104 protein-coding genes (1 of these 104 cut by a window edge) are annotated in these 113269 nt (G+C 61.4%); 29 read left to right on the top strand and 75 right to left on the bottom strand.

Features of this window, described 5'->3' with window-relative positions; translation table 11 throughout:
- On the bottom strand, positions 1-605 hold the 5' portion of the coding sequence (gene pstS, locus NW862_RS03945) for a phosphate ABC transporter substrate-binding protein PstS (protein WP_414335689.1). The gene continues 487 nt to the left of window position 1, outside the view; only the first 605 of its 1092 coding nucleotides appear in the window; the start codon lies at positions 603-605; its stop codon lies off the left edge, out of view.
- 458 nt (positions 606-1063) lie between these two features.
- Between pstS and speA the strand changes: the two genes are divergently transcribed.
- A complete protein-coding gene (gene speA / locus NW862_RS03940; protein WP_414426938.1) occupies positions 1064-2989 on the top strand; it encodes a biosynthetic arginine decarboxylase in 1926 nt (641 codons plus the stop codon).
- A 116-nt stretch (positions 2990-3105) separates the two neighbouring features.
- On the opposite strand, the gene NW862_RS03935 is transcribed toward speA, so the two are convergent.
- A complete protein-coding gene (locus tag NW862_RS03935) occupies positions 3106-3708 on the bottom strand; it encodes a hypothetical protein (RefSeq protein ID WP_414348589.1) in 603 nt (200 codons plus the stop codon).
- 80 nt (positions 3709-3788) lie between these two features.
- Positions 3789-4034 (bottom strand): GlsB/YeaQ/YmgE family stress response membrane protein, encoded by a 246-nt coding sequence (locus NW862_RS03930; RefSeq protein WP_414335685.1) that lies wholly within the window; start codon positions 4032-4034, stop codon positions 3789-3791.
- Between the two features lie 757 nt (positions 4035-4791).
- Between NW862_RS03930 and NW862_RS03925 the strand changes: the two genes are divergently transcribed.
- The 5 genes from NW862_RS03925 (at position 4792) to NW862_RS03905 (ending at position 11750) form a co-directional block, all read left to right on the top strand.
- Complete coding sequence (locus tag NW862_RS03925; RefSeq protein WP_414336131.1) at positions 4792-5349, top strand: CHRD domain-containing protein; 558 nt, start codon at positions 4792-4794, stop codon at positions 5347-5349.
- Positions 5350-5509: 160 nt separating this feature from the next.
- Positions 5510-6952 (top strand): gamma-aminobutyraldehyde dehydrogenase, encoded by a 1443-nt coding sequence (locus tag NW862_RS03920; RefSeq protein WP_414336129.1) that lies wholly within the window; start codon positions 5510-5512, stop codon positions 6950-6952.
- A gap of 301 nt (positions 6953-7253) precedes the next feature.
- The gene (bchD, locus tag NW862_RS03915; protein WP_414334335.1) at positions 7254-9272 is read left to right on the top strand and encodes a magnesium chelatase ATPase subunit D; all 2019 of its coding nucleotides are present in this window, start codon (positions 7254-7256) and stop codon (positions 9270-9272) included.
- A gap of 119 nt (positions 9273-9391) precedes the next feature.
- The gene (locus NW862_RS03910) at positions 9392-10120 is read left to right on the top strand and encodes a DUF2993 domain-containing protein (RefSeq protein ID WP_414334337.1); all 729 of its coding nucleotides are present in this window, start codon (positions 9392-9394) and stop codon (positions 10118-10120) included.
- Between the two features lie 577 nt (positions 10121-10697).
- Complete coding sequence (locus NW862_RS03905) at positions 10698-11750, top strand: sensor histidine kinase (RefSeq protein ID WP_414334339.1); 1053 nt, start codon at positions 10698-10700, stop codon at positions 11748-11750.
- Here NW862_RS03905 and NW862_RS03900 read toward each other — a convergent pair.
- The 4 genes from NW862_RS03900 to NW862_RS03885 all read right to left on the bottom strand — a co-directional run bounded on the left by NW862_RS03900 (position 11730) and on the right by NW862_RS03885 (position 13647).
- Positions 11730-12350, bottom strand: coding sequence for a response regulator (locus NW862_RS03900; RefSeq protein ID WP_414334341.1), 621 nt, complete (start codon positions 12348-12350; stop codon positions 11730-11732). The genes NW862_RS03905 and NW862_RS03900 overlap by 21 nt on opposite strands.
- Positions 12351-12558: 208 nt before the next feature.
- Entirely contained in the window at positions 12559-12894 is a 336-nt protein-coding gene (locus NW862_RS03895) for a DUF3007 family protein (RefSeq protein WP_414348778.1), read from the bottom strand.
- 27 nt (positions 12895-12921) lie between these two features.
- Positions 12922-13143, bottom strand: a complete 222-nt coding sequence (ndhL, locus tag NW862_RS03890; RefSeq protein ID WP_414334345.1) for an NAD(P)H-quinone oxidoreductase subunit L — start codon at positions 13141-13143, stop codon at positions 12922-12924.
- 99 nt (positions 13144-13242) lie between these two features.
- Positions 13243-13647 carry an NIL domain-containing protein gene (locus NW862_RS03885; protein ID WP_414334372.1) on the bottom strand — a complete coding sequence of 135 codons (405 nt, stop codon included), beginning with the start codon at positions 13645-13647 and terminating at the stop codon, positions 13243-13245.
- A gap of 156 nt (positions 13648-13803) precedes the next feature.
- Between NW862_RS03885 and NW862_RS03880 the strand changes: the two genes are divergently transcribed.
- On the top strand, positions 13804-13980 hold the full coding sequence (locus NW862_RS03880; RefSeq protein ID WP_414341549.1) for a hypothetical protein: 177 nt from the start codon (positions 13804-13806) through the stop codon (positions 13978-13980).
- 25 nt (positions 13981-14005) lie between these two features.
- Complete coding sequence (locus NW862_RS03875) at positions 14006-16405, top strand: endonuclease MutS2 (RefSeq protein WP_414426937.1); 2400 nt, start codon at positions 14006-14008, stop codon at positions 16403-16405.
- Positions 16406-16546: 141 nt separating this feature from the next.
- Here the strand turns inward: NW862_RS03875 and NW862_RS03870 are convergent, their stop codons facing one another.
- The 3 genes from NW862_RS03870 to NW862_RS03860 all read right to left on the bottom strand — a co-directional run bounded on the left by NW862_RS03870 (position 16547) and on the right by NW862_RS03860 (position 17688).
- A complete protein-coding gene (locus NW862_RS03870) occupies positions 16547-16798 on the bottom strand; it encodes a hypothetical protein (RefSeq protein WP_414334351.1) in 252 nt (83 codons plus the stop codon).
- A 128-nt stretch (positions 16799-16926) separates the two neighbouring features.
- Positions 16927-17286 carry an urease subunit beta gene (locus tag NW862_RS03865; RefSeq protein WP_414334374.1) on the bottom strand — a complete coding sequence of 120 codons (360 nt, stop codon included), beginning with the start codon at positions 17284-17286 and terminating at the stop codon, positions 16927-16929.
- A 99-nt stretch (positions 17287-17385) separates the two neighbouring features.
- A complete protein-coding gene (locus NW862_RS03860; RefSeq protein WP_414334353.1) occupies positions 17386-17688 on the bottom strand; it encodes an urease subunit gamma in 303 nt (100 codons plus the stop codon).
- Positions 17689-18031: 343 nt separating this feature from the next.
- On the opposite strand from NW862_RS03860, the gene hrcA reads away from it, so the two are divergent.
- Positions 18032-19159 carry a heat-inducible transcriptional repressor HrcA gene (gene hrcA, locus NW862_RS03855; RefSeq protein WP_414348776.1) on the top strand — a complete coding sequence of 376 codons (1128 nt, stop codon included), beginning with the start codon at positions 18032-18034 and terminating at the stop codon, positions 19157-19159.
- Between the two features lie 39 nt (positions 19160-19198).
- Positions 19199-20224: a tRNA lysidine(34) synthetase TilS gene (tilS, locus tag NW862_RS03850; protein ID WP_414334357.1), complete on the top strand. Its 1026-nt coding sequence runs from the start codon at positions 19199-19201 to the stop codon at positions 20222-20224.
- Positions 20225-20475: 251 nt separating this feature from the next.
- Here the strand turns inward: tilS and NW862_RS03845 are convergent, their stop codons facing one another.
- The 6 genes from NW862_RS03845 to NW862_RS03820 all read right to left on the bottom strand — a co-directional run bounded on the left by NW862_RS03845 (position 20476) and on the right by NW862_RS03820 (position 26485).
- Positions 20476-21114, bottom strand: a complete 639-nt coding sequence (locus NW862_RS03845; RefSeq protein ID WP_414348775.1) for a VanW family protein — start codon at positions 21112-21114, stop codon at positions 20476-20478.
- An 8-nt stretch (positions 21115-21122) separates the two neighbouring features.
- Positions 21123-22505, bottom strand: a complete 1383-nt coding sequence (locus NW862_RS03840) for a sigma-70 family RNA polymerase sigma factor (protein WP_414334361.1) — start codon at positions 22503-22505, stop codon at positions 21123-21125.
- 57 nt (positions 22506-22562) lie between these two features.
- Positions 22563-23180: an ABC transporter permease gene (locus NW862_RS03835; protein WP_414334363.1), complete on the bottom strand. Its 618-nt coding sequence runs from the start codon at positions 23178-23180 to the stop codon at positions 22563-22565.
- The gene (locus tag NW862_RS03830) at positions 23177-24145 is read right to left on the bottom strand and encodes an ABC transporter ATP-binding protein (RefSeq protein ID WP_414348773.1); all 969 of its coding nucleotides are present in this window, start codon (positions 24143-24145) and stop codon (positions 23177-23179) included. The genes NW862_RS03835 and NW862_RS03830 overlap by 4 nt, the downstream gene beginning before the upstream one ends.
- 20 nt (positions 24146-24165) lie before the next feature.
- Positions 24166-25065, bottom strand: a complete 900-nt coding sequence (locus tag NW862_RS03825; protein ID WP_414334367.1) for a glycine betaine ABC transporter substrate-binding protein — start codon at positions 25063-25065, stop codon at positions 24166-24168.
- 175 nt (positions 25066-25240) lie between these two features.
- A complete protein-coding gene (locus NW862_RS03820; protein WP_414334376.1) occupies positions 25241-26485 on the bottom strand; it encodes an HhoA/HhoB/HtrA family serine endopeptidase in 1245 nt (414 codons plus the stop codon).
- Between the two features lie 301 nt (positions 26486-26786).
- Between NW862_RS03820 and NW862_RS03815 the strand changes: the two genes are divergently transcribed.
- Entirely contained in the window at positions 26787-27476 is a 690-nt protein-coding gene (locus tag NW862_RS03815) for a hypothetical protein (RefSeq protein ID WP_414334368.1), read from the top strand.
- 29 nt (positions 27477-27505) lie between these two features.
- Here the strand turns inward: NW862_RS03815 and NW862_RS03810 are convergent, their stop codons facing one another.
- The 6 genes from NW862_RS03810 to NW862_RS03785 all read right to left on the bottom strand — a co-directional run bounded on the left by NW862_RS03810 (position 27506) and on the right by NW862_RS03785 (position 31262).
- Entirely contained in the window at positions 27506-28237 is a 732-nt protein-coding gene (locus tag NW862_RS03810) for a V4R domain-containing protein (RefSeq protein ID WP_414426936.1), read from the bottom strand.
- A gap of 323 nt (positions 28238-28560) precedes the next feature.
- On the bottom strand, positions 28561-29031 hold the full coding sequence (locus NW862_RS03805) for a phycobilisome protein (RefSeq protein WP_414348786.1): 471 nt from the start codon (positions 29029-29031) through the stop codon (positions 28561-28563).
- Positions 29032-29047: 16 nt separating this feature from the next.
- Positions 29048-29587, bottom strand: a complete 540-nt coding sequence (locus NW862_RS03800) for a hypothetical protein (protein ID WP_414426935.1) — start codon at positions 29585-29587, stop codon at positions 29048-29050.
- 102 nt (positions 29588-29689) lie between these two features.
- Positions 29690-29971, bottom strand: a complete 282-nt coding sequence (locus NW862_RS03795) for a hypothetical protein (RefSeq protein ID WP_414332444.1) — start codon at positions 29969-29971, stop codon at positions 29690-29692.
- A gap of 52 nt (positions 29972-30023) precedes the next feature.
- On the bottom strand, positions 30024-30707 hold the full coding sequence (locus tag NW862_RS03790; RefSeq protein ID WP_414332442.1) for a V4R domain-containing protein: 684 nt from the start codon (positions 30705-30707) through the stop codon (positions 30024-30026).
- A 69-nt stretch (positions 30708-30776) separates the two neighbouring features.
- The gene (locus NW862_RS03785; RefSeq protein ID WP_414332440.1) at positions 30777-31262 is read right to left on the bottom strand and encodes a 2Fe-2S iron-sulfur cluster-binding protein; all 486 of its coding nucleotides are present in this window, start codon (positions 31260-31262) and stop codon (positions 30777-30779) included.
- Between the two features lie 457 nt (positions 31263-31719).
- Here NW862_RS03785 and NW862_RS03780 point away from each other — a divergent pair, with 457 nt between their 5' ends.
- A complete protein-coding gene (locus NW862_RS03780) occupies positions 31720-32232 on the top strand; it encodes a phycobilisome rod-core linker polypeptide (RefSeq protein WP_414332438.1) in 513 nt (170 codons plus the stop codon).
- A gap of 1 nt (position 32233) precedes the next feature.
- Here the strand turns inward: NW862_RS03780 and NW862_RS03775 are convergent, their stop codons facing one another.
- Complete coding sequence (locus tag NW862_RS03775) at positions 32234-33238, bottom strand: ABC transporter substrate-binding protein (protein ID WP_414426934.1); 1005 nt, start codon at positions 33236-33238, stop codon at positions 32234-32236.
- Between the two features lie 336 nt (positions 33239-33574).
- Between NW862_RS03775 and cobA the strand changes: the two genes are divergently transcribed.
- Positions 33575-35074 carry a uroporphyrinogen-III C-methyltransferase gene (gene cobA / locus NW862_RS03770; protein ID WP_414426933.1) on the top strand — a complete coding sequence of 500 codons (1500 nt, stop codon included), beginning with the start codon at positions 33575-33577 and terminating at the stop codon, positions 35072-35074.
- A 49-nt stretch (positions 35075-35123) separates the two neighbouring features.
- A complete protein-coding gene (gene menB / locus NW862_RS03765) occupies positions 35124-35948 on the top strand; it encodes a 1,4-dihydroxy-2-naphthoyl-CoA synthase (protein WP_414332432.1) in 825 nt (274 codons plus the stop codon).
- Between the two features lie 275 nt (positions 35949-36223).
- On the opposite strand, the gene NW862_RS03760 is transcribed toward menB, so the two are convergent.
- The 3 genes from NW862_RS03760 to NW862_RS03750 form a co-directional block, all read right to left on the bottom strand.
- Positions 36224-36442 (bottom strand): hypothetical protein, encoded by a 219-nt coding sequence (locus NW862_RS03760; protein WP_414337870.1) that lies wholly within the window; start codon positions 36440-36442, stop codon positions 36224-36226.
- 199 nt (positions 36443-36641) lie between these two features.
- On the bottom strand, positions 36642-37247 hold the full coding sequence (cbiT, locus tag NW862_RS03755; RefSeq protein ID WP_414332428.1) for a precorrin-6Y C5,15-methyltransferase subunit CbiT: 606 nt from the start codon (positions 37245-37247) through the stop codon (positions 36642-36644).
- 220 nt (positions 37248-37467) lie between these two features.
- Positions 37468-38586 carry a hypothetical protein gene (locus NW862_RS03750; RefSeq protein WP_414332426.1) on the bottom strand — a complete coding sequence of 373 codons (1119 nt, stop codon included), beginning with the start codon at positions 38584-38586 and terminating at the stop codon, positions 37468-37470.
- 150 nt (positions 38587-38736) lie between these two features.
- Between NW862_RS03750 and NW862_RS03745 the strand changes: the two genes are divergently transcribed.
- A complete protein-coding gene (locus NW862_RS03745; protein WP_414332424.1) occupies positions 38737-40563 on the top strand; it encodes an N-acetylmuramoyl-L-alanine amidase in 1827 nt (608 codons plus the stop codon).
- 104 nt (positions 40564-40667) lie between these two features.
- On the top strand, positions 40668-41534 hold the full coding sequence (gene murI, locus NW862_RS03740; RefSeq protein WP_414332422.1) for a glutamate racemase: 867 nt from the start codon (positions 40668-40670) through the stop codon (positions 41532-41534).
- A 47-nt stretch (positions 41535-41581) separates the two neighbouring features.
- Here the strand turns inward: murI and NW862_RS03735 are convergent, their stop codons facing one another.
- Positions 41582-42163: a hypothetical protein gene (locus NW862_RS03735; RefSeq protein WP_414332420.1), complete on the bottom strand. Its 582-nt coding sequence runs from the start codon at positions 42161-42163 to the stop codon at positions 41582-41584.
- A gap of 409 nt (positions 42164-42572) precedes the next feature.
- Here NW862_RS03735 and fba point away from each other — a divergent pair, with 409 nt between their 5' ends.
- A complete protein-coding gene (gene fba / locus NW862_RS03730) occupies positions 42573-43652 on the top strand; it encodes a class II fructose-bisphosphate aldolase (protein WP_414332418.1) in 1080 nt (359 codons plus the stop codon).
- Between the two features lie 129 nt (positions 43653-43781).
- Here fba and NW862_RS03725 read toward each other — a convergent pair whose 3' ends face one another.
- The 11 genes from NW862_RS03725 to NW862_RS03675 all read right to left on the bottom strand — a co-directional run bounded on the left by NW862_RS03725 (position 43782) and on the right by NW862_RS03675 (position 53755).
- Positions 43782-44009, bottom strand: coding sequence for a hypothetical protein (locus NW862_RS03725; RefSeq protein ID WP_414332416.1), 228 nt, complete (start codon positions 44007-44009; stop codon positions 43782-43784).
- Between the two features lie 54 nt (positions 44010-44063).
- Positions 44064-44270 (bottom strand): hypothetical protein, encoded by a 207-nt coding sequence (locus NW862_RS03720; RefSeq protein ID WP_414332414.1) that lies wholly within the window; start codon positions 44268-44270, stop codon positions 44064-44066.
- A gap of 106 nt (positions 44271-44376) precedes the next feature.
- The gene (locus NW862_RS03715) at positions 44377-44541 is read right to left on the bottom strand and encodes a hypothetical protein (protein ID WP_414348202.1); all 165 of its coding nucleotides are present in this window, start codon (positions 44539-44541) and stop codon (positions 44377-44379) included.
- Between the two features lie 62 nt (positions 44542-44603).
- Complete coding sequence (sufU, locus tag NW862_RS03710) at positions 44604-45092, bottom strand: Fe-S cluster assembly sulfur transfer protein SufU (protein WP_414332412.1); 489 nt, start codon at positions 45090-45092, stop codon at positions 44604-44606.
- A gap of 149 nt (positions 45093-45241) precedes the next feature.
- A complete protein-coding gene (locus NW862_RS03705) occupies positions 45242-46471 on the bottom strand; it encodes an NAD(P)/FAD-dependent oxidoreductase (RefSeq protein WP_414426932.1) in 1230 nt (409 codons plus the stop codon).
- 33 nt (positions 46472-46504) lie between these two features.
- The gene (locus NW862_RS03700) at positions 46505-48376 is read right to left on the bottom strand and encodes a tetratricopeptide repeat protein (protein WP_414426931.1); all 1872 of its coding nucleotides are present in this window, start codon (positions 48374-48376) and stop codon (positions 46505-46507) included.
- Positions 48377-48554: 178 nt separating this feature from the next.
- The gene (gene cobM, locus NW862_RS03695) at positions 48555-49361 is read right to left on the bottom strand and encodes a precorrin-4 C(11)-methyltransferase (RefSeq protein ID WP_414332406.1); all 807 of its coding nucleotides are present in this window, start codon (positions 49359-49361) and stop codon (positions 48555-48557) included.
- A gap of 115 nt (positions 49362-49476) precedes the next feature.
- Entirely contained in the window at positions 49477-50184 is a 708-nt protein-coding gene (ispD, locus tag NW862_RS03690) for a 2-C-methyl-D-erythritol 4-phosphate cytidylyltransferase (RefSeq protein ID WP_414332454.1), read from the bottom strand.
- A gap of 123 nt (positions 50185-50307) precedes the next feature.
- On the bottom strand, positions 50308-51714 hold the full coding sequence (locus NW862_RS03685; protein WP_414332404.1) for an ammonium transporter: 1407 nt from the start codon (positions 51712-51714) through the stop codon (positions 50308-50310).
- Between the two features lie 134 nt (positions 51715-51848).
- Complete coding sequence (locus NW862_RS03680; protein WP_011430352.1) at positions 51849-52187, bottom strand: P-II family nitrogen regulator; 339 nt, start codon at positions 52185-52187, stop codon at positions 51849-51851.
- Positions 52188-52360: 173 nt separating this feature from the next.
- Positions 52361-53755 carry an IctB family putative bicarbonate transporter gene (locus tag NW862_RS03675; RefSeq protein WP_414332401.1) on the bottom strand — a complete coding sequence of 465 codons (1395 nt, stop codon included), beginning with the start codon at positions 53753-53755 and terminating at the stop codon, positions 52361-52363.
- An 858-nt stretch (positions 53756-54613) separates the two neighbouring features.
- Here NW862_RS03675 and holA point away from each other — a divergent pair.
- Positions 54614-55594 carry a DNA polymerase III subunit delta gene (holA, locus tag NW862_RS03670; protein WP_414332399.1) on the top strand — a complete coding sequence of 327 codons (981 nt, stop codon included), beginning with the start codon at positions 54614-54616 and terminating at the stop codon, positions 55592-55594.
- A 281-nt stretch (positions 55595-55875) separates the two neighbouring features.
- On the opposite strand, the gene NW862_RS03665 is transcribed toward holA, so the two are convergent.
- The gene (locus tag NW862_RS03665; RefSeq protein ID WP_414337885.1) at positions 55876-58215 is read right to left on the bottom strand and encodes a transglycosylase domain-containing protein; all 2340 of its coding nucleotides are present in this window, start codon (positions 58213-58215) and stop codon (positions 55876-55878) included.
- 3 nt (positions 58216-58218) lie between these two features.
- Positions 58219-60018: a protein kinase domain-containing protein gene (locus NW862_RS03660; RefSeq protein ID WP_414426930.1), complete on the bottom strand. Its 1800-nt coding sequence runs from the start codon at positions 60016-60018 to the stop codon at positions 58219-58221.
- A 133-nt stretch (positions 60019-60151) separates the two neighbouring features.
- On the opposite strand from NW862_RS03660, the gene NW862_RS03655 reads away from it, so the two are divergent.
- A complete protein-coding gene (locus NW862_RS03655) occupies positions 60152-61069 on the top strand; it encodes a histone deacetylase (protein WP_414332393.1) in 918 nt (305 codons plus the stop codon).
- 11 nt (positions 61070-61080) lie between these two features.
- Here the strand turns inward: NW862_RS03655 and NW862_RS03650 are convergent, their stop codons facing one another.
- The 11 genes from NW862_RS03650 to NW862_RS03600 form a co-directional block, all read right to left on the bottom strand.
- Complete coding sequence (locus tag NW862_RS03650; protein WP_414332391.1) at positions 61081-61800, bottom strand: Stp1/IreP family PP2C-type Ser/Thr phosphatase; 720 nt, start codon at positions 61798-61800, stop codon at positions 61081-61083.
- On the bottom strand, positions 61800-63536 hold the full coding sequence (locus tag NW862_RS03645; RefSeq protein ID WP_414348506.1) for an ABC1 kinase family protein: 1737 nt from the start codon (positions 63534-63536) through the stop codon (positions 61800-61802). The genes NW862_RS03650 and NW862_RS03645 overlap by 1 nt, the downstream gene beginning before the upstream one ends.
- Positions 63533-63844 carry a DUF6825 family protein gene (locus NW862_RS03640; RefSeq protein WP_414332387.1) on the bottom strand — a complete coding sequence of 104 codons (312 nt, stop codon included), beginning with the start codon at positions 63842-63844 and terminating at the stop codon, positions 63533-63535. The genes NW862_RS03645 and NW862_RS03640 overlap by 4 nt, the downstream gene beginning before the upstream one ends.
- Positions 63845-63986: 142 nt before the next feature.
- Positions 63987-64712: a phycobilisome rod-core linker polypeptide gene (locus NW862_RS03635; protein ID WP_414332386.1), complete on the bottom strand. Its 726-nt coding sequence runs from the start codon at positions 64710-64712 to the stop codon at positions 63987-63989.
- Positions 64713-64758: 46 nt separating this feature from the next.
- Positions 64759-65400 (bottom strand): HEAT repeat domain-containing protein, encoded by a 642-nt coding sequence (locus NW862_RS03630; RefSeq protein WP_414332384.1) that lies wholly within the window; start codon positions 65398-65400, stop codon positions 64759-64761.
- A gap of 46 nt (positions 65401-65446) precedes the next feature.
- The gene (locus NW862_RS03625) at positions 65447-66217 is read right to left on the bottom strand and encodes a HEAT repeat domain-containing protein (RefSeq protein ID WP_414332382.1); all 771 of its coding nucleotides are present in this window, start codon (positions 66215-66217) and stop codon (positions 65447-65449) included.
- A 52-nt stretch (positions 66218-66269) separates the two neighbouring features.
- On the bottom strand, positions 66270-66539 hold the full coding sequence (locus NW862_RS03620; protein WP_414332380.1) for a phycobilisome linker polypeptide: 270 nt from the start codon (positions 66537-66539) through the stop codon (positions 66270-66272).
- Between the two features lie 298 nt (positions 66540-66837).
- A complete protein-coding gene (locus NW862_RS03615; protein WP_414332378.1) occupies positions 66838-67326 on the bottom strand; it encodes a phycocyanin subunit alpha in 489 nt (162 codons plus the stop codon).
- 141 nt (positions 67327-67467) lie between these two features.
- The gene (locus NW862_RS03610; protein WP_304411987.1) at positions 67468-67989 is read right to left on the bottom strand and encodes a phycocyanin subunit beta; all 522 of its coding nucleotides are present in this window, start codon (positions 67987-67989) and stop codon (positions 67468-67470) included.
- A 408-nt stretch (positions 67990-68397) separates the two neighbouring features.
- Positions 68398-69213 carry a tryptophan synthase subunit alpha gene (trpA, locus tag NW862_RS03605; RefSeq protein ID WP_414332452.1) on the bottom strand — a complete coding sequence of 272 codons (816 nt, stop codon included), beginning with the start codon at positions 69211-69213 and terminating at the stop codon, positions 68398-68400.
- Positions 69214-69282: 69 nt separating this feature from the next.
- On the bottom strand, positions 69283-70737 hold the full coding sequence (locus NW862_RS03600; protein WP_414426929.1) for an ABC transporter substrate-binding protein: 1455 nt from the start codon (positions 70735-70737) through the stop codon (positions 69283-69285).
- 201 nt (positions 70738-70938) lie between these two features.
- Between NW862_RS03600 and NW862_RS03595 the strand changes: the two genes are divergently transcribed.
- Positions 70939-71844 carry a class I SAM-dependent methyltransferase gene (locus NW862_RS03595; protein ID WP_414426928.1) on the top strand — a complete coding sequence of 302 codons (906 nt, stop codon included), beginning with the start codon at positions 70939-70941 and terminating at the stop codon, positions 71842-71844.
- 10 nt (positions 71845-71854) lie between these two features.
- Here the strand turns inward: NW862_RS03595 and NW862_RS03590 are convergent, their stop codons facing one another.
- Complete coding sequence (locus tag NW862_RS03590) at positions 71855-72643, bottom strand: amino acid ABC transporter ATP-binding protein (protein WP_414332372.1); 789 nt, start codon at positions 72641-72643, stop codon at positions 71855-71857.
- Positions 72644-72917: 274 nt separating this feature from the next.
- Here NW862_RS03590 and NW862_RS03585 point away from each other — a divergent pair, with 274 nt between their 5' ends.
- The 3 genes from NW862_RS03585 (at position 72918) to NW862_RS03575 (ending at position 76402) form a co-directional block, all read left to right on the top strand.
- Positions 72918-73946, top strand: coding sequence for an amino acid ABC transporter substrate-binding protein (locus NW862_RS03585; protein ID WP_414332370.1), 1029 nt, complete (start codon positions 72918-72920; stop codon positions 73944-73946).
- Between the two features lie 71 nt (positions 73947-74017).
- The gene (locus NW862_RS03580) at positions 74018-75211 is read left to right on the top strand and encodes an amino acid ABC transporter permease (RefSeq protein WP_414332368.1); all 1194 of its coding nucleotides are present in this window, start codon (positions 74018-74020) and stop codon (positions 75209-75211) included.
- A gap of 3 nt (positions 75212-75214) precedes the next feature.
- Positions 75215-76402, top strand: coding sequence for an amino acid ABC transporter permease (locus tag NW862_RS03575; protein ID WP_414348523.1), 1188 nt, complete (start codon positions 75215-75217; stop codon positions 76400-76402).
- A gap of 171 nt (positions 76403-76573) precedes the next feature.
- Here the strand turns inward: NW862_RS03575 and NW862_RS03570 are convergent, their stop codons facing one another.
- Positions 76574-78364, bottom strand: coding sequence for a peptidase M3 (locus NW862_RS03570; RefSeq protein ID WP_414332364.1), 1791 nt, complete (start codon positions 78362-78364; stop codon positions 76574-76576).
- 33 nt (positions 78365-78397) lie between these two features.
- The gene (locus tag NW862_RS03565) at positions 78398-78772 is read right to left on the bottom strand and encodes a sensor histidine kinase (RefSeq protein WP_414332362.1); all 375 of its coding nucleotides are present in this window, start codon (positions 78770-78772) and stop codon (positions 78398-78400) included.
- A gap of 615 nt (positions 78773-79387) precedes the next feature.
- On the opposite strand from NW862_RS03565, the gene NW862_RS03560 reads away from it, so the two are divergent.
- Positions 79388-80938, top strand: coding sequence for a YifB family Mg chelatase-like AAA ATPase (locus NW862_RS03560; RefSeq protein ID WP_414426940.1), 1551 nt, complete (start codon positions 79388-79390; stop codon positions 80936-80938).
- Between the two features lie 150 nt (positions 80939-81088).
- On the opposite strand, the gene recF is transcribed toward NW862_RS03560, so the two are convergent.
- The 4 genes from recF to rppA all read right to left on the bottom strand — a co-directional run bounded on the left by recF (position 81089) and on the right by rppA (position 85302).
- Complete coding sequence (gene recF, locus NW862_RS03555; protein WP_414332360.1) at positions 81089-82255, bottom strand: DNA replication/repair protein RecF; 1167 nt, start codon at positions 82253-82255, stop codon at positions 81089-81091.
- A gap of 128 nt (positions 82256-82383) precedes the next feature.
- Entirely contained in the window at positions 82384-83076 is a 693-nt protein-coding gene (locus NW862_RS03550) for a DNA-binding protein (protein ID WP_414332358.1), read from the bottom strand.
- A 66-nt stretch (positions 83077-83142) separates the two neighbouring features.
- A complete protein-coding gene (locus NW862_RS03545) occupies positions 83143-84591 on the bottom strand; it encodes a sensor histidine kinase (protein WP_414337283.1) in 1449 nt (482 codons plus the stop codon).
- A 21-nt stretch (positions 84592-84612) separates the two neighbouring features.
- Entirely contained in the window at positions 84613-85302 is a 690-nt protein-coding gene (gene rppA / locus NW862_RS03540; protein WP_414332354.1) for a two-component system response regulator RppA, read from the bottom strand.
- A 78-nt stretch (positions 85303-85380) separates the two neighbouring features.
- Between rppA and NW862_RS03535 the strand changes: the two genes are divergently transcribed.
- Positions 85381-85791 (top strand): hypothetical protein, encoded by a 411-nt coding sequence (locus NW862_RS03535; protein ID WP_414332352.1) that lies wholly within the window; start codon positions 85381-85383, stop codon positions 85789-85791.
- A 66-nt stretch (positions 85792-85857) separates the two neighbouring features.
- On the opposite strand, the gene NW862_RS03530 is transcribed toward NW862_RS03535, so the two are convergent.
- Genes NW862_RS03530 through NW862_RS03510 form a run of 5 tightly spaced genes read right to left on the bottom strand, consistent with a single transcriptional unit; the run spans position 85858 to position 92414 of the window.
- Positions 85858-86724: an ABC transporter substrate-binding protein gene (locus NW862_RS03530; RefSeq protein WP_414332350.1), complete on the bottom strand. Its 867-nt coding sequence runs from the start codon at positions 86722-86724 to the stop codon at positions 85858-85860.
- 18 nt (positions 86725-86742) lie between these two features.
- Positions 86743-88032 carry an energy transducer TonB gene (locus NW862_RS03525; protein WP_414426927.1) on the bottom strand — a complete coding sequence of 430 codons (1290 nt, stop codon included), beginning with the start codon at positions 88030-88032 and terminating at the stop codon, positions 86743-86745.
- 40 nt (positions 88033-88072) lie between these two features.
- Entirely contained in the window at positions 88073-90493 is a 2421-nt protein-coding gene (locus NW862_RS03520) for a TonB-dependent hemoglobin/transferrin/lactoferrin family receptor (RefSeq protein ID WP_414426926.1), read from the bottom strand.
- 35 nt (positions 90494-90528) lie between these two features.
- Positions 90529-91374 carry an ABC transporter ATP-binding protein gene (locus NW862_RS03515; RefSeq protein WP_414348831.1) on the bottom strand — a complete coding sequence of 282 codons (846 nt, stop codon included), beginning with the start codon at positions 91372-91374 and terminating at the stop codon, positions 90529-90531.
- Positions 91371-92414, bottom strand: coding sequence for a FecCD family ABC transporter permease (locus NW862_RS03510; protein WP_414332342.1), 1044 nt, complete (start codon positions 92412-92414; stop codon positions 91371-91373). Before NW862_RS03510 ends, NW862_RS03515 begins: the two co-directional genes overlap by 4 nt.
- A gap of 378 nt (positions 92415-92792) precedes the next feature.
- Between NW862_RS03510 and mutS the strand changes: the two genes are divergently transcribed.
- A complete protein-coding gene (gene mutS, locus NW862_RS03505) occupies positions 92793-95474 on the top strand; it encodes a DNA mismatch repair protein MutS (RefSeq protein WP_414332340.1) in 2682 nt (893 codons plus the stop codon).
- Positions 95475-95476: 2 nt separating this feature from the next.
- Here the strand turns inward: mutS and NW862_RS03500 are convergent, their stop codons facing one another.
- Positions 95477-96022: a cofactor assembly of complex C subunit B gene (locus NW862_RS03500; RefSeq protein WP_414332338.1), complete on the bottom strand. Its 546-nt coding sequence runs from the start codon at positions 96020-96022 to the stop codon at positions 95477-95479.
- A 567-nt stretch (positions 96023-96589) separates the two neighbouring features.
- Here NW862_RS03500 and sigC point away from each other — a divergent pair.
- Positions 96590-97684 (top strand): RNA polymerase sigma factor SigC, encoded by a 1095-nt coding sequence (gene sigC / locus NW862_RS03495; RefSeq protein WP_414332336.1) that lies wholly within the window; start codon positions 96590-96592, stop codon positions 97682-97684.
- A 10-nt stretch (positions 97685-97694) separates the two neighbouring features.
- On the opposite strand, the gene murJ is transcribed toward sigC, so the two are convergent.
- The 6 genes from murJ to NW862_RS03465 all read right to left on the bottom strand — a co-directional run bounded on the left by murJ (position 97695) and on the right by NW862_RS03465 (position 103454).
- Complete coding sequence (gene murJ, locus NW862_RS03490) at positions 97695-99329, bottom strand: murein biosynthesis integral membrane protein MurJ (protein WP_414332334.1); 1635 nt, start codon at positions 99327-99329, stop codon at positions 97695-97697.
- 126 nt (positions 99330-99455) lie between these two features.
- Positions 99456-99854 carry a DUF4278 domain-containing protein gene (locus NW862_RS03485; protein WP_414332333.1) on the bottom strand — a complete coding sequence of 133 codons (399 nt, stop codon included), beginning with the start codon at positions 99852-99854 and terminating at the stop codon, positions 99456-99458.
- 393 nt (positions 99855-100247) lie between these two features.
- Complete coding sequence (locus NW862_RS03480; protein WP_414332331.1) at positions 100248-101075, bottom strand: HEAT repeat domain-containing protein; 828 nt, start codon at positions 101073-101075, stop codon at positions 100248-100250.
- Positions 101076-101108: 33 nt separating this feature from the next.
- Positions 101109-101966, bottom strand: coding sequence for a phycobilisome rod-core linker polypeptide (locus tag NW862_RS03475; RefSeq protein ID WP_414332329.1), 858 nt, complete (start codon positions 101964-101966; stop codon positions 101109-101111).
- A 284-nt stretch (positions 101967-102250) separates the two neighbouring features.
- The gene (locus NW862_RS03470) at positions 102251-102733 is read right to left on the bottom strand and encodes a phycocyanin subunit alpha (protein WP_011434281.1); all 483 of its coding nucleotides are present in this window, start codon (positions 102731-102733) and stop codon (positions 102251-102253) included.
- Between the two features lie 202 nt (positions 102734-102935).
- Positions 102936-103454 carry a phycocyanin subunit beta gene (locus tag NW862_RS03465; protein WP_011434282.1) on the bottom strand — a complete coding sequence of 173 codons (519 nt, stop codon included), beginning with the start codon at positions 103452-103454 and terminating at the stop codon, positions 102936-102938.
- Positions 103455-104178: 724 nt separating this feature from the next.
- Between NW862_RS03465 and NW862_RS03460 the strand changes: the two genes are divergently transcribed.
- Positions 104179-104796 (top strand): chromophore lyase CpcT/CpeT, encoded by a 618-nt coding sequence (locus tag NW862_RS03460; RefSeq protein ID WP_414332326.1) that lies wholly within the window; start codon positions 104179-104181, stop codon positions 104794-104796.
- 49 nt (positions 104797-104845) lie between these two features.
- A complete protein-coding gene (locus tag NW862_RS03455; protein WP_414332324.1) occupies positions 104846-105889 on the top strand; it encodes a hypothetical protein in 1044 nt (347 codons plus the stop codon).
- Between the two features lie 95 nt (positions 105890-105984).
- On the opposite strand, the gene NW862_RS03450 is transcribed toward NW862_RS03455, so the two are convergent.
- The 5 genes from NW862_RS03450 to NW862_RS03430 form a co-directional block, all read right to left on the bottom strand.
- Positions 105985-107046 carry an ABC transporter permease gene (locus tag NW862_RS03450; RefSeq protein WP_414332322.1) on the bottom strand — a complete coding sequence of 354 codons (1062 nt, stop codon included), beginning with the start codon at positions 107044-107046 and terminating at the stop codon, positions 105985-105987.
- Positions 107047-107107: 61 nt separating this feature from the next.
- Entirely contained in the window at positions 107108-108847 is a 1740-nt protein-coding gene (locus NW862_RS03445; RefSeq protein ID WP_414332320.1) for an ArnT family glycosyltransferase, read from the bottom strand.
- 82 nt (positions 108848-108929) lie between these two features.
- The gene (locus tag NW862_RS03440) at positions 108930-110630 is read right to left on the bottom strand and encodes a DUF2254 family protein (protein WP_414332318.1); all 1701 of its coding nucleotides are present in this window, start codon (positions 110628-110630) and stop codon (positions 108930-108932) included.
- A 27-nt stretch (positions 110631-110657) separates the two neighbouring features.
- The gene (gene ftsY, locus NW862_RS03435) at positions 110658-112115 is read right to left on the bottom strand and encodes a signal recognition particle-docking protein FtsY (RefSeq protein WP_414332316.1); all 1458 of its coding nucleotides are present in this window, start codon (positions 112113-112115) and stop codon (positions 110658-110660) included.
- A 68-nt stretch (positions 112116-112183) separates the two neighbouring features.
- Positions 112184-113269, bottom strand: a 1086-nt coding sequence (locus NW862_RS03430; protein ID WP_414426925.1) for an RNA-guided endonuclease InsQ/TnpB family protein, incomplete at its 5' end; no start/stop codon positions are given.

Genomic DNA, 113269 nt, shown 5'->3' with positions numbered 1-113269 from the left:
ATGGCGGCCAGGTGGCGGGTAAAGGTGTCGGTGGTGCCGCTGCCGTCGGAGCGGTAGCAGACGGCGATGGTCAGGTCGGGGATCTCCAAATCGGGGTTGAGGGCCAAAATCTGCGGATCCCGCCACTGGGTAATCTGGCCGCGGAAGATCTGCACCAAGACGGAGCGGGATAGCTTGAGGCCGGAGCGGATCCCGGGCAGGTTGTAGCCGACGGCAATGCTGCCTGCTGTCATCGGGATCATGACCACGCCCCGCTTCACCTCGGCAATCTCGGCATCGGTCATGGCCACGTCGCTGGCGGCAAAGTCCACCGTCTGGTCGATAAATTGGCGGATCCCGGTGGCACTGCCCACCGGCTGGAAGTTGATTTCCACTTTGGGATCCACCTGGCGGTAGTCGGAAAACCAGCGCAAATACAGAGGGGCCGGGAAGGTAGCCCCAGCCCCGTTGATCAACACAATTTCCCCGGAAGACTGGCTGTCGGCAACAGGGACAGCATCGCCGGCTTGGCCAGAACGGGATCCCTGTTGGCAGGCGCTTAGGCCGGCAGCAGCCAGCAACGACAGCAGCATTTCTCGACGGCGGCAGCGGGGCAGTTGAACCATGGCTGAGGCGCTCCAAGCTCTCCGCCCCGATCCTTAGTCTTGCCCACGGAGCTCTGTCAAGGGCTGCCATCTTTAGCTCTGGCAAGCACCAGAGGGGGCAACTTCCCGCAAAAGTCGGCTTCTTCTCTTCACCAACTGGTCGCCGATCCCCGCAGGGTTCGCTGCGCGCTTCGGCAAAAACGGGGATCCCAACTCTGTCTTTGTCTCAAGACGGAAAACAGAGCTTGCTCGAGAAAAACAAAGAAAAACAGCGAAAGAAAGAGAATGAAAGAGTTGAGTTCTGCAGCAACTGCAGAGGGATCCCCAGGCCAAAGCCTTATCTGGCAAGGCTTAGCCGGTTTCGAGCCGGATCCCCCCTGCCTTGGAAAAATCTTGACATATCTTGGAATAGAGCAATATATTGTGGATTCTGTGCAGAAATCCTGCGCTGTTTACATCTCGGTATCTGGGGGACTACTATGCCGACTTTGACTCGTTCTCCCTGGACACTGCGAGACAGCGAAAAGCTCTATCGCATCTCCGGTTGGGGGGATCCCTACTTCCGTATCAACGCCGCCGGTCATGTGGAGGTAACCCCACAGGGCCTACAGCAGCAGGAACCTGGCATCGACCTGTACCACCTGGTGATGGATCTGGTGGCGCGGGGTTTGCAGTTGCCTTTGTTGATTCGCTTTCCCGAGATCGTGGCCGACCGCATGCGGCGGCTTTGCGAGAGCTTTCAGCAGGCCATCGAGCGCTTTGGCTACCCCAACGTCTATCGGGGGGTTTACCCGGTCAAGGTGAACCAGCAGCGCCACCTGGTGGAAGAGGTGGTCAAGCACGGTCGCGCCTACCACTTTGGGCTGGAGGCAGGCTCCAAGCCGGAGCTGTTGATTGCCCTGGCTCTGCTGGATACACCTGGGGCTCTGTTGATCTGCAACGGCTACAAAGACCGCGATTTTATGGAAACGGCTCTCTTGGCCCAGCGGCTGGGGCGCACCCCCATCATCGTCCTGGAGCGGCTGCAGGAGCTGGAGCTGGTGCTGCAGGCTGCCGAGCACCTGGGCATTGATCCCATCCTGGGGGTGCGGGCCAAGCTCTCAGCCCAAGGGATCGGGCGTTGGGGCACCTCGGCTGGGGATCGGGCCAAGTTCGGCCTCACGGCCACGGAGATGTTGCAGGTGGTGGAACGGCTGCGGGAGGCCGGCAAGCTGCACTGTCTGCGTCTGTTGCACTACCACATTGGCTCGCAGATCTCGATGGTGAGCGTGCATGGGCGGGCCGTGCGGGAGGCCAGCCAGATCTACATCGAGCTGGTCAAACTGGGGGCGCCGATGGGCTATCTGGATATCGGCGGCGGCTTGGGGGTTGATTACGACGGATCCCAGTCCACCAGCCATTTCTCCCAGAGCTACAGCTTGGAGGATTACGCCGCCACCGTGGTGCAGACGGTGCTGAGTGCCCTGCAGCCGCACGGGATCCAGCCGCCGGTGCTGGTGACCGAAAGCGGGCGGGCCCTGATGTCCCACCAGTCGGTGCTGGTCTTTGACGTCCAGGATGTCAACGCCGCCAGCCCCTACCCCATGCCCACCCAGCTCACGTCCGATGCCGAGGTGATCCAGAAGCTGAACCAGCTTTACTACCAGATCCAGCCGGAGACCCTGGTGGCCGACTATCGCCGCTGCCAGGAGCTCAAAGAAGCCGCCCTGCGCCAATTTACCGAGGGATCCCTCAGCTTGCAGGAGCGGGCCGAGGTGGAGCGGATGTTCTGGAACTGCTCCGACAAGATCTGCACACTGGCCTACGAGCAGCACCAGGCGGGGCAGCCGGTGGCCGTAGATCTTCTAGATCTGGACGAAATGCTGGCCAGCATCTACTACGGCAATTTCTCCCTCTTCCAATCCCTGCCGGATAGCTGGGCCATCGACCAAGTGTTTCCCATCATGCCCATCCACCGTCTGGACGAGGAGCCGCGCCAATGGGCCACCTTGGCGGATCTGACCTGCGACAGCGACGGCAAGATCAACCGCTTCTTTGGCGAAGACGGGCAGATCACCTCGGTCTTGCCGCTGCACGATCCCGATGGGCAGCCCTACCTGCTGGGGGTGTTTCTGGGGGGCGCCTACCAGGAGATCCTGGGGGATCTGCACAACCTGTTTGGCGACACCAACGCCGTGCACATCCGCACCCGTCCCGGCGGCTACCAAGTCACCCAAGTTATCAAGGGGGACACCATCGGCGAAGTGCTGAGCTGGGTGCAGTACAACAGCGAAGATCTGGTGGAAACCCTGCACCACGCCACCGAAGCCGCCCTGCAACGGGGGCAGATTAGCCTGGATCAGGCCCGCGCTTTGCAGCAGCACTTCGAAGACAACCTGCGGGCCTACACCTACTTGCACCGCTAGCCGGTCAGAGACGGCCCCAAAGCCCAGGTCAAAACAGAAAAGGATCCCGGTTTTGGGCCGGGATCCTTAAGCTTTTGAGATCTGGGAGTTGGGGGAAGGGGATTAGACGTGGCTCATTACAGGCGCAGCGGGCTATTCAGGGTCAAGTTCATCACCTGACTGGGGCGCAACACCACCACCTGGGGAGCCGTGATGTTGCCCACTGCCACGCCGGCCCCGGCTCCGCCAATCACCCCCAAAGCAGAGACACCCCCTGTCAGCAGGCCCAGCACCGTACCGCCCACCGCACCAATGGCTGCGTCCTGGGCGATGGCTTCGGCGGAGTATTGGCGGGGATCTTTCTCATCGTGGATCAAGTCAGAAGACATCTGCACCGAGTAAAGGCGTCCATTGGCAACCAGGGCCGTGCCGAAGAACCGAGCTCCTCCCTGAACCGGGCGCAAACTACCCCGCACTTCGCTCCCTGCCGGGATCACCAACTGGCCGTCGCCGCCGTAGATGTCCTGAGCTACCCGCAAGGTAAGGGGATGGGTGCTGTTGGGGCTGAAGTACTGGGGCTCTCCACCCTCGAGGGTCTGGACGGGGATGATCGTGCCCGGCTGCAATTGGCGCACACCTACATCAAACAGTTGCTGAGCAGAAGCAGGGGGCAAGGCGAGCAACCCCAAAGTGGGGATTGCCCAGCCAATCATCGCCGCCGCAACAACACGAATGTTCATCAAAACTCTCCGGTAAATGTTCAACACAGCATCCCAAGGAAAACGCAGATTCTTGGGAGCGCTTGCGAGCCACCTGAAGGTCAAGCCCGACGAATAAAGCTGATCAAGGCCAACAGAACCAAAGCCCCAACAGTAGCCATCAGCAAGCTTCCCAGCAAGCCCGTAGCCGATAGGCCAAGCAAATCAAAGAGATATCCCCCGACAAATGCCCCGCAGACGCCGACAATGATGTTGCCGATCAAGCCAAATCCGTAACCACGCCGGATGTACCCTGCCAGCCAACCGGCAATCGCCCCGATCAACAGAAACCAAAGGGTGCTGTTCATACAACTTACTTCTCCAAGGTATGCTATACCTACAGCTTACTCTTCGTTGCTAAAAGATAAATGCTCTGAAAACCAACCTTCTGTACACTCGGCACACTTGACGGCCACCTGACAAATTGGTAACTTTTGCTGAGAACAGATAACCACCAAAAAGTTGGGTCTAAAACCCCAAGTTGATTTTGGATGTATGCAATGAAGACCTGAAGAGGAGCGCCACCGACACTAGATATAGATACATAGCTTGGACTCCACAAAGTAGCTTTGTTGTAGGGCTGTAGTAACAAACACCAAATGCGCCTGTAAGCTGGAAATACTGCTGCGTTCTTCCCTTAGTTCTATGGGCTGGCATAGACATGCCAACTTAACTTGAGCTCATGAAAGCCCGGTGCAAGTACAGTCTTTACCCTACAGACCAATAGAGGCCAAACTTAGCCCAGTTGTTTGGCTGTGCCCGCTATGCTTGCAATGAAGTTTTGGCCTCCTGTCAAGGGGTTGGGAACCCTTTAAACACACAGATCAGCGAACCTGGCCTGGGAAAGTTTGGCGAGGGAGAGCCTTGGAGCTTGGCCATCTTCGGCCCTCCGCCCCTCAGCAGCTAGGCTGCTTCAACCTCTTGGGAAGCCCCTCGAGAGGAAGACGGCTTGAGAAACAGGGGTAACTCCTCAGGCGATCGTGATCTTGTTCTCCAAGGGTGAATCCGAAGCTGGGCCTGCTCCGTATTTGAGATGGCTTGTTCTCCGACCGAGGAGCTTTTTCCATGTTGTTGACGTTTTTGCTGGATTCAGCCTTTCGGCTTCGTTTTGTCTGCAAAGCTTTTTGGGGTGTTTGCCTGGCTGCTGCCTTGTTTCTCAGCGGCTGCGGGAGCGGCAGCTCGGTAACCCCTGCGCCGGGAGCTGTAGTCTCTACGGCTACCTTGACCCTATCTCCTGCTGCCGAAGTACCGCCGGTAGCGGTGCCCAGCTCCGCCAGCGGCAGTGCTGTTGTCACTTTAAACCAGACCGCCCGTACTCTATCTGTCCAGGGGAGTTTTACGAATCTCACGACCCCACTTTTGCCGATCGCCAATTTTGGCCCCGGCCACATTCACCTGGCCCAGCCCCAGCCGGGACAATCTTTCGCCCAGGCCACAGGCCCGGTCGTCTTTGTCCTGAACATGTTGCCCAATCCCGACAATCAATCGGGGAACTTCCGGCTAGAGGCCCAACTCACCCCTGAGCAGGTCTCCAGCTTCTTGGCCGGGGCCTACTACATCAACATCCATACGCAGGCCAACCCTCCCGGCGAGTTGCGGGCCCAGGTGGTTTTCCCTCGCTAAATCTTGAAGGCGACTTCTCAGCCGCCTAAGCGGTGCGGAGCATCTAAAGCATTTAGCGCAAATGCTGGGGCTTGCGCTGCCTTTTTTCTGGTCAACTCAAGAAGATTCGGCACAATGGGGAAAGCCATTTCACCCTTACCAAGCAGTTGAGGACATCGCTATGGCCTACAAACTCTGGATCGACGGCCAATGGGTCGATAGCCAAGGGGGGGGCTTGATGACCATCGAGAACCCGGCTACTGGCGAGGAACTAGCAGAGGTGGTGGATGCCAGCCCGGCCGATGTGGATCGGGCGGTGCAGGCTGCCCAGACGGCCTTTTACGATGGCCGTTGGTCGAAACTCACGCCTGGCGAGCGCTCCCTGGCCCTCTGGAAATTGGCGGATCTCATCGAAGCTCGCGCCGCCGAATTGGCACGTGTAGAGTCGGAAAACACCGGCAAGCCCTACGAGCTGGTGAGCTTGGGGGGAGATTTGCCGTTTGCGGTCGACAATCTGCGTTTCTTCGCTGCCGCCGCCCGCGACATCCATGGCTTCAGCGCCGGAGAATACGCCAAGGGTTACACCTCGCTATTTCGCAAAGAGCCGGTGGGGGTGTGCGCGCAAATTACCCCCTGGAACTACCCGCTGCTGATGGCCGTCTGGAAGATCGGCCCTGCTCTGGCTGCTGGCTGTACGGTGGTGCTCAAGCCTGCTCCCACCACCCCTCTGACCACTCTGATGTTGGGGGAACTGATCGCTGAAGCCGGGATCCCGCCGGGGGTTGTGAACATTGTTACCGGGGGCAATGCCACCGGCCAAGCTTTGGTGGAGCACCCGCAGGTGCGCATGGTCAGCCTTACCGGCTCTACCGCCACCGGCAAGCAGGTGATGCGCACCGCCGCCAATACCCTGAAGCGGGTGCATTTGGAGTTGGGGGGGAAAGCGCCCTTCCTGGTTTTTGCAGATGCCGACGTGGAAAGCGTGGCCGCCAAGGCCGCCTTCGCCGCCACGTTCAACACCGGCCAGGACTGTACGGCAGCCACCCGCGTCTATGTGCACGAGAGCAAGCTGGCGCAGGTGCAGGAGGCCATTGTGGAGGCGATGCGCAAAGTGACACTGGGATCCCCTTTTGAGGCGGGGGTGGAGATGGGTCCTTTGGTCTCGGCAGCCCAGCGGGAGCGGGTGATGGGATTTGTGGAGCGGGCCAAAGCCGAAGGGGCCAAAGTGCTGACCGGCGGGCGGATCCCTTCCCAGTTTGACCGGGGCTACTACTACGAACCCACAGTGATTGCCAATGTCGATCAAAAAGCGGAGATCGTGCAGAGTGAGGTTTTTGGGCCGGTTCTCACGCTCGGCTCGTTCCGCGAAGAAGCGGAGGCGCTACGCCTGGGCAATGACGTCCTATACGGGTTGGCGGCTTCTGTGTGGACTCAAGACATCGGACGAGCCATGAAACTAGCCGCTGAGCTGGAGGTGGGCACCGTCTGGATCAACGACCACATTCCCATTGCCTCTGAGGCTCCCCATGGCGGCTTCAAACAATCGGGATTTGGCAAAGATCTTTCCGCCGAGGCGGTGCGCGACTATCAGATTACCAAGCATGTGATGATCGCCACCCCCTGAAGCTACGACCATCCTGAGCAGCCATAAAACGAAACAGCAGCAGTTCAACAGGGACATCTCCAGTTTTCCGGAAACCCTTTGCTGCCTCGTTCGCCCCGGCAGCGCGGAGCGCTATCTCAATCTCCCCTCTCCCTTTGGGAGAGGGGCTGGGGGTGAGGGAGCAGAGCGGTCTGGGAACGTCCCTAGAAATCTCGGTCGCGCAAGCGGTGCGTCGCTTGAAAACGATAGACTGGGGTGTACAGCTCTCAATCTGCCCTGGATCTGGGAAGATTCTCAAAAGATCGCCAAGATCTAACCGTCGATGACCCACCTCCCTAAGTCCCCTTCGGGATCTGCAACCCTGGCCCCTCCCCGCACCTTCCCTCTTACCGCCGTGGTCGGACAGCAAACCGCCAAGCTGGCTCTATTGTTGGCGGCGGTGGATCCCGGCTTGGGAGGGGTGGTGCTGGTGGGGCCACGGGGCACGGCCAAGTCGGTTTTAGCCCGAGGGATCCACGCCCTGCTGCCTCCTATCGAGGTGATTGCCGGCTCCTATTGCAACGACGACCCGGCGCGGCCCGAGACCTGGTCAGACTGGGCCAAGGCCCGCTACCCCCAGGGAACAACGCCCCCCACCCGGGTGATGGCCCCTCCCTTTGTCCAGATTCCCTTGGGGGTGACGGAGGATCGGCTCTTGGGATCCGTGGATGTGGAGGCCTCGGTGAGGCAGGGGGAAACGGTTTTCCAACCGGGGCTCTTGGCCGCCGCCCACCGGGGCGTGCTCTATGTGGACGACATCAACCTCTTAGACGACGCCATCGTCAACCTGCTGCTGACGGTGGTAGGGGAGGGGGTAAACCGCCTGGAACGGGAAGGGCTAAGCCTGCAGCACCCCTGCCGGCCTCTCTTGGTGGCCACCTACAACCCCGAAGAGGGATCCCTGCGCCCCCACCTGCTGGATCGCCTGGCCATGGTGGTGCCGCTGGAGCGGGAGCTGAGCCTGGAGGAACGGCGGGAGATCGCCCAGCGGGCCAACCAATTCGGCGATGCCCCCGACCCTTTTCTGGCGGAACACCAGGCGGAACTGGAGGAAATCCGCACCCAGATTATCCTGGCGCGGGAGTGGCTGCCCCAGGTTAAACCGCGGCGGGAACAGATCCACTACCTGGTGCAAGAGGCCATCCGCGGCAACGTCCAAGGCCATCGAGGGGAGCAGTTTGCCCTGCGGGCCGCCTGTGCCCTGGCCGCGCTGGAGGGACGGGATCGCCTGGTAGCCGAAGATCTACAACAGGCGGTACAACTGGTGCTGCTGCCCCGCGCCCGCTACGACCCCGAGCAACCCCCGCCGCCACCCCAATCGCAACAGCCGGATCCCCCGCCGCCAGACCCCGACAACGCCGGTGAGGACAAGGAGGAAACGGATCCCCAGCCGGAAAATCTCAGCCTGCCGCAGGAGTTTTTCTTCGATCCTGAGCAGGTGGCCCTCGACCCGCGCCTCTTGGCCTTCGCCCAATCTCTGAACCAGCAGGGAAAAACGGGATCCCGCAGCCTGGTGTTCAGCGCCGACCGGGGCCGTTACATCAAGCCGATTCTGCCCCAGGGCGCCAACCCCCGCATCGCCGTCGATGCCACCCTGCGGGCTGCTGCCCCCTACCAGAAAAGTCGCCGCCTGCGGCAGCCGGGGCGGGCCGTCATCGTCGAGCCCGGCGACATCCGCGCCAAAAAGCTGGCCCGCAAAGCTGGAGCCTTGGTGATCTTTGTGGTGGATGCCTCCGGCTCCATGGCCCTCAACCGCATGCAAGCGGCCAAAGGCGCCGCCCTGCGCCTGCTGACCGAGGCCTACCAAAACCGCGACAAGGTTGCCCTCATCGCCTTTCGTGGCGAGGCTGCCGAAGTGCTGCTGCCCCCCACCCGCTCCATCGAGCTGGCCCGCCGCCGCCTGGAATCCCTGCCCTGTGGCGGGGGATCCCCACTGGCCCATGCCCTCACCCAAGCGGTGCGCCTAGGGGTCAACGCCCGCGCCAGCGGCGACGTGGGTCAGGTGATGCTGGTGGCCCTCACCGATGGCCGGGGCAACATCCCCCTCAGCCGCTCCCTGGGACGCAGCGAAGGCGATCCCATCGACCTGAAGCAGGAGCTGCGGGAGATCGCCCTGCGCATCCGTGCCCTGGGATTGAAGCTGCTTTTCATCGACTCGCAGAGCCGCTTTGTAACCACCGGCTTTGGCGCCGAGCTGGCGGAACTGGCGGGCGGGCGGTACTTTCATCTGCCCCGCGCCACCGACCAGGGAATTGCAGCCGTGGCCCGCTCGGCCATTCAAGAAGGACGCACTTCTCTCTGAAGGAGCAGCCGCGGCGGTGTTTGTAACTTTTCTTAATGGTTGGTTATGATCTCTGTAGGCGCTCTTCACCTTGCCCTATGACTACAGGACTCCTGCCGGAACTGCTCCTTGAGAATCCTATGGCTGTTGACTGGGTCAGTCGGGGCGTGAGCGCAGCCATTCGCGCTCTCTTCAAGCAGGTAGAGCGGCTGGAGGCGCGTGTGCGAGTCGAGCCTGTCGCCAAGCTGTTGCAAGGACGCATCGACAGCTTTGAGCTGTTGGGCCAGCACCTGCAGATGTACAACGGCCTGAGGCTTTCGGCCCTAGAGCTGTTTTGCAATGCTGTGGCCATTGATTTCAGCCAAATCTGGCAGGGGAAGATCAAGCTGCGCCAGCCGGTACAGGCCACGATGCGGGTGGTGCTGAGCGAAGCCGATCTGGCCCAATCCTTCAACACGCCTTTTGTGCTGAACAGGCTGGCCTTGGTAGGGCAGGATGGCAAATCCCTATCCTTCCACCACGTTCGTATCGCCATCACTCCGGCGCGTCGACTGGAATTGCAGGCAAACGTACAGCAAGCAGAGGCCAGGTCTCTCCGCGTTGGTTTTTCCGCCCAGGTTGAGGTGGTGGAGCAGCGTCGCATCCGCTTTACAGATCCGATGTTTGTGGGTGATACAGAGGCGGAGCTGGCGTTGAGCCGGGCCTTGGTCGATCACCTGAATGGGCTTCTGGACTTGGATCAGTTGGCCTTGCGGGGTACGGAGCTGCGGGTAGATCGGGTGAACCTACAGCCCCGGCAGATGGTTCTGTACGGCAGCGCCACCCTGGCGCACTTTCCCATGCGCCAACCGCAATGGGAAAATGCTTGACAACCTTTCGGCGGGCAGCTACGCTCAATAGTGGTGAGGAGTGAAGAGAAGAAGCCTCTGGGGTCGAAACACGGACAGACTCCCAGAGGTTTTTTCATGGCCTATTCACGCGATCCCAATCCCGACGGGGACGCCGCGCCCATGCCCAGGCCCGCCGGGTTTTATAGTCATTTCAAATGGCAATGCAACGTTTCTCTACGTCGTTGTTGCTACACAACGCTGTTCTAACTCCCCTCTCCCTCTGGGAGAGGGGTTGGGGGTGAGGGCCTCTGGGAGAGGGGTTGGGGGTGAGGGTAGCGGCGCGGAGCGCTTGGGTTGGCGACAAAGTGTCTCAATCCTGTTTGAAACGACTATAACCCTAGGGGCTGGAAGACTTCTCTCAGCACTCCAGGCGTCCCAATCAGCTCTGGATTTGAATTCAGGCTGGGACAGAGCGCCTGGCGCAACTCTTTGCCCGGCAGGGATCGGGTGTCAGGGATCCCAGTTCAGTTGGGAGTGCCCCTGTTTTTCGCCGGCCCTCTTGACCCCTCTGCTGGTCTCTGGCCTAATTCAAGTTAAGCCTCTCTTCCATTCCCCCTTGAGACACCGCCTCCTTGAGTTTTGGCGTCGCCGCTTTCCCCACAGCTTGCGCACGCAGGTGGCGCTGGTGATTGCCAGCCTTTCCTTTGTCCCCAACTTGGTGTTCATCCTGTCGGTGCAGTGGATCTGGCCCGACACGCAATTTAGTGCCGAAGGGATCATTCTGCTGCTGCTGTGGATCCCGTTGCTGGCGGTACTATCCGCGGTGGTGGGCTATGTCCTGTCTTCTTTGATCCTGCGCCCCCTCACCTTGCTGGCCCGCGAGTTGGCCCACCTAGAAACCTTGATCAACCAGCCGGCCCGTTGGAATTTGCTGCTTCGTACCCAGGATCCCCAAGAGGCCCTAATCCTGCGGCAGGCTTTTGCCCATTTGCTGCGCCAGATCCAGATCGACCAGTTGCGGCGGGAGGCCTTCATCGCCACCTTGGTGCATGACTTGAAAACTCCCCTCATCGCCTTTGGACATCTGCTGAGCGCCTTCAAGCAGGAGCAGCAGTTGGATCCCCGGGAACGGCTTGCCCTGCTGGATCGCATCCTGGAGGAGAACCAACACAACCTGGCGCTGGTGCAAAAAATGGTGGAGGCCCACCGCCTGGAGCGGGGCGAGATCGAGCTGCACCCTCGTCTTTGCGATCTGGGATCCTTGGCCAGAAGAGTGGCCGAACGCATGGGATCCCTGGCCCAAGAACGGGGGATCGACCTGCGCGTGGAAGGAGAGGGCTGGGGCAACGCCGATGAGGCCGAGCTGGAACGGGCGCTGGTGAATCTCGTGGACAACGCCTTGCGCTACGCCCGCCATGCGGTGGTGCTGACCGTCAGCCCTCGCCAGATCCAGGTGCGGGATGATGGCCCTGGCCTGCCGGCTCCCCTGGAAGAGCTGGCCCAGCCCTACATCGCCCAGCCCATCCACATCGCCGGCCAGCGCTACCCAACCGGATCGGGAGGTCTGGGACTGTACATTGCCAAGCGCATCCTGCAAGCCCACGGGGGTGACTTGCGGTTGATCGAGACGGGATCCCAGGGCGCCACCCTAGCCCTGGTGCTGAGTTAAGGCCCCACCAACAGGGCGGCCCCGATACATCAATCGGTACTTCATCTGTGGGGTCGAGTCTTTTTGCCCTGGTTTTTCTTCTGCTGTGATGGGTTGTAAAGAGGCAGTGGGAGGATGCGCCTGAGTGGAGGAAGAGGATGTACGGCTGACCTTGCCAGGCCACAAACCCGCTTGCTCCAGAGCCCTGTAGAGTGCCTCCGTGTCAATAGGCCAGAACCATCTGGCAGCCTCGTAAACTCGCTCGAGGGAGTGGAGAATATCCCCGGCCTCGGCCAAGCCAGGGATTACATCCGCTGCCCCCTGATAAATTGCCCAGCGTCGCTCTGCCGGCTCGATGTGGCGACCGGGATAATGAGTCAGGATCACAGGGATATTGGGCAGCTTGCTTTGGCACTCTCGGCAAAAGGCATAGGGGTTAAACAGCCCCGTCGTCATGTCCACCACCATCAGATCCAGATCCAGAGGCTGACTGGTTGCCACCTCCAGCAACGCTTCACAGGGGGAAACCAGCACCACAGAGTGTCCCTGCGACTCCAGTCCCAACTTCCAGAGATGAACTTGTGAGGCTTGGCCCTGAGCCAGCAGTATGGCTTTGCTCATAGGGGATGAAAATGTAGAAGGAAAGTTAAAGGCTTGCTCTACCCGCTGATCCGTCATACGTCAGAATCGCGCACGGAGCGTAATGTAGCATTCTCAAGAGGAGCAAATAGTAACCGGATATACAAGTGCTGCTGTGGAAACCCAACCTTCTGGGCGCCCACCCCGGAGCCCCACCAGCGAACTTTTGGGCGCGGCCTGTCCGGTGGCCTCAATTTTTGTCTTGCTCAACCCCATCAGGGATCCCTTCTGGCTCGGCTGCCAATTCAGCTTGTAGGGCCTGCCACTCTTCCGCAGAGAGCGAATGGAGCTTCTCTTGGATTTGCTGGGTTTCGAAGCTGGCCCACTGAGCCTTCAAGGTCATTTCCCCACGCAGCACCCGCCTCAGGTAGCCCAAAGTCCAGCCCAAGCACGCCAGCAAAAGCACCACGCTGGATATCTGCTGCGCAGCCCCCGTGTCTAAGCCCGCCCAAAGCAGCAGGCCGTAGAGGCCGCCGCCCCCCAACAGCAGGCCTAGGCCGACGCCAAGAACATCCAATCTGCGCATGACCCGGTAATCGACAAATGGCCGGCCTCACAGCGACCGAGGCTTGGGTCGAAATGTCATGAAGGGAGCCACCAGCACCATGCCGGGAAAGAAAAACAAGACTAAGAAAAACATCAGCACCTTTTCCCAAGCGCCAGCCGAAGTCCAGCGTTTGTCCACATACAGCAAAGACAACAGCGGCAACACCAGCAGATAGAGTATTGCCAAACCGGCATAAGTTGCCCAAATCAACGATGGGGTAGAAGCCATGTCGAGTACGTCCCGCAGCTATTTGACCGTGTCAAACAAATCTAACAGCATTGTAAAGGGATTTGTCGGCTTGCGGGAGTCGGCAACTCGGCCAACTGATCACAGGCTCGCGCTGATCGCCCCAACAGGGCAGGTGGGAACGCATTGTTCGCACATGACACAGCGGTTGCGGGAGAACTCCAGTTTCCAGTCGGGAGCGGAAATCCTGAGGGCCTCCGTGGGGCAGACTCCGGTACACAAGCCGCAGTCCACACACAAATCGGGGTCGATCTGAATTGCCTCGGCCCGTTCGGCCACCTCAATGCCCAGAGACTGTACCCACTCCAATCCAGCCTCCACCTGGTCGATGTCCCCTGAGAGCTCCACCACCAAGGTTCCCACTTCGTTGGGGGCTACCCTGGCGCGCACAATATTGGCGGCCACATCAAAATCTTTGGCCAATCGATAGGTGACGGGGACATTCACCAAATGGCGGGGAAAGATTAGGGTGACTCGTTTGCGCACGAGTTTGGCCTGAGTATCTGAGGTGCCGTGACTCTTCCAGTATGGCAGGCTGCTGGCGGCATCCTCCCGTCCTGCATGGGCAGAAGCAGGGAGGCGGGATCCCACGGAAGCTGTGAAGGGCGTCCCGCAGCCTGTCACAATGGGATCAGAGCGTTTTTGTTGATCCCCATGAACTCGGCCCAGCCCTGCCTCAACTCCGAGCACTATCGGCAGATGTTGGTGCGTGATGGCGAGCGTCGCTTCCGCGAGTGGCACACTGCTTTCCTCAACTATCAGCGGCAGTTTTTGCAAGAGATGAAGCGATTGCAGCTCCGTTCTTCCCGGAATCGTTGATCTGGAATCGCCAATGGGTTCAGTAATGCCTACGGCCAACCCTTTGTGCCCTCTTCCGGTCTCTTCTCAGCCTGATTCCTCCCTCCGCCAAGAAACTTTGGAACTGCTGGAGTGGCCCCGCCTCTGTCAGCACTTGGCCACCTTTGCCGCCACGCCGCTGGGCCGCCGCGCCTGCTTGGAGCTGGATCCCTGGCAGAGTCGCGCCGACAGCGAAGCCTATCTTGAGCAGACTGAAGAGGCGATCCGCCTCGATCGCTCGCAGGCGGGCGGAGTTTCCATGGCAGGGATCCACAACTTGCTGCCGGCCTTGGAACGAGCCGAACGGGGAGGGATCCTGAGCGGGGAAGAGCTGGTGCAGGTTGCTACAACTCTAGGATCCGCCCGCCGCATCCGCCGTTTGATCGATGACCAGGACTGTCTGCCCCGCCTGCAGGCTTGGGTGAGTGACCTACGCACCTACCCGGAACTGGAGCAGGAGATCTTTCGCTGTCTGGAGGAGCAGGGGGAGGTGCGGGACAGTGCCAGCCCCGTCCTTGCCGATCTGCGCCGGCAGCAACGGCAGCAACGCAGCCAGATCCAAGAGCGCCTGCAACAGTTGATGAGCCAGTACCCCCAGGCGCTACAGGATACCCTGATCGGCCAGCGGCAGGGGCGGTTTGTGCTGATGGTGAAGGCCGCCCAGCGGGATCTCATCCGCGGCATTGTGCACGACAGCTCTGCCAGCGGGGCCACCCTCTATGTGGAGCCCTATGCGGTGGTGGAACTGGGCAACCGCTTGCGGGAAACCCAAGCTCAGATTCAGGCAGAGGAAGAGCGGATCTTGGCCGCCCTCTCGGCCCAGGTGGGATCTGTTGCCGAGGATTTGGAGCATCTGCAGGCGGTGATGGTGGGGCTGGATGTGGCCTTGGCCCGTGGCCGCTACAGTCTCTGGCTGGACGGCCATCGCCCCCAGTTTGTCTCGGCAGGACTGCGCCTGCGGCAGGCCCGCCACCCTCTGCTGTTGTGGCAGTGCCGCGCAGAAGGCCAGGGCGCGGAGGTGATCCCCATCGACTTCACCCTCTCGGAGTCCATTCGTGTCGTGGTTATCACCGGCCCCAACACCGGCGGCAAAACCGTTGCCTTGAAAACCTTGGGGCTGTTGGCGCTGATGGCCAAGGCGGGGATCTTCCTGCCGGCTCAGGATCCGCCCCAACTGCCCTGGTTCGATGGCGTTTATGCCGACATCGGCGACGAGCAATCCCTGCAACAAAATCTCTCCACCTTTTCGGGGCACATCCACCGCATCAGCCGCATGGTGCGGGTTCTGCAGTCCGACCCGGCGCCGGCCCTTGTCCTGCTGGATGAGGTGGGGGCGGGCACGGATCCCACAGAAGGCGCCGCCCTGGCGGCTGGGCTGTTGGAGTATCTCTCGGAAAAGGCGTTGCTCACCTTGGCCACCACCCACTACGGCGAGCTGAAGGCCCTGAAGTACCAACATCCCGGCTTTGAAAATGCTTCGGTGGAGTTTGACGAGACCACCCTGGCCCCCACCTATCGCCTGTTGTGGGGGATCCCCGGTCGCTCCAATGCCTTGGCCATCGCCCGACGGCTGCACCTGGATCCCGAGATCCTGCAACGGGCCCAGCAGCACCTGCAGGGAGAAAGCCAGGTGGATCAGGTGATTGCCGGGCTGGAAGCGCAGCGGGCCCAATTGGAAGCGCGGGCAGCCCAGGTGGGAGCCCTGCATCGAGAGCTGGAGAGCTTATATCAGCAAATGCAGCAGCGCAGCCGCCAAATGGCCGAGCGGGAAGCCCAACTGGAGCACAAGCAAAACCAAGGTCTGCAAGCCCTGTTGGCTGCCGCCCGTCAGGAAGTGGCCGCCGCCATCCGCAAATTGCAGCAGGGAGAGGATCCCCAGCGCATCACGGCCGAGCTGGCGCAAATCCAGCAGCGCTACTCTCCCTCGCCGCCGCCTGCGGATAGGGAGTTTGTGCCAGAGGTGGGGGATCGGGTGCGGCTGAGAGGCCTGGGGCAGACGGGAGAGGTGATCGCCGTCACAGGGGATGTGTATGTGGTGCGCAGCGGCATCCTCAAATTCACGGTGCCGCGGGAGCAGTTGGATCCCATTGACGAGCAGCAGGCCCAGCAGCGCCAACGCCCCAAGGCCCCACCTCCCGCCCCAGCAGCCACCGCTCCCCTCAACCTGCGCACCAGCCAGAACACCCTCGATCTGCGGGGGAAAACCGTGGCCGATGCCGAGGCCATTCTGGAACAGCACTTTGCCCAAGCTCCCCCCGGCCCTGTCTGGATCATCCACGGCCACGGCACCGGGCGCTTGCGGGCCGGCGTACAAGCTTACTTACAAAATCACCCCCGCGTCCAGAGGTTTGCCCCAGCGGATCCCCAAGACGGCGGCACCGGCGCGACCGTGGCCCACTTGCGGTGAGGGTTGGGCTGTTTCAAACTCACTTACGGTCGTTTCCAACAAGGTTAAGACACTTTGCCGCCGGCCCAAGCGCTCCCCGCCCCCTCTCCCTCAGGGGGAGAGGGGAGCTGAAGATCCACGACCAGGCTGTTTGGTAACCGTTCAAACTTGACTTTGGAGCGCTGCTGCCGAGCCGACGGGCTGGGATCCCACCTGTTGCCGCCGGCTTTGCCAAAGCCAGTAGCCCCGCAGCAGTTGGCTATCCCCGATGAGCTTCAACATCACCGCCACCGTCATACTTGTCCAACTGAGAGGGCCAAAGGCAGCGCCTGCTGCAGCCAGCAGCGCCAACCCCGAAAGATTGAGCCCCAAGCCTTGCACCCACATCCACCAGACGGTCTCGCGCTCCGACATTGGCCGGCTCCTAGAAACGGAAGAATTGGATAGCCCTACTCTCCTGGATCTGAGGCGAGGTGGGGATATGGCCAAGCCTCAGCCCAGATGCCCAAAGCTGCATACTTCGGGGGGCGTTATGTCCAGGCCTAGCCCAGCCACGCCTGCAACCGCGCCAGAGCCAGCCGCTTTTGGGCAGCAGAGCTTACCGTACCTTCTGTGAGCCGATTGAAGCCGTGCACCAGCCCCTTGCCTCCCAAAGCCACCAGCGTCACCCGATGGGTTTGCCCCGGCTCAAAGCGCACCGCTTGGCCGGAAGGAATGTTGAGGCGCATGCCAAAGCTGGCGGCGCGATCGAACACCAGAGCCCGGTTCACCTCGAAAAAGTGAAAATGGGATCCCACCTGAATGGGCCGATCCCCTCGGTTGGTCACCTCCAGGGTCACGCTGGCCCGTCCGACATTGGCTTGGATGGGATCCTCTGCCAGCAGCAGCTCCCCCGGGATCAGAACCGGTGCAGGGTCCGCAGCAGGCGGGGTTTTGGGTTGGCGAGCCATGGTGGCAACCTCCTGAAGTCTGTGAGTCGTTGGGGGATCCTTAGAAAGCAGCTAGCGAATGGGGTGGTGCAGGGTCACCAGCTTGGTTCCGTCGGGGAAGGTGGCCTCCACTTGAATTTCCGGGATCATCTCCGGGATCCCAGGCATCACGTCCTCTCGGCTCAGCCAGGTCAGCCCCTCGCTCATCAACTGGGCAACCGTTTTCCCTTCCCGTGCCCCCTCCAAAACGGCTGCGCTCAGGTAGGCCACCGCCTCGGGGTAGTTGAGTTTGAGGCCTCGCTGCCGCCGATCCCGAGCCAACTGGGCCGCCAGGTAGATCAACAACTTGTCTTTCTCCTGGGGAGACAGGTACATGAGGTCACCTCAAAGATACAAAACGATACAGAAGAGACGGCAGGGCGCCACGTTAGCCTAGAGTTGATTTAACTTGTACCACCTCTGGGCCAACAAGAGGCTCCCAAGTTGTATGAGGAACCACCCGCCCTTCTCCAGCACTGACGGTCTCGGTACCCGATGTTGCATCTTCCTTCCTGGGCAGCCTCTCCTGAAAGAGTAACAATAGATAAATAGGTGTAGTAGTCGTCAAGGTTTGTTTAGATTTGTATCTCGGCCCTGAGTTGATTTATCTTGGAGCAATTTACCGGCTTTGTTTAGCAGTTTCCTTTGATATGGATTGACTAGGTTCTTTTGATGAGCTATGAAACTCGAACTGACTCCCAGACAGCGCAAGATTCTCTGGGCGACGGTGCGCAGCTACATTGCGACGGCTGAACCTGTCGGTTCCAAAACCTTGGCTCAGTCCTATAACTTTGGGGTGAGCACGGCCACCATTCGTAACGACTTGGCCACCCTTGAGCAGGTTGGGTTACTGTTTCAGCCCCACACCTCCGCCGGGCGGGTTCCTTCCGACTTTGGCTATCGGGTCTATGTAAACGATCTGTTGACCTCTGCCAACATGGATGGGATCCCCTGCGATGCTCCTCAGCCGGATCCCCATCCTGCTCTGCAGCAGTTGCTGGATCAGCTTGGCCGCGAGCTGGGCGACGACCTGGACAGTCTTCTCCAGAGGGTGGCCCAGCTTTTGGCCCATCTGAGCGGCTGCATTGCTCTGATCACCCCACCCCAGGGGCCGGTGGTGGCCATTCACCACGTGCAGTTGGTGTCGGTGGCGCCAGGGCGGGTGATGGTGTTGGTGGTTACCGATTCTTATCAAACCCATTCGGCCTTGGTCAGCCCACCCGAGTGGCCCAGCGACTGCCAAGAGGATCTGGAAGATGAATTGCGATTGCTCAGCAACTTCCTCACCCTGAAGCTGCGGGGCAAGACTTTTGCCGAGTTGCAGGATTTGAGCTGGCTGAAGCTGGATGAAGAGTTTCGCGCCTACAGCCATTGGCTGCAGCAACTGCTGCGCTCGGTGGTACAACGCTATCTGCGGCCATCTCTCGGGCAGGTGTTCAGTGCCGGCATGACAGAGCTGATGCGTCAACCGGAGTTTTCCCAAGCCCGGCAGGTGCAGGCGGTGATGCAGTTGATCGAGGAAGGGGCGGAGCAACTCCAGGGAATGATTGGGCTCCATTTGACCGATGGGGGCTCAAGGGGGAACGATTCAGGACAGCCCGACCGCAATATCCCGGTGATCATCTACATCGGCAGCGAGAACCCGCTGGAGTCTTTGCACCACTGTACGGTTATCGCTGCCACTTACCACCGCCGCTCGGCTCCTCTGGGTACTGTCACCTTGCTGGGGCCGACCCGAATGGCCTACGAGCGCAGCATTGCGGCTGTGCAGGCGGTGGCCTCTCACCTGACTCGGGCTCTTGCTTAGGGGGGCAGGGTCTGGGCTGCACCCGAGCAATAGCAAGCTGTGACCAGGCTCTCTTCTTTTCACCTGCGGGTACAACACGCCATCCGGCAGCGGCAGCTTCTTCACCCCGGCGAGCGCTTGCTGGTGGCTTTTTCCGGCGGTCAAGATTCCTTTTGCCTGCTCCAGATCCTGCGGGATCTGCAGCCTCGCTGGGACTGGAAGCTGTTTGTCCTGCATTGTGATCACCGTTGGTCGGCGGACGAAACGGAGTGTGCCCGCTTTTTGCAGCGATGGCTGCAGCAGCAGGGGCTAATCCATGCCGTTGCAACTGCGGATCCCATCCGCCGAGATGAGGCAGGGGCCAGGGCTTGGCGCTACCAACAGTTGGACAAATGGGCCCGCATTTGGGAGTGCAGCGCCGTGGTGATGGGGCATACGGCCAGCGATCGCGCAGAGACGTTGTTGTGGAATTTGCTGCGGGGGACAGGAGCCGCCGGGCTGAGCAGCCTAGATTGGCAGCGCCGCCTGGACGAGCGGGATCCCACCTCTGCCCGGTTGGTGCGCCCCCTGCTGGGCCTTTTTCGTTGGGAAACCGAGCAATTTTGCCGGCAGCACCAGTTGCCGGTCTGGCCGGATCGCAGCAACCAAGATCTGGCCCATGGCCGCAACCGCCTCCGCCTAGAGGTGATGCCCTACCTGAAGCAACACTTTAACCCCCAACTGGAAGTGGCTCTGAACCGAGCTGCCACGCTGCTACAAGCAGAACACGAGCTGGTGGTAGCCCAGGCAGATCAGCTCTGGGCGCAGGTGTATGAGCCCACTTTGCCAGGGCTGCGACGGGATCCCTTGCGGGCCGCCCCCTTAGCCCTGCAGCGACAGGTGATGTTCCGATTTTTGTCCCTGGTGCTGCCCCACCACCCCACCTTTGATCAGGTGGAAGCCGGGATCCAGCTCTTAAAAGCAGGCCGCGGCAGCCGCAGCCCCGACTATCCAGGTGGGAGCTGGCTAGAAGTGAAAGAGGATCACATTTGTTTTGTTTCCATTAATTCCACTTCCCCGAAAGGAAGCAACTCTCCCCGACTATAGCCCTTACCCAATCCAGGGGCCCAGATCGACAGGGTCTCGTTTTGGGCGGCAATTTCCCCTCACTTTTTGTCGCCGAGGGGCCTGAAACCCTTGCCCAGCAAGGGATCGACCGGGTCAACGGAAGAATCAGGGTTTGAGGGTTGTCGCCGACCCTGTCGCTGAATTTTGGGTATAAAGCTTTACAAGGATCCCGGTGCTGCTGTTGAGGTGGCCTGGGATGGGCTCCTGAGGGGTGGGCTAAGACGGTCTTTCTAGGGATCCAGGACATAGCGATCCTGGGAGAGGAGCTTGTTGCCGCGATAGACGCTCACCTGCAAATGCTGGGGATCCAGCCGCTGCTGCTCCACGCGGATGGGGGAGATCTGGAGGGCGTGGCGGGATCCCCGTCCCAGCACCGACACGATGAGATTTTGGCCGCGGATCTGAAGGTGCAGGCGCACCGGCCAAGGGAAGGGGTTGCGCAGCTTGAGGTCGGCCAAGCCGTACCAAACGGTGGCATCCAGGCCGGGGGGCACCGACTCCACGGGGCGGTAATGGGGGTGCCTTTCCACCACTTCCAGCCCCGCCAGCAGAGCAGCGTTGTATAGGCTGGAGGAGACTTGACAGATCCCGCCCCCAACCGAATCCAGGGTTTCGGCCACCATGAATACCGGCGCAGGCAGATAGCCCCGCTCGAGGGTGCGCGGCCCTACCACCTGGTTGAAAGAAAAAACTGCCCTTGGCTGAATGTAAACCCCATCCAGGCTTTGGGCAGCCTGGCGAATGTTGTGGAGCTGCGAGGGAGTGCGCTCCTGCAAGGAAGTGGTGTATCGGCTCAGGGTGGTTGGGGTGGGATCCGTCCACCACAGAGCCAGCAGGGCCAACCCCACCGACAAAGCCAATCCCCGCATCTTCCCTTTCACTTTTCCCAAGACACCTTGGCTTTCAAGAGAACCTCACCCTGGGGTTGGCGAGGGACGGCAGCGGCTTGGGCCGTAACCAGCACCTCTTGGGGGCGGGCGCCCTCTGGCAGCGGGTGTGGCGGGCGCAAGGCCACAAGTGCGGATCCCTGGGCATCCACCTGAAAGGTGCCGCAGTGGAGGATCTCGCCGTCGTCCAGCTTGAGCCAGAGGTGGTAACGCTCTCCAGGGGCCGGTTGGGGCAGATCCCTTGCCGCCAAGACCACCTCCTGCCACTCTCCTGGGCGCAACAGCAGGTTGGCCGACCCCACCTCTCCCTGCAAGTTCACCAGACGGGATCCCGGCTGTTGCAAGAGATGGGACAATGTCTGCACCGATTCTAGCCGGGCCAGTTGCAGCGCCTGCCGCAGTCGCCAGTTGTCGAAAACCAGCAAAGCCAAGGCCCCTGCCGCCAAGCCCCCTACCCAGCGCCACTCAGCCGTGAGGCGACCGAACCCCAGAGAGGACAGTGCCGGCTGAAGAGGGGTCAGCGCCTCCTCAATGCCCGCCTCTGCCATCACCTTGCCCCGCAAGCTGGCCGGCGGAATCACCCCTGGCAACCCATAGGGCAGCAGATGCAGGGTTTCTTGCAGGGCCTGCAACTCTGCCAGCAACCGCGGGTCTTGGGTTAGGCGTGCCTCCAGGGCGCTTGCCTGTTCAGGAGACAAGTCCCCCAGCAGATAGCCGGCCAGTTCTTCCTGTGCTTCTGATGAAGGGGGCGAGGCGGCTTCAGACCCAGAACTTAACTCCAAGGAGAGCGATTCCCGCAACTTGCAGAGGGCCTGGCGAGTGCGGGCTTTAACCGCCTCCAGCGGGATCCCCCAGTGTTGGGCAATGTCCGCCTGGCTCAACCCCTGGTAGTAGAGCAGCTCGAGAACCTGCCGTTGGCTTTCCGGCAGTTGGCTGAGGGCCTCCTGCACCGCTTGCCGTCGCTCCTCGAGGGAGAGCTGCTCAAAAGGGATCGGAGCACTGCCATCGGCGGCGAGCAGGGGTTGCCAGTGTTTCAAAAAACGTTGATGGCTATCCTGGGAGCGCAGACGCTCAATGGCTCGCGAACGGGTCAACGCACACAAAAAACTGCTCACGGATCCCTGCCGCGGATCATAGTCGGGCTTGTGCCACAGTTCGACAAACACCGCCTGAGTCAGATCTTCCGCCTCGGCCGCATGGCCCAGGATCTTAAGGGCCAGCCCACAGATCAAGCCGGCATAGCGATCGTAGAGTACAGCCAGGGCAACAGAATGCCCTGCTGTGAGCGCTTCCATCAGCTCCACATCGCTGCGGGATGGCCAATCCCTCACCCGCTCGCGCCAGGGAGACGGAGTCCTTGGTTGCTCAGCCATGCTACACCCAGCGTCGTCCCACAGAAACGAAGATAGACCTGATGAAAGCCTATCCCCTCAGCCGCGGCGAGCCGCCCACTCCAGCCCCAGCAGAGCCGTGTTCACCAGCAAGGCCAGGGATCCCACCGCTAGAGATCCAGCCCAGATTTTGTCGTAGCGACCGGCCTGGGCAATGCCCTCAAAAAGCAGGGTGCCCAGCCCCCCTGCCCCAAACTTGGCCCCCACCGTGGCAATGGCAATGGCCACAATTGCCGCCAGCCGCAAGCCGGCCAGGGCAACCGGCAGCATCAGGGGTAGCTGCACCTGCCACCACCGCTGCCAGAGGTTCATCCCCAGACCCTTGGCTGCCTCCAGAAGAGCCGGCTCCACTGATTGCAAACCCACGTACAGGTGGCGCACCAAGATCACCTGCGAGTAGAGCACCATCGCCACCACCACCGAGCGGGCATTGAGCCCGAACCAAGGGATCAACAAAATGATTAGAGCCAGGCTGGGCACCGTGTACAGGATGCTGAGGATCCCCATCAGCGGTAGAGCTAGCCAGCGCACGTGGTGAACCAGCAAAGCCAACGGCAGCGCCAGCACCAGCGCAATCCCCAAGGCCGTCGCCACCATTGCTAGGTGCTCTTGGGTAAGCTGCCACACCAAGCCGGGATGGCGGAGAAGGTAGCTCATGCGGATCCCCCCTCCAGCATGGCCAGATGGCGGATGTGATCCAGGGTAACGATGCCGATAGCCCGCCCGTCTTCCCACACCGTGAGAGCCGCCGCCCCCGTGCGCAGCAGCAGCGACAAGGCCCGCCGTAGGGTTTCGTGGGGCTTTACCACCGCCCCCTCCTGGATCTGGTGGTTGTGCGGGATCCGCTCCATCGCCGTTTCCACCCGCAGCACGCTCAGTTGCCGCACCATGTCGTCTGCCCCCAATAGCTCTCTGACAAAGGGGGTGGCCGGCTGGGTGAGCAGTCGAAAGGGAGTATCGAACTGCACCACTCGCCCCTGCTGCATCACCAAGATGCGATCTGCCAGGCGCAGCGCCTCTTCCACGTCGTGGGAGACGAAGAGGATGGTCTTTCTCAGTTGCCGCTGCAGGCGCAGGATCTCATCTTGTAGCTTGCTACGGGTGATGGCGTCGAGGGCCCCAAAGGGTTCGTCCATCAGCAGCAGATCCGGATCCCCGGCCAGCGCCCGCGCCAGCCCCACCCGCTGCTGTTGGCCGCCTGAGAGTTGAGCCGGGTAGCGACGTCGGTATTCTTGGGGGGGCAAGTTGACCAAGCTGAGCAGCTCGTCCACTCGCTCGCGGATGCGCTCCCTTGGCCAGCCCAAAAGTCGCGGCACCACCGCCACATTCTGGGCCACCGTCATGTGGGGAAACAACCCCACCTGCTGGATGACATAGCCGATGCGCTGGCGCAGCGCCGTCACCGGAAAGTGGCGGATATCCTGCCCATCCAGGCGAATCTGTCCTTGGGTGGGCTCCAGCAGCCGGTTCACCATCTTCAGAAGGGTGGTTTTGCCGCAGCCGGAAGGGCCGAGGATGACCACCAACTGGCCTGAGGCCACAGAAAAACTGCACTCCTCCACAGCCGGACGGGAACTGTGGGGGAAGCGCAGCGATACCCGCTCGAATTCAAGGGTGCTCACGCCGGGGCCTCGGGCAACGGCTATTCCTTCAAAATACCGGCCTCCACCAAGAAGGATCTCGCCACCTCTGCCGGCTCCTTGCGCTTGCCGCTCACCTCGTAGTTCAGCCGCTGCATCACCTCGTCCGTCAGCAACGGAGCAAGGGCGTTCAAAGCAGTGGCGATGCCGGGGTTGGCCTCCAGGGTATCTTTGCGCACCACCGGCGCCACCTGGTAAGGGGGGAAAAGCTGCTTGTCGTCCTTGAGCACCACCAGGTCAAAGGCGGCAATTTCCCCGTCAGTGCCAAAGGCCACCGCCACATCCGCCTCCCCATTGACCAAGCCCTGGTAGCGCAGGCCGGGATCCACCGCCTTGTAGGCTTTGAGGCGAAAGTTGCCGTAGACCGCTCGCAGTCCCGGCAGGCCGTCTTCGCGGGCTTGAAACTCCGGCGGCCCGATCATCACCAGCTCGCCTGCTCTGGCCACCATGTCTGAGAGGGTAGTGATGCCCAGCTCCGCCGCTCTGGCGCGGGTCATGGCCAGGGCCTGGGTGTTGTTCATGGGGGCCGGATCCAGCCAAACCAATTGGAACTGGCGCTCGTACTCGCGGGCCACCGTCGCGTATACCTGGGCCGGGTCACTGCTGCTGGGCAGCTTGAGCACCGTCAGCAGGCCGGTGCCAGTGTACTCCGGGTAGAGATCGATCTCGCCGCTCAGCAGGCCGGCATGGGCCACCGGCGTTCCCCCCAGGTTGAGCTTGCGCTCCACCGCCAACCCCGCCGCCTCCAGAGCCAAGGCGTACATTTCCCCCAAGATAAACTGCTCGGTGAAGTCCTTAGAGCCGACCACAATCGGTTTGGCAAGGCCCGCTTGAGGGGCAAGAACAAGGGCGGCCAGCCCCGAGAGGGCCAGCAGAGCCAGGCGACGAGTGGTTTTGAGCATGGCAAAAGGGATCCCCAACTCGAGACAAGCGGCCCTGCCGAGAGTGTTCCGGCCTGGGCCAGGAAGTTGCGACTGTTAAGCCACCATTAAACCATTATTGTCCCCGATCCGTAACTGCAAGAGCGACAGCGGCACTACCGGCATTGCCCCGCCCCAGAGCCTCAACCCCATCCCATTAGCCTCTGCCGGGGGCCGGGAACGATCCGGTGACGGCCCGGATCTTCTGCCGCCGCCCAGCTCGCTCGATCTCCAGCTCCAGGGTGCTGCCCACCTCGGTGCGCTCCACCTCCTGTTGCACTTGGTCGGCGGTGGTGACGGCGCGGCCATTGATGGCAAGAATGATGTCTCCGGCGCGCAGGCCCGCCCGCTCTGCCGGGGATCCCTGGATCACCTCGCCGATGAGCACCCCCTGATCCACCGTCACGAAAATGCGGCTGTTGGGATCCTGGTTGAGACGTTCCTTCAGGTCGGGGGTGAGGGTGAGCATACGGATGCCCAGGTAGGGGTGATCCACCTTGCCGCGGGCGATCAACTGGTTGGCCACCCGCTGGGCTGTCTCGATGGGAATGGCAAAGCCCAGCCCTTGCGCCCCTTGGATGATAGCCGTGTTCACCCCGATCACCTCCCCTTGAGCATTGAGCAGGGGGCCGCCTGAGTTGCCGGGGTTGATGGCCGCATCCGTCTGGATAAAAGACACCCGCTTGTCGGGCACGCGGATCTCGCCGCTGGAGCGGCCCAAAGCGCTGATGATCCCAGCGGTTACGGTGTTGTCCAGCCCCAGGGGGTTGCCGATGGCAATGGCCCACTGGCCCGGCTCCAGCAGTTCGGAGCGGCCCAGCTTCACCGTCGGCAGGTTCTGGGCCTCGATCTTCACCACCGCAATGTCCGTCACCGGATCGGTGCCAATTACTTTGCCGTCAAAGCTGCGGGTATCCTTGAGCGTCACCGTCACCTTGTCGGATCCCTCGACCACATGGGCGTTGGTGATGATCTGGCCGTCCGGGCTGATGATAAAGCCGGAGCCAGTGCCCTGTTGCCGCCGTTGGCGGGGGATGGAAGGGATCGCTTGGCCAAAGAAATCCCGGAAGAAGGGATCGCTAAAGAACTCCTCTGGAAAAGCGCCCGGAACGCGCACCGTCCGCTCGGAGTCGATGCGCACCACCGCCGGCCCCACCTTTTGCGCCACCTCGGCGATAAAATTCAGGTTCAGTTGGGGCGGGGTTGCCGTCGTTTGCGCAGATACTCCGTTGCTTCCCATGAGAGCTGCTCCTAGCCCAATGCCCAAGAGCACCAGCAGCAGCGGCGAGAGAAGAGACTTAAGAACGGCCAAAGGCTCAAAAAAGGAACGAACTCCGTCCTGCTGATGCAAACGGGCAGGTTGAGCAGAAGCTTCTGAACTGGGAGAAGGTTGGCCCGGCATGGATGTGCTGCGCTTCATAGCTACCTGAGTCAAGGAAGAGAAGAGCTGGGAGCGCAGAAATACCTTGGCCCCCTGCGAAACCTAGGGCCTAATCTAGCATGGACAGCAGGGATCCCAAGGCGGCAGCCGCGGCGCTTTTCCGTACTTCCATCTGGGTTGAAGAGCAGCAGAATCTGCTTGCCTGGAGTAGCCACCCTATATCCAACTGGCTTTGATGGGGATAGAAGGCCAGACAGGGCTGTTGTCCCCAGCTTTGGCCGGCTTACAGCTAACGTAGAAGTGGTAGATCGGGGGTAAGACCATGACCAACCCAGCCCGTCGTCTGTTGGCTCCTCTACTTGCCGGTTTTCTCTGGCTACCGGCAGCCACCCCGGTTTTGGCGCAAAGGGATCCCTTGCCGCCACCGCCCCCCGGCCAGGGATGGCGCCCGGTGAACCCCCTTCCCCCTGATGAGCCAAGCCAGCCCTTTCAACTGCAAACCACCTTGCTGTTGCGCTCTGGGGATCTCATCCAAGCCGTGCATCGCTCTCCGGAAGCCCTCTTGATTGCCCCTGGCGAAACCCGTGCCGTCAGCCTTAGCCTGGAGACTCCCCTGCGGGATATCTACGGCAACATGGTCGTGCCGGCGGGAGCTATCCTAGAAGGCCAATTCCAGCCGGTGAGCGGCGGCACCCAGTTTGTCTCGCGGGCCTTGATCTTCAACGGCCAATCCTATCCTCTCTACGCCCAAAGCCAGGTAATCCCGCTGCGCAAGGATCCCCGCCACACTTCTGGGGAAGCGATCGTGCAAGATGCCCTGATCGGGGCGGCGGCAGGGGCGATCTTGGGCGGCCTGTTCGGCGACCGGGTGATCTCGACGGAGAAGGTGCTAGGTGGAGCGGCAGCAGGGGCCGTGATCGGCAATGTGACGGCGCCGGAGGTGGCGGTGATCGATCCCAACGCCAACTTGACCCTGACGGTCACCCAAGATTTCCAACCCTACCTGCCCTAGCCAGCTTTTGAAAACCCTGCTGGCCAGGGCTAGGAACCGGCGGCCAGCCGATCCCAAATCTCCTCGTGGGAGAGGCCCCTGCGCACCCATTCTTCGCAATTGTGCAGCCGCTGAGCCGTGCCGATGAGGAAGCGGTTGAGGTCGGCCCCCAAAGATTCGCAGGTGGTCTGCACACAGACCAGATCCCGGCCTGAGAGCAACGAGAAGAGGCCCGCCAGCATTCCTGCCTCCAGATAGCCGGCAGGCTCCCGCTGCGCAGACAGCTCCTCTGGGCTGAGGCTGGCACGAGCAGCCAGGGCAAAGCCGGAGTTGCGGATCCTAGCCTCCACCAAGCCGCGGTCAGCAGCGGAAAAATCCAGCTCTAGGCGTCCCCAGCCGTGGGTGGCCCAGAGCTCGCTGAGGGCATCCAGGAAGATCCCCAGCGGCAATTCCTGCAGCGGTTGCTGGTAGTAGCGGGAGAGTTCGTCTTCGATGCGGCGGAAAAATGCTTCTCCCCACTCGCGGCCACAGTTGTAGAGGATGACACGGGTGGCTTGCCCGGTCTCGTAGCGCAAGCCGGCGTAGATGGCTTCCAGGAGAGGCATGGGAAAGGCCGCCAGGCGGTATCCTCCCCGGCTGTAGAGCAGGCCGCTGTGGATGTCGGGACGGATGTAGTAGGCAGGGCTAAAGCAGTGGCCGGGCAGGATCTCTTGCAGGGTGATCATGGCTTTCCTCTCGGGGAGATGGACGGACTTGAGGGCGGCTGCAACTGAGGCTTTCACGGTCATTTCAAATAGCAACAAAATAGTTGGTTGCCTGGATCCCAGCTCCCCTCTCCCTCAGGGAGAGGGGCTGGGGGTGAGGGCGAGCTCCCCTGGGGAGAGGGGCTGGGGGTGGTCGCGTGAGCGGCGCGGAGCGCTTGGGCGAGCTCCCCTGGGGAGAGGGGCTGGGGGTGGTCGCGTGAGCGGCGCGGAGCGCTTGGGCAAGCAGCACGGAGCACTGGGATAGTAGGGAGTGTCTTCATCTGGCCATAGGGGCAAGGAATGGATGAGTAGGGAGTGGGCTGTATACAGTAATTGGTGGATGGATCGAGAGCCCATTGACTTCAGTTGACCAGCATCGACTTGGCCAAGAGCACGTAGGGGCGGATGGCCTCGCTCTCTTCGGGGCCGAAGACAGCGCTGAGGGAGTCGAGCATCAACTTATAGGCAGGCTGGCACTGGTCACGCATCTTGAAGGACTTCAGGATCGTCTCCAGCCAGTAGAGCAACTTATCCCGCAGGTAATCCTCATCGTTGAGCAGCATGGCCAGGCAGCAGTAGCGCCACACCATGAGGAGATCGCGGCGGCAACGCTCCCAGGCCAGGTGCCCATGTTGGCGGGGCAAATTCGGCATCATCGGCTGGAACTTCTCCATCACCCGCTCCACCAGCTCTTGCTCTTTGGCCTGCAGGACTTGATAGAGGCGGACTCGTTTGGGGATCCCTTCCACATAGGCGTGTAGGGTTTTCAGCTCGTCTGGGCGCAGATAGCGGCCCTCACTTTGTTGCATCAGCGCGGTCACCATTGAATTCATAGGAAGCCCCCTTGGTTTAGACGAACATGTGCATCAAGGTGAGCGCTTCTTCCGACGGAGCTGCAGTCTCGGTTTGAGGAGCAAATTCTGGCTCAAGCCGCTCTGGGGAAGGGGTGCAGACAGCCTGTAGCGCTTGCCAGCAGGGGGCAAGCAAACCCTGCTGCTCCGCCGGCAGGGATCCCTGCACCACCGCCTGCAACTGCTGGAGCGCTTCCGGCAAACCCAGATGACGTTCCATCGCCCCACAACTCCATTGCTGCAGGGGCAAGGGATCCCCCAACAACAAGCTCAGGCCCAGGGAGCGCAAGCAGAAGGCCAGTTGCCGGGCCAAGAGGCGCTGAGTGGGGGTGAGAGAGGATTCTGCCTCACCGCTGTACCCGTGCTGTTGCAGAACCTTCTCGATCCATGCCATCTCCTGCTGTTGCAAAACCTGGTAGAGATGCAGCCGCTCTTGAAAGGAGAGAGCGTAGCGGATGAGATCCTGCAGATCGTCGGGCGTCAGGTAATCCCCTTCTCGATCGGCAATGCGCTCCGGCCAGGAGTGAAGGTCATTCATGGGTGAGGTCTCCTTAAAAAACCCGATTCAAAACCAGTCTCAAAACGAGTCAAAAGATCGAGCGGCTCGAGGAAGCAAAACCCAAGTTGGGGCAAAGCAGGGCTAGAGCAAGGCTCCACCAAACAAAGCGGCAAAATCCTCAAGCGTAAAGGGATCCTCTGGCGGCAGCTCCGGCGGTGGCTCAGGGCGCGGGCGGACGCCCGACCAATTGCAGCCGGCAAAAAACTGCCCTACCGACTGGGCCAAGAACAGGGGGGAGTCCGACAGCGATTCTGGAGCGAAGGGAGCTTTGGCCAAGGGCCGGTTATCCCAGTTCAACCCCTGTAAAAACACCGCCAGCGGCTGGGTTAAGTCCAGATCGGTGTCTAGGTTGAGGGTGACCATGGGCGTTTCTCCAAAGTGGCAAGGGAAGGATTGCAAAAGCCACAGGCAGACCTCACAGTTGGTGCAAACGCTGCTCGATCTCGCGGGCGCTGGCCCCTTCGCTCACCCAGAAATTGGCGGCATCGATGCGCTCTTGCCCGCCCAGCAAAAACTTGCAATAGGTCTCCCCCATGGCGTAGCACTGGATCTCGATGCAGGCCAGCTCGCGGGAAGTCATAGCAGAGAAAAATCCGGCAAATAGCCCGGCATAGAGGTGACAAACCGGCTTGCCCACATCGCCCAAGGTGCGGGCCACCAGCGAGTCAAACAGGTTGATGAATAGGAACCCTTTTTGTTTGGACTCGGTTTCCACCTCCCACTTGCCCCACCCTTGCGCCGTAAAAGGCCACCACCAGGTCTCCAGCAAAAACAGAAGGTTGGACTGCTTGACCCCAACTCCGTACTCCCGCTCATACCACTGGGAAAAATGCTGGGCATCGCGGCTGCCCCAGTCTCTGCCGATGGTGTACATCACCGCCGCAGAGGCATCGCCCACTTCCCGCTCTAGGCCCGCCTGCAGGCCGACAATGAAGTCTTCGCTGAGCAGCAGGTTTTGGGTGTTGTTCCAGTCGATGATCGTGCCTTGCTCTCGGTTAAAGCGGAAGAAATCGCGGTAGCTGTAGTGGGCGTGCTTGTCGCGGCCCACCGGCATGGTGACTGCGGGACGGGGATCCGGTCGAGTGGTAACGCTGGCCATGGCTTTCTCCTCAACAAAACTGAGCCGTGATCTACTACAGCAGGAACCCAAGCAGAGTGTTGGGATCCCTTAGGCCTCGCGGGTCTGGGCAAGGGTGCTGCCGATGATGCGGAAGTCTTCGTTTTCCAGTTGCTTGATCGTGGAACGGGTGATGATCTTGCCCTCCTCCACCAAAACGCGCCCTGTTCGGGGGTGCAGCAAGTCTTGTTCGGCCCGCCGACCGATGAGCACCTCGATATCCTTCAGCGAGTTCACGTACATCCCCGGCGGCAGCTCCACCACCACCCCATCGGCCACCACCCGTGCCTGACAGGCCAAGCGGGAATTGCTGCGGGCGCTGGTGATCGTCTCCAGGGTTTTGGCCTCGCGGGGGGTGATGGGGGTGAGGCTCTCCATGCCCTCCTTGACGTAGACATGACAGGTGGCGCAGAGGCCGCGGCCGTTACATTCCTTGGAGACATGGAGCTCCTCCGACAAAATGGCCGACAGCAGATTGCTGTAGGTATCCACCTCCGAGACACGGGATAGAGGATCTAGCCGGATTTGTTTCACCATAGGTGGGATCCCCAACTTCAAGGCAGACAAAAACTCTGCCGGCAGATACGCCCTGCCGCAAAAGCAATACAAGCGAAAAATCAGTTCCTACTCGTATTCTGGATTTTGGCCAGGCTGAGAGAATCAAAATGTCATAATCTTTAACTACGAATAAATACGGAAATTTTCTCCATGTAGAAAGCTGGAAAGTAGAATCACATAAACTCGAAAAAACTGGGGGCCTTCTTGTAAACATTTATCGCAAGCTTCCCCAGTTCAACTTATCGACAAGATAAATCTTGAGTAGGGCTTTTGCTCGATTGGATTTTGGGTTGGCATTGACAATTTTCGGATCTGGTTAATGCCGACTGTAAAAGTGTATCGAGCAACCCTATCTTCATTGTTTCTTTAAGTTGACCTCTTGTCTAATCGGTTTTTGTTCGCTTTTTGTCGGTCGCGTTGCTTGGGAGCTATCGCTATGGAACTACGCCAGCGGGATCCGCAAACGTTGCAAAACCTGTTGCGGGCTGCCTACCAACAGCTTTTGGAACGCCAGCCCTACCAGCACGAGAAGGCGGGAGAGCTGGAAAAAATCGAGCAGGACTTTCTGCGGGGTCGGATTGGGATCAAGCGGTTGGTTCGCCAAATTGGGGGATCCCGGCTCTACCGGCAGCTCTTTTTCAGTGCCGGCTGCAACACCCGCTGCGTGGAGCAGGGTTTTAAGCACTTTTTGGGGCGGGCCCCGGCCAGCAAGGAGGAGGTGGCCGCCTACCACGACATCTTGCTCCACCAGGGCTTTCAAGCCATGGTCAATGCCTTTATCGACTCGGAGGAGTACCGCCACACCTTCGGCAACGACCAACTGCCCCACCCGCGGCAGCGGCTGAGCGGCTGCCCGCCTCTGGCCTACCTGCTGACGGAGCAGATGCACCGGCGCCATGAGCTGGCGATGCAGGGATCCCCGCGGCTGCAGAGCTTGGCGGTGATGTAACTCAGGCGGCGGGAGCGGGAAGAAAGTCGAGGCTGTAGGCTTGGCGGGCATTCAGGCCAGCTTCGACAATTCCCAGGGCCACCATTTCCTGAAAATAGGTCTGCCAGCGCTGGTGGGTCATGGCACCGATCCCCAGGGTGGCCGCGTCGCCGCCGGTGAGGAGGCCGTAGTCTTTTAGGGCTTGGTGGGCGTAGGCCAGAAGGGCCTCGCTCATGTTGGGGTTGTCTTGGCGGATGAGGCGGTTGCCGGGGCGGGGATCCTCCAGGTAGCTTTGCCAGCCCGCGATGGAGGCGGCCACAAATTTTCGCACCTCCTCCGGGTGCTGTTCGGCAAAGGGGCGGGTGGTCTCCAGCGTGGTGGCATAAGGGGAATAGCCGTAGTCGGCCAGCAGGAAGACAACAGGATCAAAGCCGCCCTCCTGGCGCACGCGGAAGGGCTCGGAGGTGACATAGCCCTGCTGGGCAGAGGATTTGTCCAGCAGGAAGGGGGCGAGGCTGAGGTTGTAGGGGCGCTTTTGCTCGTCGCTGAAGCCGAACTTGGCCCGCAAGAAAGGCCAGTAGGTGAGGTTGGCTCCCGGAGAGACCCAGATGGGCTTGCCCCGCAAGTCTTCCAGGCGCTCGATGCCCACGCCCGGATGGACCAAAAGACACTGGGGATCCTTCTGGAAAAAGGCGGCCACGGTGAGCACGGGGATCCCTGATTGCAAGGCCGCCAGGGCGTCGGGGCTGCCGCCGAGGACAAAGTCCGCTGCTCCCCCAGCCAGCAGTTGCAACACGTTGACCGCCGTTCCCCCCATGCGGATTTCCACCTGCAGGCCGTAGTCGGCGTAGATACCCAGGGCCAGGGCCTGGTAGAAGCCGCCATGCTCCGCCTGAGCATACCAGTTGGTCACCAGGCGCAGGGGCCGGGATCTGGAGCGGCGGGATCCCGCTGCTGCTGTCACTAGAGCAGCTCCACTGGCTAGAAAGCGCCGTCGGGGCCAGAGCTCTGCGGTCACACTAGCCATGGGCAGGGATCCTCAGACTGCAACGCTTTCAGTATCTCGCAAGCAGGTGGTTTTTGCCTCAGCTTGGCCCAAATAGCCCCTAGCCGGATGTCGGTATCTCTCCTCTCCCATCCCTCACCCCCGGCCCCTCTCCCATCCCTCACCCCCGGCCCCTCTCCCAGAGGGAGAGGGGAGTTAGAGCGGCGCGTTCGCGACAGCGTTGCGGAGCAATAACGACGTCAATGACGACGTAGAGAAACGCTTCGTTGCTATTTGAAATGACTACAGTTGCAAAGGGAGCGGGATCCCGCTTTTGCGGCAGGATCAACAGGTAGAGGGCAAGAGAAGGGGTGCGGCATGGGCAAGGTGTATCTGGTGGGGGCGGGGCTGGGTGGGCGGGACGGCCTGACGCAAGGGGCGCTGGAGATCTTGCGGCGGGCTGAGGCCGTTTGGGTGGATGAGCTGGTGGACGAGCGCTTGTTGGCGGAGTTGCCCCCCCAGGCGCAGGTGTGGCGACGTTCCGAAGCAGCGAGCTTGCAGGAGGGCATCCGCTGGCTCATCCAGCGCTGCCGGGAAGGGAAGCAGGTGGTTCACCTCAAGGCGGGGGATCCCTTGATCTTTGGCCGTGCCCGCGAGGAGGTACAGGCCCTGCGGGAGGCGGGCTGCCCGTTTGAGATCTGGCCAGGCTTGTCGTCGGCCCTGGCCGGCCCTTTGTGGGCAGGGATCCCTCTGACCGATAAGCACTTGAGCCGCGCCTTTGCCGTGCTGACCGCCCATGAGCTGGAGCCCCTGCCCTGGGGCGCTCTGGCCCAGTTGGATACGTTGGTGATCTTGATGGGATCCCGGCAGCGGCAGCAGATTGCGGCCCAGTTGGTGGCAGCCGGGATCCCGCCGGAGCGAGCCGTAGCCGTGATCTGGGGGGCGGGGCAGGCGGAGCAGCAGGTTTGGGTGGGCACCCTGGCAGAGCTGCAACAGGGGGAAGGGTTGGAGCCAGAAAAGCTGCCTGGCCTGCTGGTGGTGGGCGAGGTGGTGCGGCTGCGGCAGGAGTTTTTGCCAGGGATCCCACCGTTACCGCCACCGGCTCCTTTGGCAGGCAAAACGGTGCTGGTCACCCGTTCCGAGGGGCAGTCGCCGGCTTGGCGCGAGCTGCTGCAGGCTCAGGGGGCGCGGGTGCTGGAAATGCCCGCCCTGGTCATCCAGCCGCCTACAAGCTGGGATCCCTTGGACGCAGCCATTGCCGACCTGGAGAAATTCGATTGGCTGCTGCTGACTTCGGCCAACGGCGTGCAGGCTTTTTTCGAGCGGTTGCAGCAGCAGGGGCGAGACAGCCGGGCGCTCCACCCTGTGCGGGTGGCAGTGGTGGGATCCAAAACGGCGGCGGTACTGGCCCAGTACGGCATCCGCCCAGATTTGCTGCCCTCTGAGTTTGTGGCCGAGGCCCTGCTGCCCATTTGGCCGGAGCCAGTGCAGGGACAGCGCATCCTCTTTCCCCGCGTCGAATCCGGAGGACGGGAGGAGCTGGTGCAGGGGCTGCGGCAACGCGGAGCCGAGGTGGTGGAGGTGGCGGCCTACCAGTCGGCCTGTCCGGCAGCAGCGGATCCCCAAGTGCTCGAGGCCCTCAAAGAGCGCCAGGTGGATATCCTCACCTTTGCCAGCTCCAAAACCGTGCAGCATTTTGCCCATCTCCTGCGCCAGGCGGGGCTAGGCCCTGAAGTCTGGGATCCGCCCGTGCAGATTGCGGCCATCGGCCCCAAAACGGCAGCAACCTGCAAGCAGATCTTGGGGCGGGTGGATGTTGAGGCGCAGGAGTACACCCTGGAAGGGCTGTTGGGATCCCTCGTTCAGGCAGACGGTTAGCGCGGATAATGGGCAGGGATTGGCAAAGAAAAGGAACCCCCAAGACACCATGTGGCAGACGGCCAAGCTCTACGAAGACATCCTCTACGAAAAAACCGACGGCATCGCCAAGATCACCCTCAACCGGCCCCACAAACGCAATGCCTTCCGCCCCAAGACGGTTGCCGAGATGATCGACGCCTTTCTGGATGCGCGGGAGGATCCTAATATTGGAGTCGTGCTCTTGACGGGCGCCGGGCCGCATACGGATGGAAAATATGCCTTTTGTGCCGGCGGGGATCAGAGCGTGCGGGGGGAGGCCGGCTACCTGGACGAGGCCGGGATCCCGCGTCTTAATGTCCTGGATCTGCAGCGCATCATCCGCTCCTTGCCCAAAGTGGTGATTGCGCTGGTGGCCGGCTACGCCATTGGCGGGGGCCATGTTTTGCATCTCGTCTGCGATCTAACCATTGCCGCCGACAACGCCATCTTTGGCCAAACCGGGCCGCGGGTGGGCAGCTTCGACGGCGGCTTTGGGGCCAGCTACCTGGCGCGGGTGGTGGGGCAAAAGAAGGCGCGCGAAATTTGGTTCCTCTGCCGCCAGTACACAGCCGCCCAGGCGCTGGAGATGGGCCTGGTCAATGCGGTGGTGCCTGTGGAGGAACTGGAGGCAGAAGGGATCCGCTGGGCGCGGGAGATCCTCCAGCACAGCCCCCTGGCCATCCGCTGCCTCAAAGCAGCTTTCAACGCCGATTGCGACGGCCAGATGGGGCTGCAGGAGCTGGCCGGGGACGCGACGCTGCTGTACTACATGACCGAGGAAGCTGCCGAGGGCAAACGCGCCTTCTTGGAAAAGCGCCCTCCCAACTTTCGCCAGTTTCCCTGGCGGCCCTAGTTCTTTCCATGAATTCCACTTCCCCGCAGGGAAGCGACCGCCGAGATCCAGCAAAAGATTGACCAGGTCAGCGGAAAAATCAGGGTTTGAGGGTTGTCTCCGACCCTGCCGCTGAATTTTGGGTATAAAGCTTTACAGAGATCCCGGTGCTGCTGTTGAGGTGGCCTGGGATGGGCTTCTGAGAGGTGGGCCAAGAGGGTCTTTCTAGGGATCCACGACATAGCTATCCTGGGAGAGGCGCTCGTTACTACAAGCCACAACAGCGGCTGGGATCCCTAAGTTCCTGAGGATTTGCTGGGCGGGCTCTCTCTGGCTATCTCTTGTCTGCGCCGATCCCCAATGCCGCAGTCACCACAGCATTCCGGTCGCTTGAAGTCGTCCCAATGGATGCAAGCCCGGCAGCCCTTCAGCATTTCCGGCCAGCGCTCTCGAATCAACAGTTGCCGCAGCTTGACTTCCCGTGACTCCTGAAAGGGGTGTTGGAATTGGTCCATAGCCATTGGGGTTTCCCAGCTCTCTTAATCTGGTATAAGAGCAGATTTGAGTTTGAGTTCGAGAAATATTGGCATAGCTTAAGGTTTGGAATGGGCCCATCCTTCTTACTGGTTCAGGATAGCTGAGATGAACCTATCTAATTTTGTCTGTCGCTTTGAGAAAAGATTTACCAAAAAATGTAAACAGGTTATATAAAACTTAGCTCATTTTTTCTCCGCTTAAAACAAAAGTGGGATCCAGCGGCAGCAACATTTGAGTCCGACCGCGGTGTTCCAGACGGTTCACCGCCGATTGAATGACCTCCACATGATGAGCCCGCACAGCAGCCAGACCGGCGGAGAGGCCGTAGAGCCCATCCAAAGAGTTGGTTGTCGCCACGATCCGTCCGTTGGGATTGAGATGGCTCCAGCAGGCTTCCAGGATCTCCCGTAGGGGATGGCCTCCCTCAATGCAGATGCGATCCGGTGCAGGAGAAAGGTGTTGCAAACAATCGGGGGCAGTACCTTGAATCACTTGCACGTTGGTGAGGCCAAATTTCTCACAATTGCTCTCGATCAAGCTGACCACCTCTGCGTCTCGCTCGATGGCGATCACGCGAGCCTTGGGGCACAGAACAGCCGCTTCAATGGCAATCGTGCCCGTTCCGGCGCCAATATCCCACAAGCAGTGGTTCTCTCCCAGGCGCAACTGGCTCAGCACCAACACGCGCACCTCGCGAGGGCTCATCGGGATCCCTGGAATGCGTTCAAAGGCAGAATCCGGGATCCCTGGGGTGCGGTAGGGCCAAGGGAAAGGGGTTGACATTGCAAGGCACCGCTGCTGTGCATCTATCCCTCAGCATAGAGCGAATGCTCGACAGACCATCGCCGGTCTGAAAACACCTTCTGGATCCGATCAAGTTCTGGCCATTTCCAAGAGCCATGAAACGGCTCGTTATGTCGATCTCCCCCCTCCCAGAGGGAGAGGGGCTGGGGGTGAGGGATGTAGCTCCCTTGGCTGGAGTAGATAACGCTGGAAAAAGCTGTTAAGGACATTTGCCTGAGCCGAAGTGTCCCAAACCATTCATCCAAAGGATGAGCCTTGCTCGCAGGTAGAGCCAAATCTCATCGTTTGCCCGCAATAGGAATATGACATAGAGGCTCAATACGACTAAGGCACACAAATTTCCCAAAAAAGTGTAGGTTTGGATAATTCGATCGGTACTCCAGCCAAACTCGTAGTTTAGGCGGTTCATATCCCCACTGGCATCTCCTTGCCCGCCAAACAGAGTTCCCCAAGGGATCTGGTTCAGGCCCAATTGGATAGTGTGCCACTGCCAAAAGCTTTTCCATAGGCTGCTGGCTGCAATTCCCAACACTATGAATCGCCAAAAATCCCATCGCCAACGATCCGGCAAGCGAAGATAAAAGCTGGCTATTAAAAAGGTGCTGAGATAAAACTCACCGCCAACGCCGCCAAAGGTAATCAGCAGCTCTTTGGTACGATTGGGCAGCAGCCAAGTCATATAAAACTGCAACAAGGCCAGAAAAATAGCCAACGCCTGCAGCCATCGGATCCGTTCCTTGCGGGCTGACCGGAACAGCAAAGCCAGCAAAAAAAGGATCCCAAAGTATACAAAGGGATCCTCTTTTGAGCTGATGCTGGTCCAGCCAAAGGGTAAGGGCAAAGCTGGATGTCCGCTCCACCAGGCAATGGTGGCATGGCCAAACTCGTGAATCCAGATGTGTAAAGGCAAATGCAACACCTGCAACAAGCCAACGTTGTTTACCAGCAGGGCCACTGCAAATGCAACCGGATAAGCCCAGATATTGACCGCCCAGCTATCGAAAGAAAAGCGATCCCAACGCTGCTGGGATCCCAACTTGAGGCTGCGCTGCCAGAGCAATTGGGAGCCGCGGTAAGCACAAATTTCCACTTGCTTCAGCCGCGGGATCCGCAGTTGCTGCACCATCAAAAACAGTTGGGCAACGAGCAGAGATGGCTGTTGGGGCAGGGATCCGGTGAGGTGGATGTGCAGGGTTTCATCGGCAAAGTTCACCCGTCCGGGCCAGCGTCGCCGCAGCAGCTCCAGCCGCACAACCCGCACAATCGATTGGCTGTCCCCAGCTCGCGCTAGGGTGAGGGGATCCGGTGGGCTGGGCATCCCAGGATACCTCCAAAAATCAAAAATAAGGAGCGAACCCATCATCCCCCAACCCCGCCAGCAAGAGCGAAATTGCGCTCCCTCTCAGGCCGCTCCCGGGGGAGGTTGGTATAGTTGAGGGCAGCAGGTGTGCGGAGTGGATGGAGGGTCATGCCCGAATTGGACAAGCCAGGGTCAAGGCAGATATGGGGGGCGATGCTGCTGTTGAGCTTAACCGGAGCAGGCGTGTTTCTCCCTCAACCTGTCCGGGCTCAGGCAACCACGGCTCCAGGTCTATCTCACATCGACCGTTGGTACTACGATCCGCAGCAGGGACGGCTGGAAGTCAACACCCAGGGCGAGGTGCGGCCTTTCCTGTTTGTGCTCCAGAATCCGCCGCGGGTTGTTCTGGATTTTCCCAACACCCGCTATGGACGGGATCCCCAAACCCAGACTTTCCCAGGCCGTGTTGCCTCCCTGCAGATCAGCCAGCTCACAGAGACCATCACCCGCTTTGTGCTGTATCTGCAGCCGGATCAGCCTCTCAGCCTCAACCAACTGCAACTGCTCACCGCCGGCCCCTCCCGCTGGGCTGTTCAATTCCTCCAGGCCGGCCAACCCTCGCCTGCCGCCCCGCTGTTTCCCCCTGGCCCCCGCGATCCTGCGCCCCCTCCTTCGCGGACGCCACCTCCCCGCAGCCCCGCTCCCTCCCGTGCCGACCATCAGATCTTGGGGGTATCCCCGCAGGCGGAGGGTTTTTTCATCCGCACCCAGGGCAGCCCCGCCACCACGGTGCGGCGCATCCTCGATCCGGATCGGGTGGTGGTGGATTTTCTCAACACCACCCTCAGCCCCGCCCTCACCCAACGAGCCTACATCGTCAACCGTCTGGGGGTTTTGCGGCTGCGCATCGGGCAGTTTGAGCCCACGATTGCTCGGGTGGTGTTGGATGTGGATCCTTCGAGTGGCGATTGGGAAGCCCGCTACGACCCGCAGCAGGGCGGGATCTGGATCCAGCCCGCCGGTGGCGCTGACCAGGCCAGCCTTTTGCCTGAGGTCAGCCAGGGCGATCCCCAAGGGCCGCTGGCTACCTTGCGCTCGGTGGAGCTGCAGGGCAATCAGCTCATCATCAGCGCCGATGGGTTCCTGTTTTACCGGGCCGGCTGGGATCCGGAAAGCGGCGGCTACCGCATCAACGTGGCGCCGGCTCGCCTGCCCCAGTCTTTGCCAGATCCCGGCTTGCCGGTTGGGGGGCCGGTGGAGCGGATCCGCTTTGTGCAAGAAGATGCCCGCACGGTCAGCATTCTGGTGCAACCTGCCGAAGAGTTCAATGTGTTTGAGCCCCACCCCGGCCAGGGATCCCGCCGCATTACCTTGGAGCTGCGGCCTCTCAACGCCCCGCCGCCAACACCTCAGCGGCAACCGTCTGCCCAAGCTTCCCCTCCTCCACCCCAGGGCCGGACGGTCATCGCCGTCGATCCGGGACACGGCGGACGGGATCCCGGCGCCATCGGAGTGGATGGGATCCAGGAGAAGGACATCGTCCTCTCCGTTTCCCTCCAGGTACGACAACTGCTGCAAGAGCGGGGCTATGGAGTGGTGATGACTCGCACCGACGACCGGGAAGTGCTGCTGCAGCCGCGGGTGGATATGGCCGTTCAGGCCAACGCTACCCTATTGGTGAGCATCCATGCCAACGCCCTGGATCGCTCCGGCATCCACGGCATCGAGACCTACTACCTGCGGCCCGATAGCGCCGAGCTGGCCACCATCCTGCACCGCAGCTTGGTGAGGGCCACCGGCGCTGCCGACCGGGGGGTGCGACGGGCCCGCTTTTTCATGGTGCGGGAAACGCCCGTGGGTATGCCTTCCGTGCTGCTGGAGTTGGGCTATGTAACCAACCCAACCGAAGGGCGAAAATTGGCTACTGCCGAATACCAGGCTATTTTGGCGCGGGCCATTGCCGAGGGCATTGAGGCCTTTCTGCGCAGCCGCTAAGGTCCTGCAGCCGATCCCAGGGAGAGGGCCAGAAAGCGATGCCGACAGCCTCAGAGGCAGGGTAGGATACAGCAGCTTAGCCAAGGTGTTGAGGAGAACGGAGCATGCGTTGGGATCCGGATCCCGGTTGGCCAATTGGGGTGTTTGACAGTGGCTTGGGCGGGCTGACGGTTTGGCGAGCCTTGCGCCGCCGCCTCCCCCAGGAACGGCTCCTCTACTTTGCCGATACGGCGCGGCTGCCCTATGGGGAACGCTCCCCAGAGGAGATCTTGACCTTTGTGCGGCAAATTCTGACGTGGATGCAGGCGCAGCCGGTGAAGCTGGTGGTGATGGCCTGCAATACCAGCTCAGCTTTGGCCCTAGAACACGTGCGGCAGGAGTTCGCCCTGCCCATTCTGGGGCTGATCCTGCCGGGCGCCCAGGCGGCCTTGTCTCAGGGATCCCGCATTGGGGTGATTGCCACGGCGGCCACCGTTAAAAGCCGCGCCTACTCCAGGGCCATTCAGGAGTACAGCGCCCTGGATCGCAGGCGTTTTCCCCAACCTGTCCAGTGCTGGGAGCAGGCCTGCCCGGAGTTCGTCCCCCTCATCGAAGCCGGCCAGTTGGACGGCCCCGCCCTGCGGCAAGCGGCCGAACGCTACCTGCAGCCCCTGTTGCAACAGGGGATCGATACCCTCGTCTACGGCTGCACCCACTACCCGCTGCTGGATCCCCTCTTGAAATCCCTGCTGCCCCCAGCCGTCAAACGGGTGGATCCCGGCGTGGCGCTGGTGCGATCCCTGGCCCGCGAACTGAGCTTGTGGGGCTTGCGCCGCCCCTCGGCCGCCGCCCAGGAGGAACCCTACCGTTTCTGCGTGAGCGGGGATCCAGAGCGATTTGCCCGCTTGGCCACTCCTTGGCTGGGCTTTCGGCCCCAGGTGGAACGGGTGGAATGGCCGGCCTTGGATGTCAACAGCTCCCGCCGCCCCTGAACAGGCGCTCCTTCTCTTCAGGACTGGGAGCACCAGGCTCTTTGTTCTCAACGGGTCATCACCTGCAGGGGGAAGCGCTCCGCCAACTCCCCTTCTACCTTGGGCAGCCATTCCTCTTGAAACACCCACACCTGGCCTTGCTGCACGCGGCCATCGGGGTTTTGCGTCAGCTCCAGCCAATAGACGAATTGGTTTCCCCGCAGCACCACGCCTTGAATGGCCAAGGCCAGGGTATAGCCGGGAGTATTCGCCAGGGCCTCTGGGGACGGGTAGCGGATCACCTCCACCGCCCGATCCAAATCGGCGGCAATCTCTGGCCCATAGACCTCGCGAATCGCCTGAAAGAGATCTTCCGCCGTCAGCCCTTGTGGGCGAAAGAAGGTCATGCGCTCCGAGCGAATCGTCTCCCGATCCAGCGGGTTGATGATCCGTCCTGGCGGAGCCACCGAGGCCAAAAAGGTAAACCGGGATCCATCCGGCTCCACGCGGTTGATGTTCAGGGTTTCGCCCGGACGGGGCCGCAGCACGGGATTCTCCCTCACCCAGGCGGCCACCTGATCCGGAGATTGCCCAGGGATCCCCCAAGCGGCCAAGCGAAGACCCGCTGCCGCCCAGCAGGCTATGGCCAAACCAATCGCCTTAGCGGGTCGGAGTCCTCTCCCTTGAGACAAGGGCAGTTGTTTACCCCCACAGGATAGAGCCTTCCCTCGGTTGGCGCCCAAGACCGGCCACGGATTGCAATGCACCTTCTCATTCCTCCGGACAACCAATGCAGAAACGATATGAACACATGGTCAGGCAGGGGCAGAGCCTTCCTCGATGGGAAAAGTCCTGCCCTCCCGGCCCTTTCCTACTGTATCTGGAGAGGTTGGTGGGCCTGTTGCGTCTGAGCGCGAGCCTCACGGCCAATGGTTGCAAAGATCCCTCGGCAAGATACGCAGATCGCCGGCGGCTTATCCGCCAAAACGTAAAAAGTATCTTAAGATCAACGGTAAGCAAACCTTATACGCATTAGGTCAGCACCTCAGGAGGTAACCGATGGCTCTCGTTGCAATGCGGACGCTGCTGGATCATGCCGCCGAACACGGCTACGGCATTCCGGCTTTCAACGTCAACAACATGGAGCAGATCCAAGCGATCATGCAAGCTGCCCATGAAACCAACAGTCCGGTCATCCTGCAAGCCTCTCGAGGGGCACGCAAGTATGCGGGCGAGCACTTTTTGCGCCACCTGATCCTGGCGGCGGTGGAGACCTACCCCCACATTCCCGTCGCCATGCACCAAGACCACGGCAACAGCCCCGCCACCTGCTACTCTGCCATCCGCAACGGCTTCACCAGCGTCATGATGGATGGCTCCCTCAAAGAAGATGCCAAAACGCCGGCCAGCTACGAGTACAACGTGGCCGTTACCTCCGAAGTGGTGAAAGTGGCCCACGCAATTGGGGTGAGCGTGGAAGGGGAACTGGGCTGCCTGGGATCCCTGGAGACAGGCCGTGGCGAAGCAGAAGATGGTCACGGTGCTGAAGGGGCCCTCAGCCACGACCAACTGCTCACCGACCCCGACCAAGCGGTGGACTTTGTGGAGCGAACTCAGGTGGATGCGCTGGCTGTAGCCATTGGCACCAGCCACGGCGCCTATAAGTTCTCCCGCAAGCCCACCGGCGACATTCTCGACATGGAGCGCATCGCCGAGATCCACCGCCGCCTGCCCAACACCCACCTGGTGATGCACGGTTCCTCCTCGGTGCCTAAGGAGTTGATCGACATCATCAACCAGTACGGCGGCTCCATCCCCGAGACCTACGGCGTGCCGCTGGAAGAAATTCAGCGGGGCATCCAAAACGGGGTGCGCAAAGTCAACATCGACACCGACAACCGCCTGGCCATCACGGCTGCCGTGCGCCGCGCCCTGGCCGAAAATCCGAAAGACTTTGATCCCCGCTCTTTCCTCAAGCCTTCTATTAAGGAAATGCAAAAAGTGTGCGCTGAGCGCTACATCGCCTTCGGCTGTGCCGGCCATGGCACCAAGGTTCCGGTGGTTACCTTGGATGAGATGGCAGCCAAGTATGCTTCTGGCGCTTTGGCAGCTCAGGTGAAGAAGACCGTCGCGGTCTAGCCCTCACACCCGGCCGCTGCAGCCCAGAACTCCTCGGCGTTTGCTGAGGAGACTCTAGCTCAATCGACAGGTAAGGGGATCCGCAGAGGATCCCCTGTTGCTTTGGAGGAACTTGATGCGTTTTGGCGGTCAGGCAGCTTTTGCTACAAAACTTTTTTCCACTTCGATTTGCCGATTTAGCAACGCCAAAGTCAGGCGATCCAGCATTTCCAGGTCGGCCTCGGAGTAGCGCCGCTGAAAGAGCAGCTCGTTGATCTGGTTTTCTTGTCCTAGGCTGAGGAAGCCGCTGCAGAGCACCTGCTCCACAATTTCTCGAATGCTGGAAGCAACAGGAGGAAAATCAAGACCGGTGTTCATGACCTTTTCCGTTTGAGGGGTTAGCGTTCAAAAGCTGGTTTTACGGGAGGACAGTCACTTGCGCCGAGGAACGAGATAGCGCTGCTTAATCTGCTCCAGCGAGAGGCGGGAAACTCCGGCCCGCGGCTCGTCCTCAGAAGAGGCCTCACCCTGCCACTTGAGGGATACTCCCAGCAGTGCTCCCAAAGAAAAGCTCTCGCTCAACAGGGCCGCTATGCGGTAAGTACGGTAGTCTAGCGTTAGATCGACACCAGCTTGCATCTGCGTTTCCTCCGTATTTCCAACGTTCACGTTCCCATTATAGCCTGGATATCCGTAAAAAAACGTAAAACACCGAGGATCTACGTACGCGATTTATAGGATTTTTCTACGCCATTTGGCGGATAGCGGCGGGGATCCTACGGATCTGGGGGGGCAGGTTCAGGGATCCCAGCTCAGCAGAGCCGCGATTGCGGCGGCCAGAGTGGCGGCGTTGAAGGGCTTGCTGCTGAGGCCATTGGCTCCCAGCCGAGCCAAAGAGGCATCCTGGCATCCCTGATCCTCGGAGTTGTCTGGATTACAGGGATCCCCTACGTTGCCCCCAGAGGGCGAAACCTAGTCGGTGTTTTCGTTGCTCACAAAATCTGGGTTGTCCGGGGATCCACTGGGTTCGGGCGATTCCAGCGCGTGTTTGAGGGCATGCCAGGCCAGGTTGGCGCACTTGATGCGCACCGGAAATTGGGCAACTCCCTTCATGGCGTTCAAGGCCCGCTGCTCCCGCGGAAACTCAGCGCCGCCGCGCATCATGGCTTGGAAGTGATCCACCAACTGCAACGCTTCGGGGATGGTGCGCCCCCGCACGGCGTCAGCCATGAGATCGGCAGAGGCCAGGGCAATAGCGCAGCCTTCGCCCTCGAATTTGATATCGACAATTCGCTCTTGATCCGGATCCAGTTGCAAGGTGAGGTCGATGGTGTCGCCACAGGAAGGGTTGTGGCCGCGTTGGTGGCGATGAACCGGATCCACTTTGCCGAAGTTGCGGGGCTTTTTGTACCGCTCCAGAATGACTTGCTGATAGAGTCCGCGCAGGTTATCGAGAGGCATTGTTGTTCCCGCTTGGTCGCTGCTTGGGCCGGAGAGCGTCAAGAGCTTTTGAGGGTTGAAGGGCGATAGGGTCGAGATCGAGAAGCCGAGGAAGCTAGCCCATTCCGGCCAATCTGTAACTTAATCTTAACCCCGTTCTCTGTAGAGATTTAGTAGAAAAACGCCTGCCAGCGCACGGGCTTGCGTTGGCGCATGTAGAGCCAATCGAACAGGTTTTTCAGCAGCGTGGCCAGGTAGCCGCGCCAGACCCACCTGCCCTTCTCGGCGACGGCAACCCGGTTTCCCACCGTAACGCAGACAAACACAGTGGCCTGGGGTCGGTAGGGAAGCAGGGGTTGGCCGCGGATGAGCCGCAGCAGGTTTTGTGCTGCAATCGGCCCCTGGCGCACCGCGTACACGCCGATCTTGGGCAAGAGACGGGATCCCCAGACAAAGTCGGCGCAGTCCCCTAAGGCCAAGATGCGCTCTGCCCCCTGCACCCGCAGGCACTCATCCACCAGCAGGGATCCCGTCGGCCCCAGCGGCAGGCCGCAGCTTCTCAGCCAGGCGGGCGCCTGCAACCCACCCGCCCATAGGCGGGTCTGGGCCACCAGCTCGCTGCCATCCTCTAGCCAAACTTGCTGTGGCCCGAAGGCTTTTACCCGGCGCTCCGCCCAGATCTCTACCCCCAAGCGGCGGATCTCCCTTTCCACCTCCTGGCGGAAGCGTTCTGAGAAGCCCTCGACCAGATGGGCCTGGCCATGGATCAGGAGCAGGCGGGCCCGCGCCAAAGGGATCCCCGTTGCTGCGCTCATCTCGCGGCAGAGGTCGTACAGCTCTCCCATCAGCTCTGTGCCGGTGCAACCTCCCCCCACCACCACAAAGGTCAGCAGGCCCGGCGTCGGATCTCCCTGGGCCGCCCGCTGCCAGCACTGCCGGATCCAGGTTTGGGCGGCCACCAGTTGCTCCGCCGGTCGAATGGCGAAGGCATGTTGCATCCCGTCGATGGGACGCAGCTCCCGCCCCACATTCACCAACAGGTAATCGTAGGCAAGGGTTTGGATCCCGCCTGCGCCTTCCAGGGTCAGGGTTTGCGCCTGCGGCTGCATGTGGGTTACTCGTCCCGGCAGAAACTGGGCACCATTGGCTTGAACGTGCTCCAGCAGCGGGATCCGCACCAGATCCAGGGAAAACCGACCGCTCAGCAGCCGCGTGGACATGCCCGAGTTGACGATGTAGGGGCGGGGATTGATGGCGATCACCCGCGCTTGCCCTTTGAGGGCCCGCAAGGCGTCGATGGCCCCATAGCCACATCCGGCCAAGACCACTGTGGGCAGGGCTCCCTTCATGGCTGGAGCGGCAACCTCTCGCAGGCGGGCGCGCACCTTGTCGGGCGGCAACCGGGATCCCTCAGCGTCGATCAGCTCCCATCTTTACACGGGCAGTAGGTCGGTATGCACCTCTTCCATCTGCTTGGAGAGAAGCCGCTGCAGGCTCCCTCTGGCTTCGGGGAAGTTGGGAGAAATTTCCAAAGCCGAGCGAAAGTGATCGATGGCCTGCTCCAGCTTGCCTTGGCGGGCCAAGACGGATCCCACGCGATAGTGGGCCATGCCGTAGCTGCCGTTGCTGCGCATCGCCCGTTGATAGCTGGACACCGCCGAGCTCAGATCCCCCTTGATACGGGCCACTTCCCCCAAGCCAAAGTGGGCTTCGGGCAAATCTGGGTCTTCTCTTAACGCTTGTTCAAACTGTTGCACAGCCTCTTGCACCTGCTGGGGCCAGACAAACTTGCGCCCGGAGGCGTCGCGGTGTTTTTGACCCAAATAGGACAAGCCGATGGCAGCAACCGCCTCAGGCAAGTTGGGCACCAGCCCCAGAGCTCGCTGGTAGCTCTTGATGGCTTCGTTGTGCTGCTCCTGGGCCGCTAAGACCAAGCCCAGCCCGTAGTAGGCGCGGCCCTGCTGGAGCTTGGAGGAGCTGCCGGAGAGGAGCACCTGGCTGAACTCTTGGCCAGCCTGGGCCAGACGCCCCGCATGAACCATGGCCAAGCCCAGATCCACCCGCACAGCAGCGGCCAAGTCGGGATCCAGATCGAGATTGAGGGCGGTTTGAAAAGCTGCTATTGCCGCTTTCAACTGGCCCTTGCGCATCAGCGCTTGCCCCATCAGGTGGTGGGCCAGGCCCAGGCGATCGTTCAATTCCAAAGCAGACCAACAGGAATCGATCGCCTCGTCCCATTGCCCCAACTTGAGGCGAATTTGAGCAATACGGAGGTGGGCCTGGCTGAAGTGGGGATCCAACTCAAGGGCCTTTTGTTGCTGGGCCAAGGCTTCTGCCCAGTTGCCTTTCTCGGCCCAGGCTTGGCCGAGCAGGCTATGGATCTCAACTTGAGCAGATCCCTGGGTGAGGGACAGGGCCTCCTGAAACCGCTCCACTGCCTCAGGAACTTGATTGGCCTGTAAAAAGGACAAACCTTCTGCCAAAGGATCAGAGGATCCCTCTCGCTTAAAGGTGTTGACAGCACGCCGGCCTTTCCACCCCAGCCAGCCCCCCCCTGCAGCCAGGAGCAACAGAGGGATCCCTACTCCCAGCGATCTGGCCCGGGCAGGGACGTCGGGCTGCCGGAAAGAATGCACCACCAACCCGGCCCCCAGCAGGAGAGACAAAGCCAGGGCTCCCCCCAGGAAGGGTCGTAGGGTAGGTTGGTGCAACTGCTGGCCAAGCGCCTGAACGTTGACCGGAAGGCTGATGGGAGAACTGGGGCGAGCAGGGGCAGTCGTGGGCGGAGAGGTCGGGATCCCAGCTTGGGCCTGTGCAGAGGCATGAGCAGCAGGAGACTGACTTGGGTCAGGCTCTGAGCGTCGCTCTTTCTGGGTTTTGGGAACCGGCGCCTCTAGAGTTTTAACTTTGCGAAAATCAGAGCTGCCATCGGGATCCACAACAGGTTTTTGGGCATCCAGCACCTTGATCTCGGAAATCTTGGCGTCCGGCAATACAATCTGCGTGGCGTCGGCACCGCTTTTCCCAGAAGACAAATAGAAGACTTTTTTCCACTGCGGCTGTGTTTCTCCCTGCAGCCGACCGTACACCACCAGTTGGCTGACTCCCTGCACCGGCGCGCCTTCCAATTGGTCGGCAACCCGCTGCAACACCATAGAGCGGCTGAACAGTCCCTGCTGTGGGAGCTCCACCATCAGGTAAAGGACATCTTGTTTCAGCGCCGAACGGCTTGGCAGGGGAGCAAGGGCCTTCTGCAAAGTCTTGATCAGGGTTGCCGCGCTGCGAGCAGCAGATGAGTCATCCATAAGCATAAGGCTAGAAAGAGGGAGAAAAAAAGTCTTGCAACAACCCCAAAAGGGATCCACTTCTTTTGGCAAAGATGGGCGCCCTGCAGCCAGAAGCCAAAGTATTTGACCTCATCTTGCTGCCTCATCGTCATTATGTTCAGCCTGCCGTCATCCGTCAATATACTGAAAGAGTCTGTTACAAATGGGCCCGCCGGCCAATTTTGGGGCGGAAGAGGTGGGCGTGGTCAGGGCTGTAGAGCCGCGAGCGGGCCGAGCCGGCTCCTGCCAAGCCCCGTAGGGCGGGACTGATGAGGTAGAGCACGGTGCGTTCCAGGCTGGCTTGCCGGGTGAGGGCCGCCATCTCCGCCAGGGATCCCAGCCAGATTCGCTCGTCCGGCCAGCCCAGACGGTAGCAAATGGCCACAGGGGTATCGGCGGGATAGTGGGTCAGGAGATCCGCCTGGGCCTGTTCCACATGGCGGGCGCTCAGGTAGAGACACAAAGAGGCGCGGTGGGCCGCCAGGCTGGCCAGGGCTTCCGCTGCCGGCACGCGCGTCCGACCGCTGGCGCGGGTGAGGATAATCGTCTGCACCAGCTCCGGCACCGTTAGCTCCACCTGCAGACGGGCGGCTGCCAGTTGAAAGGCGCTCACCCCCGGCACGATCTCAAAGGGGATCCCGGCCTCCGCCAGCCGAATCAGCAACTCGTGCAGAGCACCGTAAAGAGACGGATCCCCATCCTGCAGCCGCACCACCCGCAGCCCTGCCTTGACCCGCTCCACCATCTGGGGCAGCAGCGTTTCCAAGGTGAAAGCGCGTGTATCGATGGCCTCCACCCCAGGGCGACAATGGGTCAGCAGCCCCTCCGGCACCAAAGAGCCTGTGTAGAATACTACATCTGCTTCCGCGAGCACTCTCTGGCCCCGCAGGGTAATCAGCTCGGGATCCCCGGGGCCGGCGCCGACAATGTGCACAGGCCAGTAGGACGAAGTCTCCTCGCTCATCTGCTCTCCTCTCGCCCCAGCAGCCTGCATCCTAACAGCAGCCGATCCCCCAAAACTCCCCTCTCCTTTTGGGAGAGGGGTTGGGGGTGAGGGCGACAGAGAGTAAGGGATTAAGCTAACGCGCCAGCTCGAGGCGCTGCTGTAGAATTTGCTCGGCCAGCACCAGATCCCAGGGGGTGGTTAACTTCAGGTTAGACTCCTCACCTTCCACGATATAGACCGACCAACCCAGCTTCTCGAATAGGGCTGCGTCATCGGTTACCTGCCACCCCTGGGCCAGTGCCTCCCGATGGGCTTGCCACAGCAACGACAGGCGAAAGCCCTGGGGCGTTTGGGCTGCCCACAGCCGGCTGCGCTCCGGTGTCGATTGGATTTGGATCCCCTTGGGGCCGCTTGCGGTCACTTTAATCGTGTCTTTGACAGGGATCGCGGCAATCAAGCCGTCCACTTGCTCCAAGGCGGCGCTGCAGCGATCGAACAATTCAGGGGTGGCCAAGCAGCGGGCTCCATCGTGGATCAGCACCCGCTCCACCGTTCCCAGCCCATAGAGATACTCCACCCCCCTGTAAACCGACTCCTGCCGCGTCGCCCCTCCTTGCAGAAGCTGCACCGGCGTGGACAGCTCGATGGACGCCAGGATCTGCTCCATGGCCGGCCAATCGCCGGGCTGGGAGAGAATGCCGATCCACTCGATGGAACCGGCCCGATCCGCCGCCTGCAACGTCCAAGCCAAGATGGGCTGGCCCAAAAGCGGCAACAACAGCTTGTTGACCGCCGCCCCCATTCGCTTGCCACTGCCAGCCGCCGGGATCAACAGGTGCATGGGATCCAAAAGTGCATCCAACCGCATCCCAGTTTACAGCCAGGGAGGGCCAGGCTTGGCCCTCCTCATCGTTGACAGTGGCGATTGGTGCCGCTGGATCCCCCTCAGAGCCGGGGTGCCGCCTCAAGGTTGGTCCAACTCGGCAGAAGCAATCACAAAATCCGGGTAGGCCACGTTACCATGCTCGCCCACATCCAAGCCGGCCAGCTCCTCTTCGGCACTGGTGCGCAGGCCAACGGTTGCCTTGAGGATCAAAAACAGGATCAAGCAGGTGAGGAAAGGCCAGAAGAAATAGGCTAGAGCGCCCACAACTTGTACCCCAAATTGGGCCCAGGTCACCCCTGAATCGGCGTGGGCAAACCAAGGGATCCCTGCTGCCAACACCCCCCAAATACCGCAGGTGCCGTGTACCGAAACGGCGCCCACCGGGTCGTCAATCTTCAGCACCGTATCCAGAATCACCGCCGAGATGACCACCAGGATCCCGGCCACCGAACCGATGATCAAAGCTCCCAGAGGGTGGACAGTGTTGCAAGGAGCGGTGATCCCTACCAAGCCGGCCAGCACCCCGTTGGCGGCAAAGGTCATATCCGGCTTGCCAAAATGCGCCCAGCAGGTGATCATCGCCCCAATGGCCCCTGCCGAAGCGGCTAGCAGCGTGTTCATGGCAATCCAGCCGATATCGGGGCTGGCGGCTGTGGTCGAGCCAGCGTTGAACCCAATCCAACCCAAGGTGAGGATAAACACTCCCAGCATCCCTAGGGGCAGGTTGTGGCCGGGAATCGCCCGCGGCTCGCCGTTGGGGCCGTACTTGCCGATGCGAGGGCCAAGCACCATGGCCCCGGCCAAGGCGGAAGCGCCCCCCACCAAATGCACTACGCCCGAACCGGCAAAGTCGATGAAGCCCAGATTTTCCAGCCAGCCGCTAGTGCCACCGTTGTAGTCGCCGAAGAGACCATTCCAGGCCCAGCCCCCCGAGATGGGGTAGATCAGCCCAGAGATGACGACAGAGTAGATGAGGTAGGCCACGAACTTGGTGCGCTCCGCCATGGCCCCGGAAACAATGGTGGCAGCGGTGGCGGCAAACACCATCTGGAAGACAAAGAAGGTGAAGGGCCAATCCCCTGCTTCGTGGGCTTGCTGCCAACTGAAAGCAAACCAGCTCCTGCCAAAGAAGCCAGTATTTTCTCCAAACATCAGGCCAAACCCGATGAACCAAAAGGCGCAACAGCCCATGCAAAAGTCCATCAGGTTTTTCATCATGATGTTGGCGGCATTTTTGGCGCGGGTAAAGCCCGTCTCCACCATGGCGAACCCCGCCTGCATGAAGAACACCAAGGCTGCCCCCACCAGCGTCCAGACAATGTCAGCATGTTCCTGTACGACTTCCGCGTCCTGGGCGAAGGCACTCCCCTGGCCCAATAGGAAAACCAGCGAAATCGTCAGAGCAGCAGTTAGACTCCACTTGGCCAGTCGCCCAAGCCGCTGAGGTAGCGGGTTCTTATGCTTTTGGATCATCGTTGTAGACATGCTTTTCGACTTACCTAAAGTGACGGTACTTTTCACAACGCACTAGTAGATAGGGCAAAAATCCCTCATTTGCCCACTGCAAGCCAGCCTGGGACTCGGGTCGAGCTACCCAGGCTCCAAGACCTTCACCTTCTCTACAGGGCGTCCTGGTTGAGTTCGCCGGTGCGGATGCGAATGGTTTTCTCGACAGGGCTGATGAAAATCTTGCCGTCCCCGATTTCGCCGGTGCGAGCCGCCGCGATCAGCTTCTCGACCACCGTATCCACCAGGTCATCTTCGACCACGATCTCCACCTTCAGTTTTTGCAGGAACTCTACCGTGTACTCGGATCCCCGATAGCGCTCGGTCTGTCCCTTTTGTCGACCAAAACCCCGCACTTCGCTCACCGTCATGCCGACGATGCCGGCGTTGACCAGGGCAATTTTCACCTCATCTAGCTTGAAGGGCCGAATTACAGCTTCGATCTTTTTCATTGGCCTCCCATATCCCCAGCAATTCCGCTAATTTCTAACACTACTAAAACCTGCAAATTGTAAATCTAGATACATTTTCGTTCCTCTACTGAGAATGCCTACCACTCTAGATTTGCTCTCGTCAAGACCAGAAGGCCAAGCCCGGGCCACTCTAAGAAGTCCGCGCCGGCATCTCACGAGCTGGGTCTTTCAGCGGCCGTTGAGGATCGAGGAGAACCCAGACTGGCTGTGACGAGGGCCACCGCCAGCCACCACAGCATTTGTACCTGGGGACGGTACCAGATGGTATCCACTAGGCCGTGGGCCATCATGCCGGTGCAAGCCGCTAAGCCTGCTGCCACCCACAGGCCCTCGGGATCCCGGGAGCTGAGCAAAGTGTTCCAGCCTCTCCAGCCGTGATCCCAGAGCACCAGCAAAAACCAGGCAAAAGCCAGGGATCCGATGAAGCCTGTCTCCACGGCGAGTTGCAGCGGCACCGAGTAGGCCCCAAGGGCGCTGAAGTTGCCCCGCTGGTAGAGGGGATAGACGCGGTTGAAGGCGACATTGCCGGGGCCGATCCCCAAGATGGGAAAGTCGCGGATCATGTCCAGCGCGGCGGCCCAGACGTTGAGGCGAAAATTGTTGCTGGTGTCCAGCCGTCCCCAAAAGAGGCTCTGAGCCCGCAGCCGCAGGGGGCGTACTGTTACGATCGCAAGCAACAACGTGGCTGCCCCCCCTCCCAACAGAGCCGGCAGCGTCCAACGTCGCCAACGGGCTGGCAAGTGGGGGGTTTGCCATTGCGCCAGCAGCACCGCCATCATTCCCAGCGCTGCTAGGCCGCCAATCCAGGCGCCGCGGCTGTAGGTCAGCATCAGGCAGATGAAGTTGACGGCGGTTGTAAACCCAACCAAGAGCTTGATCCCCCAGCCCGGCCAGATGCAAATGGCAGCCAGCCCCAGAGGGAGGAGCGGAACCAGGTAGCCCCCATACAAATTGGGGTTGCGCAGAAAGCTGTACACCCGCGTCAGGCCTGCCAAGCCCGATTCCGGATCCACCCAGGTGGCTAGCTCGGCAGCCCCGTAAAAGTATTGCCGCAGGCCATAGACCCCCATCCCCAAGCTGACCAAGAGCAGGGATCCGACGATCCAATCCCGGAACTGCAGTTGGCGAAGCAGACGCTGCAGCAGCAGATAGCCGGCCAGGTAGAGCGTCAACTTCAGCCAGCCGTCCCGCGCTGCATAGGGAACCGGCGACAGGATTGTGGCCAGGGTGGCTATGCCCCAAAACAGGCCTAGGGGCAGATGGACGGGCAGCCAATTCGGGGTTTCCACCAGCCAGCCCAAGACCACAAGCGCCGCCATAGCCAGCAAAATCAGACCTAGGATGCCGGTGGAGCTTTGGGCCGAAAAAAACCAGTAGAGCAGCACCAGGCCCAAACCGATCCAATCCAAGGTTTGGACGAGCCGGCTGCTTTTGCCCCACTGCCGCAGGGATCCCGACACTCGGCTCAAAAGGCTGCCCTGCCACCAGGACTCGATAGAGAAATCCCGCAGCAGCAGGCCGCGCCATGCTTGCGTTGCTCGTTGCATGACTCCTTCCAACACCCTAGGCTTCAGCTCATCTTCCGAGTTTATATCCCCAGCGGACAGGAGCAAGGGCGGGAAGGCAAGAGGGATCCCCTTTCTAGAAGGCTAATCTTTTCTTCCTGGGCTTGGCTTCAGGACTGGTTGTTTTAGAGGCAGCCCAAGACGAAACAACTTTGGGGGGAATTATCCCCCCATTAAACTGCCCACCCGTCTCTTTTTGGCCGAGAGGTATCCAGAGATTTTGATAGCCTTGTCGAGACCAAGCTCGAAACATCACTTAGGCAACCGAGGCCAACGGGCGAAACTGAGATCCCTTAACTTCTTGGGAATTGAAAGGAGAAATCACCGATCCCGATTTGTCTGCATTCAAGGTTTGAGGATCGCAATAATGAATCTGAACACGGGTAGGACGGCCTAAACCCAAAGCAGATCCCAGGCAGCGAGCCAGAACCTGTACCTTGAACTCCAGTTCGCCAATGGTGTCCATCGTTCGCGACCCCCTCCCGATGCCTATCCCTAAGCTCAATCTAGGAGAAGATTGATGATCTTTCTTCAGTGGGAACACAGAATTTGCCAAGCTAGGGCCAAATCAAAGATCATGCAAAGCTGGCACCTTTTTTCAGAGAGAGGGAAGAGGCTTGAACCTGGCCCGGTTTTTTCTGGGGGATCCCGGACAAAGGGCGGGAGCATGCGCGTTGATTTACGTAAAATAACGCCTAGAGAAACCACGGAAAAGGGCTGGAGACCAGTTGCAGTGGCGGCTCTGCGGAGGCTGAGCAACTTGCTGGGATCTGCAGCCGCCTCAATCAAACAGGTTGGCCAGGGATCCAGCCAGAGCGTTGATGAGGGGGCTAGGGTATTATGCCCGTCTACCTTTACTGGGGAGATGACACCTATCGGCTGATGCAGGCGGTGCAGCAGTTGCGGGATCAAGTGCTGGATCCCGATTGGGCTGCTTTTAATTACGATCGCCTGCCACCGGAATCGACGCTTGTCGGCCTCAGCCAGGCCATGACGCCGCCCCTGGGATCCAACGCCCGCCTGGTTTGGCTGGAGGAGACGACACTCACCCAACATTGCCCGGAAGAGCTGTGGGAAGCAGTGGAGCGCACCCTGGCCCAGTTGCCCCCCACGACACATTTGCTGTTAACCAGCAGCAGCAAGCCGGACGGACGCCTCAAATCCACCAAAATCCTCAAGAAAGTGGCCATCGTCCGCGAGTTTCCCCAACTGCCTCCCTGGGATGAAGAGGGCATTCTTAGACAGGTATACAGCGAAGCCCGGCAACGGCATCTCAAGCTCAGCCCGGCGGCAGCCCAGAAGTTGGCCGAGGCGGTGGGCAACGACTCCCGCCGCTTGGCGATGGAATTGGAAAAGCTGGCTCTGTTTACAGCCGCTCAAGAGGATCCCATCTCCCCTGAGCAAATCGAGGCCTTGGTTCCCGCCAGCGCCTACAACAGCTTTCAACTGGCGGCCGCCCTGCGCCAGGGCAACTTGGATCAGGCCCTGCCCATCCTGGCCCATCTGCTGGATCACAACGAGCCGGCCCTGAAGATCCTGGCAGTGTTGGTGGGCCAATTCCGCACCTGGCTGTGGGTACGGCTGCTGCTGGAGGAGGGAGAACGGGATCCCAAAGTCATCGCCCAAAAAGCAGAGATCGCCAACCCCAACCGAGTTTACTTTTTACAGAAAGAGGTGGGATCCCTGGAAAGCGCAGCTCTGCTGAAGGCAATGCAGCAACTTTTGCAACTGGAATACCAGCTCAAGCAAGGTCAGCCAGAGCGAGAGGTGTTTCAAGAAGCCCTAATCCAGATCGCGACCATTCTCCGCAAATCCTGCTGATCTTCCCCGTTTCTGTTACTCGGACTTCAGAGACAGTTCTGACAACAGCCCGAAGACTTAATCGGCTTAGGTTACAGCCTTTTCCAGCTTATAGCCATTTCAAATAGCAATGAAACGTTTCTCCACGTCGTTATTGCTCCGCAACGCTGTCGCGGACGCGCCGCTCTAACTCCCCTCTCCCTCTGGGAGAGGGGCCGGGGGTGAGGGCTGGGGGTGAGGGAGGCAAAGCGTCTATTTGTCGAGTTGTCGGGATGTGGAGTTGTCTGATTGGCTTTGGCGAGCTATTGAATGACTTGCCTCATGTAACTTCCCCAAGTTTGAGCGGCGATGCCGCTACTCCCTCGCGTTGGGCTGGAGTCATCATTGCCCAGCCAAATGCCGGTTACCAGAGGCGGGTTGGGTGTGTAGCCGATAAAGAGCAGATCCTTGTTGGCGGTGGTGGTGCCGGTTTTGCCCGCTTCTCCGATCCCAAGGCGAGCGGCGGTGCCGGTGCCGGAGCGGATCACGCCTTGCAATACGGCGGTCATCTGCTGGGCGACGCTTGCCGACAAAACCAGCCGCTGCGAGCGGGGATCCTCGCGGCCTGGGTAGATCTCGCGGCAGGTGCGAAAGTCGTCGGGGTTGGCGCAATCGCTGCTATCCAGGATGCGGCGGATGGTGTGGGGCCTGGACCAAAGGCCGCGATTGGCCAAAGGAGCAAAGGCCGCGGTCAGCTCCAGCAGGTTCACCTCCATCGTGCCGAGTACCAGGGAAGGATAGGGCTGCAAGGGGGATTGGATCCCCATTTGCCGCGCCATGGCCACCACCTGCTCCAGCCCCACCTGTTGGGCCAACCGCAGGGCGATTACGTTTTCGGAGAGGATCAAGCCGCGGGCCAAGTCCATGGGGGCACTTCCCGAGCGGCAGCCCTGAAAGGTGAGGTTGCCCCAAGTAAGCGGCTCACAGGAGAGCACCTGCGAAAGCGGGATCCCCTGGCTGAGGGCGGCGGCGTAGGTGAAGACTTTGAAGGTGGATCCCGGCTGCCGTTGGGCTTGGGTAGCCCGGTTGAAGGGGCTGGCGTTGTAGTCGATCCCGCCCACGAGAGCTAAGATCTCGCCGTTGCGGCTGTCGAGGCTGACTAGGGCACCCTGACTGAAGCCCAGGCGGGAGCCCGCCTCGCGCACCGTTTGGGCCAGGGCCTGCTCCGCCAGCCGCTGGTAGGGCAAATGCAGTGTGGTCTCGATGATGAAGTTGCCCTCTGCCGAGAGGTCTTGGCCCAGAAGCTGCCGCAGCTCCTGGAAGACGGTGCTGTAGAAGTAAGGGGCAACCGTCGAGGTCTGGGAGCGCAGATTGGGGTTGAGGGTGAGGCGGCTGCGCCGGGCCCGCCGAATCTCCTCTTCTGGGAAGACTTGGAGCTCGCTGAGGCGATCCAACACCCGATCCCGGCCCCGCACGGCGGCATCGTAGTTGGCGATGGGGTTAAAGGCATTGGGAGCAGGCAGGATGGCGGCCAGGGTGGCGGCTTCGGAAAGGCTGAGCTGGCGGCTGGGGATCCCGAAGTAGAACTGGGCGGCGGTCTCAAAGCCGTAGATGCCGTTGCCCAGGTAGACGTTGTTGAGGTAGAGGGTGAGGATTTCGTCTTTGCTGTAGCGCCGCTCCAGCTTGAGGGCGGCAACAGCCTCCCGCAGCTTGCGGCCAAAGGTGTTGCCTGAGCCGGTGTAGTCGCGCAACACGGTGCGGGCCAGTTGCTGGCTGATGGAGCTGCCCCCCTGCTGCACTTCCCCGGAGCGCAGGTTGACCCAAAAGGCGCGGCCAATGCCCAGCAGATCGACCCCGAAGTGGGAGTAGAAGCGGTGATCTTCGGCGGCCACCACCACCTTGGGCAGAATCGGGCCGAAGGCCTCCAGGTTGGGCAGCTCCCGGTAGGTATCCCCCTGGTGGCGGCGCAGTTCGGTTTGCCGATCCCCGGCCAGGACGATGAGGGGGTTGCGATCGGCGGCGAGCGGCGGTTCTACTGAGAACTTGCTCCACTCGTGGCCGATCCAAATCCTCGCCCCCAGCCCCAAGAGCGCCATCAGGATCAGGCAGCCGCGCACCCCGTACACCTGCGGCGGCGGTGGATCCAACACTTGAATAAACACGCTCTCCGGATCCCGGGGCGGGCCAAGGCTGAGTCGCTGGCCATGGCGCAGGATCACCCGCCGCACCCGCTCGGCGCCGCCAAAGGGCTTGAGGCGAAAGACGCCGTTGGTGGAGTCTTGATCTTCCAGTTGGTAGCGACCGGCGTTCCACCCCAGCCAGTAGAGAATCGGGGGCAACGGGATCCGCCACCCCAGGCCGGGCAGACGCCAACCCGGACGCGGGCGAACGCAGGCGTGCAGATGGCTCACCGCAGGGGCGGGGATGCGGATGGTGGCCACCGTCTGGCTGCGACCCAGAATGTCGGATCCCTGCAGGACAAACACCTGGGGAGCTTCTCCCGGCCAAGTAATCCGCAGGCGCACCGGGCGCTTGGGCGGGGGAGGGTCGGGGGGCTTGAGGAGGGCAGTGGGCCCAGCAGGGAAAGGCCGCCCCATTGCCAGGGTTTTGAAGAAGTGGACAACGGTGTTCAACAGCGACTTTTTGTCTTCGGAAGCAGACATGGCTCAATCTCCCCGCAATTCCCGTGAGCGGCGCAGCAGCTCCTGCAGGGTCTGGCCGGGAGGAGGGCCGGCGGGGGCCGGACGGGGCTGGGCAACGGGGACGGTGGGCGGGGAAGGTGAAGGGCTGGGCGGGGGATCCCAAACGGCCAGGTAGAGGTGGCCCTGGGGGGTGCGCTCGACGAGGCCAGACCAAGAGCCGGAGCGGAACTGGACGCGCTCAGAACGGTTTTCCCGCACCGCCTGCAGTTCTCGCTGCAACTGGGGGGGCAAGGGGGCCTGCAGCATGTCTTCCAGCAGCCCTTCCGCCTGCGGGGCGGGCACGTCGTCGGCGATGGTGGCCTCGATTTGTTGCAGCGCCAGGCTGGATTCGTCGTAGGTGAGGCTCAAGTTCATGCCGCCCAAGCGGTACAGGTCGTACACGGTGTTGGGCCAGGCGCCCCGCCCCTGCTGGCTGGGGGATCCCAGGGCGGCCCGCACCACCTCGCGGGAAGTCTGGAGAGGGAAGGCGCGCAACACCGGCTCGCTGCTGGCGTAGGGCTCCAGCTCCGGCGCCGGATCCCGAACCGTCTCGCCGCCGCCCAGATCCAGAGCAAGAGGTTCAGGGGCCGTATCGGGCTGCGCACCCGCTCCGGGGCGCTCATCCTCTAACTCCGTGGGAGCTGGCGAGGGGCGAGAGCCGGAGATCACCGGAGCCGCAGGGCGCTGCAGAAACCGCCCCAACCCCCAACTCACCAAAGCCAAACCCAGCAAACCGCCCGCCAAGAAGGGGATCAGGCGCAGGGGTCCCCTGTTTTCCGCCGCAGTGGCCCCTGTCACGGGCCTGAGACGCAGCGTGCCGGCTGTGGCTAAAGGAGCAGGATCCCGAAGCGAGGCGCCACGGATCCCTGGCGATGGAAAGGCAACAGGGGCGGAACTTTGGATCCCGGCTTGGATGCGCTCCAGCTCTGCCAACACATTGGCCACCGTGGGCGGACGGGCGGCTGGATCTTTGGCCAAACAACTGAGGATGAGGTCGGAGAGGCCAGCGGGCAGTCCCAGCTCTTCCAGAGGCAGGGGGCGCTGCTTGTGGTGGGCCTGGTACCAGCCCGGGAAAGATTCCGTGGTGGGCTGGAGGGGCATCTGGCCGGACGCCATCTGGTAGAGGATGATCCCGAAGCTGTAGATGTCGGAGCGGGCATCCAGCGGCAACCCTTCCAATTGCTCTGGGGAGGAGTAGGCCAGCGTCCCCAAGTAGGCGTGGGTGAGGCTCAGCGACTCACGGGTGTTGAGCAGCTTGGCAATGCCGAAATCCACCAGCTTCGCCAGCTCCCCCAAGCTCTCGTCGGCCACCACGATCACGTTGGCCGGCTTGAGGTCGCGGTGGATGACCTGGATCCGCTGCCCTTCCAAGAGGATCCCTTCGTGGGCTGCTTTGAGCCCCAGGCCAATTTGGCGGGCCAGCCGAAAAAAGCGCTCCAGAGGCAGAGGTCCCGCCGCCAGAATATCCTTGAGGGTTTGGCCGTTCAGGTATTCCATCACATAGAAGGGCACCTCATCGGCAGTGATGCCGTAGTCGCTCACCTTGACAATGTGCAGGCTCTTTTGGCCCAAAGCGGCGCAGGCTTTCGCTTCCCGCTCGAAGCGCAGGCGGGCCTGCTCGTCCATTGCCGGCTGGGAGAGCAGCTTAACGGCCACTTCCACCCCGCCAAAGAGCAGATCTTGGGCCAAATAGACCCGCCCCATGCCTCCTTGCCCCAGCAGATGGGTGAGGCGATAGCGCTGGGCCAAGAGGCGATCCAAAAAGGGATCCGAGGAAGTGAACATAGGAAATCGCGGCAATCCAGAGAAGAGAACAGAGCAAGACTTCCGCAGGGATCTGACAGGAGCGGGCTACCTCTACCATAAGCACTGAAGCTGTCATAGGCTATGCCCACCGCCGTCAATCCGGTTGCTTTGAATGTCTTTGCCCGTCGTTTACCACCCCGACTACAGCGCCCCCCTGCCGCCGGGCCATCGCTTTCCTATGCCCAAATTCCGCCTCCTGCACGAGCTGCTGCTGCGGGAAGGGGTGATCCGCTCTCAGCAAGTGCATCAGCCGGAGCTGCCTCCCCTGGCTTGGATCGAATCGGTGCACACGCCAGAGTACGTGCGGGCCTACTGTGAGGGATCCCTGGAAGCCAAGCTGCAGCGGCGCATCGGCCTGCCCTGGAGCCCTGAGCTGGTGCGGCGCACCTGTCGAGCCGTGGGCGGCACCGTCCTGACCGCCCAGTTGGCCCTGCGCCACGGCCTGGCTTGCAATACCGCCGGCGGCACCCACCACGCCTTTCCCACCTACGGCTCCGGCTTCTGTATTTTCAATGACCTGGCCATTGCCGCCCAAGTCCTGCTGCAGCAGGGGCTGGTGCACAAGGTTCTGATTGTAGACTTGGATGTGCACCAGGGCGACGGCACCGCCTGGATCTTCCGCTCCGAGCCGCGGGTGTTTACCTTCTCCATGCACTGCGCCGCCAACTTCCCGGCCACCAAACAACAGAGCGACCTGGATGTGCCTCTGCCGGTGGGCCTGGAAGACGAAGCCTATCTACAAATCTTGGCCGACCACTTGCCGGATCTCTTGGCCCAGGTGCGCCCCGATCTGGTGCTCTACGACGCGGGGGTGGATCCCCACGCAGAAGACCTCTTGGGCAAGCTGGCCCTCAGCGACGAGGGGCTGTTTCGCCGCGACATGCAGGTGCTGGATACTTGCGTGAGACGGGGCCATCCGGTCGCCTGCGTCATCGGCGGCGGCTATGGCCAAGACCTTGCCCGCCTTGTGTACCGCCACTCGCTGCTGCACCGCGCCGCCGGCGAAGTGTACCGGCAATACCGTCTCTAGCTGGCTGCCAACTAGGCATATTCGGCGATCACCACCGTGATGTTGTCTCGCCCGCCCCGCTCTTTGGCCGCCTCGATTAACTTGCGGGGGAGCTGCTCCAAGTCCTCTACCTGCAGGCAATACTCGGCGATAGCCTCGTCCTCCAGCTCTTCGGTGAGCCCGTCACTACACAACAGCAGGCGATCCCCCGGACAAACTGTAATCGGCTGCACGGCAGGCGGCCCCGCATCGGGCCGGCCCAGGCAGCGCTCGAGAATATGTCGCCAGGGGTGGACGCGGGCTTGCTCTTGAGTCAACTCCCCTTGGCGAACCGAGCGGGCCACCAGGGTGTGATCCTCCGTCATCTGCTGCATCTCGGATCCCCGCAAGCGATAGAGGCGAGAATCGCCAATGTGAGCGCTCCAGCAATTGTTGTTAGGATCCACCAAGGCCACCACCACGGTGGTGCCCATGTCGGCCCGCTCCGGGTTTTGCCGCTGGTCCTTGAGGATGGCCTCGTTGGCTGCTTCTACCGCTTCGCTGAGCAACTTGGGTGCCGGCACGTTTTTCCAGCCTCGATCCAGATAGGCCCGGATGGTCTCGACGGCCAACAAGCTAGCCGTTGCCCCGGCAGCGTGCCCTCCCATGCCATCGGCAACGATGAAGTAACGTCCTTCCGGATCGCAGTAGTAGGCATCCTGGTTGCTGCTGCGAACCTTGCCCGGATCCGTAGCGCAGGCGTATCGTCGCATCACATCAATCGCTCTGACCGATTCAACCTCAAGAGTACCCTGATTAAAGCAAGAGCAGCGAGGGCAGCCAAAACCAAAGTGATAACGGCTAAGGTAGCATGTCCGGCCAAAAGGAGCTGGGTTGCGCTCAGAAAGAAGGCTGCAAACAACACTGCATAAATAACCCCCAAGCCGGTGCTGTTCAGCTTGCGCAGCAGGCGCTCTGCCTCGCTCGATCGCACCCGCAGGCGCAGTTCTCCTTGTTCCAACTTGCTCAAGGTCAATTCGAGGCGGCGGGGCAAACTGAGGCTGCTGCTGGTAAACTCAGCCGCCTGGCGGCCAACCTGGGCCAAGAGAGTCTCGGTCTCGGTTCCGTTTAAACTCATCAGCTCCTCCGCGAAAGGCTTGGCCACTTCCATAAAGTCGAACTCCGGATCCAACCCCTTTCCCAACCCCTCCAACGTGGTTAGGGCCCGCATCACAAAGGTAAAGGTAGCCGGAAAGCGAAACGGCTGATCGTAGGCCAGCTCGTAGAGGTCTTCGCTAATGGCCGCCACCGAGATTGCTCCTGAGTTGCTGGAAAAGGGTTTATCCATAAAGTGGTCCAGCATGTACTGGACGGAGCGACGCACCGGCGCCAGATCGGCGGTGGGCACCAGCACCCCCAGCTCTACCAGCGAGGCCACCACCCGATCGGCATTTTTGGAGACCACACCTGCCAGCGTGCCCATCAGCTTCTCTTTCACATCGGAGCGCAGGCGGCCCATCATGCCGAAGTCGTAAAAGATCAACGTGCCATCCGGCTTGACGGCAATGTTGCCCGGATGGGGATCGGCATGAAAAAAGCCGTCTTTGAGCAATTGCCGCAGATAGGCCTCTGCCCCCAAGCGGGCCAAGACCTTGCGGTTCAGCCCCGCCGCGCTCAGGGCTTCGTAATCGCTGATTTTGATCCCCGGCAGGTATTCCAATGTCAGCAGACGGGGGGAAGTGTAGCGCCAGTACACCTTGGGGACGGCAATTTGCGGCATGTCCCGAAAATTGCGACGAAAAGTATCGGCATTGCGGCCCTCGTTGAGGTAGTCCACCTCTTCCCAGAGGGTGCGCCGACACTCTTCGTAGATGCCGATCCAGTCCCGGCCCGGCCCGCCCCAAGGGGTGCGGTACTGAAAAAACTCGGCAATACCGCGGCAGATCTCCAGATCGATAGTGAACAGCCGGGTCAGCCCTGGGCGCTGTACCTTGACCACCACCTCTTCGCCGGTCTTGAGCTTGGCGCGATGCACCTGCCCCAAGCTGGCCGCCGCCAAGGGGGTGGGATCGAAATAGCTGTAGATCTGGGCTATTGGCCTGCCCAGCTCCTGCTGCACGATGGCCGCCACCTGTTCGTAGCCAAAAGCAGGCACTCGATCCTGCAGCTTGGAGAGCTCCTCGACATATTCAGAGGGGAAGAGATCGGCGCGGGTGGAGAAAAACTGCCCCACTTTGATAAAAGTAGGGCCGAGGTGGAGCAGCGTTTCACGGATCCAAATGGCTCTGGCGCGGCGGCGTTTGGCCTTGCGCTCTGGTGTGGCCTGCCCCCCGTAGCTCCACGCGTGCTGATCCAGCCAGAGGTAGAACAGCCAGGTGAGCACAAATCGCCAAATATCCAGAAGGCGGCCCCAGCGGGTGTAGTTTTCCCGGGCCCAACGGTAGGCGGTATAGGGCTTGACCGATTGGGATCCCGGGGAAGTCGGGGATCCCTGTCTGCTGGCATTCAAGCGTTTCGACTCCGATATTTCTGCAACTCGGAGCGCAACTGCGCCACTTCTGCCCGCAGGTCGTCCAGAGTTGCCTGCAAATCTTCTGTCTTGAAAGGAGGGGGCACCATCTCCTGGGCAGCCACCGAGGCTTCTGCCTCAGCTCGGGTCATGACATCCTGGGCAAAGGTTTGCCAGCCCTCCTGTAGCTCAGCCCACACCTTGCCCACTTCTCCGGCAATGTCGGCAAGGGCGCTCTCCCAACGCTCCCGCAGAACATCTGCTACGGCTTTGCCAACAAAAAAAGCCCGCACAACCGGATTCTTCATGCAACCCAAGTGTTAAGAAGCATCACTCAGAATTATAACGAATCTTGCCCAAGCACAGCCGCGAGCCGACCTACCCGAACAGCATCGGATCGATCGGCCCGACGGATCCCGCGAGGGATCGTCCTGGAAAGTTTGTCCAGTGCTAGCGGCGGCTGGTGGTCATGTCGGGGATCTTCAGATCGAAGACGCTGATGTTTTGCCGCGCCGCCGGCTGGGGATTGAGCATGCGGGCCATGTTGAGGAAGTTTTCCGGATCCCCGGGTTTGGGCGGGCGGGTGAGACGGTAGGTGCGCACCACTTCCCGGGTCGAGCGCTTCACGCCGGAGACATCCCGCCAACGGGCTCCATAGCGGGGGGTCACCAAGTTAGCGGGTTTTTCGGAGAGGCGACGGCGCTGATAGGGCACCACATCGTCCCCGAAAGCGGCGTTGTACTCCTCGCTATCCACTACAGCGTCGATGAGGCCATCCAGCCCACGGGTAGCAACGATGATGGAGTACTTAATGCGCTCCTGTTGGCTGTAGGTGGGCCGGCCCAGGAAGCGCTGGAAAGTGACCTCGATGAAGCGGTAGTTGTCATTGGGAACCATGACCAGATCCCGGTACACCTCCGACTTGCCCAGGCCGCGCACAAACTCTTTGACCGAAATCGCTCCGTTGCGCAACTGCGACTCCAAAGCTTTTTGTCGATAGCTCTCCAGCATCAGATGCTCGCTGAAGATTTGGCGATAGGCAGCGCGAATGATGTTGTCCACGCCCGTCGGGTCATCAGGACGATAGACCGGCGGGGTTTCGTCGCTGGGCACAAAGTAACGAGGCACCCGCTCATTTTGGGTGGTGGGACGATCGGCAAGCAACGGAAGAGACATAGGTGGTGCTCCTTGAAGAAACAAGAGACGACAAAGGGGGACAGGGCTATGGATCGGCTGCCAGCTCCTGCTGACTTAACTGGGCGCGCAGGGGAATCAAGGGATCCGCATCCTGCAAGGCCATTTGCAGGGCTGCCTCGACGGCAGATCGCAAAGATGCCTCTCCCAGCCGAGCCAAATCCGTCAGGGATCCGACGGCGGCATAGCGGACGCCCCAATCGGCGTCGCCCAAGCACTGACGCAGCAGCTCCAGGGCCTGCTCTTGGTCGGAGAGGGGCCGCCGTGCAGCGACCCGCCCCAGCCCACGGGTCGCCGCCCGCCGCACGCTGGGGGCAAAGTCCGCTACAATCGCCTCCGCCAAAAAGGGATAGGCATCCCCGTGGCCGATGCGGGCCAACGCCCGCACCGAATAGGCGCGCGCCCCGTAGTCGAAGCCATCGATGTTAGCCAGCAAAGGCTGTACTGCCGCCTCCCCAAAGCGCAACACCTCTTCCAAGGCGGCTTCTCCCACGGCAGGGCGGTTGAAGCCAAAGGCGCGAATGAGCAGGGGGATCCCTTCCACCTGGCCTAGGGATCCCAGCGCTCTCACCACCCGCAGCAGGTCTTCTGCTGAGGTGGCCTGCTCCAGCTCGGCGGCCAGTTGAGCCACAGCAGCGGGGAGCACTTGTGCAGCCGAGAAAGAGGACATAGGCAGAGCTAGAAGTGAAGTCGAAAGCCGGAGCCGGGGAGAGCGACTAGAACAGCTTGTCCAGTTGCGGGAGGATCGCCGCTGCCGCCCGATCCGGCGACACCTGCCCCAACTGCAGCGCCACGTCGAACAGCCGCTTCAGAGCGTTGATGCGCAGGTTGAGGGCTACATCGGCGGTCGCCAACAGCGGCGCTCCTGCCACCCAGCCGGATTCTGCCAGGTCGAACAAAGCAGCCTGGCGCAGGCTGAAATTGGGGTGAGCCAGCAGCGCCACCAGAACCTGGGTCAGCTCCTCAGCTTGGGTAAAGCGATAGAGCACCCAGGCGGCTGCCGAACGCACCCGCTCCGAAGGGTGGCTCAAAAAAGGCCGGATCGCCGCCTCGGCCTCGGTGGCGCCGAGCTGGCCCAGCGCCTCGATAAGGGCTTCCCAGGGCTGCTCCTGCTCCCGCGACTGCAGCAAGGCCAGCAAGGGATCCACCGCTCGCCTGTCCCCCAACTGGGCCAAGGCATAGGCGGCCTCTTCCCGCACATGCAAGTCGGTACAGGTGAGCGCCTCGATCAAGCCGGGTACGGCTCGCACGTCGCCGATTTGCCCCAGCGCCTTGGCAGCATTGCGCCGCAGCGGATAGCCCCCCAAGACCGTGCGATCCCGTTCATCCTGCAACGCCAAAAGCAACGGCTCTACCCCGCGCGGATCCCGAATCGTGCCCAAGTACCAAGCGGCATAGTACCGCTCTTGCAGGTCATCCCCCTGCAGCCGGGCTATCGCCTGCTCCCAAGTGAGCTGTTGCGGCAGCACCGCCGTGTTGGATGCCATGCGAACCTTTGCAGAGCTGTTCATGACCCTTGGGCAACTCTGTCCGCAGCCCTTACTCAGCAGCACCGTTGCCTTGGGCAGAGGCGGCATCGGTTCCCGCCAGAGCGATGACCTGCACGATTTTGCCGCCCATTCGCAGAATGCGCTGCATCTCGGCAGACAGGCGGCTGTAGGGAACGGTGGTGCTCAGGGTGCTGCGACGCACCTTGGCAGAGGTGGCCAGGGCATCCGGCGGGTTGAGCAGGCCGGTGTACTCAACTCTGTAAACCCGGCTGCCAGCTTCCGTCAGGGTTTCAGGGCCGGTGGTGCTTTGACCAAACATCGCTTTCCCCAGATATCTATATTGGGTTTCGTCCAGAACACAGGCAGGAGCCGCCCTTCACCCGACAAGCCATATCGGCTGCTTCTGCGGGCTGCTCCGCCCTGCCATGGGGCAATGCCCAGAACGATTAAGACAAAGAGCAGGCGACCAACCCATTCGGCTGAAGAGGAGCCAAAATGCTGACTCAACCCGAAAACCGCGGGGCCAGACCCGCCTGCTCTGGAGAGACATACAACTGGAAGACGAAGAAAGAGATCGTCCACTCCCCACAAGTGGGGATCTCTAGCCCTGGGATCCCTTAGCTGAGGGCGTTGATGGCGTAGTCGAAGTAGATGGCCGCTTCGTTGGCCGCTTGGCCGCTCAGCATGCCCAGAGCGCGGTTCTTCATGTACTGCAGAGCCACAATGTACCAGCTCGGAGAGAGGTTGAAGGAGCGGTTCACCTCCCGCAGCCCGGCTACCAAGTATTCATCGAGGGGGCCGGTGCCGCCCGCAACCAGAGAATAGGTGATGAAGCGGAGGTAGTAGCCGATATCGCGGGCACACTTGGCCTGAAACACATCGCCGTGGCCCATTTCGCCCGGCTGGGTCAGGTAGGGGAAGCGCTTGAACACTTCCTGCACCGCTTCCCGCACCAGGGTTTGTTGGTTTTGGGTCAGGACACGGGCCGCCTCCAGGGAAGCAGCAGCACGCTGGTAACGGCCGTTGACCGCCTGCAGCTCGCTGGCATTGAGAAAACGCCCTTGATTGTCAGCGGAAGCAATCGCCTCAGTGATGACGGTTTTCACCTTGCAACTCCTAAATTCATCGATTTGGTTGTTAACGAACGTTCTGCAGGAATGGCGGATTACGTCCCAACTTGAGGATCTCCACCTACCCAATCAGAAAGATGGATTCAACAGGTCTGAAGAGGGACAACCCAGCCGTCCTCAGACGATGGCGGCAGCGGCTTTGTCGAAGTAGCTGGCCACCTCGCTTTGCAGCGCCGAGCAATCGCCAGGGGTGATGCCTTTCGGATCCATGATCTTGGCCAGGGCTTCTTTCTTCATGGCAGCGATACCATTGGCCACAGAAGTGGTGGGCACCCCCAGCGCAATGTAGGTTTCCCGCAGGCCGTTGAGGCAGCGATCTTCCAGCACCGAGCTATCCCCCGCCAGGGTGGCGTAGGTGATGTAGCGCAAGATGATCTCCATGTCCCGCAGGCAGGCGGCCATGCGACGGTTGGTGTAGGCATTGCCCCCAGGAGCGATCAGATCCGGCTCCTGGGCAAACAAAGACCGAGCTGCGTTGGTTACGATTTGGGCGGCGTTGCTGGTCATGCGGTTGACCGCATCCAGGCGCTTGTTGCCCTCTGCCACCAAAGCCGCCAGACGGTCGAAGTCTTGATCACTTAAAAAGGCGCCGCGTGCATCTGCCTGAGCGATCACCCGGGTAAAGGCGTCTTGCATGATGGATCTCCTTCTGGTCTTTCCAAAAAGCGATGAGCGACTGGCTGAACCTCTCAAAAGCCGAATCCCAAGCTCTCTTGTGGGATCCCGTTTCCCCAAAAACCGGGGATCCTGTGGAGCAGATTACCCCCACCGAAGCCCCAGATTTTGAGATAGGTCAAGAACTTCTGCGACCTTCAGACAGCCGAGCATCCAGGTCAATTTTATAGCGCGGGAGGGATGAGTGTTTTGTAAAGATTTACAAATAAACCAACGCCGAGCTGCCTGCTCAGCCGCCGATCTCCTGTCTCTGATGGGGCCGCGGGCGGGCAATGGGTCGGCGAGGAGGCTGACGAGATGTAAACATTTGTTTCAGTCGTAAGGTAAACATTCGTTTCCCTTGTTTTGAGCTAGCGGCAAAGCCATCGGCTGTCAATGTTGTGGGGTGCTTATCCCCTGCAGGGCAGCCTTGAGATCCCGGCAGAAGTGGGCGATTTGCTGTAGCCCTTGGGCGGGGGTGGGGGCTTTGGCCAGCCGTTGCACGAAGGCACTGCCCACGATGGCGGCATCGGCTCCCCAACGGGCGATCTGGCTGGCCTGGTCGGGGGTGGAGATGCCGAAGCCCACCCCGATCGGCAGGGAGGTGTATTGGCGCAACTGCTGCAGCAAGGCCGGGATCCGCTGCTCCAGGGTGGCCCGTTCGCCGGTGACGCCGGTGGTGCTGACCAGGTAGATAAAGCCGCTGGACTGTTGGGCAATACGGCGCATCCGCTCCGCGGGGCTGGTGGGGGCCACCAGTAAAATGAGGTCGATCCCCTCTGCCTGCGTTGCTTCCCGCAGGGATCCGGCCTCTTCCAGGGGCAGGTCGGGGACGACTAAGCCAGCACAGCCGGCCCGGCGCAGTTGCTGTACAAAGGTGGGGAGGCCGAGCTGGTGGATAGGGTTGTAGTAGGTGAAGAGGATGAGGGGAGCCTGCAGGGAGAGGCACCTCAAGCCCTGCAATATGGCACCCAAGGTAACACCCCGCCTGAGGGCGCGGGCAGCTGCTGCTTGGATCACCGGCCCATCGGCCAGGGGATCCGAGTAGGGCACCCCCAACTCGATGAGATCGGCGCCGTGTTGATCCAAAACTTGCAGGGCTTCAAAGGTGGTTTCCAGGTCGGGATCCCCGGCGGTGAGGTAGGGGATGAGGGCGGCTTCGCCGCGGCTGCGCAGCGCCTGGAAACACGCGGTGATCCGGCTGGGCATGGGATCCGTCCGAGCTGAGGAGATGGAGAGAGTTGAGAGCATCCCCCACTGTAGCGCTTGCCGGGATCCCTAGGGGAGAGGCACAAAGTCGTAGCCCGTGCCGGAGCGGTTGCCCCGTTCAATGCGCACCAGCACGTTGGGGGCATCGCGGTCGCCGGAGGGCAAAAAGCGCACCTCCCCGGAAGCGCCGTCTGGCAAGCGGAAGTTGGAGTCGCCGAGGGCAGTGAGAATGCCGCTGCGGCTGGGGGATCCCTGCCGAATAGCCTGGAGAAGAACACGGGTGGCGTCGTAGGCCAGGGCGGTGCGCCAACTCACCTGCCCTCCCCACATCTGGGCTGCCTTCTGGGCAAAGCCGCGGCTGCGGAGAAGATCGGGATGCCAGGGCACCGCCACCACCATGCCCTCCACCGCTGCTCCCCCTTCCTTGAGGGTGGTGAGGCTGAAGAGCACATCCCCCCCCACCAGGGCAAGGGGTTGGCCGAGGAGGGCGTTCTGGCGGGCAACGGCCAGCGCTTGTTCGGCTACGGAAGCCGTGGGTGCCAAGAAAGCCGCCTGGGATCCCTGCTCCAGTGCACTCTGGAGGCTGGCCTGGGGGTTGAAATCGGCGGCTGTTAGGTCGAAGGTGGCCAGCACAATCCCCCCTTCGCTGGTCAGGGTGGAGGCAAAGGCGTCGCGCAGGCTGGTGCTGTAGGCGCTGTTGGGGTTGTAGAAGATGGCCACCCTCTGCAGGCGCAGCTTGTTAAGGACATAGCGGGCCAGTTGCGTGCCAGCAATCTGGTCGGAGGGGACGGTGCGAAAGATGGCGTTCCCCAGCAGGCTGATGCGGGTGCTGGTGGAGGTGGAGGAGATCATGGCCAGGCCGGCAGACTGATAGATCTCAGCCGCCGCCAGGGTAGCATCGCTGGCGTTGTGGCCGATCACCCCCAAAATCTCAGGCTGGCCCACCAGCGCTTTGGCCACTGCCGCCGCTCGCTCCGGGTTATCCCCGTCGTCGGCAATCACCACCCGCAGCAGCCGCCCCCCAAGGCCCCCCTGTTGGAAAAGCTCCTCTTGGGCCTGGGCCACGCCCCGCAGCGTCTCTTTGGCGCGGTTGGGGTTGCTGGAGATGGGCACCACCACGGCTAAGCTCAAGGGGTTGCCCTGCTGCTGGGCGCGGGCGTTGTTCAAAAAAATGCGCGCTTCCGGGTCGTTGCGGTTGTTCTGCAGCCCCATCTCCAAGAGCGGGATCGCCGCCCTGAAATTGCCCTGGCGGATGAGCTCTGCGGCAGCCACGGCGGCGGGGCTGCTATCGGCAAAGAGGGTGCGCTCGCCGCTGGTTAAGAGCAGATCCTGGGCCCTACTGCCCAACCCTGGCAGCGAGATCCCTGGCGGCCAGCGAAGGTAGCCCGCCCGCCAAGCGCGATGACCGCCCCAGAGGAGCAGGAGCCCCAGAGCAATGTAGACGATGGGTGGCGGAGACTTGGCAACCATGGGCCCCAAAGAAGAGAACAACAGCAGAATCCGGGCAGCAGGGGTATCGCTCACACCTTCAGGAAGCTCCTGGAACCCCCCTCTTCAAGGATCTTCAAGAGCTTTCTTGAAGCATACCTGAAGGATCGGGCCGGTAGGAAGGGCTGTTGCGGTATTGGCGCTCCAGGTGCTCCACAATGGAGACAGGAACAGAGGGGGTTGCCGAGGCTCTTCTGGGTGTACGCTGTGGCTCAGTCTCCCGGTTAGCCTGCAGAGATGGGGCCCAAACCCCTGCAGCGATCGCAAAAGGACGATAGCGGCGGCGTCAAGCAATGCGACATCGGGGCAAGACGCTGGCTTTCCCTTCCCATGATAGAGGTTGTCGAAAACCCTTTGCCTCAGGATCCGCTCGAGCAAGCCCTGTGGGACTGGCACCGGGGCCAGGCCAGGGGATCCCTGCGCTTGCACGCCTACAGCGCCGAGGGGATCCCACTAGCAGAGGAGCCCCAGGTGGTCTCGCCGGAGGTGTTCTTCACCCAGGAGCTGCCGGAAGTGGAGGCCCTGGCTTTGGATCTGTGTCGCGGTCGGGTGCTGGACATTGGCGCTGGCACAGGCCGCCACAGCCTGCTGCTGCAGGAGGAGGGGTTGGCCGTGGCCGCCCTGGATCGCTCTCCGGTGGCTCTGCAGATCATGGCCGAACGGGGGGTGCGCTGCCCCATTGCCGCCGACCTGTTCTCCTGGGAGGGGCCGGAGGAGCCCTTCGATACGCTGCTGCTGCTGATGAACGGCGTCGGCCTGGTGGGATCCCTGGCGGGATTGGAGCGTTTTTTAACCTTGGCCCGCCACTGGGTTCAGCCCACCGGCCAGTTGCTTGTGGATTCCACCGATCTAAGCGACCTCAGGGAAGATGGCGGCTCGGCGGATCTGCCGCAGGTAGAAAGTTCAGCCGATTCTGAAGCCGAGGATTGGGAGAAGGGGAAGGACTTGAAAGCGGCGGGCGAGGCAAAAGCCAAGGTGGTGAACTTTGTGGCCGAGTACAACGGGCAGCGCGGGGATCCCTTTCCCTGGCTGTTTGTGGATCCGGAGACCCTGCTGCGCTATGCCCACGCCCACGGCTGGCAGGGACAAATTCTCTACCAAGAGCCGGAGGGAGCCTTTCTGGCACGGCTTGCGCCTCTCTAAGCGTAGCCCCTTAGTGGGAAAGGATCTGCGACAAAAAAAGGCGGGAACGCTCTTCCTTGGGGTTGCTGAAAAACTCCTGGGGGGTGTTTTCTTCCACGATCTTGCCGCGGTCGAAGAAAATAATTCGATCCGCCACCTCGCGGGCAAAGCCCATTTCGTGGGTTACACACACCATGGTCATGCCCGAGCGGGCCAGCTCCCGCATCACGTCCAGCACCTCTTTGATCATCTCCGGATCCAACGCCGAGGTCGGCTCATCAAAAAGCATCACCGCCGGATTCATGGCCAAGGCGCGGGCAATGGCCACCCGCTGCTGCTGCCCCCCCGAAAGTTGACCAGGATACTTTTCCGCTTGCTCAGCGATTCCCACCCGCCTGAGCAGCTCCATGGCCCGTTCAACTGCCTCGGCCTTTTTCATTTTCTTCACATGAATCGGGCCGAGGGTTACATTCTGCAAGACCGTGAGATGGGGAAACAGGTTGAACTGCTGGAAAACCATGCCCACTTCGCGGCGAATGGCGTCGATGTTGCGCAGGTCACTGGTCAACTCAATGCCATCTACCACAATGCGTCCTCTCTGGTGTTCTTCTAAGCGGTTCAGGGTGCGAATAAACGTCGATTTGCCCGAACCTGAAGGCCCACAGACCACCACCACCTCGCCGCGGCGGATGCGGGTGGTAATGCCCTTGAGGACGTGGAACTCGCCGTACCATTTGTGAACATCTTCACATTGGATGATGTCGGTGCCGGCTGAGGTTGGCAGGGAGGGTGAAGACATCATGCGCGGGGATCCTTTCATGGGCGGATAAATCCCTTTTATTTCATCAAAGCAAGCATGGGTACCATGGCAGAACCGGCTGAGCTATAACCGTAGCCTACATAACATTTCTCTACGCCCTGACATGTAAGGCTTTGAGAAAATCATTGACGCCTCTGGCGAACCATTCTATGGGGTGTGGCAGGAGTGCGACGCCATTGGCCTGGCGAACAAGTAGATCCACCAGGTAGATCCACGTGGATACGGACTACTGAAGATTACGAAGGATTGACATTGAGGTCATTCTATGAGCTGGATGAAGCATTTGAACGGATTGGCCCCCTTGGCCGGGGCATTGGTTCTGTCGGTGGGCCTGCAGTCGCTCCCCGCTTGGGCACAACTGGGGCCGCTCACCAACCGCATCAAGGCGCGGGGCGAGCTAATCTGTGGCGTAAACAACCAACTGCCCGGATTTGGCAACCTGGATGACCAAGGCAAGTATGTCGGCTTCGACATCGACATCTGCCGCGCCGTAGCGGCTGCTCTGTTCGGGGATCCCGACAAGATCCAATTCGTTTACCTGACGGCGGCCAATCGCCAATCGGCCATTCAGGCAGGAGAAGTGGATATCATCAGCCGCAACACCACCTGGACGCTGACGCGGGATCGGGAGTGGGCGGTAACTTTTGGCCCCACCACCTACTACGACGGCCAAGGGTTTTTGGTGCGGAAAAGTCTGGGTGTACAGAAGCTGGAGGATCTGAACGGGGCCACCATCTGTGTGATTGCCGGCACCACCACCGAGCTGAACCTGGCGGATACGTTCCGGGCCCGCGGCATCGCCTTCACACCGGTGACCTTCGACGGCGATGATTCCTCTTTTAACGCTTACGAAGAAGGCCGCTGCGACGCCATCACCAGCGACCAAAGCGCTCTGATCTCCCGCCGCGCCAGTTTGGCTGCTCCCGACGACCATGTGATCTTGCCGGAGGTGATCTCCAAAGAGCCGTTGGGGCCTCTGGTTCCTCACGGCGACGAGAGCTTCTCTGATATTGTGAACTGGACGGTCTACGCCCTCTTCTACGCGGAAGAAAAAGGGATCACCAGCGCCAATGTGGAAGAGTTCCTCAAATCGGAGGATCCCGACATTCGCCGCTTCTTGGGCCAGGAGGGCAACCTGGGAGAGCTGCTGGGCCTGCAGCCGGATTGGGTGGTCAAGGTCATCAAGGCGGTGGGCAACTACGGCGAGATCTTTGACCGGCACTTGACGCCCTTAGGGGTGGCTCGGGGCTTGAACCGACCTTACACTCAGGGTGGGATCCAGTACGCGCCGCCTTTCCGCTAAGCGGTTGTCCAGAAATCCGGGAGCCGTCGCCCCAGGGATCCCGCTTGGTCAGGGATCCCTGGCCCTCTATCTTGGACTTTCGCTCGCGCCTCATGACCGCTCTATCTGACCAGCCCCACCTGCGCCCCCCTTGGTGGCGGGATGAGCGCATCCTGAAGATCCTGCTGCAGGCGGCCTTTGTCGTGGCTGTGTTGCTGGTGTTTGGGATCCTCACCCAGAATCTCCTCGCCAGCTTGCGCCGCCTGGGCATCAGCTTGGGGTTTCGCTTTTTGGGCAACTCCGCCAACTTCGGCATCACCGAGGGGCTGATCCCCTACGACCCTTCCGAGAGCTACCTGAAGGCCCTGCTGGTGGGAGCCCTGAACACCCTCTGGCTGTCCGCCGTCAGCATTGTCTTGGCGACGGCGATGGGCTTTGTTTTGGGGATGGCCCGCCTCTCCAGCAACTGGCTGGCCCGCCAGTTGGCCGCAGTGGTCACCGAGATCTTTCGCAACGTGCCGGTGCTGTTGATCGTGATCTTCTGGTACCAGGGGGTGATCCTCACCCTGCCAGGGGTGCGCAACAGCCTCTCTCTCGGCGGGCTGGTGTTCATCAACCAACGGGGAGTCAAGCTGCCCGGCTTGGATCCCAGTGGCTGGCTGGTTCCCACGCTGGCCATCTTGATCGGGGCCGGGTGGGGGATCCACAGGTTGCTGCTGGCCCGCCGGCCCGAGCTGGGATCCCGGCAGCGAAACCTGTGGGTGGCCGGGGGGGTGGCGCTGCTGGCGGTGGCCTGCTGGGTGCTCTTCCCCGAACCACCGCTGCGGCTGGATGTGCCGGTGCTGGAGCGCTTTAACTTCCGGGGTGGGATCCAGCTTTCGGCAGAGTTTACCGCCATGATGCTGGGCCTGGTCACCTACACCGGCTGCTACATCGCCGAAGTGGTGCGGGGATCCTTTTTGGCGGTGCCGCGGGGGCAGTGGGAGGCGGCCCGAGCCATCGGCCTGTCAGAGCTGGAAACCTTTCGCCTGGTGATCGTGCCGCAGGCGCTGCGGATCATGATCCCTTCCTTGAACACTCAGTATCTTACCCTGATCAAGAACTCCAGCTTGGCCATCGCCGTCGGTTTTTCTGACCTGTTCAACATCAGCAGCACCATCATCAACCAGTCGGGACGCTCGGTGGAGATGTTCGCCATCCTCATGGCTGCCTATTTGGGAATCAATCTGCTGGTTTCCTACGGCATGAACTGGCTCAATGCCCGCGTCAAGTTGGTGGAGCGCTAGCCCATGTCCAGCACTCTCTCGCCTGGCGAACCCCCCGCGGACCAACCCAGTCCTCTGGGGTGGATACGCCGCAACCTGTTCGACTCCTGGCTAAGCACCCTGCTCACCTTGGCCTCCGCCTGGGTGTTGGCTTGGGCCCTTTCCCTGTTCTGGAACTGGGCTTTTACCCAAGCCCGCTGGGAGGTGATCCCGGCCAACCTCAAGATCTTGACCACCGGCACCTACCCCAGCGACCAACTGTGGCGGGTGTGGGCTGTGTTGGGGGTTGTGCTGGCCACCTTAGGGGTAGCCGGAGGAGCTTGGGGCGGTGTGCTGCTGCACTACCTCATCCTCTTGGGAGCCGCCATGGGCTTGGCTGCTTTCCTGCCTTTGGGAACCCAATCGCAGGGGTGGCTGGCCGCTTGCTCTGGAGTGACCTTTGCCGCTGTTGCCCTCAGCCGCGGTCGAGAAGCCTGGCGGCTGCCCTCCATCTGGGTTTGGGCCTTGATCTTGCCCCTCTGCCTGGAGCTGCTGCTGGGCGAGCTGGGCCCCAACTGGCCGGCGGTGCGCTCTGAGCAACTGTCGGGACTGCTGCTGACCCTGATCTTGGCAGCAGCCGCCATGATCATTGGTTTCCCCATTGGAGTGCTGCTGGCGCTGGGTCGGGCCAATCGGGCGCTGCCGGTAATCCGAATCTTCTGCACACTGGTGATCGAGCTGGTGCGGGGGTTACCTCTGACCACCATTCTGTTTGCCGCCTGGCTGTTGGTGCCCTTCTTTTTGGGGGGCATCAGCGTCAACTTGATCATCCGGGCGGAGGTGGCCTTTATCTTGTTCACAGCCGTGTATGTGGCCGAGGATGTGCGGGGCGGCCTGCAGTCGATCCCCCTGGGACAGCTAGAAGCAGCACGGGCGCTGGGCTTGAACCCGTTTCAAGTGACGGCTTTGGTGATTTTGCCCCAGGCGTTGCGGGCAGCCGTTCCAGCTCTGGTGAACGAGTTCCTCACCCTTTTTAAAGACACTTCCCTGGTGTTCATCATCGGCCTGATCGACCTGCTGCAGGCAGGTCGGGTCGTGTTCACCAACCCCAATTGGCTGGGCACTCAGCGGGAGGTGCTGTTTGTGATCGGCGTGATCTACTTCATCTGCTGCTTTGCCATGGCCTACGCGGCCAAACAGGTGGAAAAGGCGCTGGGCTTGGGCAAGCGGTGAGCGTGGATGGCTTGGAGAATCTGTCAGCTAGAAGCCGCAGGAGCCCCGCACTGTACCCCCTCTTTCCCCCTGTATACGGGGGGGCCGGGGCTTGCTTGCTCTCTGTCCGCGACAGCGGGACGGAGTCCTTAAACCCCATCCGCCTACGCGGTGGGGTAGTTTATTCAGAACCTAGTGATCTGGATCCTCTTCCAGCAGCTTTTCGAGCGTTTCGATCCAATGCTCCAGTTCCTCCAGCGCCTGTAACACCCCCTCCGGATCGCTCAGATCCGCCTGTAGCCTTTGGGTGGTCTCTTCCAGAGTCAGGGATCCGGGCGGGCTGGCCAGCCAGTGGAGGTAGTGGGGCAGAAAGTTGCGCGGAGAACTACGATAGCGACGGTGGCAGGCCATGGCCACCAAGCTGGCAAGGCTGGCTTGATAGGCGCTGAAGGGGCGGAGAAACAGCTCCGGCATCCCCACCCAGCGGAACTGGTGTTCCGGCAACAATTCCACCGCATCTCCGCACAGCTCTTGACACAGTTTCAGCCACTCCTCGCTCACCCAGAGGGGAAAGGTTGCACCGTTTTCCGGGATCCCCGACCGATACAGGAGCAGCTCCAGCCGACCGATCAAGCTCTGGTAAAACACCGCCTGCAACTGCGCCTCCAGATGGCCTATCAACACGGCCTGGGCCAACTTCAGGCTGCCGGCACGCTGCCCCTCTGGATCGTAAGGAGCAGAGCGAGGGGATCCCATTGCCGAGGCGACCAGGTGATCCAGGAATATCTGCTGCAAAAGGGCGGTGTGAACCTGCACGCCCCACATTTGCGCCGACGGTGCGTAGCCCCTCCCCTGCATCTCCTCCAGATCCAGCCAAACTTGGGGATCCTCAGGCCGGAGCCGCCGGCTGATGGCCGCAAGGGTCTGCAACAGGAATCCCGTTTCTCCCGGTCTGGGCGAGGACTCGGGCTGGTCTGCTTCAGAGCCGACTTCGAGTAGCCAGGGTTTGGCCTGGGCCGCACACTCGGGGCAAAAGTCCTGCAAAGCAGCCCAGACCAGAGAGGTGGCCTCGGCAGCAGTCAAGAGGGGGACGGGATCCTCCCAGGGGGCATGCAAATCGCAGATGCGGATGGAACGCCCCATTGTTCGGCTTTTGAGCCGGTAGTAGCGCTGGAACAGGTCAAACCGATCGCGGATCCCTTCCAGTAGGTTCTCCAAAAAGGTTTGAGTCAGGCCGTGGCGAGCCAGGTACAGCTCGGCAACACAGTCATAGCCCCGCCATTGGGCCTCCCACAGGTGGTCGCGGATCAGGGTGCTGAGGATAAATCCCCCCAGCTCCGCATGGGCCTCTAGGTACTGACCCAGTCGCTGATAGGCATCCCAACGGATTTCGGCGCTGCTGTGGGTCTCTAAGCTCTGGAGCCGAACGAGGGTGTGATCTGGGAGCGCCGTAGGCGGGTTCAGGGTCACCTGCCACAACTGCCGCCAAGCCAACCGTCCTGTCAGGTACTGTTGGTGGAGCAGGCGCTCCAGAGGCTCGGGCTGTTGGTGGCCCTGCTGATGGCGGAGGCGACACAAGAATTGGCGAAAGGGCTGCAGCTCGGGCTCGCCTGGGCGTTGACCCTCTGGGTTGTGGGGAGCACCTTCCGCCGGGCCAGTGGCAGGAACGGCAGGTAGAGATTGCAGCTCCAGAGGGAAAAACAACAGCTGGTTTTGGAAAAAGATGACCTGCTCCAGCCTCTGCCAAGCTGCCTCTGCCGCGCCAGCCGTGGTTTTGGCCTCAGACAGGATCCCTTGCATCCTTTGCGTCAGCTTGGCCAACTCCTGAAGTGCCGCCGCCAGCTCTGGCGGGCTGAGTTGCGCCACCTGCCCCCGGTAGCGCCGGGCAAACCGCTGCACCTGTTCCCCAAGATCGTCAAGATTGTCGAACTCAGGGGAGCCCGAAGAAAGACCCAAGGAAGGTTCAGAAGCAGGAAAGACCACCGGGATCAGCCTCCTAGAGATAAGGGTTCTCCCTCAGTTGGCCCAGAAGGGCGCGCCTGCTTTTTGCTCCCACCAAGGCGCGAATGGTAAGGTAGTACCCGGCTGATCCGGTGTAGACACAAAGTCCATGCTGCCGCCAGATCGCTCCACAATCGCTTTGCTGATGCCCAGACCCAAGCCCGTCTCCCCCTTCTGCCGCGTATCGGAAGCATCAGCTTGGGCGAACTTTTGGAAAATGCAGGTCCGAAACGCCTCCGGGATCCCCGGCCCGCGATCCTGCACACAGGCCCGGATTCCTTCTGGAACCAGCTCGGCCCAGATGCGGACGGTTTCTCCCAACAGGGAAAATTTAGCGGCATTGGAGAGCAAATTGTTCATCACCTGCATCAGCTTACCCGACTCAAACACGTAAACGCGGCTGGCTCCACAGGCTGTATAGCTCTACCAATAGATCTGCTGGTAATAGATCTGCTGGCGGCTGGGGGTTTCCAGAGAAGGCGCTGTTGGTTCTCAACTGGGGTGACCAAATAGCGCTGCTGGGCAGAGAGGAGAGTTGAGGATCCAACCTTATCGCCGTCGCTGTTCGGCGAGGGGGGCTGTGGAGCACAGGGCGGGCGCTTCCGATCAACAGAGAGGACTCCGTCCCGCTGACGCGAACTGCTTGACCAGCCCAAGCGCCTTTCCACCAGAGGGGTCGGTAGCTTCCCTAACTCGGCAGGCGTGTAGCCCAGGCAGGCTTCCCAGTCACCCCCCAACGCCCCCAATCGCCCATCGGAGCTCAGCATATAAAACAGTTCTGGATCAGGAAGGGATCCCATTGCAGGAGAGGAATCCACACGCAATCTCACGCAGCCCGATGACGAGGACGAGATGGGGGAGCGGCTCGATGGGCGTTCTCAACGTTGATTGTGACGTTCTCCTTTCGGGAATGCAGCTGGGGGAAAGCGCTGGATTGGGCGGGCGGGGGGCGTGCCGCCAAAACTTCTGCCAGGATGAGTTGAGATGCTCGTGGAGGCGATCTTCTTGTTTGCCCAAGTGACCTCCGCTGCTCTGCTGGGACTCAAGGCCGTGCGGGTTACGGTGGAGGTGGACGTTGGCGGTGGGCTGCCCCAGATCACCCTGGTGGGGCTGCCCGACACGGCCGTTCAAGAGGCCAAAGAGCGGGTGCGGGCGGCCATCAAGAACTCCGGCTTTGCCCTGCCGCAGCGGCGGATCATTGTTAACTTGGCCCCCGCCGATCTGCGCAAAGAAGGCCCCAGCTTCGATCTGCCCATCGCCATCGGCATTCTGGCAGCCGCAGGAGTGGTTGAGGGAGAAGCGCTGGCCAACACCCTGATGCTGGGGGAATTGGCCCTGGATGGCACCCTGCGTCCCGTGGCAGGAGTTTTGCCCATCGCCGCCAGCGCCGCCGAGATGGGGATCCGCCGCCTGGTGGTGCCCCGGGAAAACGGCCCGGAAGGAGCGTTGGTGCAAGGGATCCAGGTGTATGGGCTGCCCTCTTTGGCGGCGGTGGTGAGCTGGCTGCAAAACCCGGAAGGGGTCGAGCCGGTGCGGATCCAGCCGGAGCAGATGCTGCCAACTGAGGCGGAACCCCTGCTGGATTTGGCCGACGTGAAGGGACAAGAACACGCCCGACGGGCCTTGGAGATCGCGGCGGCCGGCGGGCACAACCTGTTGCTGGTGGGCAGTCCGGGAGCGGGCAAAACCATGCTGGCGCGGCGTCTGCCCGGCATTTTACCCCGGCTGCAGTGGGAAGAAATGTTAGAAATTACCCGCATCTACTCGGCAGCCGGCCTGTTGCGGCAAAATCTCCACCTGGGCGGACAGACCGCCCTGATCGCCCAGCGGCCCTTTCGGGCTCCCCACCATTCGGCTTCTTCCGTGGCGCTGGTGGGTGGTGGCCCCTACCCCAAACCCGGTGAGATCTCGCTGGCCCACCGCGGCATTCTGTACTTGGACGAGCTGACCGAGTTTCGCCGCGAGGTGCTGGAGGTGCTGCGCCAGCCTTTGGAAGATGGCAAAGTCACCATCTCCCGCGCCCGCGTTTCTTTAGAGTTTCCCGCCCAAACCACCCTGGTGGCCTCCACCAACCCCTGCCCCTGCGGCTTCTACGGGGATCCCGTCCAGCCCTGCACCTGTACGCCGCAGCAGCGGGAGCGCTACTGGTCCAAGCTCTCCGGGCCGCTGTTGGATCGCATCGACTTGCAGGTGCGGGTCAACCGCCTCAAGCCGGAAGAAATTGTCCGCGCGCAGGGTGGCGAATCCTCCCAAGCGGTGCGGCAGCGGGTGGAACGGGCGCGGCAACGCCAACGGCAGCGCTTCCAGGACGAACCCGGGATCCACTGCAACGCCCAGATGCAATCTCGCCATCTGCGGCAGTGGTGTACCCTCTCGGATCCCTGTCGCAAACTCTTGGAGAGCGCCATCCAAAAGTTGGGCCTCTCTGCGCGGGGGAGCGACCGCATTCTCAAGGTGGCCCGCACCATCGCCGACCTGGAGGGCGCCGAGGCCATCGCCCCCACCCACCTCGCCGAGGCGATTCAGTATCGCAGCCTGGATCGCGGGCGGCTCTGAGCCCAAGCGCTCCGCGCCGCTCACACGACCACCCTCGGCCCCTCTCCCAGAGGCACCCTCACCCCCGGCCCCTCTCCCAGAGGGAGTCAGCCCTCACCCCCGGCCCCTCTCCCAGAGGGAGAGGGGAGTATGCTGGGGGATTGGCTTGCTTTAAGCCAAGGGGAGTGAGGCGGGGGAGGGAGAGATCTGCCCCTGGTGCACGTGAAGGATTTGCGCTCCCTTAAGCCAAGCGGTGTCAAAGGATCCTAGGTGGGTGGTGGTAACCAAAGTTTGCACCCGCTCTTGAATGGCCCCTAAGAGCTGGTTTTGGCGGTGCAGATCCAGCTCCGCCAGCACGTCGTCCAACAGCAGCAAGGGCGGATCCCCCTTCACCTGCTCAATCAGCTCCAGCTCCGCCAGTTTGAGGGCCAAGACCAAGGTGCGCTGCTGCCCCTGGGATCCGTAGGCACGAGCCAGCCGTCCGTCGAGGCTCAGCTCCACCTCGTCCCGGTGGGGGCCGACCAGGGAAGTGCCCAAAGCCTGTTCGGCAGCAGCCTTGGCGCGGATCTCTGCCAAGAATTGGGCCTGAACCGCCGCGGGATCGGCCTGGGGATCCGGCAGGGGCACCTGGGGGCGATAGGTGAGGCTGAGGGTCTCCCGTCCGCCGCTGATGGTTTGGTGCCAGCGGGCGGCCAGGGGTTCTAGCCGCTGCAACAGCCGGGCGCGACGGCGCACGATACGACTGCCGCTGGTGGCCAGTTGTGCGTCCCAGAAGGCCATCTGAGAAGCTTTGTTGCTGGCGGCTCCTTGCGTCGGCGGGATGGAATCCTTGGGATCCTGCTTCAAGAGGGCATTGCGCTGCTTGAGGATCTGGCGATACTGCTCCACCAAGTCGGCATAAACAGGCTCCAGTTGGATTAACACCCCGTCTAGCCAATGGCGCCGCGCCTCTGGCCCCCCTCGCACCAGCTCCAGATCCAGGCTGGAGAACACCACGGCACTCACCTGCCCCAAAAAGTCAGATTGTCGCCGTAGCACCTGGCCGTTAACCCTCAGGGATCGCCCCCCCTGGCTGCGCAGCTCCATTGCCAGCTCGTGGGCCACCCCCAGCCGTTCCACGGTGGCGGCAATCCGCGCCTTCTCTTCCCCCTGCTGCACCAGCTCCCGATCCCGGCTGGCCCGCCGCGAGCGCAAGGTGGCCAAGAGCTCCACTGCCTCCAAAAGGTTGGTCTTGCCCTGGGCGTTCTCCCCCACCAGGATGGTCTTGGGCGCCTCGAAGGGGATCCCCTGATCCCGGTAGTTGCGGAAGTGCCACAGGTGCAGAAAACGCAGGTACACTCGACGAGGGTGGGCTATTGACTCTGGATTTCTGGGAACAAGAACGGCCCCCGCGGCGGGGGCCTTTACTCTAACGCAACTGCTGCAGGGTTAGGAGAAGAGAGCGGGCTGCCTCAACCAGGGGGCGCTTAGAGGCTGCCCAGGGATCCCAAACCGCTCAGGCGCTCTGCCGCCAACAGATGCAACGCAGCGCGGGCCGAGTGGTGGGCAGCCTTGCTGCGGCTGTAGTCGGCGAAGGTGTAGCTGCCCGGATCGGTATTGACCCTGCTCAACAACTGCTGGGCTTGCTGCTGCAGCTCGGCCACAGGGCCGGCGGTGATGTTGGCGAAGGCCATCTCCGCCTGCAGCCGGCTGAGGGACTCTTGGGCGCGCAAGGGGGCCTCAAAGAAGGAACGGCCAGGACGGATCCCAAAGCCCAACTCCGCTTCGTAGAGCGCCTTGGCGGCTTTGGCCAAGTTTTCCGCCGCTTTGGCCTGCTCGCGGACGGCGAAGACATTCCCCCTTTGCAGAGCGTTCTGGGCCTCGGCCAAGCTCTGGCGGCTCAGCTCCAGGAGACGGGCGGCTTCCGGAGAGGATCCCCGCTGGGCGAAGAAGCTGGCTTCCGCCAGGTGCCGCTGGGCTTTGGCCAGGTCGTGGCTGGCCCGCTCCAGCTCCCGCGGGCTCTGCCAACTCGGCTGCATTGGCACGGGGGCTGCGGTTCCAAGAGCCGGGCGGCGGCCCCGCTGGGCTTGCGCCGGGGATCCCAGCACCAGGGGAGTGAGGAGCAGCAAAATCGGCAGGGAACAGCCGAGGGCACCGGTGAAGGAAGCACGAATCGTCATGGTTACAAACTCCAATCGACAGGACAAGCCGGTTTGGGGTTGGCTCAGTGGGCTTTCCCTTGCGGCCTATCCTGAGGATGGCGAAAGAAAATGACGTGAAGATGACAAGGGCAGCTCCACTGTAAACACCGACCCCTCTCCCACTTGGCTGGCCACCCGCAGGGATCCCCGATGGGCGGTGACGATCTGGTGGGCCAAGGCCAGGCCCAGCCCAAATCCCCCTGTATGGCGGGCGCGGGCCGTGTCCACCCGGTAAAACCGCTCGAACAGGTGGGGCAAGTGCTCAGGCGGGATGCCGAGGCCCGTGTCCCTCACGTGGATGCAAACGCAATGGTGCCGGCTTTCCAGGCTCAGTTGCACCGTGCCGCCGGCGGGGGTGTACTGCAGGGCATTGCGCAGCAGGTTTTCAACCGCCTGCCGCAGCAGAGCCGCTTCCCCGCGCACCCGCCATTTCCCAGCAGGCCCCGGCAGGTCGCATTGCCAGCGAAGCCCCAGGGACTCCGCTTGGGGCCGGTATTGTTCGCCCAGCTCCTGCACCAGCTCCCGCAAATCCACCAGGGGCAGATCCTCCCAAGGCAGGGATCCCTGCTGGCGGGCCAACTGCAGCAACGTATCGATTAACCCACTGAGGCGGCGGGCGCTGCTCACCACTTTTTCCAAACGGGGTTGTGCTTCTTCCGGGGCAAGCAGAGCCATCTGGGCATTGCTCATCAGGGCGGCCAGGGGGGCGCGCAACTCGTGGGCAGCATCGGCGGTAAAGCGCTGCAACTGCTCGTAGGAGCGGCGAATCGGCTGCATGGCCAGCCCCCCCAAGATCCAGCCGGCCCCGCCGATCAACCCCAGCGTCAGCGGGATCCCGATCCCCAGCCCCCAGCGCAGCCGGCCCAAGCTCAGTTGCAGCGGCTCCAGGGGCACCGCCAGTTGCAAGTAGCCCAGGATCTGCTCCTCCTGTTGCACCGGCAGGGTGAGCTGGCGCAGCAGCCTGCCCCCTTCCTCCGCCACCGTCTCAAACCCCAAGGACAGGTGGTGGGGAGAGCCAGCCAACAGCTCCAGCGGAGGGGGGGATCCCGTGTATTGGCGCAGGGATCCCAGCGGCTCTGCCCCACCGGGCTCGGCGGCATCGAACCAGCGCACGTAGGCCAGGTGATGCTCGAGGGGCTGGGTTTTGCTCCCCAAGAAAGGCACTTCGTTCAAGACCAGCCGCCACTGCCCCTGGCGCAGCTCGTACTTGATGGCGGCTGCCATAATCCGGGCTTGACCCTGCAGCTCCTCGTCAAAAGCCTGCAACCGGTTCTCCACTTCCAAGCGGTAAAAGAGGGCGGCAAACACCACCAGGATCCCGCCCATCACCCCGGCAAAGCTGCGGGCCAAGCGACGGCGGCTGTGCTGAAACAGCCCTGCCTCTTCTGTCGCGGCCTTCCGGCTCAGGTGCTGCTGAAGAGTTGGCCTCAGAGAAGCCCAGTCCCAGCCCAGCCGCGGGAGAGAATGCTTTGGCCCGGCTCTTTTGGCCTCCATGCCACCCCTAAGGAACTGCTTCTATGGGTCTGCTGCCGGGGAGGGGATGCGCAGCCGGTACCCCTGGCCATACACCGACTCCAGCCAATCCTGGGCCTCCACCTCCTTTAACCGTAACCGCAACCGCCGCACCAGCGCCGCCACGGCATTGCTTTCCGGCTCACAGCCCCACTCCCACACCGCCTGTTCGATCTGGCCGCGACTGAGCACCTGGTTGGGATGGCGCATCAGGTATTCCATCAACTGAAACTCTTTGCCCGAAAGCTGCACTTGCCGCCCCTGCCGCTCCAGGATGAGGCTGGCCAGATGCAACTGCAAGGATCCGAGGCTGAGGCTGTCGCCTTGCCATTGGGGGGAACGGCGCCCCAACGCCCGCACCCGCGCCAGCAGCTCTAGGAGATCCACCGGCTTGACCAGGTAGTCGTCTGCCCCCGCATCCAACCCCTGCACGATGTCCGATGTGGCATCCTTGGCGGTTAACATCAGCACCGGTGCGCATCCCCCCAAGCGGCGGTACTGTCGACAGAGTTGGATCCCACTGGATCCTGGCAGCATCCAATCCAAGATGAGGAGATCGTAGGCTTTCTCCTCCATCAGCCAAGCGGCCGTCTCCCCTTCGCTGGCGCAGTCCACCACATGGCCGCACTTGGCCAAAGCAGCCTGCAAAGGCTCCAACTGCTCCGGGTCGTCTTCCACCAACAAAATGCGCATGTCCCGCTTGCTACCCACCGATCCCACTCTGCCAGGCTAGGATGGCGGAGAAAAGCTGTTTCCCGGATCCCTCAAGGCATGGCGAACCTCTTCAAGCTTCTTCAGTCGCGTAAGCGGCGCGGAGCGCTCTGGCCCAGCTTGGGGGCCGACTTCTGGCTGGTCTTGCCCCTGGCCGGGATCCTGTTTGGGGTGGGTGGAGAATGGGTGACCGGCCAAGTGCTGAGCCGTCCCCGCCCGCAGGCGCAGCCTTTGGCCATTCGCAGCCAGCAGCAAGCCATCCTAACCCTGGATATTCTCTCCATCCAAGCGGAGATCCGCCGCTCCCGTGGCTACACTAAGGTGGAGGTGACGACCACCAATCCCCATTTGCGCAAGCTGGAATTTGAATTTCCGGAGCTGGATCCGAATCGGGTGGCTGCCCAGATTGCCCAAGAGCTGGGCCTCAGCTCCGATCAGGTGCAGCGCCTCACCCGCTACAGCTTGGACTAGAAAGGTATTTCAACAATAATTTTTTAATTTTTCAAGCAAAAAGGCCATCTCCCGCGTTCCCTTGGGTCAGCCCTCCAAAAAAACGCGGGCCAACTGCTCGCAGGCCGCTCTAATTTTCTCTAGGTTGCCGGGGTTGACCAAGCCGTAGTAGTCAAATCCATAGACCCTCTGGGTTTGAACGGCTTTCAACTGGTTCCAAAAGGGGCGGGCCCGGAAAAACGCCAAGGGATCCGCCGCCTCCGGGTTGACCACCAACAAAACCTCGGGGTTGGCTTCCAGGATGCGCTCTGCCGCAAGGGTGACATAGCCGCGAAATTGCCCTTGGCTTTGCAGGGCAGCCGTTAGGTTGTCGGCGCCAAAGCGCTCCAGCAGATCCCCGGCCCAGCTTTGCCGGTTGGGAGCAAGAATCGGCTGGGTGCCGACCAAAAGCAGGGTTTTGGGGCGAACCGGGGGCAGCTCCTGGGGCAAAAGCGATCCGTACTCCCGCAGCAAGGGATCCGGATCCACTCCCACAGCCGCAGCCAGAGTGGCGATGGTTGCTTCCAGGGCAGCCCAACTGTCCACCTGCGTGAGATAGGTGGGGATCCCCAATGCCTGCAATCGTTCTGCCAGAGCCGTGTGCAAGCCACTGGCCCCCACCACCCAGTCCGGTTGCAGGGCCACGATTGGCTCCAGGTTAGGTTGGTTGCCCAGCCCCAGCCGAGTTATGCCCTGAAAGCGGGGATCCGCCTCCAGCAAACGTCCGGCCGGGATCCCCACCAGTTTGTCCGGGGCCAGGCGATAGAGAATATCGGCGGTCAAGGAGGTGAGGCTGGCCACTCGCCGAACCGGAGCTGGCGGGATCTGGCTTTGGGCCTGGCGACCCATCCCCCAGACCCCCAGGCTGGCCAGGCCAAGGACAAAAAGTTGACGGCGAGAAAGAGAAGACGGCATGGACAATCTCCAAAACAGTCAATTGAGGGTAAATTGAATCGGCACCGTCACCCACGACTCAATCGGGGTGTTGTTTCTCAAGGCGGGGCTAAACTGCCACCTTTGCACCGCCTCTTGTGCGGCCCTGTCCAGGGCTGGGAAGCCGCTAGAAGAGACAATTTCCACCTGCTGCACCTGCCCTTGGGCATCCACCCTGGCCCGCAACAGCACTTGGCCTTGCTGGCCGAGGCGGCGGGCTTGGGGAGGGTACTGTGGCGGCGGGTTGCGACCCGGAATGGGGCGGGCCAGGATGTCCGGATTGGCAGCCACTGCTGCAGGCGAGGAGGTAGGAGTGGAAGCCTCCCCAGCCCCTTCTCCTGCTGTCGGCGCAGACCCCTGCGCCTGGGATCCACCGAGGCCAGCAACGACACCCCTCCCAGGAGCGCTGGATTCGGATCCCTTGCTCCCGGCAGTGCCCCCGCCACCCGAACGGATCCCTTGGATGAGGGGGGTGAAGCGGGGAATGGGAGCGCTCGTAGCAGCCCCAGAGGGCGGCCTGTTGGCCACAGGTGCGGCCGTGGGGGTAGCCACCGGAGTTGGAGGGGGCTGCTGCGGTGAGGGGGTGACCGTCGGTGTTGGGGAGGGCGGCGGAGGGGTTGGGGCGGCCATCGGCGTGGGTGTAGGGGTCGGCCCCAGCTTCGCCGTGGGAACAGGCGTGGGGGGCGGCGTTGGCAAGGTTGTCAGTGAAGAAGCTTGAATCTGCTGGGGTGCAGGATCGGGCGGGAGTGGGGCAGCCGCAGGGGGGGATTCCGAGGCCGGCTGGGTCGGCTCCTCCGCTGGGTCAGGCAGAGCTGATTCTGCAGCCGCCTCAAGCGGGGCCGGCGGGGGATCCTCCAGCCACAGCGTGACCGGGATCCGCACTTCGGGTTCTCTCAGAGGTCGGGATCCCCACCCCAGCAGCCCCAACAGATGCAAAAGCAGCGAGAGCAAAGTCTCCCAGCGCAGCGGGCGGAGCTCCCGACTTTGCCCAGGCAATTCAGGGAGATCCTCCAGCGAGGTGCAGGCAACCGAGAGAGCAAGGGAGCAATAGCCCGCCAGCAGGGCCGCCCTGAGCAGCTTCTCGCCCCAGCCAATCCAGCGCAGCCCCTCAGAGCTCTGGCCCCGCGCCACCCCCCACAGGCCCAGCTCCAGCCAGGCCAGACCCACCCCGTAGGCCATGCCTGCCTGCTGCCAATACCCCATCTGCAGGCGCCACAAAAGCCGAGGGTGGGAGCCCCTCTGCAAAGAAGCGGATCCCCGGTCGGTGCGAGTGGGGGGTTTGGCGAGCATGGCTCGGGGCTATCTCGATGGGCACGTCTGGCGGGGAGTCCTAGAAGCGGCTGGAGAAGCTGAGGGCCACATGGCGCCCCGGCTGGGCCCGCCGCTCCACTTCAGGGCCAACAAAGAGGGTGCGGGTTTCGGAGTAGAGAAAATACCGCTCGTCGAAGAGGTTGAACACCCCGAAATTGAGCTGCCAGTTGTCGTCTAGGTTGTAGTAGCCCAGCAGATCCACCACCGTATAGCCGCTGGGCACAAAGGGAATCTGCGGGGGAGCGTTGGGGTTGGGTCGCACCACCTCCCGCTGCGGATCCCGCGGATCCGCCACCAGCGTGGCCACCAACCTCGCCCCCCACACCTGGCTGGGATCGTCGTAGTGCAGCCCCAGCACCGCCGTCAGCGGCTCGATTGAAAGCAGGGGCTTGTTTTCTGTAAGATTGTCCCCCACCGCCCAGGCAAAGCTGCCGTTTAGGCTCCAACCGGTTAGGTCGGGGCTAAAGAAATATTGTCCTGTCGCCTCTACGCCGTAGATACGGGCGCGGCTGATGTTTTGGCTCTGGAACAGGATGACCGGCGGGGGCGGCGGGCTGCCGGGGGGGCCGGGGGGTGAGGGCTCGGATCCCACCTCCCGGAATGCCTCGATAAAGTCGTTGTAGGTGTTGTAGTAGGCCGCCAAGCTGAAGCTGGCCTGCGGGTAGATCCCTCGCAAACCCACTTCAAAGCCCTGGCTGGTTTCCGGGCGCAAGTTGGGGTTGGAGAGGGTGCGATAGCGGAAAACCGGGCTGACCAGGTTGGTAAAGCCGCTGTTGATCTCGTTGTATTGGGGAGCGCGAAAGCCGGTGTTGTACTGGGCCGTAAAGGTGAGGTTGGGGTTAATCCTCCACACTAGGCCCAGCTTGGGGGAGACGGCATCGGCAAAGAGGCTGGCCGCTTCTGACCCGCTTTTCAAGAAAGCTTCATCGGGGCTGGGGGTGAGGTTGTAGGTGTCGTAGCGGATGCCGGGGATCAGAGTCAAGTTGCCGCCGCCAAAGTCGATCTCATCCTGCACATACAGCCCAAAGCGCACGGTGTCCGAGTCGGGAAAATCTTTGGTGGGAAAGGTATCTGGGGGAATGTTTTGGGTTACTGCTCCAGTTTGCAGATTGGTCTGAAAACGGTTGCGAGGTCGCTCGTTGCGGGTGGTGGAGATCTCCATCCCATACACCAGGCGGTGGGAGAGATCCCCGGCTTGGAAGCGGCTTTGGGCCTGCAGGCTGGCTCCCAAAATGTTGCTGACCAGCTCGTTGAAGGTATCCCGCCGCACCGGTACGGGTCGGCCTTGCACCGTGAGGGTGCGCTCCTCTACACTGGGCTCGCGGGTGCGGGCGGGCTGGTAGTAGATCTGGACAGTGGCCAGCTCAAAAGCGGGATTCTCTGGGTTGGCGTAGCGATACTCCAAACTGAGGCGGCTGCGCTCGGTGTCGATGGTTTCCCTAAATAAGCTGACGGCGGGATCCAGGTTGCGCCGCGAGAACGTGGTGGTGGTGCGGCTGTTGAAGTACTCGCCGGTCAAGGTGAGGCTTTCCAAGGGGCTGAAGCGGTAAACCAGCTTGGCCAAAACGTTGTCCCCCTCCACCGTTTGCCGATCTTTGAAACTGGGATCCGCCTTGATATCCGGCTCCCTGGCGTCGCGGCGGGTGTAGATGAGCAGGGCTTCCAGGTTCCCCTGGCGGCCCGCCAAGCTGAGGGTGTTGACAAAGCCTTGGTTTTTGCTGTCGTACTGGCTGGAGAGGCCCACATGGCTGTCCCGTTCCCCCAGCAGATCCACTGGATCTAGAGTAGTGTAGGTTACCACGCCCCCCAGGGCATCGCTGCCGTAGAGGGTGGAAGCAGGGCCGCGGATGATCTCCACCGTCTTCAGGGTCTCCAGCTCAAAGGTGTCCCGCCCGATGTTGAAGGGGCCAAAGGAAAACTGCTCCGGCTGCCGGATCCCGTCCACTTGGATCAGCACCCGGTTGGCGTCAAGGCCGCGGATGTTGAAGTCTTGCAGTCCATAGCGGACATTTCGCCGCACGCTCACCCCCGGCTCGTAGCGCACCAGATCCTGGATGTTCTGGATGAGCTCCCGCCGCAGGCGCTCCCGGTCGATGACGGTGATGCTGGCCGGCGAGTCGGCCAGGGTGCGCTCAGTGCGGGTGCCGGTGACTGTAACCTGCTGCAGGTTGAAGACAGGGGTGCCCTGCTGCAACACCTGCAGATCCGCTTGCAGCCGCTCCACTTCCGCCTGATCCCCCCGCCGACGGGCAGCTTCGATCTGGGCTTCTAGCTCGCGAATCTGCTCTTGGATGGTGGTGGCCCCCCGAGGGGTGGCCTGGGCCAGCAAAGGAGTCTCAGGAATCCGAGCCGCGGGTTGCGCCTGGGCCAGGGATCCCCAACTCAGCCCCAGACACAGCCCCAAACTCACTGCCTTCCAGCCACAGCCGGTTACTCGCATAACTTCTCACTCTCCCAAAAACCACCAGAAACAAGTCAAACCTTCGCCTCAACACCCTTTCCTCCCAGCCAGAGGGGCCTTGCCGGGTCTGCGCTGCGCAAGGGGCAAAGCTGGAGCCCCACCGGCGTTGGGATCCACTCCACCTCTAGGCCAAACACCTGCCGCACCCTCTCAGCAGTCAAGGCCGCCTGCGGGGATCCCAGGGCCTGCAACTGTCCGGATCCCAGCAGAGCCACCCGCCGGCTGTAGCGAATGGCCAGGTTTAGATCGTGCAGCACGCTAACCACCGTCAGCCCCTGCTCCTGCTGCAGCCGTCGCAACAGCTCCAGCAGCTCCAGTTGGTGGCGCAGATCCAAAAACGTGGTGGGCTCGTCCAACAGCAGCACCTGCGGCTCCTGCACCAGGGCTAGCGCCAGAAAGGCCCGTTGCCGCTCGCCGCCGGAGAGCGTTTCCACCCGCCGCAGGGCCAGGGATCCCAGTCCCGTCTGCTCCAGCGCCCATTCCACCCGCTGCTGATCTGCCCGCGGCAACTGCCACGCCCACCAGGGCTGGTGAGGAGAACGCCCCAAGCTCACCAATTGCCGCACCGTCAGCCCTGTCGGGATCCGCGGCTGCTGGGGCAAAAGGGCCAACTGCCGCGCCACCTGTTGCGGGCTGAGCTGGGTGTGCAGATCCCGACCGTCCAAAAGTACGCGCCCCGCCTGCGGAACCAACACTCGGCTGAGTAGCCGCAGCAGGGTCGATTTGCCTGAGCCATTGGGGCCGACAATGCTCAGCCAGTCCCCCGCCTGCAGGCTGAAGCTCACCTGCCGGATCACCTGATGCGAGCCATAGCCCCCGCTCAGCGCCTCGGCCTGCAAAATCGGCCGGCCCGCCCTCATTGCCCCGCCTCCTGCTGCCGCAGCAGCCAGCCGAAAAACGGCGCCCCCATCAACGCCGTGACGATCCCCACCGGCAGCTCTACAGCCCCCAGCCGGGCGAGGAGATCGGCGCCGCTTAACAGAGCCGCCCCCGCCAAGGCAGAAAGGGGCAACAGCCAGCGGTGATCCGATCCCACCCCCTGGCGCACCATGTGGGGCACCACCAACCCCACAAAGCCGATCAACCCCCCCACGCTGACGACTGCCGCCGCCAACAAAGCCGCCACCAAGCCGATGGTCACCCGCGTCCGCACCAACGGGATCCCCAAGCTCACCGCCATCTCTTCTCCTAGGCCCAGCAGGTTCAAAGCCCGCGCCTGCGCCCAGCCCAGCCCCAGCCCGACCAGGATATACACCCCGGCCACCCGCACCTCCGGCCAACCCCGCCCGCTCAGGCTGCCGATCAACCACGTCAGGGCCACCTGGACCCGCTCATCGGCCAGGAGCAACAAAGCAGAGCTGATCGCCCCAAAGAGGGCGCTGACAGCCACTCCCGCCAGGATCAGCCGTTCCACCGCCAGCCCGGAGCGGGTGCGCGCCAGCCCATACACCAACACCGTGGTCAGCACGCCGCCCACCCAAGCTGCCAAGGGCACCCAAGCCGTCCACTCCCCCCAGGTGAGCAGCGCTACGGCCGCCAGGCCCGCCCCCGCCGAGATGCCCAGCAGGTAGGGATCCGCCAGCCCATTGCCCAACATCCCCTGCAACAGGGCCCCCGCCATCCCCAAGGCTGCCCCTAGCAACTGGGCCAAAAGCGCCCGCGGCAGCCGCAACTGCCAGACAATGGTCTGCCGGATCGGATCCCCTTGCCCCCACAGGGCCTGCCACAGCTCCGAAAAAGTTATGGGAACGGATCCCAAGGCAATTGAGATCCAAAGCAGCAAGAGGATGACACCCAGTAGCAAAACCATCAAGCCGACCGGCGAGCGGATCCGCCTGGCCTGCCCCCAGCGGGTCTCCGGGTCAACTCCTGATGACAGACGCTCTTGCTTGGCCAACATCGCAAACCTCTGGACTTTTAAGAGGGGGAGATCCCCAAGACAAGACAGCCCCAGCCGGCTCGCCAGCGCACCCAGACCCACCCCGGCGCAGCCCTAACCTGCCGAGCTTCTTAGCTTGTTGAGACTTAGATTCAATAAAAACGTAGCTGTCAGAATAACAGGCTTTCTTGGCTATTGCAAGTTAGTTTTAATAAGTCTTCGACCCCCTTTGAGCCAAGGGGAGATGGATCGGCACTCCCAGCCGCCTAGGCCGGCTTGTTCCCCGAAACCAAAGTCTGCCTTCACTGAGCTGCCCAAGGAGAGGGGGGAAGATCCCCAATAAAATGGCCGAAGCCGGCTAGCTTGGGTTGGACAGAGCCGTCTTGAAGTATTGGCGCTATGACTTCTTCCGCTGCCCCTGAGCCCACCTGGGATGCCCTGCAGGTGGATCCCGCCCTGCTCACCCCCATGATGCAGCACTACGTAGAGCTAAAGCGGCAATACCCCCACGCCATCCTGCTCTACCGCCTGGGGGATTTCTACGAGATGTTTTTCCAGGACGCGCAACTGGTGTCGCGGGAGCTGGAGCTGGTGCTCACCGGGCGAGAGGCGGGGGCCATCGGGCGGGTGCCCATGTGCGGGATCCCTTACCACGCCTTTGACCGCTATGCCGCCCAGTTGGTGGCCAAAGGGTATGCCCTGGCCGTCTGCGACCAGATGGAGCCGGCGGATCAAGCCAAAGGCTTGGTGCGGCGGGAAGTGACGCGGGTGATCACCCCCGGCACGGTCATCGAGGAGGAGCTGCTGCAGGCGCGGCAAAACAACTACCTGGCGGCCATTGTCCGCCTGCGAGGCTCCAAGCAAACCGCCTGGGGCCTGGCCTATGCCGACATTTCCACCGGCGAGTTCTGGGTCTGCCAGAGTGAGGGGCAAGAGCAGCTAGAACAGGAGCTGGCCCGGCTGCAGCCGGCGGAGATCCTGCTGCCCACCGAAGAGGGGCTGGGCCTGGGCCTGATGCGGCCTGGGGATCCCCAAGCCCCCCTGGGCCTACCCGGCCAGTACGCCTATACCCTGCGCCCGGCGGAGCCCTTTGAGCTAGCGGTGGCGCGGGACAACCTACTGCAGACCTATGGCCTGCGCTCCCTGGAGGGCTTGGGCTGCGAGGGGCTGCCGCTGGCCATTCGGGCGGCAGGGGGATTGCTCCACTATCTGGAAGAGACGCAAAAGAATCTGGTGCAGCCCTCTCCCCAAGGGGGCCATCCGCTCCTGCGCCCGCCCCGCACCTACCAGCTCACCGACTACCTAATATTGGACGCCCAAACCCGCCGCAACCTGGAGCTGACCCAGACCATCCGCGAGGGGGCCTTTGTCGGATCCCTGCTCTGGGTCTTGGATCACAGCCGCACCGCCATGGGCGGGCGCACCCTGCGCCGCTGGCTGCTGCAGCCTTTGCGGGATCGAGAGCAAATCCGCCTTCGCCAGGACACCATCCAGGAGCTCTTGGAAAACCCCTCCCTGCGCACCCGCCTGGGATCCCTGCTGGACTCTCTCTACGACCTGGAGCGGCTGGCCAACCGCGTCGCCTCCGGCACTGCCAACCCGCGCGAGCTGGTGGCCCTGGGATCCTCCCTGGGCAAACTGCCCCAACTGGCCGAGCTGGTGGCCGAAGCCCAAACTCCCCTCCTGCAGAGCCTACAGCAGGTGGATCCCGCTCTGGTTGACCTGGGCCGGCGCATCGAGCACACCCTCTTGCCCTCGCCCCCGCCCATTCTCACCGAAGGGGGGCTGATCCGGCCTGGGGTGGATGCTGAGCTGGACAGGCTGCGGCAGCAGGTGGAGCAAGACCGCCAATGGATTGCCCAGTTGGAGAAAACCGAGCGCGAGCGCACCGGCATCCCCACCCTCAAAGTGGGCTTCAACAAGGCCTTTGGCTACTACCTCAGCATCAGCCGCGCCAAGGCGCAGCAGGTGCCCAAGGAGTACATCCGCAAGCAGACGCTCACCAACGAAGAGCGCTTCATCACCCCCGAGCTCAAAGAAAAAGAAGCCCGCATCCTCACCGCCCAAACCGACATCAACCAGCGGGAGTACGAGCTGTTTGTGCAGTTGCGCCAAGAGGCGGGATCCCAAGCTGCCGCCATCCGCCAGGTGGCCCAGACCCTGGCCGCCGTCGATGCTCTGTTTGGCCTAGCCGAGGTGGCCGTGCAGCAGGGCTACACCCGCCCGGTGATCACTGCAGATCGCCGTTTAATCATCGAAGAGGGTCGCCACCCGGTGGTGGAGAAATCTTTGCCCCAGGGCCTGTTTGTCCCCAACTCGGTGCGCCTGGGATCCCCCCACGGCCCGGATCTCATCGTCCTCACCGGCCCCAACATGTCCGGCAAGTCCACCTACTTGCGCCAGATTGGGCTGATCCAGATCCTGGCCCAGATGGGCAGCTTTGTCCCGGCGCGGCGGGCGGAGCTGGGCCTGTGCGACCGCGTGTTTACCCGCATCGGCGCCGTGGATGACCTGGCCACGGGACAGTCCACCTTCATGGTGGAGATGAACGAGACGGCCAACATCCTCAACCACGCCGGCGAGCGCTCCCTGGTGCTCTTGGACGAGATTGGCCGCGGCACCGCCACCTTTGACGGCCTCTCTATTGCCTGGGCGGTAGCGGAGTACCTGGCCACCCAGGTGCGCGCCCGCACGATCTTTGCCACCCACTACCACGAGCTCAACCAACTGGAGACGCTGCTGCCCAACGTGGCCAACTTCCAGGTGGTGGTCAAAGAGCTCCGGGATCGCATCATCTTTTTGCACCAGGTGCAGCCGGGGGGAGCCGACCGCTCCTACGGCATCGAGGTGGGGCGCATGGCCGGCCTGCCCCAGCCGGTGATCGAGCGGGCCCAACAGGTGCTGGCCCTGGTGGAACAACACAGCCGCATCGGCCTGGGCCTGCGCAACCAAGGGAAAAGCCGCCTCTCCGCCAAGAAAAAACAGGCTGAACAAGACTCTGAGACCGATGGGATCGTCGCTCCCGCCCAAGGGGATCAACTGTCCTTGCTCCCGGCTCCCCCCTTTCCCAAGGAGCTCTAGGTCTATCCCCGCTCCAGATCCCGTTCTTGCAGCCCCAAGGTAATGGCCAGCACCTCCAGCTCATCCCGGTGCCCCTCCACCCACAGCAGGGATCCGGGGGGCGAGTCCGCCGCTTGCAACCTCAGGCGGATCTGCTCCGGGCGGTGGCTGCGCCGCCAGTAGTACCAGCCCGCCCAAGGAGAGACCAACAGCAGTGTCCAGGGCCAGGCTCCCCAGTCCGGCTCCAGCACCTGCAGCACCAAAGCCAGACAGGCCAGCCCCGCCCCCGCCAGCCCCGTCAAAAAAACGGCCAACCCGGTGCTGGCCCGCGCCTGCCCCGCAAAGGTGGCGATCCCCTCCGCATCGGCAGACTGCAAGCAATAGGCCCGCTCTTCCAGGTGCTTTCGGAGAAGGGATCCCATTTCCTCCAGGCTGCGACTGCTAAAATAGAGACGAGCTTCAACGCGGTCTTTGCCAGAGGCTCGCAGAAAAAAGAATAAGCCGATGGCCAGCAGCACCGTCAGCGCCAAGATTGAAACTCTTTCCCCGGTCAGCGTGGCGTCTGGCATCGCAAAGGCGATCCCAAGCATCTGAGCAGCGCCCATCCTGCCAGGAGTCAGTAGGTTCGGTAAATCTAACTTTTCGGGGAGCTTCTCCGCCAGCAAGCCGAATAGAATATGTGAACGGGAACGGCTCATCCGATCACTTAACAGATGACTTAAAACATTGCTTCTCAAGTTTAGACCCTCTAGACCTTGAGGATGGATGGGTTGCCGGCTTCGCCGGCAGAGACTGTCCCGAGGGCAGTGCGCTTTTCGGCAGTAGCGGTGGCAATTGAGCTGGGGGAGCTCTACGCTGGATCTCATGCGTTTAAGCCGAGAAATGCAACTATAATTAAGTTATGATAAGGGGCTCACGCTCCGCCCATTGGGTGACCCCTCCACCACTTCAGCTTTTCTCTGTGAAGTATGGGCATGAAGTCGGGCTGAGGGCAGTGTTTCATCCGTTTGGATGATGATAGCGCGAAGCCCTCGGTACTGGGGAATACTTAAGCCCAACCGGCTCTACAGCCATCACCACTGCTTGCTCAGCCCACTTGACGGCCTGCCTCTATCGCTGTTTCAGCAACACCCTACATGTCTAACTACGAACCTGAACTCAACGATGTTTTGTTGGATGGCGATCTCCTCGATCCTCCGGAGGAGGTAGAGGTCGATCTGGCCGAAAGCGAGTTTTTGGAAGAGGAGCCGACTCGTCGCTCCACCGACTTGGTACGCCTCTATCTGCAGGAGATCGGGCGTGTTCCCCTCTTGGGGCGCGATGAAGAGGTGGCCCTGGCCCAAAAAGTCCAAGACTACATGAAGCTCTTGGACATACGCCTGCGCCTGCAGAAGGAGCTGGGACGGGATCCCACTCCCGCCGAATGGGTGGCCAAAGCCAACCAATACCCCGAGTGGGCCAACCTCACCCCCGAAAAGCTGCAGCAGATCCAGCGGACTGGCAATCGTGCCAAAGAGCACATGATCAAGGCCAACCTGCGCCTGGTGGTGTCGGTGGCCAAGAAGTACCAAAATCGAGGCCTGGAACTGCTGGACTTGATCCAAGAGGGCACGCTGGGCCTGGAGCGGGCGGTGGAGAAGTTCGACCCCAAGAAGGGTTATCGCTTCAGCACCTACGCCTACTGGTGGATCCGGCAGGGCATCACCCGCGCTATCGCCACCCAGAGCCGCACCATCCGCCTGCCCGTCCACATCACCGAGAAACTGAACAAGATCAAGAAGGCGCAGCGCAAGCTCTCCCAAGAAAAAGGTCGCACTCCCACCATTGAAGATATCGCCTCCGAATTGGAGATGACCCCGCCTCAAGTACGAGAGCTGTTGGTACGGGTGCCGCGCTCGGTCTCTCTGGAAACTAAGGTGGGCAAAGACAAAGACACCGAACTGGGGGATCTGCTGGAAACCGACGACATCTCCCCCGAAGAGACGATGATGCGGGAGGCCCTGCATCGCGATCTGCAGCAGTTGCTGGCGGATCTCACCAGCCGCGAGCGGGATGTGATCCGCATGCGCTTTGGCTTGGGAGATGGGCGCACCTACTCGCTGGCGGAAATTGGTCGCGCCTTGGATCTGTCGCGGGAGCGGGTACGGCAAATCGAGGCCAAAGCCCTGCAAAAACTGCGGCAGCCGAAGCGGCGCAACCGGGTGCGAGACTACCTCGAAGCCATCAGCTAGTCGGGCCTGCCTAGGGTCTGGATGGAGATCGCCGGCTGGCAATCTTGCTCAAGCGCGTCTGGATCCGGGCTGCCAGCCAGTTCACTTCCGGGATCCGCAAATACAGGGCCCCCGCCGCAAACAAGCTGAGACCGATGCCGGCGGCCAGACCGGCCCAGAGGGCGGCGGTGATCAAAGGGGATCCCAGGATCTGCTGGGAGCGCAGTTGCGTCCACAGCCAATGGCTGAGGGCCCCGGCCAAGGTGGTGATCCCCAGCAAGGGCAGCAGGGCCTGCCCCATCTCCCGCCAAGGGATCCCCGGCAGACGCCGGTGGAGGCGGATCCCCAGGCCAATCAGAGCCATCAGGTTAACGCCTGCCGTAGCCAGGGCAATGCCCGGTGCTCCAAAGGTTGGCAAAAACAGGAAGTCCAGCAGGGCATTCAGGCCGATGGCCAGGCCGCTGATGTGCAGAGGTGTAGCCCCGTCCTCCAGGGCGTAGAAGATGCGCACCAACACATCCCGCAGCAGGTAACAGGTCATCCCCAGCCCATAAGCCATCAGCAGGGCCGCCACCTCCTGCGTCACCTCCGGCGCAAAGCGACCGCGCTGGTAGGCCACTTGAACGATAGGTTCGGCCAGGGCCACCAACACCATCGCAAGGGGCAGGGTGAGGATGGCCGTAACCATCAGCCCTTGGCGGATGCGCTGGCGCAGCTCCGGCCAACGGGATCCATCCCCCGCCAACTGGGCGTAGAGGGGCATCAGGGGCACCAGCACCATGTTGGAGAGAATCCCCAGGGGGGTTTGCACCAAAAGCTGGGCATAGCCCAAGTTGCCGATGGTGCGATCCCCGGGCACGAAAGAAGCAAAAAAGAGATCCACGTAGACATTGATGTGGATCATGCCGGAGGAGATCACCGCCGGCAGCATCAGCAGGCCCACCGCCCGCACCTGCGGGGATCCCCACTCAAAGCACAGCCGCAGCCGCCCCAGCCCCAGCCGCATCTGCAGAGGCACCTGCGCCAGCCACTGGGCAATGGCGCCGATGAGCACACCCCAGGCTAGCAACGTCGGGATCCCTGTCCACCCCAACGTGACCAGGATCCCGATCACCGCCAAGCTGGAGATCAGGGGGCTGAGGGCGGGCAAGAGGTAGTGCTCGGCCGCATTCAGCGCCCCAAAGCCGATCCCAATCCAGCCCGAGAGCAAGGCCAGGGGGGCCATGATCCGCAGTTGCGCAGCGGCCAAAGCGTGGACTTCGGGGCTGGCCCCTGGCGCATTCAGGCGCACCACCCAGTCGGCTCCCCACCAGAGGCCCAAGGTCACCGCCAAGAGCAAACAGCCCACTAGGGTGGAAATCGCTTCCAGCCAGACGGTCGGATCCTCTCTGCCAGGATCCCGCTGTTTTTTGAGAATGCTGACGATGGCGCTGTGGAAAGGGCCGTTGATCCCACCCAGCAAGATCAACAAAAAGCCGGGCAGGACGTAGGCTATGCTAAAGGCGCTGTACTCCGGCCCTGACCCGTAGACTGCCGCGATCAGAGCCTGCCGGACAAACCCCATGCCCTTGCTGAGCAGCGTGGCCCCTGCCACCAGCCCTGCCACCGAGAGCAAAGAACGGGACGGCAGGGCGGAAGACTCCTGCGTGGCGGACTCCTCTATCACGCTGCCCTAACCCCTGCCTCAACAACCAACGGCTGCCGGGATCCCTCACCACATCCCTGGGAACCGTCCCCCATTATGCGGCATTTGCAGGTTCCGTCAGGCTCCTTTTATAAGAGAGGGCAGCCCTCAAGCCAACAGTTGCCGTTCCTGCTCCAGTTGCTGCAACAAATGCTCATCCCCACGGGTTTGGGCAGAACGGATGCGCTCCTGCAGCCGGTGCAGCAGGTTCCGCCGATGGGTTTCCTCAACCAAGCTCATAAAGTGTTTCCGAGAAGAGGCTTGAGGGGAGACAACTGCTGCCGGGATCCCTTTCACCTCAGGGCTCGCCGCCGTCACCCTTGTTTCAGACTGGAGGGCCACACCTCGATACATGAAGGCAAAAGACTGAGGCAGCGCCACGGCTACGGATTGAGCTGGCCAGCTCCACTCCAAACCTCGATGCCGAGCCGGCACGCCCTGCCGATTCTGAATCGCCGCAGAGGGTGAAACAAACTCATGGGCAATACCCCGATAGGTCAGTTGCATAGGAAAACTCCCTTGGTTCAGTTGATCGATCTTTACTTTCTCTAGAGAGCTTAAAAAAGCCGCCACCTCAAGGCTGCCCAAAGGGGATCTCTCCTTCACGCAACCCAAGCGACCGAAAAGACAAAAACAAGCTGAAAGGGTAAGCCTTAACTTTATTCTGTATTCACTTTGACAAAATCATCCCTTTGGTGTCAACTTGCGGTTACTGAGCACATGGACTACCCCACCGCATGGGCGGGTGGGGTTTCCTGACCTACCGGCAGGTCTGCGAAGAATAGGCAGGCGGCACCAGCAGCAACCGAACGTCTGCTCTAGTTGCTTTGTGAGCACTCGCCATAGCAGCGAGGAGCGCTTGGGGAACACCTCTACAGAAAGCCTGCAAGAGCCTGCAGCTCAAAGCAGCTCGTCGATCAGCCGCAGCACCTGCTGCAGCTTGGCGCTGGGGGATTCTTGGTGTTTTAGGTTCATCTCCACCAACTGCTTGAGGGCGAGCAGCTTGATGTTGGACTCCACCGCCGCCGCTGCAATGGCCTGTGCCGCCGGCAAATAGCCGCTGGCCCCCAAATCCAGGAGAGCAGCCCGCCGCAGGTGGATGTTGGTGTGCTCCAATACCGAGAGCAGACGCTGGGCAAAAGCCGGATCCCCAGTCAGACGATAGCAGGCCCGCGCTGCCGCGCATTGCAAACGAATGGACGTGTGCTCTAGGTAAAGGCGGATTGGCTCCAGGGCAGCGGCCACTTGCAGGTGACCAAGAGCCTCGATAATCGCCTCTAGGGCGGCTTGCGCTTCCGTCTCCAGCCCTTGCTCCACAAAGCGCAGCCCTTCCAGCAAAGCGGATCCCAGCTTTTCCACTTCCTCAGGATCCCCATCGAGGTTGTTGGCCAGAGCGATCTCCACCAGCGCTTGGGCGGCGGCTGCCACCACTTGGCCATCGGAGCAAAACAAAGCCCCTTTTAGTGCTGGGATCCCGGCAAGGGATCCCAGTTTGCCCAGGGCGCGAGCAGCATTGCGCCGCAGCGGATATCCCCCTTGAGCTGTGCGATCCGTTTCATCCGCCAGAGCTTCGATCAGGGCCGGGATCCCTTCGGGGATGCGCATGCGCCCCAGCCACCAAGCAGCATAGTAGCGTTCCCCCGGATCCCCGTGGCGCAGCTTGGCGACCTGACCAGCCGGCGTGAGATCCACCGACGGATTGGGATCCGAAGGAACAGCAGTGGTCATGAAGTCAACAACGAAGAAAACACGCAGAAGGGATCAAGCGCTGCGGACGCTGACGATCTTGGCGCCCGATTTGAGCAGCCGCTGCATCGTCGCCGACAGTTGATCGGCGGAGACGAAGATCTGCTGGTTGGATTTGCGCACCCGGCTGGAGGTGGCCAGAGCTGAAGGCGGATTCAACAGTCGGGTCACTTCCACACAGAACATGCGATCCGACTGGCCCGTTGGCGGCCCCAGGTGCTTGGAAATGGGGCTGGGCGGCAGCAGGCCCCGCACCCCGATGCGGCGAATGGCCGGGGTAAAGCCGGTGGCCAGAGGCATCATCAAGCGGGGTCTGGGCCCCTGGGAGCGGTCGTTGTTGGCGTAGCCTCCGTAGAGGGCAAAAAGGTTGGTGAAGTCGCGGGTGGTATGGGCCTTGCGGTATTCAAACCCGCGCGGATAGGGGACGATGTTGTCGCCAAAAGCTTCCAGGTATTCCGGGCTGTCGATGTAGGAGTCGATCTCGGCGCTGTGGCCGCCCGATTGGTAGATGTCCAGGTGGCGGGCGATATCTTTAGGACTGGTGGGAGCGCGACCCAGCAGATGCTTGAAATTCAGTTCGATGGCACGGGTTTGCGAGTTGGGGTAGAAAAACCGCTTCTTATAGGCTTCGGACTTGGCGATCAGTCGCACAAACTCGCGCACCGTCAGGCTGCCCTGGCGCAGCAAGGATTCCGCACTGGCCAGCTCCTTCCTGTCCGCCCCAAACAAATGATCGTTGCCCAGCACCTGACGATAGATGGCGCGCAGCACCGCATTGAGCTGCTCCTGGCTGGCATTGGGACGCAACTCCAATGGGGTGGTCTCCGTAATACCCCGGATGCCCATCTGGCTTGCCGCTGTGATTGCACTCATGCTAGTTCCCCCGATTGAGCTGGATGAATACAGATTGCAAATTGACTTGACAAAAAGCTTGTGTTTGGAGATCAACAAAAGCCAAAGCCCTAAGCTGAATGAGAGCAACAGCGGTGCCCTCTCGTTCGCTGGAGAGACTGCCCCTTAAACCCACCCGGTTAAAAGGAACTCTCCACTCCGTAACAGGCTGACCACCGTTGCCCTCAACAACCTCGTCCCCCGGCGCCTGCACGACCGGCCAGCTATCTTCTGGCCAGCGTCAAGGGGGATCCCAAGCCAAGGGCCTAGCTGAGCGCGTTGATGGCGTAGTCGATGTAGGTGTTGGCTTCGGTGGCCGCTTGCCCGGTCAGGCCGTGGTTGGCTTTGATGTAGCGCAGGGCTTCGATAAACCAACTGGGGGAGAGTTCAAAAGCGGCGTTGATCTCGCGGATCCCGGCCAACTGATACTCGTCCAGAGGGCCGGTGCCACCGGCTACCAAGCAGTAGGTGATGTAGCGCAGGTAGTGGCGCACATCGCGGGCGCACTTGTCTTTGCCGGCCTGGGTGTGGCACTGCCCGCCCGGCTGGGTGGTGTAGGGGAACTTAGCGTAAACCGCTTCGGTGGCACCGCGCACCAGCTCGTCGGCACGGCTGCTCAGGACGCGGGCGGCTTCCATGCTGGCGGCAGCTCGCTGAAAACGGCCATTGATGGCTTGCAATTCGCTGTTGCTCAGGTAGCGCCCTTGGCTATCGGCAGTAGCAATGGCGTCAACAATTGGGGTTTGCATGATTCAAAACGCTCCTTTACTTAAGCTCAATGCAAAAACAAAGCAAAAGATTCAAAGTCGTAACTGCAAAATGTCTCAACTGCAAAATCGCTGCAAAAAAGCCACTTTTCCAGGGATCCCCTGTCAACCTAAGCTGCTTTGGATTCCAGAGTGGTCTTCACAACTGGATCCGTCTACAGCAGAAGCTCTGGCCCAAAAGGGATCAAACGACAGCCGCAGCGGCGCGATCGAAGTAGGATTCGATTTCGGCAATCAGAGCGCTGCAATCGCCCCGGGTGATCCCGTTGGGGTCGTTCACCACCGCCACCGCGGCTTTTTTCATCTTTTGGATGCCGTTGGCCACCGAGCTACCGGGGGTGCCCAAGGCTTGATAGGTCTCCCGCAGGCCGTTCAAGCAGCGCTCGTTCAGCACGCTGGCATCTCCGGCTGCCACGGCGTAGGTGATGTAGCGGAGGATGATGTCCATATCCCGCATGCAGGCAGCCACGTTACGGCTGGGGTAGGCAGGGCCACCGGGAGCGTTCAAATTGGGCTCCTCGGCAAACAATTGACGGATGGCATCGGTCACGATCTTAGAAGCATTGCTGGTGAGGCGGTTCACAGCATCCAAACGCTTGTTGCCCTCAGCAATCACCTGCTGGAGAGCCGCAAACTCGTTCTCCCCCAGGAAAGCACCTTTGGAGTCAGCTTGGGCAACCACTTTGCCAAATACATCGTTCATGGTTTTCAATCTCCCTAGCGAAAATAAAAGAGGTTATGAATCCACATTCCCTACCGCCGACCGGAGGACACACGCCAGTCGGAAGGGCGACACTGCTTGGGTCCTCAGTGCCGAAGGGCGCTGCTTGGCCTACAGACCCACCGACGGGGTCAAAGCCAAGAGAACCAAGATGAGCCAGCAAAGCCCCTATCCTCCAGCAAAGGTAAGCTGCTGCCGAGGGTAAAGCTACTCCAGGTTGCAATCCAAAGAATTGGACTTGGATCAGAACCCTCAGCCGCTGCCGCCAACCGCAACTGGGCAGAGGGGGAAAAGTCGGCTCCCCTTGTTTCCAGTCTTTTTCTACCGCGAAGGCAGGAAGCGGTTGCATCAAAAAATGTAAATTGCCTTCACCTCGCGCAAAAAGAGTTGGATTGCTTTCCAAGCTGCTTCCCACCTGCGATCCCGGCCAACGCTCTCCATCTTTTTAGCGGGAGTTTTTTACAAAAGAACATGGTACTTTGCTTAGCTTTACAATATAAAGAAAGGTGTCAGCCTCGATCGCGGCCTTGCCGCTTGGCAGGGAGCCATTTTCGGTGTCGGGGCGAACACTCTCAGAAAAGAGACATAATTTAACATTTGCTGAGATCCTTGGATGGGCCTGGGGTTGGGGCAAAATCTGAGAAGGCTTTTCTCGATGCCGGCAATTTTCGGTATACGCCTTTACAGAACTTTTGGATGATTGCCTATGCCTGTCGGGTTTGATCGCACCGCTTCCCCGGAACTGCTACAGATGGCGCGTTGGCTGGCAGGAGACTTCAGCAACCAAGAGCAAGCTTGGGAGAATCCGCCCTTTTTTGCTTCCATCCGGGTGGCCTATCGCCCCTTGCCGGCTCAAGTGTTGGGTGGGATTGGCTTTTATGTGGAGCAAGCTTACAGCGGCCATTTGGAGGATCCCTATCGGCAGGCGGTGGTGGAATTGACTCAGGTGGGCGCCGGGATCCGGATTCGCAACTACCGTCCGCTGGAGCCGCAGCGGTGGCGAGGCTGTGCCCGGGAGAGGGCAGACCAACTGCGCCAACTGAGCGCCGCCGATCTGGCTTATTTGCCTGGGTGCGATGTGCAGGTGCGACGGGAGGGATCTGGCTTTGTGGGCGTGACGGAGCCGGGGTGCCGGTGTTGCGTGGTGCGCAACGGCCAGACTACTTATTTGCAGACCACCTTGCACCTGAGCGAGAGCGAGTTTTGCAGCCATGACCGAGGCATGGATCCCATCACCCACCGGCAGGTTTGGGGGGCATTGGCGGGCGCTTTTCGCTTCCAAAAGGTGGTCGATTGGCAAGCGGAGCTGTTGCTGTGCGGATGATCCAATGCAAGTGAGGTCGAGCCCAAAGGATGAGCCACGGTCGGGGGGGATGTTGCCGGCTCTGATGGTGATGCTGGCTTTGCTGCTGCTCGGTGTTGGATGTGCTGGCCAGGGGGAATCTGTCGCCCCGGTGTTGATCCCTCTCCCGCCGCAAGCGGGAACTGAGTCGATTCCCATGCCGGTGCGCACGCTGGGCAACAGCCGCTTTAAGTTGCTCGGCTTGAACGTGGGGGTGGCCGGGGCCGGCGCGGAGTTGCTCTTGGACACCGGCTCGGCAGGTCTGCGCATTGTATCGGCGGCGGCAGGTCGCTTCGGCCTAGAACGGACGGAGATCCCTTCTACCGTCACCTTTGCCGATGGCACCCAGTTTGTCGGCGTATTGGCCCGTGCCCCCTTCAGCATCGGCGGGATCCCCAGTCGAGAGCCGGTAACGATTCAGTTGATCGACCGCATCGCCTGTGTGGACGCGCTGGTAGCCAATTGCTCAGACAACCTGTTTGGGGTGGGGCGGCCTTTTGCCGGGATCCTGGGCACGTCCCTCGATGAGCGCAGCCCCGATCCGGAGCTGTTCAGTCCGCTCACCCGTCTGCCGGGCAATTTTCGCTCCGGGTACATGATCCAAACGGGCGGCTTCAACTCCACCCAGGGCCTTTTCACGGTTGGCCTGACGGACAACAACACCGCCGGCTTTAATTTCCGGCAGTTTCCCCAAGTGGGGAGCTTTCCCGATGGCACCCCCATCTGGCGGGATGAGGCTTTGCAAGTGGCCTACAGCATCAGCAATACTTCCATCCAAAATGCCCTCAGCCCCACCCAGTTCGACAGCGGCTCTTCCGACATTTTCCTCAACGTCAGGCTGTTGGGAGCAGCTCCCTTCTCCACCTCGACTCTCCCCCCTGGGGCGGAATGGCGAGCAGTGTTGGAGGGGGCTTTCGACTACCGTATTCGAGTTGGCTTTCCGATTACGCCCAGTCGAGATCGAATTTTTGTGAGCGGCAACCAGGGGGTGCAACTGTTGGGCATGCCGCTGTTTTTCAACACTGATGTTGCCTTTGATGTTGAACGGGGTCGGGTCGGCTTTCGCGTGCGTTGAAAAAAAGGAGCTTGTTGCAGACTGTTGCACGGCTGGCCAGATCCAGCTAGCTTTCCCCGGTACCGGCCACATTTCGAGCGGTACTGAAAGGGCAATTAAGGGTTCTGCTTCCCTTTGGTCAGGAAATAGCGGCGGCTGATCCCCTGGGTCAACAAGACAAACAACACCAGGGATCCCTGAATGATGCCGGCCAGCGAAGACTCCAGTTGCAAAGAGAGAGGCAGTTGCAAGCTGCCGATGTTGAGGCTGCTGAAGAAAAAGGCAATCGGCAAAATCAGCAGCGGGTTAAAGCCGGCCAGCATCACCACCAGCAAGGCCAGAAAGCCCAAGTTGCTGGAAATGTTGGGGATGAGACGATGGAACAGAGCCAACACCTGCAAGGCGCCCGCCAGCCCTGCCAGTCCTCCACAGCAGGCAAAGGCCATGAGCAACCTTTGGGTAGCCGGGATCCCCAGCCGGAAGGCAGCTACGGGGTTTTTCCCCACCGCCCGCAACTGCAGGCCAAAACGGGTGTTGTGCACCACCAGCAGCGTCAGGACCAAAGCCAACAGGGCCAGCAGCAACGCCACCGGACTGGCCTCTGACCGCCCCCAGGTGGGCAACCAGAAACGGGGATCCAACAATTCTGTTCCGCTCATGGAAGCCACCCCTGGCCTTTTCCAAGGGCCGAAGATCAGGTACAAGACCCAGCCTTGGGCAACAAAGTTCAGCCCCAGACCGGCGAAGATCTCGTTGACCCGTCCCCACACATTCAGGATCCCGGCCAACAGGCCCCAGCCCGCCCCGCCCAGGATCCCGGCCAAAAGTGCCCAGGTAATGGCCAGTGGCGGTTCCAGGCGCACCAGAAAGGTGGCCGCAATGGCCCCGACCACCATCTGCCCTTCGATGCCCAAGTTGTAGAGACCGGCAACAAAGGTGAACACCAGTCCACAGCAGCAGAGGACAAGAGGAGCCAGCGTCGCCAAAACCCGGCCAAACTGAGCTTCGCTGCCAAAGGCCCCCTGCCACATGCTGGCTGCCACCTGGAGAGGTGAAGCCCCCGCCAACAGGATCACCCCTGCCACAAACAGCAGCGCTGCCAGCCAAGCCAATCCCTGGATTGCCCAGGTGCGCTGCGGAGACAACCACGACCGGCCCGATGCCTCGGCTTCCACCATGCGCCGTCACCTCCTCCCAAGTTCTCAAGGAGCAATGTTTAGAGTTTTGATCGTAAACGCCTCAGGAAGGCTCCCCGCTGGCCGCATCTGAGAGGGAGCGGTGCACCAGTTGCCAGCCCTCCACCTCGGCCAAAGGCTGCAGTCCCAAGTCTTCGATGTCAACCTGTTCTGCCTGCACAGGGGATACCCAAAGGTAGTCTCCATGCTCCCCTTGTTGCAGAGCCTGATCATCCACCCATCTTCCCGGATTGGGCGTATAAAAGGCGATGGCCTGCGCCTGACAGACATCCGGCAAGCCGCTGCGGCCAATATCCACCACGGGAAAACCAGTGTCTGCAGATCCCAGCATCTGTTTCCAGTCCATCTGGGCAAAAGCAGGGCTGAAATTGCCGAAGTCAGGCCGCAGGAGGATGCTGACCATGGCGAGAATCCCGGCAGCTAGGAGTGTGCCCAGCCAGAGCTCCCCGGCATGGTGCAGCACCCGCCGCCAGCTCCAGATCCCTGGCAGCAAGAGGTACAAAAGCCCCATCACCACCAGAGGCCAGGCATGGGGTTGTAGGAGCTGCAGACCGTCTACGCCCAGGCGGACGGCTACCCCCAAACCCAAAAGCAGCAGCCCCACCGCCGCTAACCCCCAGGAGAGCACCTGGGCCAGGTGGGGTCTGTCTCGCCGAGAACCTCGTCCCGCTGTCCCAGTCGAGGCGGTGCGGAGCGGAAACGGCAGAGCTTGATCGAGGACCACCCCCGCCAGCAGAGCCAGCCAGGGATAGAGCTGCACCGTGTAGTAGGGGGTTTTGGTGGGATAAAGCTGCAATAGAACCAAAAGCAGCAGGGGAAAAGACCAGATCAACAAAGTGGATGCCGGCTTTTGCCGCACCAAGAGAATTCCTCCCACCACCCCCAAAACCGTCCAAGGAAAGCCGTGGGCCGGGATGTGCCAAAAGTAGTACCAGCCGGTGGCATCGGCATGGAAGGGTTCTTGCCCCAGATCCCACACCTTTCCCACCAAGGTGGCCAGCACCTCGGAACCGTATATCCCCATGGCCGGCACCAGCCAGAGGCCAAAGATCCCCAGGCCCAGCAACATCCCCAGCCAAAAGGGGGCGGATCCCAGCCAGTGGCGCCGCTGCTGCACCCAGTAAGGGATCAAAGCCGCTGCCGGCAGCAGGATCATGGCGCTCTTCATCAAAAGGCCCAGCCCAAAGGCCACCCCCACCAGCCAAAACCAAACTGGGTGGCCGCGGCTGCCGTTCACCAGCCCCAGGATCCCCAAGAGCTCCAGGCAGGTCAGGGGCACATCTTGCCCCACCAGCCGCCCCTGCTGTACCCAGAGGTAGCAGAGGGGCAAAACCGCCATGCCCAGCAGGGCCGCCCGTGTCGGCAAAAAAGCCCGCCCAATCCAGCCCACCAGAGGAATGGAGAGCAAAGCGGCCAGGATCCCGGGCAGCCGAGCCGCCCATTCGTTGATGCCGTAGAGGGCAAAGCTGAGGGCCACGCTCCAGGTGAGCAGAGGCGGTTTCTCGAAAAAAGGCTCCCCCAAAAAAGTCGGCCCCAGCCAGTTGCTCCCCCACAGCAGCTCGCGGGCCATCTGGGCATAAAAGCTCTCGTCGCAGCCAGCCAAACTGGGATCCGCCCCCGAAAGCACAAACAGGGGCACCGCCAGGCCCATGATCAACAGGCTCAGGCCCCAAAAGGGCAACAGGTGCGGGTCGCGGCGAAACTGGACAAAAGAGCTGGTTGCCGGCAGGGATCCTCGGCTGGGAGAACTGCCCAGACGGTTAGGTTGGCCGAAAGGACGCATGAGACAAGCCTTCTGGAACGACACCAAGGGGCGGCTCTGACCAAACTAAACTAAACCCTGCGGTAAAGAGATCTGGCTTTTTTTACGGAAGCTCCAGGGATCTAGAGGCGCTCTCCAGCTTATCTGCCAGAGAGGTCAAGCCCTGAAACCAGCCGAAAAACTGCTCGGCATAGGGTTGCAGGGCCGGTTCGAGGTAGTAGAAGTTCTCCCCCCGGTCGGTGAACTCCCAAAACTCCGCAGCCGTAGAGAGCAGCTCTTGGCGGATGCTCTGCAGGCGCGCCGAGGGCTCGTGCTGCATATCCCTGTAGATCAACTTGGCCAAATCCTCCCGCCCACGGCTGAGAAAGTAAGCCGCCAGCCGCACCTGGGTTTTGCGGATCCCGCGCAAGGTATTCTCCTGTTGCTCGCTTTCGGGGTCTTGGTCTAGGCGTAACAAGGCCTGCACAATGGCTTCGGTTGTTTCCGACTGCAGAGCACAGCTCAACTGGGCCAGCCTTCCCAGATCGAAGCCAAAGGTTTCCGAAAGGAAAAAGAGGCCGGCCTTGTAGGCAGTCAAGCTGTAGTAGCGAAAGTAGTCAACAATCTGCAAGACCAGGGCCGACTGACGGTGGTGTAGGGCTGCCTCGGCCAGCAGGCGGTATTGCTTGAGCAGGTTGTAGCCACCGCGGATGTCGCGCGCGTTGATGACAGCCCGCAGGTAGGTGTTGAAAAACTTGATCACCCACCCCGCTACCGTGAGTCGTTGGGTTTCCAGGGCGCGGATCCCCAGCTCCCGGCTGTGAATGGCCACCAGGGTGCTCGCCTGCTGCATGCCGTTTAGCCCCTCGACAAACAAGGCCTGATACTGCCGCAAGATCTTCAGCTCCAGCCAGGATCTCTCTGCCTCGATCTGGCTCAATAGGCCCTTATCCACCGAAGCAAAGTCCGGATCCCGCTGCAGAGCCGCGGTCAAGAGAAACCAGGTGGGGTGCAGTTGTGCTTTGTGCTCGGCATAGAAGATCCATAGAGACTTTAGACTATCCAACGCTTCCAAGAAAATGCTTCCCTCCTGTTGGCGGAGAGCGCTGGTGGCGATGCTTTTGATCTCATCGAGGGCAGCAAGGCAGCGCTGATGAGCTGGCGAACATTGGCCTGTTGGAGAGTGCTGCTCTGTTGCCACACCACGCCGACGCCAGCGAGAGAAACGACTCTCCTCGAACCCGAAATCAGATCCCAATCTTCTGGAGACAAGGGATCCCAGGACGGCCTGCCGCACCTGCTGCTCAATGCGACGGATGATCGAGGTCGGTTGCAAGAAGTTAAACACAAAGCGAAAGTAGGGGATCAGCACCAAAAACGAAGCTGTGCCCAGCAGCAGGTTCAGCCCGATGAGCAGCCCCGGATGTCCGCTGGCGGGATCGTAAAAGCTCAGGGCTATCGAGCTCCACAAACTGACCACATTGGCCAGGATCAGGAAAAAGAAGAGATAGAAGTTGACCTGCTCGCGCAAAAACAGCTCGGTGACCTTCGGGGTGAAGCGATCCGCGCTCAACTGCACCACAATGGCCACCACCGAGAGGGTAACGCCCAACACCCCCGACAACACCTGGGTCAAGGTGGCTACAAATTCTTGCAAAGCCTCTGCATCCTGGGTGGATCCCGTCCAGGCCAGGTTCAACCCGCTCTGGATCCAGCGGTGCCCACCCCAGGCCCAAAGCAAACCTGCTCCCACCCCCGCAGCGCTCCAGGGCAGAAGGCGAGGGCGACGCCCAACACAGTTGGGAGCTGTGTGTATCTCTTTCACGGTGGCTTTTCCCAGAAAGGGGGCGCCTCAATACTCGCTCAGGAGAGCTTCCACAAACTCATAGCTGGAAAAAGGCCGCAGATCTTCCAGCCCCTCGCCGGCGCCGATGAAGCGGATGGGCAAGTGCATCTGTTGTGTAATGGCCAGGGCAATGCCCCCCTTGGCGGTGCTATCCAGCTTGGTCAGGATCACGCCGCTCAGCTTGGCCACTTCGGAAAACACCGCCGCTTGGCGCAAGCCGTTTTGCCCTTGGGTGGCATCCAGCACCAGCAGGCTTTCCACCTTGGCTTCAGGAGCTTTTTTGTCGATGATGCGGCGGATCTTGGCCAGCTCCTCCATCAGGTTTTTCTTGTTTTGCAGACGGCCCGCCGTATCCACCAAGAGCAGCTCGGTGCCCCTGGCCTGGGCGGCTGTGATGGCGTCAAAGACCACCGCCGCCGGGTCAGCATTGGGAGAAGGATTGGCGATCACCTCTACCCCCGCTCGTTCTGCCCAAACCTTGAGCTGCTCCACCGCGGCAGCCCGGAAGGTGTCGGCAGCGGCGATCAAGCAGCGGTACCCAGACTCGCGGGCCACATGGGCAATTTTGCCGATGGTGGTGGTTTTGCCCGCTCCATTCACCCCGACAATCAGCCAAATGTTGAGCGTGCCCCGTTGCGGCGCAAAGGTGGGATCCCCTACCGTCAACATCTGGCGCATCTGCTGCTTGAGGTATTTGACCGCCTCCTCCGGCGGCACCACCTCCTCGCGCATGCGCTTTTGTAGGGCTTGGATGATCCGCTCGGTGGCATCGATCCCCACATCGGCCTGCAGCAACAGGGCCTCAATTTCTTCTACAGCTTTCTGGTCGAGGGGGCCACGGCCTACCAGGGCCTTCAATTGGTTGATTAGGTTGAGGCGGGTTTTGCCCAAGCCTCGCCGCAGCTTTTGCAGCCAAGAGATCTCTTCTACGGAGATCTCTTCCGGTTTGCGCCCTTGGGCCGCCAAGATCTCGGCTGACCAGCGGAAGCCTTCATCGAAGACCAGCTCTTCCGGCCCGGTCTCGGGAGAGGGAGCGACGGCTGGGGTCATCGGCTCCGGCTCTTCCACAGCGCTGGCTTGCAGGGCTTGCAGACGCTCGGCAGCACGGGGAGCCAGATCGAAAAACGAGGGAGCTGCCGCCGGCTGCACAGAGGGTGATTCTGGAGATACCGGTTCTTTTGTTGGAATAGGCTCCGGAGGCGAGGCCGGTGGCTGTGGCTGGAGAGCTTCTGCAGGGATCCCTTCTATTTGCCCATCTGTTTGCTCAAGCGGGACGGAGTCCTTGGCTGGGGCCTCCTGGCCAGCGGCACGGGCCTTCAGGTTGGCATAGGCGGCTTTGGCGAAGGCCAAATAGTCTTCGGGGGAGATCTCCGCTGGCTCCGTGGCCGACGTGGGGTCTGGTGGCGAAGGCTTTGCTTCACCAGGGGAGTCGGTATAGCGGCGGCGAAACCAATCGAAGGCCATAATCCCAATCTCCAGCCAGACTGTTTTTTTCCAGTTTGACAGAGCAGACCCTAGAGCGCAGCCGTAAACTACCCGACTCCGACCGCTAAGCGATACGGAGCGGGCTTCTGGTAGCCCTGCAGTTGGCAAGCCAACCACGGGCCTCTAGGCCGGTTTACAGCGACCCCCAAAAGCGCAATCACGTTGGCACCGTTCAAATCTGCATCCCCTTCCCAACCGCAGACCGGGTTCACACAGCGAAAATGCTTCCCTTCCCGTTGCCCAAGCCACAAACACTGATGGCAGGTCTGCGAGCTGTAGGCAGGTGGCACCACCACCACCTTCACCCCTGCTCTGGCTGCCTTGTAGTGCACAAACTGCCGCAACTGGTAGAACGCCCAACTATTGGCCCGCCGCCGCTCTCTCTTGCTGCGCGGCTGTTGGTTGACTCGTTCACGGATCCCGGTCAGGTCTTCCAAGGCAATAAAGCTGCGGGTGGCCTGTGCCCTAGAAACAATGGACTTGGAGATGCGGTGGTTCACCCAAGCTTGAAAACGTCTCTCCCGACCAGACAGCCGTTGCAGCAGCTCCCGACACCTGCGCCGAGTGCTGCGTGTGCCCATACTGGCCTTGCGTTGCAGAGCCGCTCTCAAGCGGGAGTAGTGGTCTCTGACCTGGTTCAACTGCTGTCCATTCCAGTGGTCTCCTTCTGTTCGCGTCAGCGGGACGGAGTCCTTGGTATGGGCAATATCTCTCCTACCCAAGTCCACACCAATCGCCTCGGTGGTGTCTCGTGGCTCCGGTGGGTCCTGCTCCACGCCAATTTGGATGTAGTAAAAACCGTCTTGGCGTTTGACCAACGTGGCTGCTTTGGGATGAGAACCCGCCAGCATGCCGCGCTGGTAGTTACCTATATCCAGCTCAAAGCGTTCGCGTCCCTCAACGGTGGTCAGCGACACCGTCCAGTCCCTCTCCCGGAAAGAGAAGATGCGGGCATCGTAGGTCACAAAGCCAGACTTGAACGCTTTGACCGGACGATTCTTTTGCTGGGCAACCTTGCGGGCAGCGGCCAACCTTCTGCACACCTGTTGTGCCAGGTTGCTGGAGAGCCCAAAGCGGGTACGAATTGCGCGGTAGCAGAGCGATTGAAGCTTGACTGGGTTGACCACCTTCTC

The organism is Synechococcus sp. H55.8 (genome assembly GCF_047462375.1).
Lineage (GTDB): Bacteria > Cyanobacteriota > Cyanobacteriia > Thermostichales > Thermostichaceae > Thermostichus.
Note: the sequence above shows the minus strand (reverse complement) of the source record. Positions and strands in the feature narration are given on the sequence as shown.

Excerpts from the sequence above, each read along its gene's own strand:
- NW862_RS03685 (WP_414332404.1), bottom strand. The coding sequence starts at position 51,714 with ATGTCTACAACGATGATCCAAAAGCATAAGAACCCGCTACCTCAGCGG.
- NW862_RS03750 (WP_414332426.1), bottom strand. The coding sequence starts at position 38,586 with ATGCCCAGCCCACCGGATCCCCTCACCCTAGCGCGAGCTGGGGACAGC.
- NW862_RS03910 (WP_414334337.1), top strand. The coding sequence starts at position 9,392 with ATGGCTGTTGACTGGGTCAGTCGGGGCGTGAGCGCAGCCATTCGCGCT.
- sigC (WP_414332336.1), top strand. The coding sequence starts at position 96,590 with ATGTCTAACTACGAACCTGAACTCAACGATGTTTTGTTGGATGGCGAT.
- NW862_RS03725 (WP_414332416.1), bottom strand. The coding sequence starts at position 44,009 with ATGAACACCGGTCTTGATTTTCCTCCTGTTGCTTCCAGCATTCGAGAA.
- ispD (WP_414332454.1), bottom strand. The coding sequence starts at position 50,184 with ATGCACCTGTTGATCCCGGCGGCTGGCAGTGGCAAGCGAATGGGGGCG.
- menB (WP_414332432.1), top strand. The coding sequence starts at position 35,124 with ATGTGGCAGACGGCCAAGCTCTACGAAGACATCCTCTACGAAAAAACC.
- fba (WP_414332418.1), top strand. The coding sequence starts at position 42,573 with ATGGCTCTCGTTGCAATGCGGACGCTGCTGGATCATGCCGCCGAACAC.
- NW862_RS03635 (WP_414332386.1), bottom strand. The coding sequence starts at position 64,712 with ATGTCTCTTCCGTTGCTTGCCGATCGTCCCACCACCCAAAATGAGCGG.
- mutS (WP_414332340.1), top strand. The coding sequence starts at position 92,793 with ATGACTTCTTCCGCTGCCCCTGAGCCCACCTGGGATGCCCTGCAGGTG.
- NW862_RS03835 (WP_414334363.1), bottom strand. The coding sequence starts at position 23,180 with ATGAGCTACCTTCTCCGCCATCCCGGCTTGGTGTGGCAGCTTACCCAA.
- NW862_RS03445 (WP_414332320.1), bottom strand. The coding sequence starts at position 108,847 with ATGCGTCCTTTCGGCCAACCTAACCGTCTGGGCAGTTCTCCCAGCCGA.
- ftsY (WP_414332316.1), bottom strand. The coding sequence starts at position 112,115 with ATGGCCTTCGATTGGTTTCGCCGCCGCTATACCGACTCCCCTGGTGAA.
- NW862_RS03515 (WP_414348831.1), bottom strand. The coding sequence starts at position 91,374 with ATGAGGGCGGGCCGGCCGATTTTGCAGGCCGAGGCGCTGAGCGGGGGC.
- NW862_RS03575 (WP_414348523.1), top strand. The coding sequence starts at position 75,215 with ATGTCCAGCACTCTCTCGCCTGGCGAACCCCCCGCGGACCAACCCAGT.
- trpA (WP_414332452.1), bottom strand. The coding sequence starts at position 69,213 with ATGCCCAGCCGGATCACCGCGTGTTTCCAGGCGCTGCGCAGCCGCGGC.
- NW862_RS03870 (WP_414334351.1), bottom strand. The coding sequence starts at position 16,798 with ATGTCGGAGCGCGAGACCGTCTGGTGGATGTGGGTGCAAGGCTTGGGG.
- NW862_RS03585 (WP_414332370.1), top strand. The coding sequence starts at position 72,918 with ATGAAGCATTTGAACGGATTGGCCCCCTTGGCCGGGGCATTGGTTCTG.
- NW862_RS03840 (WP_414334361.1), bottom strand. The coding sequence starts at position 22,505 with ATGGCTGAGCAACCAAGGACTCCGTCTCCCTGGCGCGAGCGGGTGAGG.
- NW862_RS03680 (WP_011430352.1), bottom strand. The coding sequence starts at position 52,187 with ATGAAAAAGATCGAAGCTGTAATTCGGCCCTTCAAGCTAGATGAGGTG.
- NW862_RS03675 (WP_414332401.1), bottom strand. The coding sequence starts at position 53,755 with ATGCAACGAGCAACGCAAGCATGGCGCGGCCTGCTGCTGCGGGATTTC.
- NW862_RS03780 (WP_414332438.1), top strand. The coding sequence starts at position 31,720 with ATGGAACTACGCCAGCGGGATCCGCAAACGTTGCAAAACCTGTTGCGG.
- NW862_RS03800 (WP_414426935.1), bottom strand. The coding sequence starts at position 29,587 with ATGAATGACCTTCACTCCTGGCCGGAGCGCATTGCCGATCGAGAAGGG.
- NW862_RS03485 (WP_414332333.1), bottom strand. The coding sequence starts at position 99,854 with ATGCAACTGACCTATCGGGGTATTGCCCATGAGTTTGTTTCACCCTCT.
- NW862_RS03815 (WP_414334368.1), top strand. The coding sequence starts at position 26,787 with ATGACCAACCCAGCCCGTCGTCTGTTGGCTCCTCTACTTGCCGGTTTT.
- NW862_RS03475 (WP_414332329.1), bottom strand. The coding sequence starts at position 101,966 with ATGAGTGCAATCACAGCGGCAAGCCAGATGGGCATCCGGGGTATTACG.
- NW862_RS03455 (WP_414332324.1), top strand. The coding sequence starts at position 104,846 with ATGTTGCCGGCTCTGATGGTGATGCTGGCTTTGCTGCTGCTCGGTGTT.
- murI (WP_414332422.1), top strand. The coding sequence starts at position 40,668 with ATGCGTTGGGATCCGGATCCCGGTTGGCCAATTGGGGTGTTTGACAGT.
- NW862_RS03630 (WP_414332384.1), bottom strand. The coding sequence starts at position 65,400 with ATGTCCTCTTTCTCGGCTGCACAAGTGCTCCCCGCTGCTGTGGCTCAA.
- NW862_RS03530 (WP_414332350.1), bottom strand. The coding sequence starts at position 86,724 with ATGCCGTCTTCTCTTTCTCGCCGTCAACTTTTTGTCCTTGGCCTGGCC.
- bchD (WP_414334335.1), top strand. The coding sequence starts at position 7,254 with ATGACCCACCTCCCTAAGTCCCCTTCGGGATCTGCAACCCTGGCCCCT.
- sufU (WP_414332412.1), bottom strand. The coding sequence starts at position 45,092 with ATGCCTCTCGATAACCTGCGCGGACTCTATCAGCAAGTCATTCTGGAG.
- cobA (WP_414426933.1), top strand. The coding sequence starts at position 33,575 with ATGGGCAAGGTGTATCTGGTGGGGGCGGGGCTGGGTGGGCGGGACGGC.
- NW862_RS03640 (WP_414332387.1), bottom strand. The coding sequence starts at position 63,844 with ATGAAGAATCCGGTTGTGCGGGCTTTTTTTGTTGGCAAAGCCGTAGCA.
- NW862_RS03655 (WP_414332393.1), top strand. The coding sequence starts at position 60,152 with ATGTCTTTGCCCGTCGTTTACCACCCCGACTACAGCGCCCCCCTGCCG.
- NW862_RS03795 (WP_414332444.1), bottom strand. The coding sequence starts at position 29,971 with ATGGTCACCCTCAACCTAGACACCGATCTGGACTTAACCCAGCCGCTG.
- NW862_RS03590 (WP_414332372.1), bottom strand. The coding sequence starts at position 72,643 with ATGAAAGGATCCCCGCGCATGATGTCTTCACCCTCCCTGCCAACCTCA.
- NW862_RS03805 (WP_414348786.1), bottom strand. The coding sequence starts at position 29,031 with ATGAATTCAATGGTGACCGCGCTGATGCAACAAAGTGAGGGCCGCTAT.
- NW862_RS03785 (WP_414332440.1), bottom strand. The coding sequence starts at position 31,262 with ATGGTGAAACAAATCCGGCTAGATCCTCTATCCCGTGTCTCGGAGGTG.
- NW862_RS03925 (WP_414336131.1), top strand. The coding sequence starts at position 4,792 with ATGTTGTTGACGTTTTTGCTGGATTCAGCCTTTCGGCTTCGTTTTGTC.
- NW862_RS03820 (WP_414334376.1), bottom strand. The coding sequence starts at position 26,485 with ATGCCGGGCCAACCTTCTCCCAGTTCAGAAGCTTCTGCTCAACCTGCC.
- NW862_RS03470 (WP_011434281.1), bottom strand. The coding sequence starts at position 102,733 with ATGCAAACCCCAATTGTTGACGCCATTGCTACTGCCGATAGCCAAGGG.
- holA (WP_414332399.1), top strand. The coding sequence starts at position 54,614 with ATGCCCGTCTACCTTTACTGGGGAGATGACACCTATCGGCTGATGCAG.
- NW862_RS03790 (WP_414332442.1), bottom strand. The coding sequence starts at position 30,707 with ATGGCCAGCGTTACCACTCGACCGGATCCCCGTCCCGCAGTCACCATG.
- NW862_RS03860 (WP_414334353.1), bottom strand. The coding sequence starts at position 17,688 with ATGTACCTGTCTCCCCAGGAGAAAGACAAGTTGTTGATCTACCTGGCG.
- NW862_RS03875 (WP_414426937.1), top strand. The coding sequence starts at position 14,006 with ATGCCTACGGCCAACCCTTTGTGCCCTCTTCCGGTCTCTTCTCAGCCT.
- speA (WP_414426938.1), top strand. The coding sequence starts at position 1,064 with ATGCCGACTTTGACTCGTTCTCCCTGGACACTGCGAGACAGCGAAAAG.
- NW862_RS03525 (WP_414426927.1), bottom strand. The coding sequence starts at position 88,032 with ATGCTCGCCAAACCCCCCACTCGCACCGACCGGGGATCCGCTTCTTTG.
- NW862_RS03480 (WP_414332331.1), bottom strand. The coding sequence starts at position 101,075 with ATGACCACTGCTGTTCCTTCGGATCCCAATCCGTCGGTGGATCTCACG.
- NW862_RS03920 (WP_414336129.1), top strand. The coding sequence starts at position 5,510 with ATGGCCTACAAACTCTGGATCGACGGCCAATGGGTCGATAGCCAAGGG.
- NW862_RS03935 (WP_414348589.1), bottom strand. The coding sequence starts at position 3,708 with ATGAACATTCGTGTTGTTGCGGCGGCGATGATTGGCTGGGCAATCCCC.
- NW862_RS03745 (WP_414332424.1), top strand. The coding sequence starts at position 38,737 with ATGCCCGAATTGGACAAGCCAGGGTCAAGGCAGATATGGGGGGCGATG.
- NW862_RS03500 (WP_414332338.1), bottom strand. The coding sequence starts at position 96,022 with ATGCCAGACGCCACGCTGACCGGGGAAAGAGTTTCAATCTTGGCGCTG.
- NW862_RS03550 (WP_414332358.1), bottom strand. The coding sequence starts at position 83,076 with ATGACGATTCGTGCTTCCTTCACCGGTGCCCTCGGCTGTTCCCTGCCG.
- NW862_RS03450 (WP_414332322.1), bottom strand. The coding sequence starts at position 107,046 with ATGGTGGAAGCCGAGGCATCGGGCCGGTCGTGGTTGTCTCCGCAGCGC.
- NW862_RS03720 (WP_414332414.1), bottom strand. The coding sequence starts at position 44,270 with ATGCAAGCTGGTGTCGATCTAACGCTAGACTACCGTACTTACCGCATA.
- NW862_RS03845 (WP_414348775.1), bottom strand. The coding sequence starts at position 21,114 with ATGCGGGGATTGGCTTTGTCGGTGGGGTTGGCCCTGCTGGCTCTGTGG.
- NW862_RS03520 (WP_414426926.1), bottom strand. The coding sequence starts at position 90,493 with ATGCGAGTAACCGGCTGTGGCTGGAAGGCAGTGAGTTTGGGGCTGTGT.
- NW862_RS03895 (WP_414348778.1), bottom strand. The coding sequence starts at position 12,894 with ATGCGCAGATTGGATGTTCTTGGCGTCGGCCTAGGCCTGCTGTTGGGG.
- cbiT (WP_414332428.1), bottom strand. The coding sequence starts at position 37,247 with ATGTCAACCCCTTTCCCTTGGCCCTACCGCACCCCAGGGATCCCGGAT.
- NW862_RS03665 (WP_414337885.1), bottom strand. The coding sequence starts at position 58,215 with ATGTCTGCTTCCGAAGACAAAAAGTCGCTGTTGAACACCGTTGTCCAC.
- NW862_RS03460 (WP_414332326.1), top strand. The coding sequence starts at position 104,179 with ATGCCTGTCGGGTTTGATCGCACCGCTTCCCCGGAACTGCTACAGATG.
- NW862_RS03700 (WP_414426931.1), bottom strand. The coding sequence starts at position 48,376 with ATGGATGACTCATCTGCTGCTCGCAGCGCGGCAACCCTGATCAAGACT.
- NW862_RS03535 (WP_414332352.1), top strand. The coding sequence starts at position 85,381 with ATGGCGAACCTCTTCAAGCTTCTTCAGTCGCGTAAGCGGCGCGGAGCG.
- NW862_RS03825 (WP_414334367.1), bottom strand. The coding sequence starts at position 25,065 with ATGCTCAAAACCACTCGTCGCCTGGCTCTGCTGGCCCTCTCGGGGCTG.
- ndhL (WP_414334345.1), bottom strand. The coding sequence starts at position 13,143 with ATGGCTTCTACCCCATCGTTGATTTGGGCAACTTATGCCGGTTTGGCA.
- NW862_RS03650 (WP_414332391.1), bottom strand. The coding sequence starts at position 61,800 with ATGCGACGATACGCCTGCGCTACGGATCCGGGCAAGGTTCGCAGCAGC.
- NW862_RS03930 (WP_414335685.1), bottom strand. The coding sequence starts at position 4,034 with ATGAACAGCACCCTTTGGTTTCTGTTGATCGGGGCGATTGCCGGTTGG.
- NW862_RS03760 (WP_414337870.1), bottom strand. The coding sequence starts at position 36,442 with ATGGACCAATTCCAACACCCCTTTCAGGAGTCACGGGAAGTCAAGCTG.
- NW862_RS03595 (WP_414426928.1), top strand. The coding sequence starts at position 70,939 with ATGGGGCCCAAACCCCTGCAGCGATCGCAAAAGGACGATAGCGGCGGC.
- NW862_RS03510 (WP_414332342.1), bottom strand. The coding sequence starts at position 92,414 with ATGTTGGCCAAGCAAGAGCGTCTGTCATCAGGAGTTGACCCGGAGACC.
- NW862_RS03775 (WP_414426934.1), bottom strand. The coding sequence starts at position 33,238 with ATGGCTAGTGTGACCGCAGAGCTCTGGCCCCGACGGCGCTTTCTAGCC.
- NW862_RS03715 (WP_414348202.1), bottom strand. The coding sequence starts at position 44,541 with ATGCCAGGATGCCTCTTTGGCTCGGCTGGGAGCCAATGGCCTCAGCAG.
- NW862_RS03620 (WP_414332380.1), bottom strand. The coding sequence starts at position 66,539 with ATGTTTGGTCAAAGCACCACCGGCCCTGAAACCCTGACGGAAGCTGGC.
- NW862_RS03545 (WP_414337283.1), bottom strand. The coding sequence starts at position 84,591 with ATGGAGGCCAAAAGAGCCGGGCCAAAGCATTCTCTCCCGCGGCTGGGC.
- cobM (WP_414332406.1), bottom strand. The coding sequence starts at position 49,361 with ATGAGCGAGGAGACTTCGTCCTACTGGCCTGTGCACATTGTCGGCGCC.
- NW862_RS03900 (WP_414334341.1), bottom strand. The coding sequence starts at position 12,350 with ATGAGCAAAGCCATACTGCTGGCTCAGGGCCAAGCCTCACAAGTTCAT.
- NW862_RS03660 (WP_414426930.1), bottom strand. The coding sequence starts at position 60,018 with ATGTTCACTTCCTCGGATCCCTTTTTGGATCGCCTCTTGGCCCAGCGC.
- NW862_RS03625 (WP_414332382.1), bottom strand. The coding sequence starts at position 66,217 with ATGGCATCCAACACGGCGGTGCTGCCGCAACAGCTCACTTGGGAGCAG.
- rppA (WP_414332354.1), bottom strand. The coding sequence starts at position 85,302 with ATGCGCATTTTGTTGGTGGAAGACGACCCGGAGCAGTTGGAGCCTTTG.
- NW862_RS03465 (WP_011434282.1), bottom strand. The coding sequence starts at position 103,454 with ATGAACGATGTATTTGGCAAAGTGGTTGCCCAAGCTGACTCCAAAGGT.
- hrcA (WP_414348776.1), top strand. The coding sequence starts at position 18,032 with ATGAAACTCGAACTGACTCCCAGACAGCGCAAGATTCTCTGGGCGACG.